The sequence below is a fragment of the Chromohalobacter moromii genome (genome assembly GCF_023091865.1).
Taxonomy (GTDB): Bacteria; Pseudomonadota; Gammaproteobacteria; order Pseudomonadales; family Halomonadaceae; genus Chromohalobacter; species Chromohalobacter moromii.
Map to the genome: position 1 here is coordinate 389,867 of NZ_JAHXDI010000002.1, position 115,343 is coordinate 505,209.

The 115,343-nt window shown below is 62.0% G+C and carries 99 protein-coding genes (2 of these 99 running past the window's edge); 37 read left to right on the forward strand and 62 right to left on the reverse strand.

What is annotated here, in order from left to right:
• The 3 genes from narH to KZO83_RS08385 form a co-directional block, all read right to left on the reverse strand.
• A protein-coding gene (gene narH, locus KZO83_RS08375; protein ID WP_097021966.1) for a nitrate reductase subunit beta crosses the window boundary here: on the reverse strand, nt 1-221 show its 5' end (the start). 1,402 nt of this gene lie to the left of the window's left edge; only the first 221 of its 1,623 coding nucleotides appear in the window; it begins with the start codon at nt 219-221; the stop codon falls past the left edge of the window.
• A 412-nt stretch (nt 222-633) separates the two neighbouring features.
• On the reverse strand, nt 634-2,031 hold the full coding sequence (locus KZO83_RS08380; protein ID WP_075368173.1) for a NarK family nitrate/nitrite MFS transporter: 1,398 nt from the start codon (nt 2,029-2,031) through the stop codon (nt 634-636).
• A 68-nt stretch (nt 2,032-2,099) separates the two neighbouring features.
• Entirely contained in the window at nt 2,100-3,452 is a 1,353-nt protein-coding gene (locus KZO83_RS08385; protein WP_097021965.1) for an MFS transporter, read from the reverse strand.
• Between the two features lie 323 nt (nt 3,453-3,775).
• Here KZO83_RS08385 and KZO83_RS08390 point away from each other — a divergent pair, with 323 nt between their 5' ends.
• Entirely contained in the window at nt 3,776-5,611 is a 1,836-nt protein-coding gene (locus KZO83_RS08390; RefSeq protein ID WP_247620453.1) for a histidine kinase, read from the forward strand.
• On the forward strand, nt 5,608-6,249 hold the full coding sequence (gene narL, locus KZO83_RS08395; RefSeq protein WP_247620454.1) for a two-component system response regulator NarL: 642 nt from the start codon (nt 5,608-5,610) through the stop codon (nt 6,247-6,249). The genes KZO83_RS08390 and narL overlap by 4 nt, the downstream gene beginning before the upstream one ends.
• A gap of 6 nt (nt 6,250-6,255) precedes the next feature.
• Here narL and KZO83_RS08400 read toward each other — a convergent pair whose 3' ends face one another.
• From KZO83_RS08400 to KZO83_RS08410, 3 genes are all read right to left on the reverse strand, one after another.
• Nucleotides 6,256-6,471, reverse strand: a complete 216-nt coding sequence (locus KZO83_RS08400; protein ID WP_247620455.1) for a hypervirulence associated TUDOR domain-containing protein — start codon at nt 6,469-6,471, stop codon at nt 6,256-6,258.
• 60 nt (nt 6,472-6,531) lie between these two features.
• Nucleotides 6,532-6,936: a ribonucleotide reductase subunit alpha gene (locus KZO83_RS08405; RefSeq protein ID WP_178999282.1), complete on the reverse strand. Its 405-nt coding sequence runs from the start codon at nt 6,934-6,936 to the stop codon at nt 6,532-6,534.
• A 210-nt stretch (nt 6,937-7,146) separates the two neighbouring features.
• Nucleotides 7,147-7,467, reverse strand: coding sequence for a carboxymuconolactone decarboxylase family protein (locus KZO83_RS08410; protein ID WP_075368167.1), 321 nt, complete (start codon nt 7,465-7,467; stop codon nt 7,147-7,149).
• Between the two features lie 358 nt (nt 7,468-7,825).
• Here KZO83_RS08410 and KZO83_RS08415 point away from each other — a divergent pair, with 358 nt between their 5' ends.
• Together KZO83_RS08415 and KZO83_RS16360 are read left to right on the forward strand one after the other, a co-directional pair.
• Nucleotides 7,826-9,445, forward strand: coding sequence for a Na+/H+ antiporter (locus KZO83_RS08415; RefSeq protein ID WP_178999319.1), 1,620 nt, complete (start codon nt 7,826-7,828; stop codon nt 9,443-9,445).
• Between the two features lie 105 nt (nt 9,446-9,550).
• Entirely contained in the window at nt 9,551-9,673 is a 123-nt protein-coding gene (locus KZO83_RS16360; RefSeq protein WP_261505577.1) for a hypothetical protein, read from the forward strand.
• A 189-nt stretch (nt 9,674-9,862) separates the two neighbouring features.
• Here KZO83_RS16360 and KZO83_RS08420 read toward each other — a convergent pair whose 3' ends face one another.
• The gene (locus tag KZO83_RS08420; RefSeq protein WP_247620456.1) at nt 9,863-13,630 is read right to left on the reverse strand and encodes a nitrate reductase subunit alpha; all 3,768 of its coding nucleotides are present in this window, start codon (nt 13,628-13,630) and stop codon (nt 9,863-9,865) included.
• A gap of 305 nt (nt 13,631-13,935) precedes the next feature.
• Between KZO83_RS08420 and fnr the strand changes: the two genes are divergently transcribed.
• Complete coding sequence (gene fnr, locus KZO83_RS08425; RefSeq protein WP_075368164.1) at nt 13,936-14,682, forward strand: fumarate/nitrate reduction transcriptional regulator Fnr; 747 nt, start codon at nt 13,936-13,938, stop codon at nt 14,680-14,682.
• Nucleotides 14,683-14,750: 68 nt separating this feature from the next.
• Nucleotides 14,751-16,115, forward strand: a complete 1,365-nt coding sequence (locus KZO83_RS08430) for an oxygen-independent coproporphyrinogen III oxidase (protein WP_178999286.1) — start codon at nt 14,751-14,753, stop codon at nt 16,113-16,115.
• 83 nt (nt 16,116-16,198) lie between these two features.
• Here KZO83_RS08430 and nirK read toward each other — a convergent pair whose 3' ends face one another.
• The 10 genes from nirK to KZO83_RS08475 all read right to left on the reverse strand — a co-directional run bounded on the left by nirK (nt 16,199) and on the right by KZO83_RS08475 (nt 26,700).
• Nucleotides 16,199-17,629, reverse strand: a complete 1,431-nt coding sequence (gene nirK / locus KZO83_RS08435) for a copper-containing nitrite reductase (protein WP_178999320.1) — start codon at nt 17,627-17,629, stop codon at nt 16,199-16,201.
• 112 nt (nt 17,630-17,741) lie between these two features.
• Complete coding sequence (locus tag KZO83_RS08440) at nt 17,742-18,131, reverse strand: SirB2 family protein (protein ID WP_178999287.1); 390 nt, start codon at nt 18,129-18,131, stop codon at nt 17,742-17,744.
• A gap of 1 nt (nt 18,132) precedes the next feature.
• Nucleotides 18,133-19,044: a radical SAM protein gene (locus tag KZO83_RS16425; RefSeq protein ID WP_336296576.1), complete on the reverse strand. Its 912-nt coding sequence runs from the start codon at nt 19,042-19,044 to the stop codon at nt 18,133-18,135.
• Nucleotides 18,968-19,891, reverse strand: coding sequence for a U32 family peptidase (locus tag KZO83_RS08450; RefSeq protein WP_178999289.1), 924 nt, complete (start codon nt 19,889-19,891; stop codon nt 18,968-18,970). The genes KZO83_RS16425 and KZO83_RS08450 overlap by 77 nt, the downstream gene beginning before the upstream one ends.
• Before the next feature lie 9 nt (nt 19,892-19,900).
• Nucleotides 19,901-20,896 (reverse strand): ubiquinone anaerobic biosynthesis protein UbiU, encoded by a 996-nt coding sequence (gene ubiU / locus KZO83_RS08455; RefSeq protein ID WP_247620458.1) that lies wholly within the window; start codon nt 20,894-20,896, stop codon nt 19,901-19,903.
• A 100-nt stretch (nt 20,897-20,996) separates the two neighbouring features.
• A complete protein-coding gene (locus tag KZO83_RS08460; protein ID WP_178999291.1) occupies nt 20,997-21,722 on the reverse strand; it encodes an anaerobic ribonucleoside-triphosphate reductase activating protein in 726 nt (241 codons plus the stop codon).
• Nucleotides 21,723-21,769: 47 nt separating this feature from the next.
• A complete protein-coding gene (gene nrdD / locus KZO83_RS16365) occupies nt 21,770-21,931 on the reverse strand; it encodes an anaerobic ribonucleoside-triphosphate reductase (protein WP_075368156.1) in 162 nt (53 codons plus the stop codon).
• A gap of 31 nt (nt 21,932-21,962) precedes the next feature.
• Nucleotides 21,963-23,693: a ribonucleoside triphosphate reductase gene (locus KZO83_RS08465; protein WP_178999292.1), complete on the reverse strand. Its 1,731-nt coding sequence runs from the start codon at nt 23,691-23,693 to the stop codon at nt 21,963-21,965.
• 246 nt (nt 23,694-23,939) lie between these two features.
• Nucleotides 23,940-26,231 (reverse strand): nitric-oxide reductase large subunit, encoded by a 2,292-nt coding sequence (locus KZO83_RS08470; protein ID WP_178999293.1) that lies wholly within the window; start codon nt 26,229-26,231, stop codon nt 23,940-23,942.
• On the reverse strand, nt 26,224-26,700 hold the full coding sequence (locus KZO83_RS08475) for a hemerythrin domain-containing protein (protein ID WP_245846339.1): 477 nt from the start codon (nt 26,698-26,700) through the stop codon (nt 26,224-26,226). Before KZO83_RS08475 ends, KZO83_RS08470 begins: the two co-directional genes overlap by 8 nt.
• Before the next feature lie 184 nt (nt 26,701-26,884).
• Between KZO83_RS08475 and norR the strand changes: the two genes are divergently transcribed.
• Nucleotides 26,885-28,420: a nitric oxide reductase transcriptional regulator NorR gene (norR, locus tag KZO83_RS08480; protein WP_247620459.1), complete on the forward strand. Its 1,536-nt coding sequence runs from the start codon at nt 26,885-26,887 to the stop codon at nt 28,418-28,420.
• Between the two features lie 45 nt (nt 28,421-28,465).
• On the opposite strand, the gene KZO83_RS08485 is transcribed toward norR, so the two are convergent.
• Complete coding sequence (locus tag KZO83_RS08485; RefSeq protein ID WP_247620460.1) at nt 28,466-29,194, reverse strand: CZB domain-containing protein; 729 nt, start codon at nt 29,192-29,194, stop codon at nt 28,466-28,468.
• Nucleotides 29,133-29,315 carry a hypothetical protein gene (locus KZO83_RS08490; protein ID WP_247620461.1) on the reverse strand — a complete coding sequence of 61 codons (183 nt, stop codon included), beginning with the start codon at nt 29,313-29,315 and terminating at the stop codon, nt 29,133-29,135. The genes KZO83_RS08485 and KZO83_RS08490 overlap by 62 nt, the downstream gene beginning before the upstream one ends.
• A 325-nt stretch (nt 29,316-29,640) precedes the next feature.
• Between KZO83_RS08490 and ubiT the strand changes: the two genes are divergently transcribed.
• The 3 genes from ubiT (at nt 29,641) to KZO83_RS08505 (ending at nt 31,880) form a co-directional block, all read left to right on the forward strand.
• Nucleotides 29,641-30,159, forward strand: coding sequence for a ubiquinone anaerobic biosynthesis accessory factor UbiT (ubiT, locus tag KZO83_RS08495; RefSeq protein ID WP_178999295.1), 519 nt, complete (start codon nt 29,641-29,643; stop codon nt 30,157-30,159).
• Between the two features lie 107 nt (nt 30,160-30,266).
• Nucleotides 30,267-30,692 (forward strand): hypothetical protein, encoded by a 426-nt coding sequence (locus tag KZO83_RS16505; protein WP_442867475.1) that lies wholly within the window; start codon nt 30,267-30,269, stop codon nt 30,690-30,692.
• Nucleotides 30,693-31,880: an NnrS family protein gene (locus tag KZO83_RS08505; RefSeq protein WP_247620462.1), complete on the forward strand. Its 1,188-nt coding sequence runs from the start codon at nt 30,693-30,695 to the stop codon at nt 31,878-31,880.
• Between the two features lie 44 nt (nt 31,881-31,924).
• Here KZO83_RS08505 and KZO83_RS08510 read toward each other — a convergent pair whose 3' ends face one another.
• Both KZO83_RS08510 and hemN read right to left on the reverse strand, forming a co-directional pair.
• A complete protein-coding gene (locus tag KZO83_RS08510) occupies nt 31,925-32,398 on the reverse strand; it encodes a hypothetical protein (RefSeq protein ID WP_075368147.1) in 474 nt (157 codons plus the stop codon).
• A 3-nt stretch (nt 32,399-32,401) separates the two neighbouring features.
• Complete coding sequence (hemN, locus tag KZO83_RS08515) at nt 32,402-33,790, reverse strand: oxygen-independent coproporphyrinogen III oxidase (RefSeq protein WP_075368146.1); 1,389 nt, start codon at nt 33,788-33,790, stop codon at nt 32,402-32,404.
• Between the two features lie 23 nt (nt 33,791-33,813).
• Here hemN and KZO83_RS16430 point away from each other — a divergent pair, with 23 nt between their 5' ends.
• Nucleotides 33,814-34,149, forward strand: a complete 336-nt coding sequence (locus tag KZO83_RS16430; protein ID WP_075368145.1) for an exopolysaccharide biosynthesis protein — start codon at nt 33,814-33,816, stop codon at nt 34,147-34,149.
• Nucleotides 34,150-34,159: 10 nt separating this feature from the next.
• On the opposite strand, the gene KZO83_RS08525 is transcribed toward KZO83_RS16430, so the two are convergent.
• The gene (locus tag KZO83_RS08525) at nt 34,160-35,089 is read right to left on the reverse strand and encodes a LysR substrate-binding domain-containing protein (RefSeq protein ID WP_178999298.1); all 930 of its coding nucleotides are present in this window, start codon (nt 35,087-35,089) and stop codon (nt 34,160-34,162) included.
• 104 nt (nt 35,090-35,193) lie between these two features.
• On the opposite strand from KZO83_RS08525, the gene KZO83_RS08530 reads away from it, so the two are divergent.
• Both KZO83_RS08530 and KZO83_RS08535 read left to right on the forward strand, forming a co-directional pair.
• Nucleotides 35,194-36,183, forward strand: a complete 990-nt coding sequence (locus tag KZO83_RS08530; protein WP_247620463.1) for a DMT family transporter — start codon at nt 35,194-35,196, stop codon at nt 36,181-36,183.
• Nucleotides 36,184-36,289: 106 nt separating this feature from the next.
• Complete coding sequence (locus KZO83_RS08535) at nt 36,290-36,997, forward strand: DUF4396 domain-containing protein (RefSeq protein ID WP_247620464.1); 708 nt, start codon at nt 36,290-36,292, stop codon at nt 36,995-36,997.
• 54 nt (nt 36,998-37,051) lie between these two features.
• On the opposite strand, the gene argC is transcribed toward KZO83_RS08535, so the two are convergent.
• On the reverse strand, nt 37,052-37,999 hold the full coding sequence (argC, locus tag KZO83_RS08540; protein WP_247620465.1) for an N-acetyl-gamma-glutamyl-phosphate reductase: 948 nt from the start codon (nt 37,997-37,999) through the stop codon (nt 37,052-37,054).
• A gap of 199 nt (nt 38,000-38,198) precedes the next feature.
• Between argC and KZO83_RS08545 the strand changes: the two genes are divergently transcribed.
• Nucleotides 38,199-38,879, forward strand: coding sequence for a haloacid dehalogenase type II (locus KZO83_RS08545; protein WP_247620466.1), 681 nt, complete (start codon nt 38,199-38,201; stop codon nt 38,877-38,879).
• A 16-nt stretch (nt 38,880-38,895) separates the two neighbouring features.
• Here KZO83_RS08545 and KZO83_RS08550 read toward each other — a convergent pair whose 3' ends face one another.
• The 8 genes from KZO83_RS08550 to KZO83_RS08585 all read right to left on the reverse strand — a co-directional run bounded on the left by KZO83_RS08550 (nt 38,896) and on the right by KZO83_RS08585 (nt 47,994).
• A complete protein-coding gene (locus tag KZO83_RS08550) occupies nt 38,896-41,037 on the reverse strand; it encodes an FAD-dependent oxidoreductase (protein WP_247620467.1) in 2,142 nt (713 codons plus the stop codon).
• 121 nt (nt 41,038-41,158) lie between these two features.
• Nucleotides 41,159-41,791: a TIGR04282 family arsenosugar biosynthesis glycosyltransferase gene (locus KZO83_RS08555; RefSeq protein WP_247620468.1), complete on the reverse strand. Its 633-nt coding sequence runs from the start codon at nt 41,789-41,791 to the stop codon at nt 41,159-41,161.
• Nucleotides 41,781-42,491, reverse strand: coding sequence for a TIGR04283 family arsenosugar biosynthesis glycosyltransferase (locus KZO83_RS08560; RefSeq protein WP_418904301.1), 711 nt, complete (start codon nt 42,489-42,491; stop codon nt 41,781-41,783). Before KZO83_RS08560 ends, KZO83_RS08555 begins: the two co-directional genes overlap by 11 nt.
• 10 nt (nt 42,492-42,501) lie before the next feature.
• Entirely contained in the window at nt 42,502-43,173 is a 672-nt protein-coding gene (locus tag KZO83_RS08565; protein WP_247620470.1) for a DUF3047 domain-containing protein, read from the reverse strand.
• On the reverse strand, nt 43,170-43,844 hold the full coding sequence (locus KZO83_RS08570; protein WP_247620471.1) for an ATP-binding cassette domain-containing protein: 675 nt from the start codon (nt 43,842-43,844) through the stop codon (nt 43,170-43,172). The genes KZO83_RS08565 and KZO83_RS08570 overlap by 4 nt, the downstream gene beginning before the upstream one ends.
• A gap of 16 nt (nt 43,845-43,860) precedes the next feature.
• Entirely contained in the window at nt 43,861-45,573 is a 1,713-nt protein-coding gene (locus tag KZO83_RS08575; RefSeq protein WP_247620472.1) for an ABC transporter permease, read from the reverse strand.
• Entirely contained in the window at nt 45,570-46,775 is a 1,206-nt protein-coding gene (locus tag KZO83_RS08580) for an ABC transporter substrate-binding protein (RefSeq protein WP_247620473.1), read from the reverse strand. Before KZO83_RS08580 ends, KZO83_RS08575 begins: the two co-directional genes overlap by 4 nt.
• A gap of 121 nt (nt 46,776-46,896) precedes the next feature.
• Nucleotides 46,897-47,994, reverse strand: a complete 1,098-nt coding sequence (locus KZO83_RS08585) for an aminoglycoside phosphotransferase family protein (RefSeq protein WP_247620474.1) — start codon at nt 47,992-47,994, stop codon at nt 46,897-46,899.
• A gap of 257 nt (nt 47,995-48,251) precedes the next feature.
• Between KZO83_RS08585 and KZO83_RS08590 the strand changes: the two genes are divergently transcribed.
• On the forward strand, nt 48,252-50,057 hold the full coding sequence (locus KZO83_RS08590) for a DUF748 domain-containing protein (RefSeq protein WP_247620475.1): 1,806 nt from the start codon (nt 48,252-48,254) through the stop codon (nt 50,055-50,057).
• A 60-nt stretch (nt 50,058-50,117) separates the two neighbouring features.
• Here KZO83_RS08590 and KZO83_RS08595 read toward each other — a convergent pair whose 3' ends face one another.
• Nucleotides 50,118-50,861, reverse strand: coding sequence for a GntR family transcriptional regulator (locus KZO83_RS08595; protein ID WP_178999843.1), 744 nt, complete (start codon nt 50,859-50,861; stop codon nt 50,118-50,120).
• A 277-nt stretch (nt 50,862-51,138) separates the two neighbouring features.
• Here KZO83_RS08595 and KZO83_RS08600 point away from each other — a divergent pair, with 277 nt between their 5' ends.
• From KZO83_RS08600 to KZO83_RS08615, 4 genes are all read left to right on the forward strand, one after another.
• Nucleotides 51,139-52,554, forward strand: a complete 1,416-nt coding sequence (locus KZO83_RS08600; RefSeq protein ID WP_247620476.1) for an NAD(P)H-dependent oxidoreductase — start codon at nt 51,139-51,141, stop codon at nt 52,552-52,554.
• 150 nt (nt 52,555-52,704) lie between these two features.
• Nucleotides 52,705-53,673: a Bug family tripartite tricarboxylate transporter substrate binding protein gene (locus KZO83_RS08605; RefSeq protein WP_178999845.1), complete on the forward strand. Its 969-nt coding sequence runs from the start codon at nt 52,705-52,707 to the stop codon at nt 53,671-53,673.
• Between the two features lie 48 nt (nt 53,674-53,721).
• The gene (locus KZO83_RS08610) at nt 53,722-54,303 is read left to right on the forward strand and encodes a tripartite tricarboxylate transporter TctB family protein (protein ID WP_247620477.1); all 582 of its coding nucleotides are present in this window, start codon (nt 53,722-53,724) and stop codon (nt 54,301-54,303) included.
• 49 nt (nt 54,304-54,352) lie between these two features.
• Nucleotides 54,353-55,855 (forward strand): tripartite tricarboxylate transporter permease, encoded by a 1,503-nt coding sequence (locus KZO83_RS08615; protein WP_178999847.1) that lies wholly within the window; start codon nt 54,353-54,355, stop codon nt 55,853-55,855.
• A 143-nt stretch (nt 55,856-55,998) separates the two neighbouring features.
• On the opposite strand, the gene KZO83_RS08620 is transcribed toward KZO83_RS08615, so the two are convergent.
• The 14 genes from KZO83_RS08620 to KZO83_RS08685 all read right to left on the reverse strand — a co-directional run bounded on the left by KZO83_RS08620 (nt 55,999) and on the right by KZO83_RS08685 (nt 71,403).
• Nucleotides 55,999-56,793: a M90 family metallopeptidase gene (locus tag KZO83_RS08620; RefSeq protein ID WP_247620478.1), complete on the reverse strand. Its 795-nt coding sequence runs from the start codon at nt 56,791-56,793 to the stop codon at nt 55,999-56,001.
• A gap of 40 nt (nt 56,794-56,833) precedes the next feature.
• Nucleotides 56,834-58,405, reverse strand: a complete 1,572-nt coding sequence (locus tag KZO83_RS08625) for a carbon-nitrogen hydrolase family protein (protein WP_178999849.1) — start codon at nt 58,403-58,405, stop codon at nt 56,834-56,836.
• A 159-nt stretch (nt 58,406-58,564) separates the two neighbouring features.
• Nucleotides 58,565-60,004: a Na+/H+ antiporter NhaC gene (gene nhaC, locus KZO83_RS08630; RefSeq protein ID WP_247620479.1), complete on the reverse strand. Its 1,440-nt coding sequence runs from the start codon at nt 60,002-60,004 to the stop codon at nt 58,565-58,567.
• Nucleotides 60,005-60,047: 43 nt separating this feature from the next.
• Nucleotides 60,048-61,370: an NAD(P)/FAD-dependent oxidoreductase gene (locus KZO83_RS08635; protein WP_247620480.1), complete on the reverse strand. Its 1,323-nt coding sequence runs from the start codon at nt 61,368-61,370 to the stop codon at nt 60,048-60,050.
• 314 nt (nt 61,371-61,684) lie between these two features.
• Nucleotides 61,685-62,356, reverse strand: coding sequence for a GntR family transcriptional regulator (locus tag KZO83_RS08640; RefSeq protein WP_178999851.1), 672 nt, complete (start codon nt 62,354-62,356; stop codon nt 61,685-61,687).
• Nucleotides 62,357-62,568: 212 nt separating this feature from the next.
• Entirely contained in the window at nt 62,569-63,516 is a 948-nt protein-coding gene (locus KZO83_RS08645) for a dihydrodipicolinate synthase family protein (RefSeq protein WP_247620481.1), read from the reverse strand.
• Between the two features lie 94 nt (nt 63,517-63,610).
• A complete protein-coding gene (locus tag KZO83_RS08650; RefSeq protein WP_247620482.1) occupies nt 63,611-64,546 on the reverse strand; it encodes a 4-hydroxyproline epimerase in 936 nt (311 codons plus the stop codon).
• 280 nt (nt 64,547-64,826) lie between these two features.
• Nucleotides 64,827-65,447: a flavin reductase family protein gene (locus tag KZO83_RS08655; protein WP_178999854.1), complete on the reverse strand. Its 621-nt coding sequence runs from the start codon at nt 65,445-65,447 to the stop codon at nt 64,827-64,829.
• A gap of 98 nt (nt 65,448-65,545) precedes the next feature.
• Nucleotides 65,546-66,403: an ABC transporter ATP-binding protein gene (locus KZO83_RS08660; protein WP_247620483.1), complete on the reverse strand. Its 858-nt coding sequence runs from the start codon at nt 66,401-66,403 to the stop codon at nt 65,546-65,548.
• Nucleotides 66,400-67,482 carry a FecCD family ABC transporter permease gene (locus KZO83_RS08665; protein ID WP_247620484.1) on the reverse strand — a complete coding sequence of 361 codons (1,083 nt, stop codon included), beginning with the start codon at nt 67,480-67,482 and terminating at the stop codon, nt 66,400-66,402. The genes KZO83_RS08660 and KZO83_RS08665 overlap by 4 nt, the downstream gene beginning before the upstream one ends.
• A gap of 49 nt (nt 67,483-67,531) precedes the next feature.
• Nucleotides 67,532-68,572, reverse strand: coding sequence for a FecCD family ABC transporter permease (locus KZO83_RS08670; protein WP_247620485.1), 1,041 nt, complete (start codon nt 68,570-68,572; stop codon nt 67,532-67,534).
• 44 nt (nt 68,573-68,616) lie between these two features.
• On the reverse strand, nt 68,617-69,534 hold the full coding sequence (locus KZO83_RS08675; RefSeq protein ID WP_247620486.1) for an ABC transporter substrate-binding protein: 918 nt from the start codon (nt 69,532-69,534) through the stop codon (nt 68,617-68,619).
• Between the two features lie 382 nt (nt 69,535-69,916).
• Nucleotides 69,917-70,600 (reverse strand): glutathione S-transferase family protein, encoded by a 684-nt coding sequence (locus tag KZO83_RS08680; RefSeq protein WP_247620487.1) that lies wholly within the window; start codon nt 70,598-70,600, stop codon nt 69,917-69,919.
• 92 nt (nt 70,601-70,692) lie between these two features.
• Nucleotides 70,693-71,403, reverse strand: coding sequence for a dienelactone hydrolase family protein (locus KZO83_RS08685; protein ID WP_247620488.1), 711 nt, complete (start codon nt 71,401-71,403; stop codon nt 70,693-70,695).
• A gap of 226 nt (nt 71,404-71,629) precedes the next feature.
• On the opposite strand from KZO83_RS08685, the gene KZO83_RS08690 reads away from it, so the two are divergent.
• Both KZO83_RS08690 and KZO83_RS08695 read left to right on the forward strand, forming a co-directional pair.
• Nucleotides 71,630-73,420 (forward strand): assimilatory sulfite reductase (NADPH) flavoprotein subunit, encoded by a 1,791-nt coding sequence (locus KZO83_RS08690; RefSeq protein ID WP_247620489.1) that lies wholly within the window; start codon nt 71,630-71,632, stop codon nt 73,418-73,420.
• 10 nt (nt 73,421-73,430) lie between these two features.
• Nucleotides 73,431-75,161, forward strand: a complete 1,731-nt coding sequence (locus tag KZO83_RS08695) for an NADPH-dependent assimilatory sulfite reductase hemoprotein subunit (protein WP_247620490.1) — start codon at nt 73,431-73,433, stop codon at nt 75,159-75,161.
• An 81-nt stretch (nt 75,162-75,242) separates the two neighbouring features.
• Here the strand turns inward: KZO83_RS08695 and KZO83_RS08700 are convergent, their stop codons facing one another.
• From KZO83_RS08700 to KZO83_RS08745, 10 genes are all read right to left on the reverse strand, one after another.
• Entirely contained in the window at nt 75,243-76,178 is a 936-nt protein-coding gene (locus KZO83_RS08700) for a diiron oxygenase (protein ID WP_247620491.1), read from the reverse strand.
• 25 nt (nt 76,179-76,203) lie between these two features.
• Entirely contained in the window at nt 76,204-76,824 is a 621-nt protein-coding gene (locus KZO83_RS08705) for an anthranilate synthase component II (RefSeq protein WP_178999864.1), read from the reverse strand.
• Nucleotides 76,808-78,697: an aminodeoxychorismate synthase component I gene (gene pabB / locus KZO83_RS08710; RefSeq protein WP_247620492.1), complete on the reverse strand. Its 1,890-nt coding sequence runs from the start codon at nt 78,695-78,697 to the stop codon at nt 76,808-76,810. The genes KZO83_RS08705 and pabB overlap by 17 nt, the downstream gene beginning before the upstream one ends.
• Nucleotides 78,698-78,939: 242 nt before the next feature.
• Complete coding sequence (locus KZO83_RS08715) at nt 78,940-79,209, reverse strand: DksA/TraR family C4-type zinc finger protein (protein ID WP_247620493.1); 270 nt, start codon at nt 79,207-79,209, stop codon at nt 78,940-78,942.
• Nucleotides 79,210-79,261: 52 nt separating this feature from the next.
• Nucleotides 79,262-81,613: an FdhF/YdeP family oxidoreductase gene (locus KZO83_RS08720; RefSeq protein WP_247620494.1), complete on the reverse strand. Its 2,352-nt coding sequence runs from the start codon at nt 81,611-81,613 to the stop codon at nt 79,262-79,264.
• Between the two features lie 193 nt (nt 81,614-81,806).
• Nucleotides 81,807-82,208: a heme-binding protein gene (locus KZO83_RS08725; protein ID WP_247620495.1), complete on the reverse strand. Its 402-nt coding sequence runs from the start codon at nt 82,206-82,208 to the stop codon at nt 81,807-81,809.
• A 32-nt stretch (nt 82,209-82,240) separates the two neighbouring features.
• On the reverse strand, nt 82,241-83,509 hold the full coding sequence (glcF, locus tag KZO83_RS08730; protein ID WP_247620496.1) for a glycolate oxidase subunit GlcF: 1,269 nt from the start codon (nt 83,507-83,509) through the stop codon (nt 82,241-82,243).
• A 2-nt stretch (nt 83,510-83,511) separates the two neighbouring features.
• Nucleotides 83,512-84,636, reverse strand: a complete 1,125-nt coding sequence (gene glcE / locus KZO83_RS08735; RefSeq protein WP_247620497.1) for a glycolate oxidase subunit GlcE — start codon at nt 84,634-84,636, stop codon at nt 83,512-83,514.
• A 24-nt stretch (nt 84,637-84,660) separates the two neighbouring features.
• Nucleotides 84,661-86,160, reverse strand: a complete 1,500-nt coding sequence (gene glcD, locus KZO83_RS08740) for a glycolate oxidase subunit GlcD (RefSeq protein ID WP_247620498.1) — start codon at nt 86,158-86,160, stop codon at nt 84,661-84,663.
• Nucleotides 86,161-86,397: 237 nt separating this feature from the next.
• A complete protein-coding gene (locus KZO83_RS08745) occupies nt 86,398-88,092 on the reverse strand; it encodes an L-lactate permease (RefSeq protein ID WP_247620499.1) in 1,695 nt (564 codons plus the stop codon).
• Between the two features lie 382 nt (nt 88,093-88,474).
• Between KZO83_RS08745 and KZO83_RS08750 the strand changes: the two genes are divergently transcribed.
• Nucleotides 88,475-89,185, forward strand: a complete 711-nt coding sequence (locus KZO83_RS08750) for a glutathione S-transferase N-terminal domain-containing protein (RefSeq protein WP_075368094.1) — start codon at nt 88,475-88,477, stop codon at nt 89,183-89,185.
• 54 nt (nt 89,186-89,239) lie between these two features.
• Nucleotides 89,240-89,998 carry an SDR family NAD(P)-dependent oxidoreductase gene (locus KZO83_RS08755; RefSeq protein WP_097021914.1) on the forward strand — a complete coding sequence of 253 codons (759 nt, stop codon included), beginning with the start codon at nt 89,240-89,242 and terminating at the stop codon, nt 89,996-89,998.
• 1 nt (nt 89,999) lies between these two features.
• Here KZO83_RS08755 and KZO83_RS08760 read toward each other — a convergent pair whose 3' ends face one another.
• From KZO83_RS08760 to KZO83_RS08780, 5 genes are all read right to left on the reverse strand, one after another.
• Nucleotides 90,000-90,419: a GNAT family acetyltransferase gene (locus KZO83_RS08760; RefSeq protein ID WP_247620500.1), complete on the reverse strand. Its 420-nt coding sequence runs from the start codon at nt 90,417-90,419 to the stop codon at nt 90,000-90,002.
• A 25-nt stretch (nt 90,420-90,444) separates the two neighbouring features.
• Entirely contained in the window at nt 90,445-92,496 is a 2,052-nt protein-coding gene (locus KZO83_RS08765) for an FUSC family protein (RefSeq protein ID WP_247620501.1), read from the reverse strand.
• Nucleotides 92,497-92,503: 7 nt separating this feature from the next.
• Nucleotides 92,504-93,373 carry an efflux RND transporter periplasmic adaptor subunit gene (locus tag KZO83_RS08770; protein ID WP_247620502.1) on the reverse strand — a complete coding sequence of 290 codons (870 nt, stop codon included), beginning with the start codon at nt 93,371-93,373 and terminating at the stop codon, nt 92,504-92,506.
• Nucleotides 93,374-93,592 (reverse strand): DUF1656 domain-containing protein, encoded by a 219-nt coding sequence (locus KZO83_RS08775; RefSeq protein ID WP_247620503.1) that lies wholly within the window; start codon nt 93,590-93,592, stop codon nt 93,374-93,376.
• 185 nt (nt 93,593-93,777) lie between these two features.
• Nucleotides 93,778-94,767: a LysR family transcriptional regulator gene (locus tag KZO83_RS08780; protein ID WP_247620504.1), complete on the reverse strand. Its 990-nt coding sequence runs from the start codon at nt 94,765-94,767 to the stop codon at nt 93,778-93,780.
• A 200-nt stretch (nt 94,768-94,967) separates the two neighbouring features.
• Here KZO83_RS08780 and KZO83_RS08785 point away from each other — a divergent pair, with 200 nt between their 5' ends.
• The 4 genes from KZO83_RS08785 to modC all read left to right on the forward strand — a co-directional run bounded on the left by KZO83_RS08785 (nt 94,968) and on the right by modC (nt 99,692).
• Entirely contained in the window at nt 94,968-96,947 is a 1,980-nt protein-coding gene (locus KZO83_RS08785; protein ID WP_247620505.1) for a ligand-gated channel protein, read from the forward strand.
• Between the two features lie 162 nt (nt 96,948-97,109).
• Nucleotides 97,110-97,910: a molybdate ABC transporter substrate-binding protein gene (gene modA, locus KZO83_RS08790; protein ID WP_247620506.1), complete on the forward strand. Its 801-nt coding sequence runs from the start codon at nt 97,110-97,112 to the stop codon at nt 97,908-97,910.
• Entirely contained in the window at nt 97,910-98,605 is a 696-nt protein-coding gene (modB, locus tag KZO83_RS08795) for a molybdate ABC transporter permease subunit (RefSeq protein ID WP_247620507.1), read from the forward strand. Before modA ends, modB begins: the two co-directional genes overlap by 1 nt.
• A complete protein-coding gene (gene modC, locus KZO83_RS08800) occupies nt 98,598-99,692 on the forward strand; it encodes a molybdenum ABC transporter ATP-binding protein (RefSeq protein WP_247620508.1) in 1,095 nt (364 codons plus the stop codon). The genes modB and modC overlap by 8 nt, the downstream gene beginning before the upstream one ends.
• 6 nt (nt 99,693-99,698) lie before the next feature.
• On the opposite strand, the gene KZO83_RS08805 is transcribed toward modC, so the two are convergent.
• Complete coding sequence (locus tag KZO83_RS08805; RefSeq protein WP_247620509.1) at nt 99,699-100,562, reverse strand: DMT family transporter; 864 nt, start codon at nt 100,560-100,562, stop codon at nt 99,699-99,701.
• A gap of 71 nt (nt 100,563-100,633) precedes the next feature.
• On the opposite strand from KZO83_RS08805, the gene KZO83_RS08810 reads away from it, so the two are divergent.
• The 10 genes from KZO83_RS08810 to ilvD form a co-directional block, all read left to right on the forward strand.
• Complete coding sequence (locus KZO83_RS08810) at nt 100,634-101,119, forward strand: DUF192 domain-containing protein (RefSeq protein ID WP_247620510.1); 486 nt, start codon at nt 100,634-100,636, stop codon at nt 101,117-101,119.
• 62 nt (nt 101,120-101,181) lie between these two features.
• Entirely contained in the window at nt 101,182-101,988 is an 807-nt protein-coding gene (locus KZO83_RS08815; RefSeq protein WP_247620511.1) for a sulfite exporter TauE/SafE family protein, read from the forward strand.
• 250 nt (nt 101,989-102,238) lie between these two features.
• Nucleotides 102,239-103,216 (forward strand): TAXI family TRAP transporter solute-binding subunit, encoded by a 978-nt coding sequence (locus tag KZO83_RS08820; protein ID WP_247620512.1) that lies wholly within the window; start codon nt 102,239-102,241, stop codon nt 103,214-103,216.
• Between the two features lie 161 nt (nt 103,217-103,377).
• A complete protein-coding gene (locus KZO83_RS08825; RefSeq protein WP_247620513.1) occupies nt 103,378-105,975 on the forward strand; it encodes a TRAP transporter permease in 2,598 nt (865 codons plus the stop codon).
• Nucleotides 105,976-106,164: 189 nt separating this feature from the next.
• Complete coding sequence (locus tag KZO83_RS08830; RefSeq protein WP_247620514.1) at nt 106,165-106,956, forward strand: MOSC domain-containing protein; 792 nt, start codon at nt 106,165-106,167, stop codon at nt 106,954-106,956.
• Between the two features lie 251 nt (nt 106,957-107,207).
• Complete coding sequence (locus tag KZO83_RS08835; protein WP_247620515.1) at nt 107,208-107,618, forward strand: putative pterin-binding protein; 411 nt, start codon at nt 107,208-107,210, stop codon at nt 107,616-107,618.
• A 2-nt stretch (nt 107,619-107,620) separates the two neighbouring features.
• Nucleotides 107,621-109,828 (forward strand): ATP-binding protein, encoded by a 2,208-nt coding sequence (locus tag KZO83_RS08840; RefSeq protein ID WP_247620516.1) that lies wholly within the window; start codon nt 107,621-107,623, stop codon nt 109,826-109,828.
• 40 nt (nt 109,829-109,868) lie between these two features.
• Complete coding sequence (locus tag KZO83_RS08845; protein ID WP_178999886.1) at nt 109,869-111,110, forward strand: DUF945 family protein; 1,242 nt, start codon at nt 109,869-109,871, stop codon at nt 111,108-111,110.
• Nucleotides 111,111-111,201: 91 nt separating this feature from the next.
• The gene (gene lon, locus KZO83_RS08850) at nt 111,202-113,658 is read left to right on the forward strand and encodes an endopeptidase La (RefSeq protein ID WP_178999887.1); all 2,457 of its coding nucleotides are present in this window, start codon (nt 111,202-111,204) and stop codon (nt 113,656-113,658) included.
• Between the two features lie 313 nt (nt 113,659-113,971).
• Nucleotides 113,972-115,343 carry the 5' portion of a dihydroxy-acid dehydratase gene (gene ilvD, locus KZO83_RS08855; RefSeq protein WP_246895522.1) on the forward strand. 341 nt of this gene lie beyond the right edge of the window, so the window shows 1,372 of its 1,713 coding nt (coding positions 1-1,372); its start codon is at nt 113,972-113,974; its stop codon lies off the right edge, out of view.

The following is a 115,343-nucleotide window of genomic DNA, read 5'->3' on the forward strand; positions in this document are numbered from 1 at the left end:
ATGGAGCCGTTCCTGTTGCGCAACCAACCGCCTTTCCACTTCTGCTGGTTCTCCCATTCCTTGGGGTAGCCGACGCCGGGCTTGGTCTCGACGTTGTTGAACCAGGCGTACTCGACCCCCTCGCGGCTGGTCCAGACGTTCTTGCAGGTCACCGAGCAGGTGTGGCAGCCGATACACTTGTCGAGGTTGAGGACCATGCCCACCTGTGAGCGAATTTTCATATCACGGTCTCCGCGGTAGTTATGTCTTCAACCAGTCGGCAGCGTTGCATCAGGGCCAGGCAGTTTCGCCGGCTCAGCCCGCTGCACGATGTCTCCCTGGACCCGTTGAAGCGTCTTTTCGAAAGCCACTTTGGGCTTTTCGGTGAGGCGGGTTTTTGACTCGAATCAAGTCGTCGAGCCCGCCGTTCGGTGCCGGGGTGCTGGGTACTCCCTTGGAGGTAGAATCGCCGTTCACAGCAAGTTACTGTTTCCTCGATGTTTTATGCCGGTATCTATACCTTGGGGGGTAGGCGATAAACGAGGGGAGCTCTTTGGGGGTAGGGAGAACTGCGGAAAGAGCGGGCGGGCAGCAGCAATGAAGAGAGCCGGCGGATGCCGGCTCTCTTAATCCACGCGTTTGATCAGACTGGGATCAGCACGGTGTCTCGGCATTCCTGCGGGTGTAATAGAACCAAGTCAGGCTCATGCAGATCACATAGAAGACGATGAAGCCGTAGAGTGCCGCTTCCGCTCCGCCGGTCAATGCGATGGAACTGCCGAAGGTCTTGGGGATGAAGAAGGCACCGTAGGCGGCGATCGCCGAGGTGAAGCCGATGGTTGCCGCTGATTCCTTGTCGCCCTGTTGGCGTTGCGCCGCACTATCAAGATTCGGCATAAGGCGCGCCACCTCCTGACGGAAGATCTCGGGAATCATCTGGAAGGTGCTGGCATTGCCCACCCCGGTAAAGAAGAACAGCAGCAGGAACATGGCGAAGAAGCCCCAGAAAGCGCCCGGCTGGTCCTTGATGCCGAGGAAGAACAGCACCCCGGCGACACAGGCGATCATACCGGCGAACACCCACAGTGTGACCCGGGCGCCGCCGAAGCGATCCGAGACCCAGCCGGTGCCGGCACGCGACAGCGCCCCCACCAGTGGCCCCAGGAAGGCGAATTTGAGTACGTCGACCTCGGGGAACTGATTGGCTGCCAGCAACGGAAAACCAGCCGAATAACCGATGAAGCTGCCGAAGGTACCGGTATAGAGCATGCACATCAGCCAGTTGTGCTTGCGTTTGAAGATGACTGACTGATCCTTGAACGAGGAGCGCGCGCTGGCGATATCGTTCATGCCGAACCAGGCTGCCGCGGTACCGAGCAGGATGAACGGCAGCCAGATGAAGCCGGCGTTCTGCAACCACAGGCGCTGGGTGTCCCCCAGCGTCTGCGGCTCACCGCCCAGCGCACCGAAGACCCCGGCGGTGATCACCAGCGGCACCACGAACTGCATGACGCTGACCCCCAGGTTGCCCAGCCCGGCATTGAGCGCCAGGGCGTTGCCCTTCTCGCGCTTGGGATAGAAAAACGAGATGTTGGCCATGCTGGAAGCGAAGTTGCCGCCGCCGAACCCGCATAGTAGTGCCACAATCAACATGACCAGATAGGGGGTGTCCGGGTTCTGCACCGCAAAGCCGATCCACAGCGCCGGCAGCGCCAGCGAGGCGGTCGACAGCGCGGTAAAGCGTCGGCCGCCGACGATTGGCACCATGAAACTGTAGAAGATGCGCAGTGTGGCGCCGGACAAACCCGGTAGCGCGGCCAGCCAGAACAACTGGTTGGAGGTGTAGTCGAAACCCACCTGGGGCAGTTTGGCGACCACCACCGACCAGACCATCCATACGCAGAAGGCCAGCAGCAGACAGAAAATGGAGATCCACAGGTTGCGGGTGGCAATGGACTTGCCGACGCTCCCCCAGAACTCGGTGTCCTCGGGTCGCCAGTCGGTGAGTACCCGCGACTGCTCACCTTTGTGTAGCGTGTTGTCCATGGACATGCTCGTTATCTCCTGATAGTTGCTCTTGGCGACCGGGGCCCAGCGCTCCGGTTGCACCGTTTTCGTGGTTAGGTTCGGGCATCCGTCTCCCCGGTCTTCCGACGGTTTCCGCCCGGCGATTCCTGGACTTCCGGCAGGTATCGATAGCGCTCCTCCGAGAGCTCGGGGATGCGCCGGCGCTCCATGCGCCGGATCGCCATGTGCATCCAGACCAGGGAAACGGCGACGAGCACGAACATCACCATGTAGGAGGTGGTCCACACGCCCGTGAGGTCGAGTACGATTCCGAAGGTAATGGGCAGGAAAAAGCCACCCAGGCCGCCGATCATACCCACCAGACCACCGACGGAGCCGACGTGATTCGGGTAGTAGACGGGGATGTGCTTGTAGACGGCCGCCTTGCCCAGGGACATGAAGAAACCGAGCAACACCGTGAGCACTACCACGCCCCACAGAGGCATCGCCAAACTGAACTCGATCAGGCCTTCCTTGCCCTGAATAGCGTATCGAGTCTCCGGGTAGGCGAGCAGGAACAGGCATACCAGCGAGACAATGAAGGTCAGATACATTACCGCGCGGGCACCGAAACGATCGGAGAGGTAGCCGCCAAAGGCCCGGAACACGCTTGCCGGCAGCGAATACAGCGCCGTGAGAGTGCCGGCGACCGCGATGCTCACGTCGTAAGCGCCGACGTAGTAGCGCGGCAGGTAGGAGGCGAGGGCGACGAAGCCGCCAAACACGAAGAAGTAGTAGAGCGCGAAGCGCCATACCTGGGGGTGACGCAAAGGCTCGAGTTGGGTGAGTGCGGAGGTGCCATGTGCGCCGGCACGGCGACGGGCCATCGTCATCGGGTCTTCCTTGGTGAATACCCAGAAAACCACCGCCATGATCGCCAGGACCACGGCGTAGATCACCGCCGTGTGCTCCCAGCCGAGGGCGATCAGCAGAAACGGGGCACCGAAATTGGTGATCGCCGCGCCCACGTTACCGGCGCCGAAGATCCCCAGTGCGGTGCCTTGGTGCTCTTCCTCGAACCAGTAGGAGGTGTAGGCAATCCCTACGATGAACGACCCGCCGGCCAGACCCACACCGAGCGCGGCGATCAGGAACATCCAGTAGGTCTCCACATAGGAGAGCAGGAATACGCACACCGAGGTCACGAGCATGAGGATGCTGAACACCCGGCGGCCGCCGAGTTGTTCGGTCCAGATACCGAGGAAGATCCGGCTGATGGAGCCGGTCAGCACAGGGGTTGCGACCAGGATGCCGAACTCCGTCTCGCTGAGGCCGAGATCCTGCTTGATCCTCACGCCGATAATCGAAAAAATCGTCCACACCGCAAAGCACACGGTGAACGCTACAGTGCTCAGCGACAGTGCCCGATACTGATCGGGCCTCGTTACGCCTTCCAGATTCTTCATGATAGCCTTCCTGACACGAAAGAAATGATCGAGTGGGATTCAGGACGAGAACGGATAATATGCTTGACTTGTTGGCTTGCCATCGCGAGCCCTCCCGCTGGAACCTGAGGCCACCATAGGCACGGTGCACTCGACCGTTGTTGACGCGAATCAAGGGAGCTCATGGGGCGGGCGGGGTAGGCTAGCGTGGCTACCCCCTAAGAGGTAGCCAGATATTTTTATTCATCGTTTTGTTTTATAAGCATTTTTAACAAGCATGGGGTCACGCTGAGGTCCGCTGAAGCGGTAGCGAGGCATAGGTGGTAGTCCCGTCTGGAGCGCGCATGCCTCAGTCCATTACACGTTCATTGATCTTCCGGGCCGGCCTGGCCATGGTGGGGATCGTCGTTCTCGCCCTGACTAGCATGCTGGGCTCGATCATGATCGCCGAGACCGCCGGCGGCGATGCCGCTGCCATCAACCAGGCCGGCACCCTGCGCATGCAGGCCTACCGGCTACTGAGTACGCGCCTGCAGGAGTCGGTGGATAGTGATGTGCTTCACCAACGGCTGGAGCACTTCGATGCCGACCTGACCAGCCCGGTCATCACCGCGTTGATTCCCGAGGATCCGCAACATCCCCTGACGAAGCGCTATGCCAGCGTGACCGAGATGTGGCAGGACATGCTGCGTCCGGCCCTGCTGGATACCGAGGCACGTCCTCCCCAGGCGCTGGCTGACCAGATCGTCCAGTTCGTCAGCGAGATAGACAATCTGGTCGGCCAGTTGCAGCGGGAAGCCGAATCGCGCATCCAGATGCTGCGCCTGTTGCAAGGTATCGTCCTGTTCCTGACCCTGGTGCTGGTCCTCGTGGCCATGTACAAGCTGGTCAACGACGTGGTGCCGCCACTGCGCGAGCTGTTCCACGTGGTCAATCGGGTGCGTCACGGCGACTTCGCGGGACGATTGGCTTATGAAAACAACGATGAACTGGGTCTGATCTCGCGCACTATCAATCAGATGAACGAAAGTTTGTCGCGAATGTATGCGGAACTCGAGCAGCGGGTGGAGGCCAAGACAGCCGAACTCAAGCGCAGCAACGAGTCGTTGCGACTGCTCTACGAGGCCGCCCGACAGCTCAACAGCTCGACCCCGGGCAGTGAGGATTTCCGCGACGTGCTCGAGCGTCTGGAGCAGGTCACGGGCCTCGGTCCGATTACCCTGTGCTTGTCGCAGGGCGAGGCCGAGCGCGCCTATCAGCGTATTTCCACGCAGCTGGGCGATCGCCCCGATTTCTGCCAGGCCCCGGACTGCGGCCCCTGCCTGAGTGGCGAGCGTGTTCCCCCGCGGGTGCGACCGGTGGTGGTCAGCGAGTCCGACCGCCGCTATGGCGTGTTGTTGATGCAGCACCCGGCGGGAACTCCTCCACTGCGCTGGCAGATGGACCTGGTCGAGACCGTGGCGGGGCTGATCGCCACCGCTCTCTCGCTGGCGCAAAACAACGACGAGCAGCGCCGGCTGGCCCTGATGGACGAACGTGCGGTGATCGCCCGGGAGCTGCACGACTCGCTGGCCCAGTCGCTCTCTTACCTGAAGATCCAGGTGGCGCGTCTGCAGTCGCTGATCCGACAGCAGGCTTCACCGGCCGATCAGGATGCGGTCATCGATGAGCTGCGCGAAGGTCTCAGCTCGGCCTACCGCCAGCTGCGCGAGCTGCTCAACACTTTCCGCCTGAAAATGGTCGAGCCAGGGCTCGAGGCTGCGCTCAACGAGACGGTGCGCGAATTCGCCCAGCGCGGTGAAGTGAAAATTCTGTTCGATTACGAGCTGCGGCATTGCCCGCTGACCCCCAACGAGGAGATTCATGTGCTGCAGATTGTGCGCGAGGCGCTATCTAACGTGGTTCACCACGCCAGGGCAGAGAACTGCGATATCCACTTGCAGACCACCGAATCGGGGCAGGTCAGGGTGTCTATCCGTGACGATGGGGTGGGCTTGCCCGAACAGCACGCGCGGCTCAACCACTATGGCACCACGATCATGGACGAGCGTGCGGTCGGCCTGGGCGGCACGCTCGAGATGCACAATCGCGCCGAAGGGGGCACGCAGGTAGTGCTGTGTTTCACCCCGCAGGTCACCGCCGGGAGCGAATCGGTTACTCTGCTGGGAGGCGTCCAATGAGCGAAACACGCATCCTGATCGTCGACGATCATCCGCTGTTCCGGCGCGGTGTGCGCCAACTGGTCGAGATGGACCCGGGCATGACCATCGCCGGCGAGGCATCCAACGGTGTTGAGTCTGTCGAGGCGGCAGGCCAACTCGATCTCGACCTGATCCTGATGGATCTGAATATGGCCAATATGGACGGGCTCGAAGCCCTGCGCCAGATGCGCAGCAACGGCGTCGATACGCGGATCGTGATGCTCACCGTTTCTGATGCCGACGACGACGTGGTTGCCGCGCTGCGTGCCGGCGCTGATGGCTACCTGCTCAAGGATATGGAGCCCGAGGACTTGCTTGCACGTATCAAGGAGGCCGCCGAGGGCAAGCTGGTGATCAGTCCGCAGCTCGCCGCGATCCTGGCGGGTATCGTCAGTGGCGGCCGTGCGGCGCCCGCCGATGCGTTGTCGTCGCTGACATCGCGTGAGCTCGACATCCTGCGGGCGCTGGCCCGCGGCATGAGCAACAAGATGATCGCGCGACGGCTGGATATCACCGAGGGCACGGTGAAGGTTCACGTCAAGAATCTGCTCAAGAAACTCGGCCTGCGCTCGCGGGTGGAGGCGGCGGTATGGGCGGTCAACCAGGGCGTTTCATAAGCCCAGCTACTCGTCGATCTTGCTCAGTGCCGAGTCCTTGTGCATGGCGATGTGATCGGTCTTGTCGCTCTGGATCCCGTATTGCGGTTCGTCCTCGCTGGCGCGGCGCCGGTGCCCCTTGTATTCGGTATCGCGGGTGTGAACGCGAATGACGCGCCCGCTGACATGGCCCGCCTCCGAGTTCCAGCGGACGCGATCGCCTACCTTGAAACGTTTAGCCATGTTGGCCCTCCATTGCGAGGATTAGTGGAGTTGCTGCATCCAGCATAGACCTCTGTCGGATTACTGAATATCGACGGCATCGCCACGGCGGTCGAACGCCAGGAAGTTATCGATGCTGCCCATCTGCAAGGCTTCGACCATGCGCTGAAGGGGGCGTTCGGCCTCTTCGCTGGTCGGCGGGTTCGTGCCGTCACCGGCCAGGGCGGCGACAAAGACGATGTCCCAGGCCACGCCAGTGAGTCGGGATTCCACGACCAGCGATTCCATGTCGCTCAGTTCATCCAGCGTCTTGTCGACGCACAGGGCCGGTGTCAGCACGCCGCCTTCACCCTGTTCGAAGCGTTCGCGCTGCTGGGCGTCAGGGTTGTCGGGCAGTTCGGCCCTGGCGAAGACGAATAGCAGGCGCTGGGGAGCGGGCTGGCTGTGCACCTCGGTTAGAAGCTCTGTGTAGCTGGCAATCGCCATATGGCTTTCCTCAAGAGAATGTTGGCTGGCAGCGCTCGAGCCGATCCACCGGGAAGGTGCTCGAAGCAGTATTCTGGTGGGTACTGTGCGGCTTTCATGGAGATGAGGGATTGACTCGAGTCAACTGGTGGCCCGACGGGCGGCAAGCGCAACCTCTTGGCACGCCCCGGCCGCGTTCATTGCGGCCAGGGGCGCGTATGAATCGACTGGCTACGCCGGGTCGGTGATGTCCTCGATCCAGGTCAGCGCCGCCACGGCCTGGGGGAAGCCCAGGGTAGGAATCGAGAGCAGGGCGACCTGCTTGAGCGCCTCGGGAGGCACCGACTCTTCCAATCCCCGGCGCGCATGAGAGTGCACGGCGCCTTCGGATCCCGCGCCAATGGCCAGGGCCAGCTTGACGAGCCGGGTCGTCGTCGCGTCAAGCGGGCCGGCCTCGGCACAGGCCTTGCCGAGTTCAGCGTAGGCCTTCCAGATCTGCGGGTGACGTTTGGCCACGGCACCTGCTTCCGAGGGTAATTGCTGTTCATCCATGGTGTAGGCTCCCGGTCGTTTCCTGAATATTGGCTAGCGCATGGCTCGCTCCTACAGCATAGCGTTTACCATTCGACACGCGACACAGCTCCACACTGACCGGTCCGGCTCATGGCCTTGATGACTTCAATCAATATCGGGTGAATATCCAACGATACTGCGTAACAAAACACTGTTTTAGGAGTAAGATATGCAGCAATTCTCCTGCGCGCCACTTATGCGCGACAGGGGGCACCAGGGCAACGACGGCGAACGTGGCTCTCTTGGAGGATTGCCAACGGATTGTAGAGACGCCGCATGGCAGCCGAGAGCTACTGGTGACAACTTTCTTAGTGACCTATCCGGCCCCGCCAACACCATGGACATACTCAATCTCGTTTTTCTGCTCACCCTGGCCGTCGGCGTCAGCCGAATACTGGCCAACATCATCCCCTTGCCCCTGCCTATCCTGCAGATCCTGATGGGCTGCCTGCTGGCTTCACCGCTTTTCGGGATGGAAGTCGAGCTGGACCCCGAGATCTTCATGATGCTGTTCATTCCGCCGTTGCTGTTCTACGATGGCTGGAAGATTCCCAAGAAGGAGTTCACCGATCACGGCGGGCAGATCGCCGCCATGTCGCTGCTGCTGGTGCTGGTCACTGTGGTGGCGGTCGGTTACTTCATCCACTGGCTGTTGCCTTCGATTCCGCTGGCGGCCAGTTTCGCGCTGGCCGCGATCCTGTCGCCCACCGATGCGCTGTCGGTGATCGCCATCGCCCAGGGGCGCCTGCCGCGCCATATGTCGCACCAGCTGGAAGGCGAGGCGATGATGAACGACGCCACGGGGCTGGTCTCGTTCAAGATAGCCATCGCGGCCGCCATGACCGGCGGCTTCTCGTTGCTCTCCGTGTCCGGCGAGTTCCTGATGGTGGCGTTGGGTGGCCTGCTGATCGGTGGCGCGCTGAGCTGGACGGTTGGCAAGATCAAACAGTGGATGACCGCGCGCAACCTCTATGATCCGGCCACCTACGTGGTCACCATCCTGTTGCTGCCGTTCGCGGCGTTCTACCTTGCCGAGCATGCCGGCATGTCGGGCATTCTCTCGGCGGTGGCCGCCGGCATGGTGCAGAGTCGTGTCGACATGCTGCCGGTGAAGACCAGCACCCGCATCCTAAATCGCAGCATCTGGGAAATGCTCGACTTCACCTTCAACGGCGTGGTGTTCCTGCTGCTCGGGCTGCAGTTCCCCGGCATCGTCGAGCGCGTGTGGGCGGATTCCGCCACGCAGAGCTACGCGATGGGTACGCTGGTGCTCTACGCCGTCGTGCTCATGGCGCTGCTGCTGGCGATCCGCTTTGCCTTCATCTATGCCTACCACTGGATCGAGACCCGCCTGCTCAAGCCGCGAGCCAAGGGCGGAGAGAACCAGCCGCTGCTGTTGATCACCACTCTTAGCTCGGTGGCCGGCGTGCGTGGGGCAATTACCCTCGCCGGCGTGCTTTCGGTGCCGTTGTTCATCAATGGCGCGTCTTTTCCCGGGCGCGACCTGATGATCTTTCTGGCGGCCGCGGTGATTATCCTGTCGTTGCTGATCGGCGCGCTGGGCATTCCCTACTTTTTGAAATTCCTGTCGCTGAACGACCTCAAGGAGCACGAACGCGAGTTGCTGAAGGCACGGCAGATCGCCTCCCAGGCCGCTGTCGACTGGCTGGAAGAGTGGTCAAAGGCACAATCGAGCGACGAGCCCGAACCGAAAGGATCGGTGACGGCCCGGATCATCGATTCCTATCGTCAGGAAATGCAGGCGATGGCGATGGAACGTGACGATCGGGCCGACCAGGCGCATCAGCTTCACCAACTGGAAACGGATTTGCGCATCCGAGCCATTCAAGCCCAGCGCAAGGAACTCTATCGGTTGCGCAAGCGGCGGCATATCGATGAACAGATGCTGCAGACCCTGATTCGCGAACTGGATTACGAAGAGGCTGCGCTTCAGTAGGCATGGGAAAGCCAGTCGCCATGGCGACTGGCTTTTTCGTCAGGATCAGCGGCCGTGTGTCGATGGCCGGCGAGGGGAGAGTGGCTCAAGCCGCATGAAGCGGGCGTGCCCGAAGTGCTCGTAGTGACGCCGCTCGGCGGGCACGCCGAGTTCTTGCAGCGCCTCGTCGATCGCGGTCATGAAGCCCTGTGGACCGACGAAATAGCATTCGGGCGAATCGTCGGGTAGGTAGCGTCCAGCAACTCGCGGTTGACGCGGCCGATGTGGTCGGCCCGGTCGTCCCGTTCCCCCCGTTCCCCCCGTTCGTAGAGTGTCACCGATGTCGATGTGCCGGGGTAACTGGTCGGGTGGTAAACCGTGCCGAACGAAATTGCCCCACTGATGTGGGGCAATTCGTTGGCAGGTGAGTCGCTGGCTTCAGCCTTCCACTTTGGCCTGCACGCTGTCGTTGCCTTCGTCGTCCAGCCAGTCGATGTGGTGCATCTTGCGCACGATGACGAACTCGTCACGGTTGGAGCCCACGGTCCCGTAGTAGTTGAAGCTGTAGGACAACTGGGCGTAGCCGCCGATCATGTGGGTTGGTTTGGGGCAGACGCGGGTCACCGAGTTGTGGATACCGCCACGGGTGCCGGTCACTTCCGATCCGGGCACGTTCACGATGCGCTCCTGGGCGTGGTACATCATCGCCATGCCGTTCTTGACCCGTTGGCTGACCACCGCCCGGGCGGCTATCGCGCCGTTGGCGTTGTACAGCTCGATCCAGTCGTTGTCCTCCACGCCGATGGCACGTGCATCGTCCTCGGACAGCCAGACGATGGGGCCACCGCGCGACAGCGTCAGCATCAACAGGTTATCGCTGTAGGTGGAGTGAATGCCCCACTTTTGGTGCGGGGTGATCCAGTTCAGCGCGATCTCCGGGTTGCCGTTGCTCTTGTGCTCCGTGATGCCGGTCATCGCCTTGGTGTTGATCGGCGGGCGGTAGACCAGCAGGCTCTCGCCGAAGGCACGCATCCAGGGGTGGTCCTGATAGAACTGCTGGCGGCCGGTCACGGTACGCCACGGAATCAACTCGTGGACGTTAGTGTAGCCCGCGTTGTACGACACGTGCTCGTCCTCGAGGCCCGACCAGGTGGGACTGGAGATAATCTTGCGCGGCTGAGCGACGATGTCGCGGAAGCGGATCTTCTCCTCGTGCTTGGGCAGCGCCAGGTGGGCGTGCTCGCGGCCGGTGATCTTGGACAGCTCATTCCAGGCCTTGACCGCCACGTTGCCGTTGGTCTCGGGGGCCAGCGTCAGAATCATCTCGGCGGCATCGATGGCCGTCTCGATGTTCGGACGGCCTGCGGCCGGACCCTCGGTCTTGCGCTGGTTGAGCTTGCCGAGCAACTCGACCTCGGGCTGGGTCTGCCAACTGATGCCCTTGCCGCCGTTGCCCAGGGTGTCGAGCAGCGGACCCACCGAGGTGAAGCGCTCATAGGTCGCCGGATAGTCACGCTGCACCGCGATCAGGTGCGGCAGGGTCTTGCCGGGAATCGGCTCGCACTCGCCTTTCTTCCAGTCCTTGACTTCGGCCTGGGCCAGCTCGGCCGGGGAGTCGTGCTGCATGGGCAGGGTGACGATATCGGTCTCTTGGCCCAGGTGGCCCTCGCAGGCCTTGGAGAAGGCCTTGGCGATGCCCTTGTAGATGTCCCAGTCGCTGCGCGCTTCCCAGGCAGGGTCGGTGGCGGCGGTCAGCGGGTGGATGAACGGGTGCATGTCCGAGGTGTTGAGGTCATCTTTCTCGTACCAGGTCGCCGTCGGCAATACCACGTCAGAGTACAGGCAGGTGGTGGACATGCGGAAGTCCAGGGTCACCAGCAGGTCGACCTTGCCCTCCGGGGCATCATCGTGCCAAGTGACTTCCTCGGGCAGCGTACCGTCCGTGTCGCCCAGATCCTTGCCCTGCAGGCCATGCTTGGTGCCCAGCAGGTACTTGAGCATGTACTCGTGGCCCTTGCCGGAGGAGCCGAGGAGGTTGGAGCGCCACACGAACATGTTGCGCGGGAAGTTCTGTGGGCTGTCCGGGTCCTCGGCGGCGAAGCGCAGGTTGCCGCTCTTGAGCTGGGCAACCACATAATCGGCCGGCTCGAGGCCGGCGACGCGGGCGGCCTCGGCGAGCTGCAGTGGGTTGGTGTCGAGCTGCGGCGCGGAGGGCAGCCAGCCCATGCGCTCGGCGCGCACGTTGAAATCGACCAGGCTTCCCGTGAAGTCCTCGCGACGCGCCATGGGCGAGAGCAGCTCGCTTATTTCGAGCTTCTCGTAGCGCCACTGGCTGGAGTGATTGTAGAAGAACGAGGTGCCGTTCATGTGGCGCGGCGGACGCTGCCAGTCGAGGCCGAAGGCCAGCGGAGTCCAGCCGGTCTGCGGGCGCAGCTTCTCTTGGCCCACGTAGTGCGCCCAGCCGCCGCCGCTCTGGCCGATACAGCCGCACAGGATCAGCATGTTGATCAGGCCGCGGTAGTTCATGTCCATGTGGTACCAGTGGTTCATACCGGCACCAACGATGATCATGCTGCGCCCCCGGGTCTTGTCGGCGGTATCGGCGAATTCGCGCGCAAGGCGGATGGCCTGGGCGGCGGGCACGCCGGTTATCCGCTCCTGCCAGGCGGGGGTGTACGGACGCACCTGGTCGTAGGCGGTGGCGCCGTCGTCCTCGCCCTCGGTGCCCAGGCCGCGGTCGATACCGTAGTTGGCGACCATCAGATCGAACACGGTCACCGCCAGCACCTCGCGACCGTCGGCCAGGGTCAGGCGCTTGGCCGGCAGGTTGTGATAGAGCACGTCGTTGCCAGCGACATGATCGAAATGTTCGTGGGCAATGCCGCCGAAGTAGGGGAAACCGACCCTGGCGACGCTGTCGTGGCTCTCGTCCAGCGACAGCTGCAGGGAGACCTCATTGCCCTCGGCGTCGAGCGGCTCGAGGTTCCAGCGACCCTTGCCGCCTTCCTTTTCACCCCAGCGGAAGCCGATGGAGCCGCGCGGTACCACCAGGCGATTGCCGGTCTCGTCCCAGGCCACGGTCTTCCAATCCGGGTTGTTGTCCTGGCCCAGGTTGGCGTCGAAGTCGCTGGCGCGCAGCTGCTTGCCGGGCGCAAAGCTGCCATCCTCACGGGCCTCCAGCTCGACCAGGAACGGCATGTCGGTATAGCGACGCACGTAGTCGGTGAAATAGGCGCTGGGCTTGGCGAGGTGGAATTCCTTGAGGATCACGTGGCCCATGGCCATCGCCAGTGCCGCGTCGGTGCCCTGCTTGGGGCTCAGCCACTCGTCGCACAGCTTGGCGACCTCGGCGTAGTCCGGGGTAATGGCCACGGTCTTGGTGCCCTTGTAGCGCACCTCGGTGAAGAAGTGGGCGTCGGGTGTGCGCGTCTGCGGGACGTTGGAGCCCCAGGCGATGATGTAGCTGGAGTTGTACCAGTCGGCGGACTCGGGCACGTCGGTCTGCTCGCCCCAGGTCTGCGGCGAGGCCGGCGGCAAATCGCAGTACCAGTCGTAGAACGACAGGCACACCCCGCCGATCAGCGACAGGTAACGTGCGCCGGCGGCATAGGAGACCATCGACATCGCCGGGATCGGTGAGAAGCCGATGATGCGGTCGGGGCCGTACTGCTTGGCGGTGTAGACGTTGGACGCCGCGATCAGGGTTTCCAGCTCGTCCCAGTCGGCGCGCACGAAGCCGCCCATACCGCGAACCTTCTTGTACTGCGCGGTCTTCTCGGGGTTCTCGACGATGGAGGCCCAGGCCAGCACCGGATCGACGTGCTGGGACAGCGCCTCGCGCCACAGCTTGATCAGGCGCTTGCGCACCAGCGGGTACTTGAGACGGTTGGCGCTGTAGATATACCAGGAGTAGCTGGCCCCGCGCGGACAGCCGCGCGGTTCGTGGTTGGGCAGGTCGGGACGGGTGCGCGGATAGTCGGTCTGCTGGGTTTCCCAGGTGACCAGGCCATTCTTGACGTAGATCTTCCAGCTGCACGAGCCGGTACAGTTCACCCCGTGGGTGGAGCGCACGATCTTGTCGTGCTGCCAGCGGGCGCGATAACCGTCTTCCCAGTCGCGGGTTTCGTCACGGGTCTCGCCATGGCCATTGGCAAATGCCTCTCGGGGCTTGCCCAGATACTGCAGTCGGTCGAGGAAATGGCTCATTATATCTTGCCTCTATGGAGTCCGGTCAGGAGTCAGGGAGTCGTCTCGGTCATATCGCCGGGGCCAATGAGGTATGGCTGCGCCAGCAGGCTTGCCATGGCGAACCTCCCATGCATGAACTGAACCCACCATAAGGAGCCTACGTCGGGTCGATTTTGATTTCAGTCAAGTTGGGTAGCGAACTCCTTCGCTTACCTCGCAATATCACCCGGACTACCTCTAAAGGGTTATCGGGGGCTAAGCGGGGGTTGGGTAACATCGTGCTCATGATGTTGCGTAACCCCCGCAGGAAGGAGAAATACGCCATGACCCGCATTGCCACGCTGAGCGAATCGCGCGATAGCTGCCACAACTGTCGTCTGCGCACGCTGTGCCTGCCCGACAATCTGCCGAAGGAAGACATCGGGAAGCTGGAAGGGATCGTGCAGCGTCGCAAGCCGGTATCCCGGGGGGGCTATCTATTCCAGGCCGGGCAGCGTTTCAACTCGATCTATGCGGTGCGCACCGGGGCCGTGAAGACGTCGACCCTGATGGCCAATGGCGACGAACATATCTCGGGATTTCACCTGCCGGGCGAAGTCATTGGCCTCGATGCCATCGTCTCGCGGGATCACCCGTCGAGCGCGATCGCCCTGGAAACGGCCAGTATTTGCGAGATTCCTTACGCCGAACTGGAAACCCTGAGCGAACGCACGCCGGCCCTGCAGCATCGGCTGATGCGCATCATGAGCCGCGAACTGCTCGCCGAGCAGAGCACCAATCATCTACTGTCGCGTCGTTCCGCTGAACAGCGCCTGGCCGTCGTGCTGCTCAAGTTCTCGGAGCGCTTCGCCGATCGTGGCCTCTCGGCGCTGCGCTTTCGCTTGCCGATGTCGCGCCTCGACCTGGGCAACTACCTGGGCCTGGTGCCCGAGACCATGAGCCGCACCTTCCGCCGCCTGGAGGAGCAGGGCCTGGTCAGCATCGCCGGAAAGGAGATCGAGATCGTCGATAGCGGCGCGATGAAGGCACTGGCATTCGGCGCAGAAGGTTCACAGACGGCGCGGACCTGAGCGGGAGCGCGATGCATCTCATGGCGGCGTGACTTCAGTCAACCTGGCCGTCCGCAGCGGGCGCTAGAGTGAGTCTGGATATACTCGCTCTGGTAATCGAAATGACCCGCTTCCTCAATCCTGTCCTTCTCGGTAAGCATGATCGTCCGGCTCCGGATTATGGGATCTTTCCCAGCCTGGTCCGCTTTCCTGCAAAGCTCACAGCAGACGATTACCGGCTGGCGGCGCATGGCAGTAACGAAGACCCCATCCCCAAACCATTGACGGCTCATGTGCATGTGCCCGCCAGGTTGGGCCACGAGGTCAATGGGGCGGCTCGCTATCTATCTTATCTCAAGCATGAAATAGCGCTTCAGGGGAGCCTGTTTGATGTCGACCGCTGCATCGAGCAACTTGTTCTGACCGGGAATGGCGCGGGGTGCCTTGGCGATGACCAGTTGGCCGGCCTGATGACCGAGTTGCGTCGCCATTTCGGGCTAAAGCGCAGCCGCGACAGGGACTTTTCGCTGCGCACCGGGCCGAACCGTCTGTCGCCGCAACGCTTGGCCGATTTGATTGCCCTTGGCTTCAACCGGTTCAATATCGATATACGGGATGCCGGGGCCGCGGCGATAGAGCGCCTGGTCGAGATCCAGGCCGCGTCTCGCCACGCTTATCTTCACCCGCCCACTCTCGAGTTGGCGCTGCGGCTGCCTGGACGGACGCCCGCTGGTTTCTCGGCGCTGCTCGAACGCTTGGTATGCCTACGTCCCGAGCGTATTACCCTGTCTCGCGATGTAGGTCACTGCACAGCTGACTGGCCAAGGGGCTCTGGCGGTTCAGTGCCGGGCGATCTGGGCGGCACGCCCGAGCGTAGCGAGACCTTGGCCCTCCTTGTACAAGGTATAGAACGCCTGGTGGCGGAGGGCTACGTACATACAGGCATGGGGCGGCTTGTCCTTTCCAGCGATACGTTGGTAGCAGCGCAACGCCGTGGGTGGTCGCAGCGCTGCCTCGAGGGTTATCACCTCCACGGCGATTCCGACTGTATCGGGTTCGGTGTTGGTGCGATCAGCCATGTCGCCGATGGGTACTACCAGAATGGACGAAAATTACCGGACTATTATGCCCGCCTAGACGCCGGCGAGTTGGCCATCTGCCGGGGCTATGAGCTGAACGCCGATGACAGGGTGAGGCGCGATGTCATCCAACGCCTCATGGGAAGCGGCGACGTCCCTTATACGGCTATCGAGAAACGCCATCGCATCGTGTTTCGCAACTATTTCGCCCCCGAGCTGCTGGTCCTGCAGGAGATGGCCGGCGATGGTCTGGTCGACATCCGACGTGATCGTATTGCACTGACGCCGCCGGGACGGTTACTGCCGAACCGTCTCGCCATGGTCTTCGACGGCGCCTTCAGCGAATCGAAACCGCGGTACTTGCAGATGGTTTGAAGATGGTGTGATCGGCGCTGCCACGTTGACATCGTGCGGAGGGCGCCGTTGTCTTGGAGGGGACAGCGGCTGACGATGAGTTATCAATGCTCGGGGGCGCGCGGGGCCTGAAAAATGTCGCTGTTGCTATCGCCATGTACCGTCAGGAAGCCTACGAGGCCTTTCTCGACACGGGCCAGGGCATGGTCCACCAACGTATATGTACCTGGATAATCGACCTTGAACTCGACCATGGCGGTGCTGCCTGGGGGGACTGAGATGGTCTGCACATCGGTCAGCGGAGGACTGGTCAACGATCCTAGGTTGTAAACCTTGTCGAAGGTCTCACCGATGATATGGAAACTGGACGTTTTGTTGGGGCCGCCGACGCCGAAGAAGATACGCACGGTTTCGCCGACTCTGGCTTCCATCTTGTGGATGCCGGTCAATGCGCCAACCGCGCCGTTGAACGTGAAATAGTCGGGTCTTTCGGCGAGTAGTTTGTCGAGCGAAAATGCTTGAAGACCTGAGCTACCGTGCGGCTCCCGGGTATAGATTTCGCCCTGCATCACATAGAACTCTCTGTCTACCGGCGTCAGACCTCCTTCGGGCTCGACCAGGATCATGCCGTACATGCCGTTGGCGATATGCTGAGCTACCATCGGCGTCGCGCAGTGATAGACATAAAGCCCCGGCTTCAGGGGCTTGAAGGTAAAACGCCTGGATTGCCCCGGAGCGACTTGTGTAACCTTGCCGCCGCCACCGGGGCCGGTAGCGGCATGCAGGTCTATCGAGTGGATATGATGGCTGCTTGCGTCATTGGTCAGATTGACGGTGACTGTGTCGCCCACCCGAACACGCAGAAAGGGGCCGGGTACCTTGCGATTGAAGGTCCAGTATGTGTAGCTTGAGTCATCCGCAAGGTGGCCGGCGGCCTCGCTGGCTTCCAGGTTCAGTGTGACATGCTGGGGGGCGCGCGTGCCGACAGGCCGGCCCACTGCAGTAGGGGACTGTGAAATGGTGGCCGTATCGCCGCCAGGCCCTTCCTGTTTGGCCCCTTTCTGTTCTGTCTCTTTCCGTTCTCTTTCTTCCTGTTTGGGATCAACGATGAACCGGCCGGTCATGCCCATAGACTTGTGACCGGGCAGGGAGCATTGATACTCGAATGTCCCGCTGTGGTCGGCTTTGAAGACGATCGTGGTTGTCGCCCCTTGGGTACCGATACGCTCCGAATCGACATTGAATTCGGACACCACGATATCGTGAATTGCGCCATCCCCGTTGATCAGCTCGATCTGGACGATAGCGCCCTCGGGAGCGTTGAGATCGGGATTGACCTGCCCCTTGATAGCACCGCTTTCGCCGACGAAGGCCCAGTGGCCGTCGACGATAGCCGTGCGCAATGTGTAGCTTACGTCCGGTGCCGCATCGCTGGAAACGTCGCGACTTTCTTGCGCCGCGAGGCTCGTATCGAACACCAGTCCGATCAGGAAGAAAAGTATGCAAGCGATCGACTGGCGAGGGGCTGCATTCATCAAGGTCTTATCCTTGCTGAGACGAACTTGAAATATGCCCGAAAAATAACACTCCAAGGGGGCTCCATGATTGATTCGACTCAAGGAAGCTCGACTTCGGGTTCGCCGATTTTCAGACAGAGCGTAGCCAGGAAAGCGGATGGTGATTGATAGCTACCCCGACGATATACATGAAGATGGCGATCGCGACGAGTGCCGCCGCGGCGCGGATAGTCGGCGTCCTGCCGCGCTTGATGGCCAGGGTGCCAATGATGATGTAGGCCACCAGGCCGACCAGCTTGGCCGCCAGCCACGGGTGCTGGGTAGGCCAGGCTTTCGACATGACCATCAGTGTGATACCCGCCGCCAGCAGTACCGTATCGATTAGATGCGGCAACACCTTCACCCAGCGCTGCCGACGTCGCGGCGACTCCCTTACCGACCACCAGGCGCGCAGGCTGAATAGCGCCAGACTGAGAGCGGCGGCGGTGATGTGGACCTGCTTGATCAGGGAATAGTCCATACTAATTCTCAGTACGAAGGAGTGGCGGTGGCGGACGCTCAATCGCGACGGACTCGAAATACGACGCGAGTCGCGAGACCAGTAGATCCAAGGCATGGTCCGAGGGGGCGCCAGCCGGAGGCCGTGCCTGGTTCGGATTGAGGCACTTTTGAAGAACATAATGGCGTACACCGCAATCGGCCAGTGACATGGCCAGCCTCTCCAGGTCGCGCAGCGAAAAGGTACGCCAGTGTAGGGACGTGCGGCACTCCAGCTCGATCCTGCTATCCAGCAACAGTGCCAGACTCTGCATATTGCGGTGCCATATACCTTGCTTTTCGCGGGTGTGGCCGGCCTTCATGCTCCAGCCTCTGATGTCGAGTCTTACCCAATCCAGCCAGGGAAGCGCCTTGGACAGGCGCTTCGGGTAGAGGCCTGTCGTGTGTAACCCGGTGTCGAAATCGCGAGACTTGATGTCGTGTAGCGCCGTAGGTAGTTCGTGGTGAAGCGTCGGTTCGCCACCACCGATCACCACCCCATCCAACAGGCCATGACGACGATCGAGCAAAGCGCATACGTCTCGCCATTCATATGGCTTGTTGCGCTGGTGTGGCGTCATTCGCACGTTGTGGCAATACCCACACCTTGGCGAGCCGTCCCGCAGGAATATCGCACAGGCTCGACGCTTGGGAAATTCCTGTGTCGTCAGTGGTACTAGGCCAACGATCGGCAAGGAGGCGGAAGAGACATTGATAGACATGGGGTTTTCCATATGTGTCATGGCTCTTGTGGTCGGAGACGGGGGCGACTTCGAGGGAGAAGGATGAACCCTGGGGGGACTCGGAGTCCTCGATATATCAGCTGAGAGCCGCCTTCTGGTGGCTGTTGTCCATGCCGGGACGGCCGTGCCAGAAGCCGTCGCAGATATCGGCATCGACCAGAGCCAATGGGTCGGGCGTGGGTTGCTCGCCCCGTCGCGCGGCGTCGAAAGCGGCGACTACCTTGGCCATGCCTTCGGCGCGGGGGCTCAGGCGTGCCACGCCGACGCCCATATCGGCCATGTCGCCTACCTCGTGGCGCAGATCCTGGCAGGCTCCGGAAAGGGTTTGGATGCCGTTCAGCGTGAAGACCTCCTTCGACTCCTGAGAGCGCAGCGGTAGCCCTTCGGGATGCTTCTGGCACACGAACTGGCAGCGGTCCTTGGGCTTCCGGTAGCGCCGGGCGGTGAAGCAGCGCGACGACCAGGCCAACGGCAGGTGGCCGTAGGCGAACACTTCGCAGGGCTGGTCGAGTCCCTCGGCACGGCAGTCGGCGAGCAGGCGGGCCAGGTCGTCGCGCGACATCTCCACCGGGGCGTGCCAGCGCTGCATGCCGGCGCGGGCCATGACGCCGATCGTTGCCGGGTTGTAGAGGTTGAGCGCAGCCCCGGCGATGAAGGGCGCACGGGCGGCGGATAGGTGATGCAGGGCGCTCTGGTCGTTGGCCTCGATGATGAGCTCGCCGTTGTCGCACAGCTTGCGCAGGTCGCGCAGATCGGCCTCGGATTCGATCAGCGTCTGGCTCGACAGCACTACCTGCTTGCCGCTCTGGGTCAGTTCGCGGCCTAGCCCTAACCAGTCGTCGAGCTTCATGTCGCGACGACGCGAGCAGACCGACTCGCCCAGGTATACGATCTCTATCGGCCAGTCGGCGGCCTCGCGATAGAAGTTGGCGTAGCGCTCGCGGGTCCAGTAGAAGAGCACTGGGCCCAGCGACAATTGCAGCGTCTCGGGGATGGACATGACTCTCTCCTATTTCCAACTGCGTTCGTAGGCGCCCAGGGTGGTGGTCGCGCCCTCGGAGACTTCGCCGAGACCGGCTACCCAGGCGGGATCGGGATGGAAGCGCTCGGGGGTGCGTTCGAGGCGGTCGAGCGCCTGACGCCAGATATCGGCGACCTTCGAAACGTAGGCGGGGCTGCGTTGGCGCCCCTCGATCTTCACCGCACTGATGCCCAGCTCGGCAAGCTCCGGCAACAGTTCCAGAGTGTTGAGGCTGGTGGGCTCTTCGATGGCATGGTAGGTCTCGCCGCCCACCTCGAAGCGCCCCTTGCACAGGGTGGGGTAACCGGCCCGCTCACCCTCGCCGTAGCGGTCGATCAGCACGCCGTTCAAGCGCGACTCGAGCCCCTCGGTGGTTTCCTCCCAGCGCACATGGGCCGCCGGCGAGCAGACCCCGCGGGTGTTGGGCGATTCCCCGGTGAGGTAGGAGGAGAGATAGCAGCGCCCCTCGGCCATGATGCACAGGCTGCCGAAGGCGAATACCTCGAGCTCCACCGGGCTCTGCCTGGCCAGGTCGCGCACTTGGGTGATGGAGAGTACCCGTGGCAGCACGGCGCGTGTGATGCCGAACTGGTCGTGATAGAAGCGTAGCGCCTCATGGCTGGTGGCCGAGCCCTGTACCGAGAGGTGGCGGGCCATGTCGGGATGGCGCCGGGCAGCGTAGTCGAGTAGCCCCATGTCGGCCAGGATCAGCGCGTCGACGCCGAGTTCGGTGGCCTGATCCACGGCGCGGGTCCACTGCACCCAGCCGTCGGGCTGCGGATAAGTGTTGATGGCGCAGAACATCCGCGTACTACGGGCATGAGCGTAGTCGATACCCTCGCGAGCGCGCTTGTCGGTGAAGTTGAGGCCGGCGAACTGTCGGGCGTTGGTGGCGTTCTGGAAGCCGAAATAGACGGCATCGGCGCCTTCGTCCACGGCCCGTTTCAGGGCGGGCAAGTTGCCAGCCGGGCAGACGAGTTCCATGTCGCTCTCCTCATGGTTTCAAAGCCCGACCATTCTAGTCGCGTATTCGACGTCGACTGTTGATTCTGGTCATGGCGAAGTGTGGTTCGTGAATGATGGCTCAGTCGCGCAGTTCGAGCCTTTCGAAGGTGGGGCGTAGCGTCGTGAGTAGCGATTCCAGGGCCTCGCCGTCAGGGCGTCGTGGCGGTGGGGTGGCATAGCTGGGGTTCAGGCACTGTCCCGTGCGCGCCAACTGGATGGCATAGCGAGCGACGCCGCGTTCGGCGAGATCGAGCGCCAGCCGCTGCAGGCTCGCCAGGTCGAAATCGCGCCAATGCACCGTGGTGCGGCACTCGAAGGGAATGCCGCTCTCCAGCAGCAATGCCAGGCTGCGCTCATGGACGGCAGCCATGCCGGGGCGACCGACGATGCGGTCGAAATCGGCGTCGGCTCCCTTGACGTCCAGTCCCACCCAGTCGAGCCAGGGCAACAGTGCCTGCAAGCGCCGTGGATAGACCCCGGCGGTATGCAGCCCCACCTTGAAGCCCAGGGCGCGGGCCCGCTCGGCGGCTGCGGGAAGGCCGGCATGCAGCGTGGGCTCGCCACCGCTGAACACGACGGCTTCCAGCAGGCCCTGGCGGCGTTCGAGAAACGCCTCGATCTTGGCCCACTCCTCGGGGGTGGCCTTGCGCGGTTCGAGCATCTGCGGGTTATGGCAGTAGCCACAACGCAGCGGGCAGCCCTGCAGAAAGATCACACAGGACAGGTGGTCGGGGTAGTCCAGGGTGGTCATGGGCGTGAGGCCGGCCACGGGCAGCCGTGGCCGGTGAGTATCGGTGTCGGTCATGGCCTATCCCGGCCGGGCGCCTGTGGGCGCCCGGCATCGTGGTGGGTTCAGAAGGAGGCGGCGCGCTCGCTGAAGTGGCGACGCTCGCGGTGTTCGGACTGCTTGCCGCGGTTGAACTGGCTGACCGGGCGATGGTATCCCATCACGCGAGTCCAGACCTCGCAGCGTTGGCGCTGTTCGGTGGGCAGGTTCTCGATGGTAGGGTTCATGTGATGCTCCTTTTACGCTGAGGGAATGACCTCAGGCTTTCTCGGCAGCCGAGGCCTGTCTGGCCAGAAGCGCGTCGTCGCACTTCGGGCAGAACTCGTGTTCACCGGCCAGATAGCCGTGTACCGGACAGATCGAGAAGGTCGGTGTCACGGTGAGGTAAGGCAGCCGGAAACGTGACAGGGCGGTGTGCACCAGTTGCTTGCAGGCCCGTGCCGAGGAAAGTTTCTCGCGCATGTAGAGATGCAGCACGGTGCCGCCGGTATAGCGGGTTTGCAGCGGATCCTGGTGGAGCAGCGCCTCGAAGGGGTCGTCGGTGAACCCCACCGGCAGCTGGCTGGAGTTGGTGTAGTAGGGGGCCTCTGGCGTACCGGCCTGGAGAATGCCGGAAAAGCGTTTCCGGTCTTCCCTGGCGAAACGATGGGTAGTGCCCTCGGCCGGGGTCGCCTCCAGGTTGTAGAGGTGGCCGGTGCTTTCCTGGAACTCGCGCATCCGCTCGCGGACGTGATCCAGCAGTTCCAGGGCCAGTTGCTGACCTTCCGGGGCGGCGATATCGAAGCGGTCGGCGCTGAAGTTGCGCACCATCTCGTTGAGGCCGTTCACACCCAGCGTCGAGAAGTGGTTGCGCAGCGTGCCCAGGTAGCGCTGGCTGTAGGGGTATAGGCCGTCGTCCATCCACCGCTGGATGCACTCGCGCTTGATCTCCAGGCTGTCGCGGCCCAGTTCCAGCAGTCGGTCCAGCTCTTTGAGGAGCCCCGCCTTGTCATCGGCGAAGCGGTGCCCCAGGCGCGCGCAGTTGATCGTCACCACGCCCAGCGAGCCGGTCTGCTCGGCGCTGCCGAACAGGCCGTTACCGCGTTTGAGCAGTTCGCTGAGGTCGAGCTGCAGCCGGCAGCACATGGAGCGCACCATGTGCGGCTCCAGGTCAGAGTTGAGGAAGTTCTGGAAGTAGGGAAGACCGTACTTGGCGGTCAGCGCGAAGAGCCGCTCGGCGTTGCCGCTCTCCCAGTCGAAATCCGCGGTGATGTTGTAGGTGGGGATCGGGAAGGTGAAGACCCGGCCGCGGCAGTCGCCCTCCTCCATCACTTCCAGGTAGGCGCGGTTGAGAAGATCCATCTCGGCCTGCAGCTCGCCATAGGTGAAGGGCTGCTCTTCGCCGCCGATGACCGGAACCTGATCGCGTAGGTCCTGCGGGCAGATCCAGTCGAAGGTGAGGTTGGTGAAGGGTGTCTGGCTGCCCCAGCGCGACGGCACGTTGAGGTTGTAGATGAACTCCTGCACCGCTTGTTTCACTGCTGGATAGTCGAGCCGGTCCTTGCGTACGAAGGGCGCCAGGTAGGTATCGTAGGAGCTGAACGCCTGGGCGCCGGCCCATTCGTTCTGCAGGGTGCCAAGGAAGTTGACCATTTGGCCCAGGGCGCTGGATAGATGCTTGGGCGGTGCGCTTTCGGCCCGTCCCGGCACGCCGTTGAAACCCTCCGCAAGCAGGTTGCGCAGTGACCAGCCGGCACAGTAGCCGCTGAGCATATCCAGATCGTGGATGTGCAGGTCGCCCTGGCGGTGCGCTGCACCCACCACAGCAGGATAGATCTCGTTGAGCCAGTAGTTGGCGATCAGCTTGCCCGAGGCGTTGAGAATCAGCCCGCCCAGGGAGTAGCCCTGGTTGGCGTTGGCATTGATGCGCCAATCGGCGCGTTGCAGGTATTCGTTGACGGTCGAGGCGACGTCGATGGTGTGATGGCGCTGCACGGAGGGACTTGTCACCGGTTGCTCCCATATATGGTATTGATATTTTTAAAATGCACTACATGATGTGTTTTCAAGCGTAGGCGCCCCAGAGTTGAAAAGACATGATGCAGATCAGGAAAAGGACAATCGGTGGTGATACCCGCCTGAACGGGGCTGCCGGGGCCAGGTCGACCGGGGGGAGCCTGACACCACCGCGCAGCACGAAGAAAGGATGACCGCAAGGGCCATCCTTTGAGTCGATGCGGTAGGGGTTAGGGAGTATCAGGTCGCAACGCTGCCCTTGGCCTCGCTGTCGGCGCTCTCGGTCGACTGACGCCGTGCGCGCCCGCACAAGGCGGAGACGACCTGCCAGGCCACGGCCAGGGCGCCGACGATGAACACCACATCTCCGACGGTGCGGATCCAGCGCAGTGTCTCCAGCAGTGGCTGTTGCATGAAGGCTTCGCTGCGGGCGTACCACAAGCCCTCGCTGGCGCTGGCAATGAACTGGATCACACCCACCGGCAGCAGGCTGGTGAACAGCATCAGTGCCAGGCCGGCGTTGAGGCAGCAGAAGCCGACCTTCATCAAGCGGTCGTTGAATACTAGGCCCGGCCTGATGTAGCGCAGCACCAGCAGGGTGAAGCCCAGTGCCAGAAAGCCGTAGACGCCGAACAGGGCGGCGTGGGCGTGGGTCGGCGTGGTGTTGAGTCCCTGTATATAGTACAGCGCGATCGGCGGGTTGATCATGAAGCCGAATACCCCGGCGCCGAGCATGTTCCAGAACGCCACGCCGACGAAGAACAGCAGCGGCCACTTGACGTTCTCCATCCAGGGGGCACGCTGCCTGAGGCGCCAGTGCTCCCAGGCTTCGTAGCCGAGCACCACCAGCGGCACGACTTCCAGGGCGCTGAAGGTGGCGCCGACCGCCATGACCGGCGTAGTGGTGCCGGCGAAGTACAGATGGTGGAAGGTACCTGGAATGCCGCCGAGCATGAACAGCGAGGCCGAGGCCAGGCTGGCGGTGGTGGCGATGCGGCGGGAGACCAGCCCCATGGTGCAGAAGATGAAGGCCAGCGCGGTGGTCGCGAACACCTCGAAGAAGCCTTCCACCCACAGGTGGACGATCCACCAGCGCCAGTACTCCATCACCGACAGATGCGTACGCTCGCCATAGAAGAAGCCGGCGCCGTAGAACAGGCCGATGCAGGCCACCGAGGCGGTCAGCAGGGCCAGCAGGTGCCTGTCGCCGGGCCGACGCAGGGCGGGCACGATGCCGCGCAGCATCAACACCAGCCAGAAGGCGATGCCGGTGAACTTGCCGATCTGCCACAGGCGGCCCAGGTCGACGTACTCATAGCCCTGATGGCCCAGCCAGAAGTTGAGGTCCGCGGGCATGACCTGGGCGATCGCCAGGTAGTTGCCGATGAAGGAGCCGGCGACCACGACGATCAATGCCCAGAACAGGATGTCCACGCCCAGCTTCTGGTACTTCGGATCCTTGCCGCCATTGATGATCGGGGCGAGGAACAGGCCGGCGGCGAGGAAGCCGGTGGCGATCCAGAACAGCGCACTCTGGATATGCCAGGTACGCAGCAGCGTATAGGGGAACCAGCGGGACAGCTCGATGCCGTAGAAGCTCTGGCCTTCGATGGTGTAATGTGCGGTGGCGCCGCCCACGAACACCTGGAAGACGAACAGGCCGACCACCAGCAGCAGGTATTTGCCCAGCGCCCGCTGCGATGGTGTCAGCGCGATGCCGGTCAGCGGATCCTTGATGGGGGGCTCGGGTTCGGCCGCGTTCTCCTTGTGCAGGAACGCCCAGGTCCAGATCAACAGGCCGATACCGGCGATCAGCAGCACCACGCTGGCCAGCGACCAGAAGATGTTTTCCGCCGTGGGAACGTTGTCGATCAGCGGCTCGTGCGGCCAGTTGTTGGTATAGGTCGCCACGCTTCCCGGGCGCTCGGTGGCGGCCGCCCAGGCCGTCCAGAAGAAGAAGTGGGTCAACTGCTCGCGGCGCGCGGCACTGGGCAGCGTATCCTCCTTCATGGCGTAGCTTTCGCGAGTGCTCTGTAGCGCGGGATCGTCGCTGAACAGGCGGCTATAGTAGTCGGCGGTCTGGGCCATGGCCCGGGCGCGTCGCTCGGAGACGGTCACCGTGTCGCTGGTGGCATCCAGGGTATTGGTGCGATACGCCTGTTTGAGTTCGAACTCGAGCTGGTTTTGCTCGCTCGGACTCAGAGAGGCGTAGGACGCGCTATAGGTCTCCTCGGCAGCCAGTTCCAGCCAGGCCATCAGCTCGCGATGCAGCCAGTCGGCCGTCCAGTCGGGGGCCTGATAGGCGCCATGTCCCCAGATCGAGCCGAGCTGCATGCCGCCGACGGACTGCCAGGCGGTCTGGCCGTCGAGGATGTCGTCTTCGGTCATCAAGAGTTCGCCATTCGTCGCCACCACTTGGTCGGGGATCGGGGGCGCCTGGCGGTAGACCTCCTTGCCGAAAAAGCCCAGCAAGGCGAAGGTGACGCCCAGGACGATCAGCAGCAGGCCCCAGAGCTTGCGGTAATTAGCCATGCCGAGCCTCCTGCACCAAGGCCTGTTCGAACAGGACGTCGTTTTCCAGCTGCATGTGTTGGACCAGGTCCTCGCGGAATTCGCGCAAACCGTCGTATAGCGCACGCCAAGTCGTGCAGGCGTCCGCGGGCGCCTGGAGATCGCGCGTCAGCACCATCACCTGATCCAGCGCTTCATGGTGTTCGTCATGCTCGAAACGCATGACGGCAATGGGGCCACGGGCGGTGCCGCCACGCTTGATCCTCGGGAACAGCACGCTCTCTTCCTTTTGCATATGGCTTTCCAGTGCCTGATGCAGCTCTTCGAGGTGATCGGCCAGGCCGCGGGGGCACTGGACATGCGTGTCATGGACCTGTTCGACGCGCCGCGCCAGGCGGATGAGTTCGGGCAGCTGCTGGCGATGGATGGCGTGATAACGGGCCAGGATATGATCGATCAGTTCGCTGGGAGATCGCTCCGAAAGCGTCATGGCGTGCTCCTGTAACGGTAAATGACGCTCCTTCATTGCAGGTTGCATGCCAATCTTTAACCGGTTGATTTGACTCGAGGAACGTTGATTGAGGTCAATTCGACCCAGCGATGTCGGGGTAATAATGACCAGGCCATGGTGGCGAATACCCGTGGTGTCATTATGAGCGCTCAGGAGCCTACCCATGCTGGAAGAAACCGTGCTTGCCGATCTCACCGCTGAATTGCCCAGTGCGGTACGCCTGCAACGCCTGGTGAAGACGCTGCGCGAATACTTCCGCTGCGGGGCGGTAGGCCTTTTACGTCTCGACAGCGAGGCGTTATGCCCGGTGGCGGTCGAGGGGCTGACGCGCGAGGTGTTGGGGCGGCGCTTCATCGTGGCTCAGCATCCACGCCTGACGGCGATCCTCGCCCAGCGAGAGACGGTGGCCTTTCCACCTGATTCGACCCTGCCCGATCCTTACGATGGCCTGGTTGACAATCACATCGGTGCCCCCTTGCCGGTGCACGATTGCATGGGCATCAGCCTGTATGTCGAGGGCAACCTGTGGGGGGCATTGACCCTGGACGCGCTCACCCCCGGAACCTTCGACGAACGTGCCCACAGTGACCTGCAGCGTTTCACCTTGCTGGTCGAGGCTGCCGTGCGCTTGACGCGTCTGGAGCAGGACGTGCGTCGCCTGCGCCTGTCGCGAAGCGATGCCGCCAAGGACATCAGTGAACGTCAGGAGGGCGAGATCATTGGGCAAGGTCCCACCATTCGTCAGTTACTGGATGAGCTTGAAGTGGTGGCGGATTCCGAACTGCCCGTGCTGCTCACGGGCGAGACCGGGGTCGGCAAGGAGCTATTCTCACGCTATCTGCACCAGCATTCTCGACGTCGGCAGCGCCCGCTGATTCAGGTCAACTGTGCGGCGTTGCCGGAGTCGTTGGCCGAGAGCGAGCTGTTCGGTCATGTGAAGGGTGCCTTCTCGGGGGCGGGCAGCGCCCGCGCGGGGCGCTTCGAAGCAGCGGACGGCGGCACGCTGCTTCTCGATGAGGTCGGCGAATTGCCACTCGCTATCCAGGCCAAGCTGCTGCGGACCCTGCAAAATGGCGAGATCCAGCGCTTGGGCGAAGACGAACCGCGCCATGTCGATGTGCGCGTCATCGCCGCCACCAACCGCAATCTGCACGACAGCGTGCGCGCCGGTCATTTTCGCGCCGACCTCTATCACAGGCTCTCGGTTTATCCGGTGCCGATTCCACCGTTGCGTGAGCGGGGCAACGACGTACTGATATTGGCCGGCCATTTTCTCGAACTCAATCGAGCCCGCCTGGGGGTACACAGCCTGCGATTATCGCCCGACGCCGAGGATGCGCTGTGCGGCTACGACTGGCCGGGCAATGTCCGCGAACTCGAACACGTCATCAGCCGGGCGGTGATCAAGGCACTCAGCCAGGGCGCGCGCCGCGAGGATATCGTCACGCTGGAGCCCGAGCTGCTCGACCTGCCGCTGGCCGTTTCCACCTTCTCGACTATGACGGCTTCGGAGGCGGCGGTGACATCGCGCCGGGATACCCCGGCGGAATCGCTGTACGACAGCGTGACGCGCAGCCAGCGTCACGCCATTCGTCACGCCCTAGAGCGTACGGGCGGCAATTGGTCGGCGGCGGCGCGGCTGCTCAAGGTCGATGCCAGCAATCTACATAAGTTGGCGCGCCGCTTGGGGATAAAGTAATCGGGCGTTAGCTATTTTGGTGCCTGCCTCTCCCCATTACACGTTTCACAGAAGCGAGGCTCGGGCGGGCGGTAGGGCGGACGCCTCGGTCGCCTCGGGCAAGTTTTCGGCCTCGGGTAACATCGTCTGCTGCGTATCCGGGCGATATTTGCGCATGATATAGCGCAGTCGTTTCATGACATCCAGGTTGGCGGACTCCATCCGCGACAGGGCTGCCATCGCGTCGTCCATGCGTCCTTCCTGATGATGCGTCACGGCGTCGATGGCTTGTTGGTGGACTTCGCGATGCGGGACTTCCAGCGCTTGAAAGTCCTTGTCGCTGTAGAACTGCTGGCTACCCTTTCCCTCGTAGTACCAGCGGCCCAGGGCGCACTGGGTTTCATCGGGCAGGTCGTCGGCCGTCTTGTCCGAAATCCCTATGAAAATGCGATAGACCTCCAGCTTGATTTCCAACTCCTCCAGGTTGGCGAGCTCGACCTCGCTGAGCATGGCAGAGAAGGAGAGCGTCGGGCTGCTTTCACTGGTCAGGTCCAACAGTTGCTCGGTACGCTGCATCACGTGGCTGGCTTCGGCGCTCAGACGTTCGGCCTTGCGGGCATTGTCGACCATCACGCCGTCGACCTGGTCGACCTGGTCGACCTGGTCGGCCTGGTCGGCCTGGTCGGCCTGGCTCAGGATGCTGCCGTTGAACCCGCTAATCTCGTCGGTGGCATCATTGGTGCGCGAGGCGAGCTGGCGTACCTCGGGCCACCACGGCGAAACCGCGCCCCGCATCGCCGGCCCGTGCCGCCTCGATGCGAGCTTGAAGTCGGTCGCGCTCGGCACGCAGCGTTTCGGTATGTGCGCTTTCGGTGTGTTGACGAGATCTGCCATGGCGAAAGGCGAGAAGGGTCATGGTGGCGTGCTCCTGTGGTAACGCGTGTACCTCTCTATGGCAGGAAGCGTGCCAACTTTAACTGTTTGATCTTTCGATAATTAATACGGAGTAGGTCGATTTTACCCGGTGTAATGAGGTGATGATGACCGTCTCCATGGTCGTGAGAACCTGAACGATATCGATGGTTTGCCCATGATGGACCAGTGATGGACGGAGAAGAGGCGGGACAAGAGACAACGGCTTTCGCCATCGGGAAGACGTGCGACAACCTTGATATCAGTCAGGCTTGCGGTGTTGCTTCAGTGGCATGATGGGTGGCTACCGATCGTTGAGGAGGGTCACCATGCCATTGTCGTTACCGCCACCGTTGCTTCTGTTGCGGGCTCTCGATCATGGAGCTCCGCTGGCACTCAAGCGTCGCTTGGTCGAGCCGTTGCTCAACCGAACTTTCGCCGAGCCGCTGGTCGAAGGCGAGTTCGATGCCCTCGACGGACGCCGCATCACGCTGAGGGTCGAGGAGTTGGATGCGGTACTGACCCTGGGGTTGGAAGCAGGGCGGCTGGTGCTTTGCCGCGAGGCCGGCGAGGCGACCATTCGTGGTGGTTGGCGTGAGTTCCTGTGCCTGGCGAACCGCCACGAAGATCCCGATGCCTTGTTCTTCCAGCGCCGCCTGCTGATCGAAGGCGACACCGAGTTGGGTCTGACGGTCAAGAATCTGCTCGACGGTCGCGAGGAAGGGCTTGCTCAGGGCCGCCTGGGCAAGTGGCTGGAACGCCTGGAGCGGCTGGTGCGTCACGATCGCGGTGCCCAGTCATCCCGGACGTCTCCGGAGACGCCAGGGGGAGAGGATAGGCTTTCCTGATTGAAGTCAAGACGTCTGCGTTCTCGTTCTGGCCTGATGGCCTTACCCCCGCCTAGATCATGGCACTGGGCCCGGTAACCTCGGGGCCGGTGCCCGAAGGAGACAGAATGAGCGAGTATTCTCCCCACCAGGACTGGGATCCCCGCGCCGAAGCCGTACCCAATGCCATGGACCCGCCGGAGCATGCCCGCTTCCGGCGCCTGATCGAACCCTACTTCGCGCCGGGCCCCATGCGCGATTTCGAGCCTCTTTACAGTGATATTGCCGACAAGCTGGTCGACGCGCTACCGGCGGAGGGGGAGATCCTGCGTATGGATGCGCCCTTGATGTCCAATCGGCGTATTGCCACCTGCCCGGTAACGCTCGGCGGGCGACGTATCGAGGCGGGAGAGCGTCTGCAGAGTCCCGAGGATCCTTTCAGTGTCTTTCGTTGTCGCCAGGTCGGTAACTGCAAGTGGGTCTGTCCTGAAGGATTGAACCCGATGAAGACCATCGGCCGTATTCGGGCAATGCTATTGAAAGAGGGTGTTTAAGTGAGCTTCCGCCATAACGACGGGCCCGTGCTGCTCGCCTATGCGTTCCGGCCCTTCTTCCTGCTCACCGCGCTCTACGCGGCAAGCTTGGTAGCGGCATGGACTGCCTTCCTGTTCGGCGGGCTGCCCCTGCCGCTGGGTGTGAATCCGGTCCAGTGGCATGCGCATGAGCTGCTCTTCGGCATGATGCCGGCAGCCATCGCAGGGTTTTTGCTCACCGCCATGTGCAACTGGACGGGAGCGCCACCTCTGAAGGGTGGCGGTCTGCTGGCGTTGATTTTGTTGTGGACAGCTGGGCGGGTAGCAATGTGGCTGTCGGGCTGGCTGCCGCTGTGGCTGATCGCGGCGATCGATCTGGCCTTCTTGCCGGCAATGGCGGCATATGTCGCACAAGTGCTGCTGCGCCACGGCAATTACCGCAACCTGGTGCTGGTTGCGCTGCTCTCTCTACTCACCGGAGCCAACCTCGCAATGCACCTGGGGTTCAGTGGGCTTTGGCTTATCGGGGGGCGGCTGGGTGAAGTCCTGGCGCTGGATTTGATTGCCACGATCATGGTCGTAATCGGCGGTCGGATCACACCGGCGTTCACTGCCAACTGGCTACGCATGCAGGGCAAGGATCCCACCCAGGTGAGACGCTCGGAGGCGCTGGATCGTGCGGCCTTCTGGAGTATGGTCGCTATGGTGCCGGTCGACCTGGCGATGCCTTTTCCTGTGCTGGCTAGTCTCATGGCATTGTTCGCCGCACTCGTCAATGGTTGGCGACTCCATGCCTGGCGGGGTTGGAAGGCCTCGGGGGAGCCCCTCATATGGATTCTTCACTTTGCCATGGCCTGGATTGTCGTTGCCCTGCTTCTCAAGGCGATGACGCCTTGGTTGGCGCTATCTCCCAGTGTCTGGATGCACGCGATGGGGGCCGGAGCAGGCGGTACCTTGATACTGGGCGTGATGACCCGTGTAGCGGTGGGGCATACGGGGCGGCCAATGCGTCTGCCGCGTTTGGCGATATGGATCTATATCGCTGTCATCACTGCGGGGGCGGTGCGAGTGATTGCGGCCTTCGTGCCGCAACTGGCCTATCCTGCGCTCACCGTCTCGGCAGTGGCCTGGGTGGTTGCTTTTCTACTTTTCGTGCTTATCTACTGGCCGATTCTGAGCCGACCACGCGCTGACGGGCGCCCCGGCTGAATGCAAGCTCGGAATATGGTGAAACCCATTGCCGTCTGGGATGTTCATATCCAGAACCAGCCGTGGCTACCTGCCACCGCCCCCGCGATCGTAATCAGGCTGATGACGAGCAGGAACCAGTGCAGCCCCTGGACGAGCCGAAACGTGGATCCGGGGGCGCGTTCGGCGCGTGCATGGAGCCAGCGGTGCAGGAATAGCGGCTCGAACACGAACAGCATCAGCGTGAAGATCAGCCACACCACGATCATGGCGTGAATCCACCAGTACTCGATCATCGTCAGGCGCTGCCAGCCGACGACATCCAGCATGTAGAAACCACTGAGTCCCGCCAGCAGCGTGGTGATGCGTGCCTGCCAGGCAAAGCGTGCTTCCACTTTCTCGAAGAATGCCACGCGCTCCGTATCGCTTTTGAAGCGCTTCACTGCCGGTAGCAGGACGGTGGTCACCATCGCTACGCCGCCGATCCATAGCACGACGGCCAGCACATGCACGACCCGGGCCAGAAAGTAGTATTCCATGTGTCACACGGTTCTCGAAAACAGGCCGCGCTGGCCCTCGCCCAAGTAGGCGTCGAAGGCCATGGCTACGCTGCGCATCATCAGTTTCCCCCGGGGCAATAGCCTCACTGCACCTCCCTCGATCGCCACCAGGCCATCGGCGATATGCCTGGACAGCTGATCCAGCGAGTCGGCGAAATAGTGGGCGAATTCGATATTGTACCGGTACTCGAAATGGGCCATGTCGATGTGACCATGGCACATCAGGGCCATGATTACATCACGGCGCAGACGGTCGTCGTCATTGAGTTGGTAGCCGCGCTCGACCGGCAGGCGGCCGGCATCGAGGCAGGCATAGTACCGAGAAAGCGTCTTGGTATTCTGACTGTAGCTGTCGGCTACCTTGCCGATGGCGGAGACACCCAGGCCGATCAAATCGCAGTCGGCATGTGTGGAGTAGCCTTGGAAGTTGCGTTGCAACGTGCCGTTCCGGCGGGCTAGGGCCAGTTCGTCATCGGGCAGCGCGAAGTGATCCATCCCGATGTAGACGTACCCCGCAGCGGTCAGGCGCTGGATGGTCAGCTCGAGCAGTTCCAGCTTGCGCTCCGGCGGCGGCATGTGCTCCGGGCGAATCAGGCGCTGAGCCTTGAACATGCTGGGCAGGTGGGCATAGCTGTAGGCAGCGATGCGATCTGGCCGAATATCGATAATCTTGGCCAGGGTGGTATCGAAGCTCTCTACGGTTTGCAGCGGCAGGCCATAGATCAGGTCGACGCTGATCGAATCGAAGTCGGCCTCGCGGGCTGCCTCGACCAGAGCGCGAACCTGGCCTTCGCTCTGGATGCGATTGACGGCGGCCTGCACGTCAGGATCGAAATCCTGAACGCCGAAGCTCAAACGGTTGAAGCCTAGTTGGCGCAGGCCGTGAACTCGCTCGGGCGTGACCGTGCGTGGGTCGACTTCCACGGAAAATTCGTAGGCGCTGCGGGTATCGACGCGAAACGCCTGGCGCAAGGCATCCATCAGCTCGGTAAGCTGTTCGTCGGTGAAGTAGGTCGGTGTGCCGCCGCCCAGGTGGAGTTGGGTCAACCGACGGTCGGCGTCGAACAGTTCGGCATGCAGGGCGATCTCGCGCTTCAGATAACCAAGGTACTCGGCTGCTTTCTCGGTCTTCTGGGTAATGATCTTGTTGCAGGCGCAGTAGTAGCACAGGCTCATGCAGAACGGAATATGGACATAGACCGACAGGGGCTTGGGTAACGGGTCGCCGTTGCTCATCTCGGTGGCTTGCCGGTAGTCGTCCAGCGCGAAGGACTCGTGGAACTGCGGTGCAGTCGGATAGGAAGTGTAACGTGGCCCGGGGAAGTCGTACTTGTTGACCAGGGCACGGTCGAAGACCTGTGTTTGACTCATGGTCATGTCACCAGAAGGGAGTGATGAGTGCACTATACGAGGTCTTGCTGTCACGGAAGTTGCTTTCGATCATTTTCGAGGCGATCGAACGAATCGTCAGCGCTCAAAGGCAACCGCAAAGTGTCGGCTTGAGCGGGAAGGTCTGCCAGCGCACCGGCACCTGCCTCGTGGCGCTTTTCTGCTTTCTCATCGCCCTGGCCATGCCGCTGATGGAAGTGGTGCCTTTCTCGGCCAATGGCGCGGGGCTGGCCTTGATGATGTTCGGCTTGTCGCTGATGGCCAATGATGGACTCTGGGCGCTGCTGGCGCTGATCCTCACCGGGGGGACGGTCGGCGGCGTGGCATACGCCCTGCTGTGATATGGCACTTTCAAAAGGCTGCTTCACCGCCATGATCGGCGTGAAATTCGTGTTGCAGCCAGTCCAGCAGTGCCAGCGTTTCCACTCTCGATTGAGCGCCTTGTCGTGTATACACCGAGAGCGCGTCGCTGAGCGGCAGCGACGCATCGACTGGTCGCACGAGCTGGCCGTTTTGCACCAGGCGCTCGGCCGTGCGCCGCCAGCCAAGGGCAATACCATGCCCGGCAAGCGCCGACTGAAGAACCAGCGGATAGCTATCGAAAATCATGCCATTTCCCTGGCTGGGCACGAAATTCCCCATGGCGCGTAGCCAACTATCCCACTCGAACCAGTCCGGTGCGTCGGCCCTGTGGTGCAGCAAACGGTGTTCGGCGAGGTTCGCCAGCGTGATGGGGCGCTGCTGTGCGGCGAGATAGTCGGGACTGCAAATCGGAAAGATCTCGTCGGATGCGGTGAAGGACAGCGTGTGACTGCCGCTGGGGCGCCCGCTCGTCTGCAGTGCGACATCGAAATAGTCGTGATGCTCGACCACGGGGCGCGTCGAGGTCACCAGGCGTACCTCGATTTCCGGATGCCGCCGGTTGAATGCGGCGAGGCGCGGCATGACCCAGTAGAAGGCTTCGCAGAGCTGGCAGAAGAGCACCACCACACCGTCATGCACTTCCTCTCGCAAGGTGTTGGCATGCGTTGAGACGCTCTCCAGAGCGGTACTCACCGTGCGCCCGAACTCGCGGCCGGCGGCGGTGAGGAAGACGCCTCGGTTGCGACGCTCGAATAGCGACACGCCGAGGTTTTCCTCCAGGGCGCGAATTTGGCGGCTGACGGCGGCCTGGGTGAGATGCAACTCCTCGGCGGCACGCGAGAAGCTTTCCAGCCGAGCGGCAGCCTCGAAGGGCATCAGGCTGGCGAGTGGGGGCAAGGCCTTGCCTAGTCGGTTCATATAAGATCCATAATCACAGCTCATGGAAAGTGACGTATAACTCGTTTGTCGTGCATGCCTGGGGCGCGCACCCTTGAGCGGCTTCTTGCTCAGGGAGAACGTTCATGAAGCCGATAATTGGTACGCAAGCCTCAGAATGGCAAGGCATCGGTTGTATTATCGCCTCGGTCTTCTGTCTCTCGATGGCCGACGCTTTAGTTAAGTATATCAGCGATGACGTGGGAGTTTGGCAGTTATACGTGCTGCGTGCGCTGTTGGCGTTGCCGCTTTTGGGGGTGTTGCTTGGAAGACGTGGCGTGGTGCGCCTGGGGCGAGCTCTGCGCCGCCGCTGGGTGCTGGTCAGAACCGGCTTGTTGATGGCGATGTGGGTGACCTTCTATGCGGCGCTGCCGACGTTGACGCTATCCATGGCAGCGGTGGCGCTGTACACCTCGCCGCTGTTCATTGCCTTGTTCGCTGCCTGGCTGGCCGGCGAGCGGCTTTCAACAGCAGGCTGGTGGGGAATCGTCTTGGGCTTTGCCGGCGTGGTGCTGATATTGCGCCCGGGGACGATGCATTTCACGCCCACGGTGGCACTGCCGCTGCTGGCGGCGGTGTGTTATGCACTGGCGTCCGTGGTCACACGGATTCACTGCCGCAGTGAACGGGCATTGGTGCTTTCCGGGGCGTTGAACCTGGGATTCTTGAGCATGGGCGTCGCGGGATGTGTCGGCATGACGTTGTTCGCTGGAGATCCCGCACACGCGATGTCCTTTCTGACCTTGCCCTGGCAGTCCTTGGTGCCCGCGACCTGGGGCATGCTGGGTGGCCTGGCGGTGCTGTTCGTACTGGCCAGCAGTACGGTAGCCAAGGCGTATCAACTGGCTCCGGCCGCCTTGATCGGCGTTTTCGATTACGCGTACCTCATTTTCGCGACCGGTTGGGGGTGGTGGCTGTTCAGCGAGAAGCCGGACGTGGCCACGGCGGTGGGCATGTTGTGCGTGGGCGTGGCGGGAGTATGCGTCTGGCGCGCCACGCCCGACCGCATGTCGTCCAGTGTCGTGTCGGCCGACGCCGCGCCTCGATCCGGTCATTCGTCGTGGTCGCCGGAATGATGCTGCCGATGTTTAACCTGGGGGCCGGATGCAGGTTGAGTCAGGCGCGATCATTTCCTATACCTAGGGGCACGTTGCTATTTCAACACGGACAAGGAGTTGTCGCATGTTGACCTTCGTTTCCTGGCTCTTCATTGCCCTCGGCGTGATCACGGCACTGGCGATTGCGCGGGACGTGATGCGGCGTCCGCAGCCGATGGCGATCATGAACGTGACCTGGCCGATCACCGGGCTTTATATGCCAGTGCTGGGCTGGTGGGCGTATGCACGCATGGGCCGTGCCACGCCTTCGGCAAATGAGCAGGCGAGCCATGGACATGGTGAAGGTCACGAGCACGACCATGCTCATACTCACCATCATCATGGCGATAAGCCCAAGTGGCAGGGCGTTTTCGTCTCGGCCACGCACTGCGGGGGCGGTTGCACCGCAGGCGATGTCGTCACTGCGCCGCTGGCGACCCTGACGGGGTTTGCCTTGCTAGGGTCGGCGACGCTGGGGCACTTCGTGCTGGCCTTCGTCGGCGCGTACCTGTTCGGTGTGCTGTTTCAATATTTACCGATCCGCGCCATGAGCGACAGTGGTCCACGCCAGGCGCTGATCGATGCCATCAAGGCGGATACGCTTTCGCTGATCGCGTTCCAGGCGGGCATGTACGTCTGGATGCTGATCGCCATTCACGGCTGGATGGGCGAAATGAACGCTTTCTCGGTCACCTTCTGGTTCATGATGCAGATCGCCATGCTGATCGGATTCGCAACGTCCTATCCAGCTAACTGGATATTGATCGACCGAGGCATCAAGCACGCGATGTAAGGCGGCGTGATCACCGCATGATTCGTCGTGCGGTGATCACGGGAGTCGCCGTACTCAGGCCGAGAGGCCGCTGGCCTCATCCACGCCGAGGTGCAGGTTCATGCTCTGCACGGCGGCGCCTGCCGCCCCTTTGCCGAGATTGTCCAACCGGGCGACGAGGGAGACGTGTTCATGGTTGCCGAACACGAACAGGTCGACGCGGTTGGTGTCGTTGCAGCCCTGTACTTCGAAGAAGCCACCATCCAGGTTGGCGGGGTCCTCGAGGGGCATGACGCGAACGAAAGTCTCACCTGCGTAGTGCTCGGCGTAGGCTTGGCGCAGCGCCGCGGCCGTGGCCCCGGGGCTAAGCTGGTCGATGTGCAGGGGAATCGTCACCGAGAGACCCTTGAGGAAGGGGCCGACGATCGGCTGGAAAACCGGTGTCCGCTCGAGCCCGCCGTGCACACGCATTTCCGGCAAGTGCTTGTGGGTCAGCCCCATGGCGTAGTGACGCGGTGCGGCCAGACGGTCGTCGCGGCCGGCTTCGTACTCGGCGATCAACTTCTTGCCGCCGCCGCTGTAGCCGGTGATCGAATGTGCCGTCAACGGCGTTTGCGCGGGCAGCAGGCCGGCCTCGACCAGCGGCCGGGCGAGCATGATGAAGGCACTGGCATGGCAGCCTGGATTGGCGATGCGCTTGCTGGCGCGAATGGCGTCACGCTGGCCCGGCGTCAGTTCGGGGAGGCCATAGGTCCACTCGGCATCGGTGCGAAAGGCCGTGCTGGCGTCGATCAGGCAGGTATCGGGGTTCTCGAGCAGCGCCGCGGCCTCGCGAGAAGCCGCATCGGGCAGGCATAGAAAGGCCACATCGGCGGCGTTGAGCAGACGGGCGCGTTCGGTGGCATCCTTGCGCTTGTCGCTGTCGATGCGCAGTAGTTCGATATCCTTGCGTGCCTCGAGATAATCCAGCAGCCGCAGCCCAGTGGTGCCTTCCTGACCGTCTACGTATACCTTGAATGCCATGGGAAATTCGTTGCCTCGTTGACCGGGTCCGTACATGCCGGCAGCACTGCCAGCGAATCGTCCTCCATTGTGCGTCGATGCGGCCGCGCTGTCATGTTTCCGAGCGTCAATCCGCTTGTCGTGACTCGCAAAAACGACCAACCTGAGAGGGGTTGGGATTTCGCGTCACCCACTGAGACAAGCGTGATAAGGACGACATATGAACAAGCGTGTATTGGCTTTCGATGTCTATGGCACCTTGATTGACACTCACGGCGTGGTGGAGGCCTTGAACGCTGAATTGGGCGATACCGAAAAGGCGCAGGCCTTTTCGCAGCGTTGGCGGGACAAGCAGCTCGAATTTGCCTTTCGTCGCTCGCTGATGGGCGCTTATGCGAGCTTCGCCGATTGCACGCGGGATGCGCTGGAATTCACCGACCGCGCCATGGGTAACCAGCTCTCGGAGGTCGCCAAGGACCGATTGATGGCGCTTTATGGGCGCTTACCGGCATTTTCCGATGTCGCCGAAGGACTGGCACGCTTGAGTGATGCCGGCATGCGCTGTGTGGCGTTTTCCAACGGCACCCGGGAGGCCGTGACGGGGTTATTGGCCCAGGCAGGTATCCGCGAGCGGTTCGACGCCATCGTCAGCGTCGACGACATCAAACGCTTCAAGCCCGATCCTGCCGTGTACGCTTATTTGCGCCAATGCACCGAGTCGAAGGCCACCGATACCTGGCTGATTTCCAGCAATCCCTTCGACATCATCGGGGCCAAGTACGCTGGCTTGCACGCGGCCTGGATACGCCGCAGTGCGGAAGCGCCCTTCGATCCCTGGGGCGATGAGCCCGACATGACGGTGAGCGATCTCGACGAACTCGCTGAGCGCTTGGTGAAGTAAGCGCGACGAGACACGTTCAGCCACCACGCCGCCACCGGAAATAACGCGCCAGCCAGCCGAGCAGGCGCTCGGGCTTGTGGGCGTTCTTCCATACGCCGGCGGTGCCTTTGACGGCTTCCGAGAGGGTCGGATAGGGGTGAATCGTGCCGAGCAACTTGTTGAGCCCGATGTTGTGCTTCATGGCCAGCGTCACCTCCGCCAGCCATTCACCGGCGTTTTCGCCGACCAGAGTGGCACCGAGGATGCGATCCTTGCCGGGGACGGTGAGGATCTTGACGAAACCAGTGGTGGCGCGCTCGGCGATGGCCCGGTCGCTCTCGGCCATCGCGTAGCGAGTGACCTCGTAGGCGATGCCCTGGGCCCTGGCCTCGCGCTCGTTGAGCCCCACGCGCGCCACTTCGGGTTGCAGGTACGTCACCGCGGGCATGATGCGGTAGTCGACCTTGAAACGCTTGAACTCGCCGAACAGGGCGTTGACGGCGGCATGCCAGGCCTGGTGCGCGGCGGCGTGGGTCAACTGATAAGGGCCGGCGACATCGCCGCAGGCCCAGATGTTGGGCAGCTTGGTCTGTAGCTGCTCGTTGACCTCCAAGGTCCCGTTGTCGCGAGTGGCGATCCCCAGCGCTTCCAGCCCGAGCCCTTCGACGTTGGCCTGACGACCGACGCTGACCAGCAGGCGGTCGAAGGGAATGCGCGTCTGACGACCGTCGGCCGCCTCGACGAGGAGCTGGTGCTCGTCGTTCTCGACCGTCACCGACAGCGCCCGGGTACGAGTCATGATCTCGAGGCCTTCCTCGGCGAGCAGGCCGGCGACGAGCTCGCCGACTTCGTCATCCTCGCGCCCCAGCAGCTGCTCGGCGCCCTCGACCAGCGTTACCTGGCTACCCAGGCGGGCGAAGCTCTGGCCGAGCTCGCAGCCGATGGCGCCGCCGCCCAGCACCACCAGGCGGCGCGGCTGCTCGGTCAGCGTCCACAGGTTCTCTGAAGTCAGCACGTCGATCTGCTCGATGCCCGGAATCGGCGGCACCTTGGGCGTGGCGCCGGTGGCGATGACGATATGCCGAGCCGTCAGCGGCTGGCCGTCGACATCCACCGTCCACGGTGACAGCAGCCGCGCCGTGCCGCGTTTCACCTCGACGCCCAGCCCGGTATAGCGTTCCTCGCTGTCATGGGGTGCCACCTCCTCGATGACACGTCGCACGTGGCCCATGACCTCGCCGAAGTCGATACGCGGCGCCCCCGCATGGACACCCAGTCGCTCGGCATCGCGCACGTTCTGGGCGGCCCGCGCGGCGCGAATCAGCGCCTTGGAAGGCACGCACCCGGTATTGAGACAGTCGCCCCCCATGGCGTCACGTTCGACGAGCGCGACCTTCGCTCGCACCGCACTGGCGATGTAGCTGGTCACGAGCCCCGCCGAGCCGCCGCCGATCACCAGAATGTCGACATCGAAGCGCCGGGGCTTGGCATACCCCCGGTAGCGCTTGCGGCGTTGCAGCCCGTCGACGATCCAGCGCGCGATCAGCGGGAAGACGCCCAGCAGGGCGAAGGAAAGCAGCAGCGACGGCGACACGACGCCACCCAGCGATTGCAGTTCGCCGAGTTGCTGGCCGGCGTTCACGTAGACCAGCGTGCCCGGAATCATGCCGATCTGGCTGGCGACATAGAACACCGAGGTGCGCAGCCGGGTCAGGCCCATGGCCAGATTGACCACGAAGAACGGGAAGATCGGCACCAGCCGCAGGCTGAACAGATACAACGCACCGTCGCGCTCGATGCCGCGGTTGATCGTCTCGATCTGCCGCGCGAAGCGACGCTCGATCAGTTCCCGAAACAGGGTTCGGGAGACCAGAAACGCCAGGGTGGCGCCAATCGTGCTGGCAAAGGAGATGATCAAGAAACCCCAGCCCAGGCCGAATAGGGCGCCCCCCAGCAGCGTCAGGAAGGCGGCGCCGGGCAGCGAAAGCGCGGCGACCAGCACATAGACGAGGAAGAAACCGCCGGCGACGAGCCAGGGCGCATCGGCGAACCATCGATCGAACCGCCCTTGCAGCGACTTGATGGACTCGAGCGTCAGGTAATCGTCGAAGCCACCCGCAAAGAAGGCAATGATCGCCACCAGGACCACGCCGAGAATCACCACGCGATAATGTTTCACTTCCTCTCCCCTTCTGCGTGCTTTCATTCGGCCATCATGGCTTGGCGGCATCCTGCTCCAAGCCGATCCGCGTCCATCATGGCAACAAAACGCGTCGTCCACCACACGCCAGGGCGAGCATTCATGTCGCGTTGTCCAGCATGCGCCAGCGCTCGAGATCGCGCGGGGTGTCAAGATCCCACACCGTATCGGGGCAGGCCACGCGAAGGCCCAGTTCTCGTGCCCTTGCGAGCGTCTGCGCCGCTACCTCGCTGCCGCCCCAGGCCACGTCCGTGAACAGTCGGGCGGGGAGCCGATGGCCCCCGATCAATGCATAACCGCCGTCCTCGGCGGGCAGCATCACCAGATCGTGAGCGTTCAGCGCCCGCACGCAGCGCGCCAATAGCGTCGACGTCAACACCGGGCAGTCGCTGCCGATCAGTAACGCCGGGCCGCGCTGGGCGGACAAGGCGGCGTGCATTCGCTGCCCGAGATCCCCCGACGGCTGGGCGTGCAGTGCGATGCCATGTCGCGCCGCCAGCGCTTCGAGCAGCGGATGGCGCGGTGCCAGCCCCGCCCACAGCTGTACCCGTGCGGCGGGAAAGGTCTGGCAGGCCACCTCGAGCGTGCGTTCGAGCAGTGCGACATGCACGTCGCGCGCCTGCTCGGCATCGAGTGCCGGCATCAGCCGGGTCTTGATCTTGCCGGGGATCGGCGCCTTGGCGAACACCAGCAGCGTCGCCTCGGCGCCGGCGATCATCGCGTCAGCGGACATCGGTGTACTCCCCCGCCAGGGTCCAGGGCGATACACCGCACCAGTAGCGCAGGCGCAGCCACCACATCGTGACGATGGTGCGTAACGGGCCGTGCTGCTGCCAGCGCCGCGCGGACGTGGTCACCCGCGGGGCGAGGCAAGCCGGCGCGCACAGACGACGTAGGCGCCGGCTGATTTCGATGTCTTCCATCAGCGGCTGGTCGGGGAAACCGCCAACGCGCTCGAACGCGTCGCGGGTCATGAAGATCGCCTGGTCACCCGTGGCGATGCCAGTGAGGCGCGAGCGCCGGTTCATGCTCCAGCCGACCAGCCCCGCCAGCGCGAATCCGCGCTCGATCTCGACGTCGAAGCGCCCCCAACATGCCGGGCCCTTCAGCGCTGCGTCGATCAACCGATCGGCGCGATCTGGCAGGCGCGTGTCGGCATGCACGAAGACCAGGCCGTCACCGCTACTCTCCCGACCGCCGAAATTCATCTGCCGGGCCCGGCCGCGTTCACCGATCAGCACCCGATCCGCCAGGGGGCGCGCCAGCGCGGCGGTGTCGTCGTCGCTGCCGCCGTCGACGACCATGATCTCGACGCCGCGGTCTCTCAACGGCGACAAGGCGGTCAGGCAGGCCTGGATCGTCGCGGCTTCGTTCACCACCGGCACGATCACGCTCAGCCGCGGTGTGTCGGCAAGCGGTCCTGAATCATGCACGCTCATTGGCTTATCCCTCGGGACAGCGAGGCGGTGTCGGCGACGCGGAAAAGCCGACGCCGTAATACCAGGCGGTGGCGTCGCCGCCCGCATTGTCGCCATCGCTCATCAACGCCACGCCGTCGATCTCGCTCACGTCCTCGCCGAACAACGCCTGGTAATCGGCACTCACGTCGCGCACTTCCGCCCGCCATTCGCCGACCGGCGACTGCTCACCCTGAAGGGCCAGCAGCATCGCCCGGTCGGTGAAGGCATTCGGCCAGCGCGCGTCCGTGGCCTGATTGGAGGACCAGACGTAGTTCACCGATTGCACCTGCCACGGCAGCAGGCCCGTCTTGCGTGCCACGTAGAGTCGGGCGGGATAGTCGTCGCCGGCCTGGGTGCGCTCGTCGAGCCCCGTGTAGCGGGCATCCACCTTCCAGCACCAGTGCAGATAAGGGGTCTCATCCAGATCGATCTCGCGCTCCAAGTACTTGGCGGACGCCTGGCCCCGCGCATTCGCTTGGAGCACCTCGACGCCGTTGTCGCGGACGACCGCGTAACGCGTCTGTCCCTCGAAGGAACGCGTCTCCCACGCCGCCATGTCCCGGGCGGAAAACGCGATCTCGGCGGCCCAGGCGCTTGTCGAGAGCGCCAGGCCGCCCAGCAGCAGTGTCCGCGCTATCCATTGGTGCATCATCATGTGCGTTTCTCCTGATCGATGGACTCCATGGCGGTGCCTCGTTCGGTCAACCTCAGGATGCGCCCTCCCGCCGCCTGGGCGTCGGCTTCGTCGTGGGTCACCATCAACGTGGGCAAGCGGTAGTGACGCACGCGTTCGAAGACCCAGTGGCGGATCTCGTCGCGCCGGGCGGCATCCAGCTTGGAGAACGGCTCGTCGAGCAGGATCGCGCGCGGCTGCGACAACAGCACCCGCAACAGGGCCACTCGCGCCTTCTGTCCGCCGGAGAGCGTCGACGGATCGCGCCCCGCGAATGCCTCCAGTCCCACCGACGACAGGGCGTCATGGATTCGCTCGCGGCGTTGCCGGCGCGTCCCTTCACGCACCATGCCGAAGGCCAGATTGCCGGCCACATCGAGATGCGGAAACAGCAGCGGATCCTGAAAGAGTAGCCCCACATGGCGCTGCTCGGCGGGTAGCGTATCGATTCGCGTCTCCTCGAGCAGCACGCGCCCTTGCGCCTGGAAAGCCGGGCTCAAAAACCCCGCGATGAACGCCAGCAAGGTGGACTTGCCGACGCCGGAGGGCCCCATGACGGTCAGTACCTCGCCGGGAGCGACCGCCGTGTCCAGGCTCAGCAGACGTTGCTGCCCCTGATGAATGACGATGTCGTCGAGAATCAGTGACGCCATGGCATGAATCCTTTCGTCAGTCGGCACCTGGCAGCAGACCGCGCCGCCGTCGAAACACATAACGCGGCACCAGCATCGCCAGCATGAAGCCCAGCGCCGGCAGCAACAGTTGCAGCAGGGCGTAAATGGCCGTCAGCCGGCGGTCTCCCCCGCTCGCCAGGCTGACCGCCTCGGTGGTCACCGTGACCACGCGCCCGGCGCCCAGCAGCAAGGTCGGCAGATACTGGCCGATGCTCACCGCGAAGCCCACCGCCGCCGCGGTCAGTACCGGTGTCAGCAACAGCGGCAGACGCACGCGCCAGAAGACCCGCCAGGGGCCGGCACCGAGGCTGCTCGCCTGCTGGCTCCAGCGCGGATCCAGGCGTCGATAGCTTTCCGCCAGCGACAGGAAGACGTAGGGCAGTACGAACACCGCGTGACCGATGATGACCGCACCCAGGCCGGGCCGGACACCCATTTGCGCCTGCATCATGACCAGCCCGAACAGAAACGCCACCGAGGGCACCAGCAACGGCAGGTACAGGATCAGTTGCGCCCAGGGGCGCATCGGCCGGCGGCGCTGGGTCTCCGCCTCCAGCGCGCCCAGCACCAGCACCACGGAGACCAGGGTCGCGGCGAGCGCGACCCCGAGCGACTGCCATACCGGCGCGACCAGATCATCGGCCGCGTTCAGCCAGTTGTGCGCGGTCGGCGGCCAGGGCAGGAACGCCGGGAACGGCCAGTATCCAGCCACCGACCACAGCGCCAGTCCCGCCAGCGCGGCCATCATCAGGCCCAGCACGGTGCGCATGGCCAGCCAGGCCATACCGGCCAGCCAGCGATCGCCGCACTGGCGCCGCCCGTCCCGACACCAGCCCCGGCTGGCGCGCGCCACCAATCGCTCCAGCGCCCACCAGATCGACAAGGCAACCAGCGTCAGCAGCAGCTGCAGCATCGCCCCCGCCGAGGCCATGAAGCGCATCGACAGCGCGGGATCGTTGAGCCAGCCGACCACCGACACCGCAAGCGTGGAAGGCGTCGTGGGGCCCAGGATCATGGCTACGTCCACCGTCGAGGTGGCAAAGGCGATCACCGCGTAGAGGGGCAACCGCAGCAAGGGATAGAGCCCGGGCATGACACCCTTGAGAAAGGCCGTCAGCGGACGATAGCCCAGACTGCGTGCCACGCGCAGGCGCTCGCCGGCCTGGCACTGCACCAGGGCCGCCAAGCTCATCAGCAGCAGGAAGGGCACCTCCTTGACGACCAGCCCCAGGATCAACGACAGCCCCCAGGCATCGCCGGGAAACGCATAATCCGGCGGGTAGGCCCAACCGCTCAGCCAGGGCGAGATTCCCCGCGCCGCCCATCCCGACGGCGCCAGCAGGAACGCCAGGCCGATCGCCGCCGCTGCGTGGGGCACCGCCAGTAGCGGCGACAGCCAGCGCTGGATGCGCCGATACAGCGCCGTATGCAGGAAACTGCCCAGGAACAGTACCACCAGACCCAGTGACAACGCCGCGCTGACCAACCCGGTCACCAGGCTGAGCCGTGCCATGTCGACGATTCCCGGCACCGCGAAGAGCTGCCGCCAGGGCGCCAGGGTCAGGCGTTCACCGCCGAGTGCCGGCAACCAGCCGAACGCCGGTGCCAGCGCCCCCAGCACACCGGCGACCACCGGTACGCTGAGCAAGGCGATGGTCAGCCAGGGCAGGACACCGACAACCAGCCGATAGGCAACGGCCGATGTCATTGCGCGCCGTAACGCTGCCGCCAGGCCTTCTCGAGCGGCTCGATCCAGGAGGGATGGGGTTCGCGCAGCGTCTCGCCCAAGGAGGGTGGCGGCAGGCTCTCGGCGGCCCGGCCATCGCGCGCGAACGCCTCACGCTGCTCGGGGTTCAGGCGCGACATGTCCAGCACCGTGGCATCGCCCCACAGAGAGAGGTCCTGCTTGCGGGCCTGGGCCTCGGGCGAGAGCAGGAAGTTGGCGACCGTCAAGGCGCCGGCCTTGTGCTGGGCATTGAAGGGAATGGCGACGAAATGCACGTTGCCCAGCGTGCCATCGTCGAGGATGTAACTGCGCGTGGTCGGTGGCAGTTGATAATCGAGGACCGCGGCGGCCGGGGCGGAGGGGGTAAAGGTGAACGCCAGGCTCAACGCCCCGTCGCCCATCAACTGACGCATCTGTGGCCCGCCCGCGGGGAAGCGCTCGCCCTCGCGCCACAGAGAGGGATGCAAACGGTCCAGGTAGTCCCACAGCGGTGCGGTGACGGACTCGAAATCGGCCTCGTTGACCGGTGCATAAAGCGCCTCACGGTGCTCGGTCAAGGCCAGCAGTGCCTGCTTGAGGAAGGTCGTGCCCAGAAAGGCCGGCGGCTGGGGATAGGTGAATCGCCCCGGATGCGCCCGGGCCCAGTCGAGCAGCGCGGATATGCTGCGCGGCGGCTCATCGACACGCGCGCTGTCGTAATAGAAGGTGATCTGCGCACGCCCCCAGGGCGCTTCGTAGCCCTCGACCGGCAGGGTGAAGTCCTCGCGCACCTCGGGGTTCTGCTCGGGCGCGGTCAGCGGAAAATGGGGCAGCTGCTCGGCCCAGGGGCCATAGAGCAGGTCGTTGTCCTTCATGGCGGCGAAATTCTCGCCGTTGAGCCAGATCAGATCGACCGCGCCCTGGTCGTCGTTACCCGCTGCTTTCTCGGCCACTACGCGGGTCACCGCCTCGCCGGTATCGCCCACCTTGACATGCTCAAGGTCGATCCCGTAGCGCTCGTCGACCTGATCGGCCACCCAGTCGATATAGGTATTGGTGCGCGGATCGCCGCCCCAGGCATTCCAGTAGACGGTCTGCCCCCGGGCGGCCTCGGTCACCGAGTCCCAATCGGACAACTCGTATGCCTGACCCATCGTCGGCAATAGCGACAACGCCGCTAACAGCAAGCCTCGCGAAAACGTCATGTCTCTCTCCCTCGATTGATCACCGCCTTGGTCGTGGCACGGCGATATTCCTTACATCGCGTATCGGCGCCGGTGCCCGTAGCTCGCAGTCGAAAGCGCGCCCCTCACTAGCCGACAAGCATCAGCGTGCCCGGCTCAGCTCTCGGGAAAGCCGATGGTTGTCGTCACTGACTCGCTCGATGACCGGCGAGGACAAATAGTGTCGAGCCCGGTCTTCTACATGTGCAATCAGCCGGTCCTCGCTCAAGGCAGCGGACCAGTCCTCGCCTTGTGCCAGCGAATCCCGCTCTTGGTGGTGAAGTGTCAGCCACTTGGCACACCAAGTCGTCGACCACAGCCACATGGCTCGCCTCGTGGCCACCAAGGCCTCGACATCCATCACCTCATTGGTGGTGTGCCGGGTTGCCCACCAGTGGCGATAAAAGTCCACTACGGTGGCGGTATCCAAGACGGCGTAGCTCGCCGGATCCCAGGTCGTGGAGGTATACAGCGAGGCATGGGCAAGATCCAGCCCGGGGTGGCCATAACGGCACTTCTCCAGATCGACCAGTACCGCCTTTCCCTCCGGGGTGATCAGGAAGTTGCCCGGATGCGCATCGAAACTGATCAGGCAGCGTTGGACATCGATACGCTCGGCCAATTCACGATCATCGTTGAAGAGTGTCAGCTCGCTGTCGAGCCGCCGCCTTGTCGCCTCATCAATCGGCGCGTCATCGAGATAGTTAGCCTGGGCCAGAACCTCATCGCGCATGGCGGTCCAGGGCGAATGCGGACTTTCCAGCGGTGGGCGCGTAGCGACCGGCGGCACGGCGATGTCATGCAGATGCGCCAGTGCCTCGCCGATTGCCGGTAAGTCGTCAGGCAGCCGCGCCTGCCTACCCTCGATGGCACTCACGAGCAGGCCTCCACGGGGGAAGTCGGCACTGATTGGCAGGATGGCGTGGAGGTCCGGTGTATGGCCGCTCTGTGCGGCGCGTCGAAAACAGGCCGCCTGATACTCTAGATTTGTCTGCGGGTCGAGCTGCATCTGGCTCTGCTTGGGCAGTCTTGCTATCCAGTCGGGGCCGGTTTCACGTGAGATCCACACATGATCATGGGCAAGACCGGTATCCGGCAACGCGGCGAGATGAACGACTGTGTTGTCGATGGCGATCAACGCCTTGTGCAATTGAGATAGACGTTCGACAGAGAATAGCGATGAGGGCGTAAAATCGACCACGAAAGAAACACTCCTAGGAGGGGGTTAGCTACTGGCATTATTCGACATGGGGCCAACATGGCTGACATACCCTGTTAGTCGCAGAAAGGGCCAATTCCTTTCTAGTTCCGCGATGCTCCTGCCGCGACGCGCTCTAAAGTAACTGTAACGACAAGCCGGCGTTGCGGCTAGCCTAGCCGGCGACTGGCGGGGCCACGCTGACGATGTCACGCTGATGAGTATTCATCCATCATGATCTGACAAAACGGAAAATTGACATGCCGCACTCCCATCGCAGCATGGCGCAACCGATGCGCAAGCGTCGCCTCGGCATGGGATTGAGTGTGCTGGCGGCGCTAGTGCTGCTATGTCTGGTCGCCTGGCTGTGGGCGTTACCGGCGTATATCGACCAGCGCCTCAGCCAGGCGCTGAGCGATCGCAGCGGTCGCCAGGTGGCCATCGACGACGTCACCCTCACCCCATGGCGCCACCAGGTCACCCTCGACGGGCTACGTATTGCGGGCCAGGCCGACACACCGGTTTTCTCGAGCCAACGCATCGTGGCGACCTTCGACTGGCACTCGCTGTTCGAATCTGGCTGGCGCTTCGAGCGAATCGAGCTAACGTCGCCGCGGCTGCAATTGATCTGGCGCTCCGGAGGCGAGTGGAACCTGGCGCAACTATTTGGCGGTGACGGTGGGGGCGGTGAATCGGCGCCACTGCGTATCGCCCAACTCAACGTTAGCGATGGCCGGCTGGACTGGATCAATCGGCGACCCGATGAGCCGCTGACGCTGAGCCTGAAAAGCCTCGATCTCGAAGCGCGCCATTATGACAATAGCGATGATCGGCCCTTCTCTCTGCAGGGGCAGGCAGACTGGAATGGCGGCACGCTGAAGGGGGCGGGCGAGATGGGTTTCTCGCCGTGGACGGTGGATGTCGATCTCGAGGCGGACCAAGTGCCACTGACCACGCTGTCGGGTTATCTGGCCCATGTCGTTCGCGCCGAGCCGGCGGCGGGGTCGCTTGGCGCACAGATTCGACTGCGTGCGGGTCGCGCCAGTGATGCCGGTACACAAGTCAACGGTCAGGGCGTGATCGAAGGACTCGCGATGCGTGATCCCAAGAAGGATCAGACCATCGCCCGCGCTGAACGATTCGCCGTGGAAGGGCTGACGTTCGCCAGCGCGCGGCCTGAACTCACCGCTGAGCGGGTGTCGCTGGCGGCGCCTTGGCTCGATGTGACGATCGATAAACGACTCGACACCAATCTCACCGCTTGGCGCCCGCCGGCATCTAGCCGTGGTTCTGAGGAGGGTGGTTCCAGAGCCGATGGCATGCGCTATGCGATCGATACCCTGTCCATAGAGCGTGGTGCGATGGCCTTCGTTGATCGTCACCTGCCACGCCCATTCGAGCTCGACTTTTCGGCGCTGAATGGCGAGTGGCGACAGCTCAACTCCGGCCAGTCGGGCGAAGCCCAGTTGTCGCTCGACGGGCAGGTGGCCGATGGTTCGCCGCTGCGCATCGAAGGCACCTTCGATCCGCTCGGTGACGCGCTGAACGGCAATCTGAACTTGCACTTCGAGCGCCTTGATCTTGAAACCTTGGCGCCCTACTTGCGCGAGTTCGGTGGCTATGCCGTCGAGCGTGGCCAGGCGACGCTGGATCTCGACTACCGAATCGATCAGGGTCGCCTGAAGGCACAGAATCATCTCGTGTTGCATCGACTCAAGCTAGGGGAGGAGGTCGATGCCTCGGCCACCGACTTGCCACTCAAGACACTGGTCGGTGTCCTGAAAAGTGACGACGGCACCATTAAGCTCGATATCCCCATGCGCTTGCCACTCGACGATCCCGGATCGGTGGACTTTGGCAGTGTTGCCGGTCAGGCGATCCGCGAGGCGCTCGAGAATCTGGTGTCGTCGCCGCTGGAAACGGTCTCCGAGATGGTCGGCGACGGTGCCGAGTCGGCCACCGACAGTGAGGGGCGTGGAAATGGCGCGGGCGATGGCAATGGTCAAAGTGACGAGGCCCCTGGAGAGGGCCCAGCGCTCTACGAGCGCGCTCGCACTCGCCAGTGAGCACTCAGTGAGGCGGGCAGCGCTGCAATAAGGTCTGCCGATGTATCGCCATATAGATCATCATTGCTCGTCAGCGGAGGGGGACTCTTTTTTTTGCTTGGCCGGTTTTGCGTTCGTTTGGCCTGACGAACGCGTTTCAGGATTTTCGTTGGCGGCAAATTTGAACCATGTCTTGCCAAGATGATTGCGTAGCTCTTGTCCCATTCTTGGTGCGTCTCGTGCCTCTAAGGCTGCCATGATCGCTTCATGCTCAGCCATGGCGGTCGTCCATTTCTCGCTTTTTTGGTTGGATAGATAGCGCACGCGGTATAGTTGGCGACATAAGTAGCCATGCATCTCTCTCAGCGATCTGTTACCCGAGAGGGCGACAATGCGGTCGTGAATCTCTTGGTTGATGCGGAAATAATTCTGCCGGTCGCCGCGGATGAATGCCGCTTTCATCTCGTAGTGCAGCGCCTGTACCTCTGTAATGTCGCGGTCGGTTGCTTTTTCGCAGGCAAGCTCCGCTGCGGCCTGCTCAAGTACGCTTAGGACGTAAGCTTTCTCTTTGACATCCGCGGGGCTAACATCGGAAACCACTGCACCTCGGTTCGGTAGGATTTCTACCAGCCCTTCAGCGGCGAGTATCTTCAAGGCCTCTCGTAGAGGGGTCCGGGAAACCTGTAGCTCTTCGGCCAGAGTGCGCTCGGGCAGCCGTTGTCCCGGTTGAAAGTGATCCATCACGATATGCTCGCGAAGATAGCTGGCCACCTTGGTGACTAGCCCCTGTTGCGTTGTATGGGCGATATCGTCGAGTGAAGTCATGGAAAGCTGCCTGCCAATTTGTCCTAAATATGGCATACCATCCTTTTTGAAATCAACTTTACCCGCCGCCCTGTAAATTTTTTTATGCCTTTCTATCAGGTAGTTAGTAGATTAAAGTGCTCAGAAACTACTAAAGTCTAACCGCTGCTCCTTTGACGGCAAAAATGGTATACCACTAGCCTTTCGCTAACTATTCGGCATGATGATATGTCGGGTAATATAGACCACGTTAGTGGGGCATGGACGTTTTCCCGCTTTAGGAATTGGCGATTCTCGAATGAACTATCTGAACTATTTCGAAAGTGACCGTGTTGTCGAGGCTTGCGTTGCAGGTGCTGGCGATTTCGGAACCGGTGTATTGCGTCAAGCCCTTAATATGAAAGCATTTTCCGCCAGAATTGCGGTGGATGTTGATGCCCGGAATGCACGCTTGGCCTTGGAACGTGCTGGAGTCGATATAGCGGCCATCGTCGAGTGTCATGGGATAGAACAGGCCCGCGCGGCCTGGGATGCTGGATGCTATATCGCCAGCGGCGATCTGAGCACCGTCGTCGATTTGCCGTTCGATATCCTTGTTGAAGCAACTGGTATACCAGAGGCTGGTGCCCTGCACGCCGAGGCTGCTATCGAGGCCGGCAAGCATGTTGGTATTGCCACCAAGGAAACAGAGTCGGTGGTTGGTCCCTATTTGACCCATAAGGCGTTAGAAAAGGGCTTGATCTTTACCCCTCTGGATGGCGATCAGCCCAGCCTTTTGATCGGTATGGTGACTTGGGCCAAGACGCTAGGATTCGAAATTATCGCCGCTGGTAAGAGCAGCGAATACGATTTCGTCTGGGACGAAGCGAACCAAGAAATCCAGTGCAATGATGCACGTTATCCGCTGCCGACCATGGCTGATTTGTGGACGCTGCAGGATAGTCGGGAGGCCGAGATGGCGGGCGCGCGAATTGAAGCCGCCAGCGATATGCAATTGATCTCGGTACCGGACCTCTGTGAGATGACCAATGTCGCCAATGCAACCGGCCTGCTTCCCGATCGCCCAGAATTCCACGCCCCGTTATTGAGAATACCCGAGGTGCCGACGGTTCTGGATACCCGTGACCAAGGCGGAATTCTCCAGAATGGCGGCCGGCTGGAGGTATTCAACTGCCTGCGCAAGCCAGATGAGGTCAGCTTCGCTGGTGGAGTGTTCGTCGTCCTGCGCTGCGAAGACGCGGCATCTTGGGAACTGTTGCGTGGTAAAGGGCATGTGGTTAGCCGTAGTGGGGCAAGTGCGATGGTATACCTTCCACGTCACCTATTGGGTCTTGAGGCGCCGATCTCGCTACTCGATGCCGTACTTCATAATCTGCCCTCGGGCGGTGGAGAGGCGACCCAGCCGAGAATTGATCTGGTCGCAAGGGCCATTCGTGACCTGCCAACTGGACATCGTTTCGAGATGGTCGGTCACCATCGTGTTATCGATGGACTGCGTCCGGAGGCGCATCCGGCACGGTCTATCGATGGGGGGGGCGCGGCTCCGTTCTATTTGTTGCCGGGAGCGCGTTTGCTGCGCGATATCGCCGCAGGTGAGCCGATTCCTTTCGATGCGCTGGATAATGTACCCAATTCCGCACTGCTGAGACTGAGACGCGAACAGGATCGTACTTTCTTTACAAGAACCCAAGACGTCTCAACGGCGAGGAGGTGAACACCTGCAGCAACGCTAACGAAAACTGCGTGACTGACAAAGCCGCGCATCGCTAGACATCAACTCACGGTTCCGATGAACCGGGCGGAACGCATGCGCCGCTCCGTCTATCAACGACAATATTTCCTTATTTGAGAGGGAGCCAGTCAAATGCTCGATAAATACAAGTTCGCGGCGATTGGTATTCTGGGGGTGAGCGTGGCCGCCGTCAGCGGCACCACCCTAGCCAGTTCTGAGGCCTCGGACTATCCATCCGGCAACATCAAGGCGCTGGTTGCTGCCGGCGCAGGTGGGGGCACTGACAATTTCACCAGACAGGTCCAGCCGATGTTGGAGAAGCGCCTGGATACCACGGTGACTGTCATCGATCTGCCCACGGCATCCGGTGCCATCGCCCATCAGCGCACTGCCAACAGCGCACCTGACGGTCAGACCCTAGACTTCTCGTCGTCGACACTCATCACCTCGCTGGCCGCCGGCCAGAATCCTACTGGGCTCGATCAACTGACGCCCGTGGCCCGCATGCAGTCGGATGTCATGACGCTTATTGTAAATCCAGACAAGTACAAGAACTTCCAAGAATTTTATGACTATGCCAAGAATAATCCCGGCGAGGTCGTGATCGGTGGGACCGCCGCTGCAAGTCCCGACAAGATGGCGTTTCTCGGTTTTAAAGATGCCAGTGGCCTGGATATGAATTTCATTCCCTACGACGAGGAAGGCAGCGTTTCGTCCAATGTGCTGAGTGGCAATATCGATGGCATGTTTGGCGAGATAAGTTCAATTCTGGGCTATATGGAATCCGGTAAAATGAAGCCCATTTTGGTCTTTGCCGATAAGCGTCTTGAGGACTTCCCAGGCATACCGACAACCGTTGAAAAGGGGTGGGATTTGACGGACGGCAACGAGCGAGGAGTGTTCGTCAACGCCGACACGCCGAAGGAAACGGTGGCCGCTATCGAAAGTGCGCTTAAGGACATCTACGAATCCGACAAGTACCAAGATTACGCCAGCAAGGTCCATCTGGATTATCGCGAGGGCTGGATGGGTAGTGATGCCTATAGAAAGGAACTCAAGACCGATCTAAAGCAGTATAAGCGGCTACTCAATAACGAGTGACTCGGATAATTCTATAGATTGGGGCAGCATTTTTCAGAAGACAATGAAGTGAGTGACGTCAGAAACATGCTGCCCCTTTTTTCCTTCGGCGCCGGGGAGCCCGGCGTCGCCCCAACATCTTCGGTGTCAGTCATGACTAGAAAGCTGTATGCCTTCATTGCTTGTGTCTTTGTCGGGGGAATCTTCTTCTTGACGCTGACCTGGCAATTGCCGAGTTCCGAGGAGGTCTCCACGCTAATCGGACCGCGCACCTGGCCAATGTTGGTGCTGGTGGCGATGCTCGTGCTAGCGACGATGCTGGCAGTTACGACCCATATCGAATCGCGCAAATCGAAGGGTAGCAGCCTCGCGACTAAAGAGGACGACGGCCCCGAAGAAGCTGCCGCCGACGAGACCGCAAGCGGCGGCTTCTTCGCTCGGAACCGCCACTGGATTCTTCTCGTGCTGGTGGTGCTGTACACAGTATCGATGAGCCTTGTGGGTTTCTTGTGGGCGACAATCGTCTTCTCTCTACTTTGCAGCCTGATCCTGGGCGCGACACGCAAGATGACGATTGGCATGACCACTTTGGTGGGGGGAATTCTGGTGCTTGTCGTCTTCGACACTCTGCTGAACATTCCCTTGCCGTGATCGCGACGGTCGATATGCACGCCACAGGTGTAATTGAGGAAGACAGACAATGCTAGACGGTCTTATGAACGGCTTTTCGGTTGTCCTGCAGCCGATGAATTTCCTGATTCTGCTATCCGCTGTGTTCATCGGGTTCATTGGTGGTGCCTTACCGGGCATTAGCGGCGTTATTCTGGTCGTTATCCTGCTACCGGTAACATATGGCATGGATTCCACAACGGCCTTCATGCTATTGACGGCGATCTATGCCTCTACAGTTTTTTCGGGACTGATTACCGCCATCCTCTACCGGGCACCCGGAACACCGGAAGCCGTCATGACCTCCTTCGACGGTTATCCCATGACCCAACGGGGTGAGGCCGGGAAGGCTCTGGGTATCGGGATCTTGAGCTCAGCGGTTGGTGGGCTCGTAGGCACCATTGCGCTCATCGTCTTCACTCCGATGTTGGCGTCGATAGCACTGAAGTTCTCGTCACCGGAATTCTTCGCTCTGGCAGTGCTCGGGCTGACCGTAGTGGCGTCGTTGGGCGGTAGCTTGCTGCTAGGCCTGATCGGCGCCATGATCGGGCTGTTCGTGGCCTCGGTAGGTATCGATCCGATGACTGGCACCTTGCGCTATACTTTCGGCAACCTCAACTTGGCTGGCGGAATTCAACTGATCCCAATCATTGTGGGAATGTTCGCCATTTCCGAAGTGTTGAAGCGTGCTCAGGGCAACGCTCCGCACACGCCGATCAAGAAAGTTAAGATCCGAATATTCGACATGCCTGTCATTCGGCGGATTCGGTTGACCTTGGCCCGGTCGTCAATTCTCGGGGTTGCCATCGGAATCCTACCGGGCATCGGCGCAAGCACTGCAGCCATGGTGAGCTATAGCGAGGCGATGCGTTGGTCCCGGAACCCTAAGGAATTCGGTAAGGGCGTACCGGAAGGAATCGCGGCCCCTGAATCGGCTAACAACGCCGCCGCAATGGGCGCTCTCGTGCCGCTGTTCGCCCTGGGTATCCCCGGCAGCGGTACGACGGCCGTCATCCTGGGGGCTTTCATCATGCATGGTCTGCAGCCCGGTCCATCCTTCATGACCAACAACGGCGATCTAATCTATGCCGTATTCGTTGGTCTCCTTATCGTCAACTTGCTTATCCTGGCATTCTCCAAGCCGTTCGTCGCCGTGCTATCACGGATGTTGAATATTCCCTATTCGGCCTTGGGACCGATCATCATCATCTGCTGTGTGGTGGGTACGTACTCGGTACAGAACTCGATGTTCGATGTTTGGCTCATGCTGGGCTTCGGGGTGCTGGGTTTCTTGCTTGAGAAAATCAATTTCCCATTGGTTGCCATTATTCTTGGTGTTGTGCTGGGGCCGATTGCTGAGAGTGAATTCCGTCGGTCACTGGGCATGTCGCAGGGCGATCCCTCGATCTTTTTCTCACGGCCGATTAGCGCCACCTTGCTGTACATAGCTATCACCGTGGTGATGCTGGCGATCATCGTGCCACTGATCAAGTATCTGAGAAAGCGCAGTGCGCGATTGAGTGACGCTCATTAGTGACATCTCGGTGGGGTCGCTGACAGGGCCCGTTACACTAGGTCTTATCGTTCCATAAGGTAGGTACCGCGGTCACCCGCTCTCCGATAGCTTTGGTGATGTTGGACATGACATTGAGAACGCTCGGCAGACTTGCTGACCGCTTATTGTGATGACATGGAGTCGGATGCTGTATGTAGGTGCATTAACGGCTCCTGCCTGAAGTAGCGGGCGAGCAGTGCGTACAGCTCAGGATAGGCGGCGTTCAGGACATCCGGGGCGGTGAAGAAGTACTCGCAGCAAACCGCGAAGCATTCGCCGGGGTGCGTGGCGGCGTAGTCGTCGATGGGTGGCGCGTCGCCGCGAGCCAGGTGTGCTTGAAGATCGTCCCACACGCCGGTGAAGACGCGGTGCCAGTCACGAGCATCGATATCGTGCGGCAAGGGCGGGAAGCCGTCGGCGTCCAGCGAGTTGCCCATGTCCAGTTTGTGGGCGAACTCGTGAATGACGACGTTGAAGCCGCCCCAGCCACCACTTTCCTGAATATCCGATAGGGCGAGGACGATGGGGCCTTGGTGCCAGGTCTCGCCGACGCGCTCGTCCTCGTATTCGTGGACTACGCCGGCTTCGTCCATCTCCTCGACCTTGCGGCGGAAGGCCTCTGGCAGTACGCGCACCTCATGGACGTTAGCAAAGGCCTCGCGGGCGTCGCCCTCCGACCAGTAGAGCGTCATCAGGCACGCCTGAGCGACCAGGGCCAGGCGCGCGGGAAGGTCAAACAGTTCGTCGTCGAATAACGAAAGCCGCTTGCGGCGCAGGAATGCCCAGGCGCGCTCGCCGAGGCGGCGTGCGTCCGCCTCCGGCAGTGCCTTCAACAGCGGCACCCGGGCCCGGCCTTCTGCCCAGGCCTCGGCGGGGAAGGGATGGCGCTCGCCGCGCCAGGCGTTCCACCATTTCATCGTCGAACTCCTCTCCGCCGTTTCCCGCGTGCCCGGCGACTCAGGTGTCTTCCTGGCGTGAGCCGGACTTCCACGACCAATCGCGCCAGCGCAGGTCGAACAGATCCTGGCGGCGGTCCTTCAGGTTGGTGACCGAGCCTTCGTTGCGCACCACCGTGAGACGGGTCAGGTCGAGATCCGAGAACATGATCATCTCGGTATTGGGGGTGGTTTCGGCCAGCACCGCATCGTGGGGGAAGGCGAAGTCCGAAGGCGAGAACACCGAGGACTGTGCGTACTGGATCTCCATGTTCTCGATCGATGGCACGTTGCCGACACTGCCGCACAGCACCACGTAGCATTCGTTTTCGATGGCGCGTGCCTGAGAGCAGTGGCGCACACGCAGGTAGCCGTTCTTGGTATCGGTCCAGAACGGCACGAAGAGGATGTCCATGTCCTGATCCGCGAGCAGGCGCGAGAGCTCCGGGAACTCGACGTCGTAGCAAATCAGGATGCCGATCCGCCCGGCATCGGTATCGAAGACCTTTAGATCATCGCCACCCTCGATGATCCAGTCGCGGCGCTCCTGGGGGGTGATATGCAGCTTGGCCTGCGCTTCGATGTCGCCGTCGCGGTGGAAGAGATAGGAGATGTTGTAGAGATGCCCGTCGTCGTGCTCCTCGATCATCGAACCGGCGATGATGTTGATGTTGTAGGACACTGCCATGCGTGACAGCTCGGTCTTGAAGTGCTCGGTGAAGCTTGCCAGAAAACGGATGGCCGCGATTTGATCCTGCTGAGCGGCGCGATCCTGCAGGCCCATTAGCGGGGCGTTGAAGAGCTCCGGGAAGATCGCGAAGTCGCTTTGGTAATCCGATAACGCATCGACGAAGTATTCGGCCTGTTGCAGCACCGCCTCCACCGAGGAGAACTCGCGCATCTGCCATTGCACCGCGCCCACTCGCACCTGCGTCTTGCGGGTATCGAGTACCGATTCGGCCGGCTCGAAGAGGATGTTGTTCCACTCCAGCAGGGTCGCGTAGCCCTGGGATTTTTCATCCTCCGGTAGGTACTTGCGCAGCAGCCGCTTGACCTGGAAGTCGTTGGCCAACTGGAAGGAGAGGATGGGGTCGTGAATTTCCTTGCGCGAGACCTGATCCAGATACTCGGCCGGCGACATGTCGCTGGCGTGCTGGTGGTAGTTGGGAATTCGGCCGCCGGCAAGGATGGCGCGCATATTCAGTGATTTACACAGATCCTTGCGAGCTTCGTAGAGGCGTCTGCCGAGCCGGTAGCCACGATAGGCCGGATCGATCAGCACATCCAGGCCATACATGGCGTCGCCCTCGGGGGCGTTGAGGATGATCTCCCGCTGATCCATCAAATCGTCGTAGCGGTGCGGATTGGAAAATTCCTCGTAGTCGACGCGAGCGGTCAGCGCCACGCCGACCAGGGTCTGGTCATCCTCGATGACGATCTGACCGTCGGGGAATTCGCTGATCAGTCGCTCGATGGTGCGCTTGGGCCAGGCGCCGCCGATGTCGTGATAGACCCGGTCCATCAGCGTCTTGAGCTGCGGATAGTCCTCGGGCGTCAAGTTGCGAAGATTGAGGTGAAGATCGTCGAGGGACATGTGGGCGTCCTGCGTTGCGGATACGAAAGTGAGCGCTAGTGTATCACGCAGGGTGCGTGGCCCATGAGCCAACGATCGGGCAGTGGAAAGCCCCTCGCGACTGACAAGCCCTGCACGGGGCAGGGCTTGTCGGGTGATGAGAGAACTATCGGTGCCGTGCTATGAGGCTTGGAAGTTCTGTCGTGCGTTGGCGTTGTCTTGTACCTCGGACTTGGGCTGGGTCCGCCAGATGGCGATGTTGGCGTAGCCATAGAAGATCGAGATCACGATCACCAGCATGTGGTACCAAAGGAAGGGCAGGTAGGACATGGTCGAGACACCGAGGGTCGTTGCCATGAATACACCGCCGTCGGTCCAGGGCACCATTGGAGTCGTGATGGTGCCGCCCGCTTCGGCATTACGCGAGAGCACCCGCCGATCAACGCCTTGGTCGTCGTAATTCTTCCCGGTGATGGTACTGGCGGTGATCAGCGACACGTAGGCTGCGCCACCGAAGAAGTTACCGAAGAACCCGCCTAGCATGGTCGACACCGTCAAGCGGCCCGGGTTGTTGGCCCAGCGCAAAAAGCCATTGCTGATCGTCTTGAGGATACCCACTTGGCTCATCAGGCCACCGAGGCCCAAGGCGAATAGGATCAACGCCACGACACTGAGCATGGACTCGATGCCGCCACGGTTGAGCAGCGTGTTTAGAAACTCCACGTCGGATTGCATGTCGTTGCCCACATAGGCGATGCGGATGGCATCGATGGGGCCGACACCCTGTGCCCACCAGGCGCAGATACTGCCCAGGACGGCGCCGAAGGTGATGACCGGAATGGCCGGATAGCGGCGGGTCAGCAGCCCGATCACGATCACTGCCGGCAGCAGTAACCACGGGCTGATGGTGAAGTTGGTTTCTAGTGCTTGCATAGCGACAGTGGCGCGTGAAGTGTCCACATCACCGCTCACATAGAAGAAGCCGACGACCAGGAACAGAATCGATGCGACCGGAATGGCGAGGGCGCTGACCGTCATCATGGAGCGGATGTGGTCGATCAGGTTGACCTTGCACAGCGATGCGGTCATCACCGTGGTATCGGACAGCGGCGACATCTTGTCGCCGACGTAAGCGCCTGAGATGACCGCGCCGGCTACCAGTGGGAGCGGAATGCCGAAGCTGTGACCGATGCCCATCATGGCGACGCCGGCGGTGCCCGCAGTCCCGAAGGAGGTGCCGGTAGATAGCGAGGTCAGGGCACAGATCACGAACGCGGCGAACAGGAAGATCTGTGGGTTCATCACCGTCAGCCCGTAGTAGATGATGCTGGGCACGATGCCCCCGGCGATCCAGGTGCCGATCAGTGCGCCGACGGTGGTGAGAACCAGCACTGCCTCCATGCCATTGTGGATGCCGTCGATGAGGCCTTCCTGCATGGCGGCGTAGGACATCTTGAGCCTCAGGCCGAGTGCCATGACCAGGAACCAGGAAGCGAACAGCGCAAGCTGAATGGGCAGACCGAGCACGTTGATGCTGAGGAACATGATAGCGATAAAGCCCACCATGATGGTCAGCACTTCGGCCATGCTGGGTAGCCTGGGGGCGTTGGATGCGGACATGATATCTCCTTTGGTCTTGTTGTCTGAATTGAGGGGATTGCGTTTAGAAGCGATCGAGCCGATAGGGGGTCAACTCGGGAAGTGCTTGGTCGGTCGCAGGGGGAGCGCGTCGGGATGCGTCGGCCTTCGTCGCTCCTTGCATGGCCAGCCCGGCTATAAGTTCGGCCGTCACCGCCGCCTGGGTAAGTCCCAGATGGTGATGTCCGAACGCCAGCAGCACCCTGCCGTCTTTCGCGCTATCGATGACGGGTAGCGAATCGGGCAGCGAGGGGCGAAAGCCCATCCAGGGTGTTGCCTCGGAGGCATCGAGAGACGTCTTGAAAAGACCCTGGCTCAAGCGATGCAGCTGCCAGGCCCTTTCCATGTTGGGCGGTCGCTCGAGGCCCGCGAATTCGACGGTGCCCGCTAGGCGCAGACCTTCTGACATCGGCGTCATGATGAAACGACGCTCCAGCGACGTGACCGCCATGGGTAGACGCGACTGCTCGCCGGGAAGCATCAGGTGGTAACCGCGCTCGGTATCCAGCGGTACTCGCTTCCCGGTGAGGTGGGCGGTGAGCGGCGCCGAGTGCGCGCCGCAGGCCACCAATACCTGGCGGCCGTGGAGCCGCCCAGGGCCGGCCGTCTCGAGCGTGACGCCATGAGCGTGGACGTGGCCGGAGACGACGTCGTCTTGGCAGAATTTGACGCCCTCGGCCTTGGCGGTGGCCACCAGGCGCTGGACGACCGCGAGCGGGTCGACGACGTGACCGGTCGAAGGGAAGAACAGGCCACCGCGAATCGACTCGGACAGTTGCGGCGCCACATCGCGGATGGCGTTTCCCGACCAGGATTCGACCGGCACGCCCTGTGTTGCCATGCAGGATTGCAATGCCTCCAGGTCGGCGCGGGAGCCTTCCTGCTCGTAGACCATGAAGGAGCCATCTTGCTTGAGCAGGTGGGTACCATCGACCGACTCAAGCAGGCGACACCAGGCACTGAGGCTTACCTCGTTGAGCGCGCGGAGCCCGCTCACGCTGTTCTGGTAGGGCGCTTGGCGTAGATTCAGCAACAGTCGAGTGAACCAAGGCAGTGCCTTGGGAAGGTAGCGCCAGTCCAGGCGCAGTGGCCCCGTAGGGTCCATCAGCATGCGAGGCAGACGTTTGAGAATAGATGCGTCGGCGAGCGGAAAGACTTGCTCGGTGGCCATGTGTCCCGCATTGCCGAAGGACGCCCCCATGCCGGGTGCCTGCTTGTCCACCACCAGCACTTTCAAGCCCTTCCGGCTCAGGGCGAGAGCACTTGCGATACCAACCACACCGGCACCGATAACGGTGACGTCGGCATGGTTAGCGTCGTCTTGGGAGGCTTGGTCATATGAGCCCATAGGGGTTCCTCAACTGACAGATCATTTTGTATTTGTCGATTGTATAAAATATAAGATATGTCGTTGCCAGCTTCAAGACGGCATTTGACCAAAGTCGAGACGTGTCTCGTGGATGACGCTATTGGTGGTGGATGGCAGCGAGAGATGGGACTCCCTCAACGCCTAGGATGGGCACTCCGGGCGCGCAAAAAGGGAGGTATCGACACGCCGGCGCTGGCTCGAATGATGGCCGAAGGTCCGACGCGGGGTGGTTGGATAGTGTTGAAGAGAAACGCTTGCGCTTGATGGGCAAGAGCCGGTTTATGAGGCGCCGATCATGATGTTTCGGGCTGTTTAGCGCGCTCTTCCAGCAGCGCGACGATGCCTTCGCAGGCTTCTTGAATATGCGTCTTCAACAACTCACAGGCCTGATCGGCATCGCCCTGACGGGCTAGTTCGAGAAGGCCGTGATGTTCCTGCTCGGCTTTCTCGATTTCCTGGGTGTAGACCAACTGCATGCGAATATAGCGATCCGACTTGGTGTTCAATTGGCTGATCAGGGAGAGGGTTTCAGGTAGGTTGGCCGGGGCGTAAAGCGCCTGATGGAAGGCGAAGTTGTACTCGCTCCAGTTATCGATGTCGCCGCCGGAATTCAGCGCCTGGTCGTACTTGAGGAGGATGTCTTCGGCCTTTTTCAGGTCTGTGTCGGTAAGGCCATTGATGGCGTGGCGCAGCACGTAGGTCTCGAGCAAAACGCGAAGGTCGAACAGTTCGCGGATCTTGGCCACGGAAAGCTCGGTGGTGAAAGCCCCCCGGTGAGCGTGAAATTCGACCAGACCCTCGGACTCCAGTGTCAGCAAGGCCTCACGGACGGGGATGCGACTGACATCGTAGTCATTGGCCAAGGCATCCTGACGCAACTGGGTACCGCCTTTGAATTCCCCACCCAGGATACGCCCGCGTAGATCGTCCGCGACGAATTGCGCTCGTGTCTTGTAAGTCGCCATGGCCAGTCCCTGCCGAAGGTTGGAATTCGCATACTGTATACAAACTGCAATGAATGTCCAAGATGAAGGCATGGGACACCGTGTTCAGACAGCGACATGCGAGAGTGCTCGGCTTGATGAATCAGGAAAGGCAGCCGGGAGGCTGGTCATCGTAGACCTCCCGGCATGGCAGTGAAGTGACACCTACAATGCCAAGATGTGAGGTGTCTCGTTTAGGCGTCGTCGAGGGCGGCGGACCATTGCGCGTACCAAGTACGGAACAGGTCGTACTGGGCTTCAATGTAATGACGCTGGGCGTCGCTAAGCACGTCGCTTTCGTTGAAATGCAGCGCGTACTCGTTTTCGCCGTTGAGGACCATCAAGTGCTTGTAATAAAGCACCAAATCGGCGCCTTCGTCGAAAGAGGACAACACGCCGAGCGCTTCTTCGAGCTCCTTGGCCCGGCGGCGTGCGACGACGTCTCCCTTGGCCGCTTTCTTGCTGAGTGCGACGAGGTGCAACACTTCGCGGGGCAGAGCGTTACCGATACCGGTGATGGCACCGGTCGCACCGCAGTTGACGAAGCCGTGGTAGACGGTGGTGTCAACGCCGACCATCAGGGTGACGTCATCATCCTGTGAGGTGATGTGTTCCGCCGCGTAACGCAGGTCATCGGCGCCGCCGAACTCCTTGAAGCCGATCAAGTTCGAGTGTTGGGCGCGAAGCGCGAAGAATAGGTCGGCACGGGTGGCGAAGCCGTAGTGCGGACTGTTGTAGATCACCGCCGGCAAATTGGGCGCGGCGTCGAGAATGGCCGAGAAGTGAGCCTTCTGCGCGGTGGCGGACGTACCGCGAGACAGCACGCGGGGAATGGCCATCAGTCCATGCGCGCCGACCTTGGCCGCATGCGCTGCATGAGAGACGGCTTCCTTGGAGTTGACCGCACCGGTGCCGACGATGGTCGGGATGCCCGCTTCGACCAGCCGTGCGACGCCTTCCTGACGCTGCGCTTCGCTTAGAAGAGGCCAGTCGCCCATGGAACCGCAGTACACCACGCCGCTCATCCCCAGTTCGATCAGTTCACGGCCCTTGGCAACCAAGGCGTCGAAATCCGGCTGGCGGTCGGCGGTGCAAGGTGTCATCAGTGCGGGAATGCAACCGGTAAAGATGGCATCGTTCATCGTTGTACCTCGAAGGTTGGTCTATTGCATGCAGGTGGCTCAGCGCAGCGGCATCGCCGTAATGCCCGGCGCTGAATCGTCGAGAACAAAGAGATCACTGACGCGTGATCCCCCAGGCGAACGGGTCGTGTTCGTCGATTAGTAGAGTGGCGTCGGCGCTGAGATAGGCGCGCCCCTTGATCGAAGGACGAATGCGCTCGCCCTCCCATTCGTAGGTGGCCTCGAACTGGCCGCCGCAGATGCTCGCCTGGACCCAGCTCTGCCTCGGCGCCAACTTGCCGTCGGCGGCGAGGCAGGCGAGTTTGGCGCTGGTGCCGGTGCCGCAGGGCGAGCGGTCATAGGCCTTGCCGGGACACAGCACGAAATTTCGGCTGTCAGCCTCGCGGTCGTCGCAGAAGAGTTCGATGTGGTCGATGACACCGCCGTTTCCCCCGGTGATCGATTGGGCTTCCAGTGCCTGACGAATGGCCCAGGTGTAGTCGGTGAGCCCCTCGACGTTATCGAGTTCGATGGCCATGCCGTGATCGCTGACCAGGAAGAACCAGTTGCCGCCCCAGGCGATGTCGCCGTGTACGGTGCCGTATCCCGGCACCTCCACGGGGACCTGGCGGCGATGACGGTAGGAGGGGACATTGCGCACGGTCACGGCGCCGTCGTCGTGAAGCGTGGCGCTGATGGGGCCCGCTGGCGTATCGATCTTGTGGCAGCCCGGCGTCATGCGTCCCAGGTGATGTAGCGACGCCACTAGCCCGATGGTGCCGTGGCCGCACATGCCCAGATAACCGCTGTTGTTGAAGAAGATGACCCCGCAACTAGCATCACTGGACTCGGGGGCGCAGTACAACGCGCCGACCAGCACGTCATGCCCACGCGGTTCCAGCATGATGGCTCGTCGCCATGCGTCGTGATTGTCGCGGAAGTCATCGCATTTCTCGGCGATGGTGCGACCGGAAAGCGTCGGCATGCCTTCCATGACCAATCGTGTCGGCTCTCCCGCGGTGTGGGAGTCGATGACGTGCACCCGTTTCATAAGCACCTTCGTTCGATCTTGTTAGGTTTTATATTTTATACAATCTTCAAGAGGCTTTGTGAAGCTTTGTCCGGCGACAATTATCCAAGAGGGGTACGACATGGGTTCATGCCGGGGCATACGTTAACGCTTGCTTGAGCCGGCGCCGCGTCGGTGGATAAGACATCGCGTGCGCCGGCGAAAGTGGGAAGGAAGGGAAGCTAGAAGGAAAGTGACAGTGTTGTCTGCGCCAGGGCTGATGCCGTGAGCGAGCCCCAGGCTGTTACCTCAGTGCGTGTGGTTAGCCTGGCCGGTGCATCTTGAAGTTTTGCTCGGCGCTGATTTCGAAATAATCGGCCGGGCCGCCGCCGCGTAGAATGGGGTGCGCCTCGGCGGTCTGATAGACGCCGTCATATAGCAGTGACTGGTCGATGTGCACACCGACGACTTCGCCGAGCACCAGCCAGGTCTCGAGCGACTCACCGGCGGCGGAGTGGAGCTGAATCAGCTGACTCAGCCGACACTCGAATGCGACGCGCGCTTCGGCGACATGCGGTACCTCGATGACCTGGGAGGTGCGCGGCGTCAGACCGGCCAGTGCGAACTCATCGACCTCGGGCGCGACGGCCGCGCAGCTTGCATTCATCTGCTCGGCGAGCGGGCGAGTCGCCAAGTGCCAGCAGAACTCGCCGGTGGCGGCGATATTACGCACGCTGTCCTTGTAGCCGATGCTGGAGAACCCCACGATCGGCGGCGTGTAGTTGAAAGCGTTGAAGAAGCTATAAGGGGCCAGGTTCAGGTGGCCGTCGCGATCCTGAGAGGAGACCCAGCCGATCGGACGTGGCCCGACGATGGCGTTGAATGGGTCGTGTGGCAGGCCGTGGCCCTGGTGCGGCTCGTAGAAGTGAAATCCATCACGCATGGTGCTTCCCTATGTTGTTTCCTGGATCAATGCGTGGATGGTAGCCAGAGACGGGTGCCGGCGATAGGGGCGGCAATGTGATCGGCATGACCAGACGCTTAGGTCGCGCTGCCGTCGAGGACGTCGCGTGTGCGGCGTACATTGGTGAGCAGCGGGGCACCAGTGGCGGGGTCGGTCATCAGTGTGCAATCGACGCCATACAGCCGCTTGACCAGCTCAGGGGTGACCGTTTGGCTGGGCAGTCCCTCGGCGATGACGTGGCCTTGGTACATGGCAATCAGGTGGTCGGCGTAGCGACATGCGCTGACCAGGTCGTGGATGACCATGACGATGGTCTTGCCCGAGGCGGCGAGTGATTGGATGAGCTCATAGACTTCGACCTGATGGCCGAGGTCGAGCGCCGAGGTGGGTTCGTCGAGCAGCAGCGTTGCGGTCTGCTGGGCGATGGCCATGGCGATCCACGTGCGTTGGCGCTGGCCCCCGGAAAGCGCGTCTACCGGGCGCTCGGCAAGCGTCGTCAGCCCCGTTAGCTCGAGCGCTTCGTCGACGCAGGCCTTGTCGTCTGCGGACCACTGGCGTAGCCAGCTTTGATGCGGATGACGCCCGAAGCGTACCAGTTCGGCGACGGTCAACGCCTCGGGGGCATGCGGCTGCTGCGGCAATAGTGCCAGCCGCTTGGCCAGTTGGCGGGTCGGCTGGTGCCGGATGTCCGTGCCGTTGAGCAGCACCGTGCCGCCCCGGGGTTTGAGCAGCCGCGACAGCCCGGCCAGCAGTGTCGACTTGCCGCAGCCATTGGGGCCAACGATGGCCGTGACCTGGCCAGCGGGTAGTTGCAGGTCGAGATCCTCGATGACCGCGACCGAGCCGTACGCCAGCGACAAGCCCTGAGTCGTCATATCCGGTGCGATGTCGGGCTGAGTAGCGTCACGCTCGCAGGCTGGGGCGTCGTGTGTCATGGCGCGGTCCTGGCGTTGGGGTTCAAGAGTATCCACAGCAGTAGTGGGCTGCCGATCAAGGCAGTGACGATGCCCACCGGTACTTCGATGGGGGCGAGTATCACGCGCCCAAGCAGGTCGGCGGCGACCATGACCACCGCCCCGGCGAGGGTTGCGCCGACCACGGGTACCGTGTTCTTGGCGCTGAGCTGACGCGCGAACTCCGGGCCGATCAGTGCCACCATGCCCACCGGTCCCGCCACTGCCACGGCCAGCCCGGTGAGAATCACCGCGACGCTCAGGGCGACCATCCGGCAGCGTCCCGCCGCGATGCCCAAACTGATGGCGACGGCGTCGGAAAGTCGCAATACGGTGAGCGAGCGGGTCAGCCATATGCCAGCCAGCAAGGCAGGCAGCAGGGCCAGCGACAGGCTCAGCACCGCGTGATCGGGGCGGGCGTTGAGACTGCCCACCGTCCACGGGTAGGCCGCATTGGCGGCGTCGATGGAGACGCGCGTCAGCATGAGCTGGGTGAGGGCGCCAAAGACGGCCCCGACACCGATGCCGGCGACCAGGAAGCGATACCCGCGCACGCCGATGCGGCCCGTCAAGCCGAAGGTGAGCGCCGCGGCGACGGCGGCGCCGGTCAAGGCCATCGCCGGCGGGGCCAGGCTGATGCCGGCGCCCACCACGGAGGCCACGGCGAAAGCGGTGGCGCCGTTGTCGAGGCCGACGATCCCTGGCGTGGCCAGGCGGTTGCGCGCGACGGTCTGCATCAGGCAACCGGCCAGCGCAAAGGCGCCACCGGTGACGACGCCGGCAACGATGCGAGGCAAGCGCAATTCTTGAATCACGAAGGTGTCGAGTGGGCTGCCCGCTCCGAACAAGGCGCGAAGTGTCGCCGGCAGCGATAGCGACGCGGCGCTGCCGGTATTCAGCGAGACGCCTGCCAGCAGTATCAGGAGCCCTAACAGCAGCAGATTGGCGAGCAGGTTGCGCTTGTCGACGATCACGCGCAGCGGGGGGCGCTGGCCCAACGGCAACGCGAGATAGTACTTGTCCTGGCGTACCGCGTTCGGGGCGTCGACGGGGGACGTCATGGCGTGTCCCATGGAAGGTGTCGTGGATACGGAGTCGGGCATAAATGGCCTAGAGCGTCGGCAGCCGGCGGCCACGCACCACGCCGATCAGCACGGGCGCGCCAATCAGCGCCGTGAGCACGCCCAGCGGGAGTTCGGAAGGCGGCACCACGAGCCGCGAGACGATGTCTGCACTGACGACGACGATAGGACCCAGTGGCAAGCACAGCCATAGCGTGCGCCGAATATCGGGGCCGGCCAGTGCGCGTGCGGCGAAGGGCACCACCAGCCCCACGAAGGCGATGGGCCCGGCCGCGGCGGTGGCGCCACCCACCAGTAGGGCGACGACCACGATCACCAGCAGACGCACAACGCGGGGATGATGCCCGAGCCCGATGGCGACGTGCTCACCGAGCGCCAGTGCTGCCAGTGGGCGTGCGAGGAGGATGGTCAGCAATGCGGCCACTCCCAGGCTGGGGAATAGTGGCACCAGGTCGTCGAGTTGGCGGCCAGCGAGGCTGCCCACCACCCAGAAGCGAATTTCGTCTGCCGTGTGTTGATCGTAGAGCAGGATCAGCGACGACAGCGAATGCAACAAGCCCGACAGGATGGCCCCGGCCAGGATGAGGCGGACAGGGTCGTTGCCGATGCCTTGCAGGCGCGCGGCGGCAAGTACGCAGAGACACCCGCCCAGGGCGCCGAGTTGGGCGACCGAGACGCGTAGCGTGGCGGTATCGGCGCCCCACAGGATCGCCAACGTCACGGCGAAGGCAGCCCCTGCGCTGACGCCCAGCAGCCCGGGTTCCGCCAGCGGGTTGCGCGTCACGGCCTGGAGCAACGCCCCCGCAACGCCGAGTGCGACGCCCACCACCAGGCCGATCCACAGCCGGGGCGCGCGTAGCTCGGCGATCACGAAACGGGCCTCGCTATCGTATGAAGCGGCGGCACCTAAGTCCTGCAGTGCCTGCCAAGCGCGTGAAGGGCCGACATCACCGGCCCCGTACAGCAAGCTCAACAGTGCAATGGCGATGAGCAGTCCGCTCAAGCCAAGCCACAGGCCGATCAATGAGCGTGGCTTACCGAATGACAGGTAATGAGTCAGGACACGCATGAGGGCATCGTCATCATCAAGTGCTTAAGCATCCGTGGACGCAATCATTGGGCCGCATCCATGGCGGAGGCGAGGTCATCGAGTATTGCCTTTGCCGCCATCGGCCCGGTAGCACTGGTCCACAATTGGCCGTCGACGGTGACCACCTGATCGCGCTGGACGACATCGAGACGCTCGAAGGCCGGCGATTGCTTGGCTGCCTCGTAAGCCTCGTCACCTTCGGCGTTCAGCGTGGCCAGGAACAACCAGTCGTTATCGATCCGTGAGAGATTCTCGAGACTCAGCGGATCGCTGTGCGGGCGTCCCTCCTTGACGGTGCCGCCGTCGTCGACCGCAAAACCGCTTTTGGTGAGGAGTGTGTTGGAGAAGATTTGCGGTGCCATCACGAGCGCGCCTTGCGGCATCCAGCGAATCAAGCTGGCGCTCGGAGAGCCGTTCTGACGTTCGCTCAACGTCTCGGCCTTGGCATTGACCTCGGCGATAGCGTCATCGATGGTGTCGCGGCGCCCGAGTGCCTCGCCATAGATCCGTGCCTCATTTTCCCAGCTATCCATTTGATAGGGTTCGACATCCGGTACTACGGTCGGTGCGATGTGCGACAGCAGATCGTACTGAGTCTCGGGCAGTCGCGGCGAAGCCAGAATGACATCTGGCATGAGCGCCGCTACCGCTTCGATGTTGGTCTCACGCGGCGTGCCGACGATATCGATATCCCCGGCCTTCTCGGTGAGGTAACGCGCGACGCCGTCGCCGCCTCGGGTAGCGACCGCGCCCAGCGGCTTCACGCCCGCCGTCAGCGCGGTATCCAGCGCGTTGGTATAGAGCGTGACGACACGCGCGGGATCGTCGGCGACCTCCACCGTACCGTAGGCGGTCTCCAGGGACCTGGCGTCGGCTGGAAGCGTCGCGGAAAGCGCGGCGATACCGGCCGTCGCCATGCAAAGGTGTCGTAGCGATGTCATGAGAGGCTCCTGATGGTGATTGCCGTGCTGATCGATCCCGGAGACACGAACCCTGTGCTCGAGCACGTGGAATAGTAAACGAGAACAAATGTAAATGAGAAGCCATCTCATGAGTTGTCGGTCGCTTCTCGGGCCGTATCGCCAGGCCGAGCGACATGGCCTCCCTGGGCTTCGTGTTACATGAGATAACGTTTGGGGTGGTTTTTTATTTATTAACTTATTGTTTTTAAATAAATATTCTGGGGGTGGAAAGAGCGAAGTAGGCGTATCCGAAGTGATGGCGATGAGGTAAGTGTTCTAGATGATGAAACAAAGCGTTCGTCGATCACCGAATCTCTGAGAGAGGCCGCACCACTCGGTGAGCGGTGCGAGAACGTGGTGATTAGGCGCGGCGGTCTGCAAGGACGCGCCGACCGCGACGGCAATCCTGCTCATGAGGCTCGTCGATCCATGGCTCGGCGATGCCTTGCGATACCCATTCAGCGACGCTGGGATGCTCGAGCAAACGATGCGCATAGGCGAGTGCCGTCTCTGCGAGCGGCAGGTCATAGCCCTGGACGCGTACGGCCACCGGGGCGAAGAAAGCATCGACGGCCGTAAAGCGTTCACCGGCGAGCCACGGGCCGCCGAAGCGTTTCAGGCCTTCGCACCACAGGGCATCCAGTCGAGCGAGGTCCTTTTTCAAGCCCTCGCTCGGCGTGCCCAGTTCAATCCGCAACGAGCAGTTCATGGAGCATTCGTCACGCAAGGCTGGGAAGCCGGAATGCATTTCGGCGGTGGCGCAACGTGCCCAGGCCCGGGCATCGCGTGACCGAGGCCAGAGGTCCGGATGGGCTTCGGCAACATATTCGATGATCGCCAACGAGTCCCATACCACGTCGTCGCCCCCATGCAGGCACGGCACCTTGGCGGTGGGCGAAAACGACATGAAGTCGGTTTGCGGCCCGGCTCCTTTGAAAGGAGTGAGTTCTTCCTCGAAAGGAATATCGAGCGCTTTGAGGGCCACCCACGGGCGCATGGACCAGGACGAGTAGTTTTTATTGGCGATAAAGAGGCGATATGACATGCGTGACTCCATGGGAAACGCCGGGGCGTCCGTTCATTGTTGACGAGAAACCCCCAAGCGAGGGTTTCTCGGGCTCGTGGGCTTCGTCGAGGTCAGTCCTGGCCTTCGAGGAAGACCAGGGTGCGGCCGTGGGAGAGTGCCGCAGCGTGGCGATGGTAGGCACTGCGGGCCCAGCAGTTGAAGCCGTGATCGGCACCGTCGTAGACGTTGATCGTGACGTCGTCGCGATCGGCGAAGGTAGTGCGGACTTGGTCGATGGTCTCGGCGGGAATATGCCCGTCGTTACCGGCGAAATGGAACTGCACCGGCACGTTGAGGCGCGACGCTTTGTCCAGATGCTTGTGGATGCCGCCCGGATAGAAACTTGCCGCGCGGTCGACGCCCGACTCGATGGCGGCCAGATAGGCGAGTATGCCGCCCATGCAGTAGCCGATGGCAGTGACGTCGCCTTCGCATTCGGCACGCTGGCGCAAGGCCTGGGTGGTGCTGGCGAGATCCTTGACGGCCACCGTGAAGTCGATGTCCCCGACGAGCTTGAAGGCCTTGTCCATGTCGGCGCCTTCGTAGGCGAGCTCCACGCCCGGTTCCTGACGCCAGAAGACATCCGGGGCGAGGACCACGTAACCGTCCTGTGCGTACTGCTCGGCGACGCTGCGGATATGGGCATTGACGCCGAAGATCTCTTGAATCAAGACGATGCCGGGGCCCTTGCCAGCAGGTGGCAGAGCGAGGTACCCCCTGAAGGACTGGCCGTCGTGGGATGTGATATCGATCCATTGGGGGGTGACGGTGGCGTCGCTCATGGTGTCTCCTTGGATGGGTGAAGCGTTCACGATATGGATCTAGTCTAGAGAGCTGACACCATGAAGGCTAGGAGGTTTGCAGGCGAACGATGGTCCAGTCGAGTGACTGGGCCTTTTAATCCTGTAAGGAATATGAGGATCGCTTTTTAGAATTTTTCATTCTTTTTAGACTTGCTAGTCTAGAGGTCTTCGTTTTTCGAGCATTTACGCAACGATGAGAGGCCCAATGTCGCAAGGACGCTTGTCCGAATCGAACAGCCCCCTCAGCGCCGATCAGGCGCGGCGGCTCAATGACGCGCTGGCCGATCTCGACGCCCGGCAACGTGCTTGGCTGCAGGGATATCTGGCCGGCCTGGATGCGCATGATGCGCCGGCGGCCGCCGAGTCGCCGGCCTCGACGCCGGGTGAACCGCTGACCGTGCTGTTCGGCAGCCAAACCGGCAATGCCGAGGGTGTGGCCGAGCAAGCGGCCGAGCGCGCGCGCGCCTGGGGGCTCGACGTCGAGCTGAAGGATATGGCGTCCTTTGGCAAGCAAGACCTCAAGCAGGCCACCCGACTGATGGCGGTGGTCAGCACTCAGGGTGACGGTGACCCGCCGGATAGTGCCTTGGGTTTTTACGAGCTGCTAGCGGGGCGCAAGGCACCACGTTTGAGTGACGACCATCGCTTTGCTGTCTTTGGGCTGGGCGATGCCAGCTACGAATATTTCTGTGAGTCCGGCAAGGTGCTCGATTCGCGGCTCGAAGCTCTGGGCGCGCAGCGCCTGTGTGCGCGAGTCGACGCCGATGTCGACTACGAAGAGGCTGCCACCCAATGGATCGACGCGACGCTCGAGGCCTTCGTAGCGCTCTCGGGGAGTGCCGCACCGGGCCCGGCATCCGATGCGCCCGGCGGCGTGGCCGCGACTTACTCGCGTTCACATCCCTTTCAGGCGGAGGTGCTGGAGTCGCAGCCGCTCAACACTCAAGATTCCGACAAGCAGACGCTGCATGTCGAGTTGTCCCTGGAGGAGTCGGGTCTGGAATATAACCCCGGCGACGCCGTGGGTATCGTGCCGCAGAACGATCCTGTTTATGTCGATGAATTGCTGGCCGCCTTACGTTTGGATGGCGAGGCCCCCTTCGAGGAAGGGCGCCAGTTGCGCGATGCCCTGCTCAACGATTTCGAGGTCACCACGCTGACGCGTCCCTTCCTCAATCATTGGGCCGAGATCAGCGACGATGCCGAGCTGCGCCGCCTGCTCGACGAAGAGTCGCGGGATGAATTGCGCGAATGGCTGCAAGGGCGGCATATCATCGATGTGCTGGAGCATTTTCCGGTCGAAGGATTGGAGGCGGATACCTTCATTCGTGCGCTGCGCAAGTTGCCGCCGCGCCTGTACTCGATTGCCTCGAGTCAGGCCGCGGCCCCCGACGAGGTGCATCTCACGGTAGCCGTAGTGCGCTATGAAACCCATGGTCGCGCGCGCGGCGGCGTGGCCACGACCTACCTCGCCGATCGCGTGCAGCCCGGCGATTCAGTGCCGATTTACATCGATCACAACAAGCACTTCAAGCTACCCGATGATGACGCGGCACCCATCGTGATGATCGGTCCCGGCACCGGCGTGGCACCGTTCAGGGCCTTTCTCCAGGAGCGCGAAGCGCGTGGCGCGAGCGGTGACAACTGGCTGTTCTTCGGCGACCGGCGGCGGCGAAGCGACTTCCTGTATCAGGCCGAATGGCTGCAATGGCGCAAGACAGGGCTTCTGTCGCGATTGGACGTGGCGTTCTCTCGCGATCAACAAGACAAGGTTTATGTGCAGGATCGCCTGCGCGAACAGGCTGCCACCCTCTATGATTGGCTGCAGGCCGGGGCTTATGTCTTCGTGTGCGGCGACGCCGAGCGCATGGCGCCGGACGTCCACCAGGCCTTGCTCGATGTGATTCGCGAGCAGGGTGAATACGATGAGGAAGCCGCTGCCGAGTACCTGCGTGACCTGCAGCAGCAAAAGCGCTATCAGCGCGACGTCTACTGAGGAGACCGACATGGATATCATCGCCAAGATGCGTGACGTGTCGCTCGACGAGCTGCACCCCAACGAACGGCTCAAGGTCGAGAGCCACTATCTTTATGGCACCCTGGAGGAGAGCTTGGCCGACCGGGCCACCGGCGCGGTCAATGAAGCGGACACCCAGTTGACCAAGTTTCACGGTTTTTATCAGCAGGATGATCGTGATGTGCGCGACGACCGTCGCCATCGCAAGCTGGAGCCGCTGTATTCGTTCATGGTGCGCCTGCGCTTACCCGGCGGGCGAGTGTCGCCCGAGCAGTGGCTGACGCTGGATGACAACGCCAGGCGCTATGCCAATGGCACGCTGCGTATCACTACGCGCCAGACCTTTCAGTATCACGGGGTGTTCAAGGAGAATCTGCGCGGCCACTTGCAGGCGCTGGACAAGGCGATGATGGACACCATCGCCGCCTGTGGCGACGTCAATCGCAACGTGATCTGCAGTGCCAACCCGCACCGCTCGCCGGTGCACCGTCAGGTCTACGACCTCGCGCACGAGATCAGCACTCGTCTGTTGCCGAGCACTCGGGCCTATCACGAGATCTTCCTCGGTGAGGAGCGCGTAGCGGGGGGGCCTCAAGAAACCGATGACGAGGTCGAGCCGCTCTATACGCGGCACTATCTGCCGCGCAAGTTCAAGGTCGCGCTGGCGATTCCGCCCGAGAACGATGTCGATGTGTTCGCCCACGATGTCGGCTTCATCGCCGACGTGCAGGCGGGCGAGCTCAAGGGTTTCAATGTTTGCATCGGTGGCGGTATGGGCATGACGCACGGTGAGACCGCGACCTTCCCGCGGCTTTCCGACATCGTCGGCTACTGTACGCCGGATCGCGTGGCCGCCGTGTCGGAGGCGATCATGCTCGTGCAGCGTGATAACGGCAATCGCCACGATCGCAAGCAGGCGCGCCTCAAATATACCGTCGAGGCCCTGGGTGTTGAAGGATTCCGCGAGCGGGTCGAGGAGTACCTGGGCGAGTCGCTGGCGTCGGCGCTTGAATTGCCGCTCACCCACAACGGCGACCGGCTGGGTTGGTATCAGGGGGAAGACGGCCTTTGGCATTACGGCCTGTTCGTTCAGAACGGCCGCCTGGCGGATGTCGACGAGGGCGCTCAGCTACTGACGGGCATGCGCGAGATCGCCAAGGCGCACGATGGCGATATCGTGTTGACCACCAACCAGAACCTGATCATCACCCAGGTGCCCGAGGCGCGCCGCGAGGCCATCGATACGTTGCTGGCGGATTACGCGATGACGTTCGAGACGACGCCGCTGCGCCGTCATGCGATGGCCTGCGTGGCATTCCCCACTTGTGGTTTGGCGATGGCCGAAAGCGAACGTTATCTGCCGTCACTCATCGACCGGCTCGAGGCGATCATGCATGACGTGGGCCTGGGTGACGATGCCATCATCGTGCGTATGACGGGGTGCCCCAACGGTTGTGCGCGGCCCTATCTGGCGGAAATCGGCTTCGTGGGCAAGACGTTGGGACGCTACAACCTTTACTTGGGGGGCGGCTTCGCTGGCGAGCGCCTCAATAAGCTCTACCGCGAGAACATCGACGAGGCGACCATTCTCGAGGAGCTCACGCCGCTGATTCAGCGCTACGCCGCCGAGCGCGAGGCGGGCGAGGCCTTCGGCGACTTCGTGGTGCGCGCAGGGGTAATCGCGCCGACCCTGGCCGGGCGCGAATTCCACGTGCGCTGAGTCTGCGCCTAATCTTGCTTTAACTCTCCTTGGCGCCTGGATGGGGCGCCAAGGCGTTGCGTCCGGTCGCGCGATGTCGTGTTATTGGAAAACGAAGCTCGATCCCTCGTGAATGCCGATCTGCCGCAACAGTTTGGCCAGCGCGCTGTAATCGCGAAGCGAGCGTTTCGTGCGGCTCTTCGCGGCCATGTCTTGCAAGATGCCCTCGCGTTCGGGGATCGCCAGATAGTCGAGAATGGCCCTCCAGAAGCCCACGTCGAGTTCGACGAAGTCGTCGATGGCGCGCATCAAGTGAGCACGAAAGATGGCTTGCTGTCCGGCACCGAGACGCTCGTAAACGGCGCGGGCGATCTCGCCGAAAATGGCAGCATGCGAGGCTTCGTCCTGCCGGTGAAGCTCGGTATTCAGACGGTTGAGTGGCTGGATGCTGCGGTCCTGCGAGAGACGTTTCAAGAACACGTTGATGGTCATCTCGGCCACGGTGGCATAGGCCATGCGGATCAGGGCGAACTCGCGCTCGTTGTCCGCCTTGGAAAGCGCTGTCTCCATGCGCTGCTCGAGCAGAGGCGTGGGGATGTGCAAGTCATGTAGCTGGTGCTGCCGGCGCGCGCAGTCGCAGACCTCCAAGCACATCAGAATGTGGAACTGCTCGTCCACCTGGGTCTGGGCGATGGCCTTTTTGGTTACGCTATCGCCGACGCCGGGCAGGGCATCCCGCAGCAGCAACGAGCACATGGGATTGATGACCTTGTCTTCGACGAAGATCGTCTTCTCGTTGTAGTTGATCCAGGCGCCGGCGAGCACACGGCGCTTGTCCGTTTCGTCGATGGCCTGGAAACGCGGGTCGTCCCAGAAGGGCACCATCGACGGTGGGAAGTCCGGCGCCGTGGTGTCGTAATAGTCATTAAGGTCGAGCCGTGCCTTGCGCACCGCGACGCGCTGATTCCAGCTCTCGGTGAGGCGCGCGAGTATCTCGCTTTCATGTGCTGTCGTGGGACTGTCGGTACCGGTGTACATATGGATCGTTCCCTGAAATATCTACCTAGAAGCCGGCCGCTTTTCCTAGCGATGGGCGATGTTGATCGAGCCTGCGAAGAAAGTTCGCCAGCATGAGGTGGCCATGCTCGGTGAGGATGGACTCGGGATGAAACTGCACGCCTTCGATGTCCAGGTCGCGATGCCGGATGCCCATGACGTCCTCGATATTACCCTGTGCGTCACAGGTCCAAGCGCTGATCTCGAAATCGGCGGGCATGCGCTGGCGGGTGACGATCAGCGAGTGGTAGCGCGTCACGCGCACCGGTTGGCTGACGCCGGTGAAAACGCCACGTCCGTCGTGGTGAACGTGCGATACCTTGCCGTGCATGACCTCGCGAGCGTGCTCTATATACCCACCGAAGGCCTCGGCGATCGCTTCGTGACCCAGGCAGATGCCCAGAATCGGGACCTTGCCCGCGTAGGCCTTGATGACCTCGAGCGTAATGCCGGACTGCGATGGCGTGCAGGGTCCCGGCGAGATCAAGATGCCCTCGATCTCGTGGCTCGCCAATTGGTCAAGCGTCATCGCGTCGTTCTTGACGATCCAGGGCTGGATGCCCAGTTGGTTGAGGTAGGACACGATGTTGTAGGTGAACGAATCGTAGTTATCAATGAGACACAGCATAGGTAGCCTCCTGGCCCGCCCAGGCGGTAAGGGTTTGTATGGCCTGATCGCTGAGCGTGACCGGTATGACGCCACGCACAGCGTTGGTCAGCCATATGGCGTCGGCGTCGAGTAGATCCCGCGGCGTGATCGGGCGTTCGCAACAGCGCTCGCAACTCGCTTCGATGAGCGTTTCACGGGCGATGCCGGGCAGTACGCCTTCGTCGAGCGGCGGCGTCAGCAGCAAGCCGTCCTTCTCGATGAACAGGTTATGGCGACTGGCCTCGGTGACCCGGCCTTCGTGGTTGAGAAAGGCTACGTCGTAGTCGCCTTGAGCCTGGTGTCGTCGATATTCGCTATCGTAGATATCGCGTGCGGTGGTCTTGTACTGCAGCAAGAAGGCGTGCTGGTCGATGGGATGGGCGCTGATGCCCAGCCGCGCCGCAGATGGCGCTTCGTCATCGGGCTCCAGCGCCGTGGTGGTGATATCGAACTGGCCGTCGTGGGCCAGGGAAAGGCGCACCCGTGTGTCTTGATCGAGCCCGTCGATGGCCTCGGCAAGAGCCAGGCGGACGCTGGCGGCCGCATAGACGAAGTGTAGATCGCGTGCCGCGTGTGACAGCCGTTGCAGGTGTTTCTCAAGGTGCTCGATATGGGCGCCATCCGCTCGGTAACGCATGGTCTCTATGAGTTGAAGGTCCTGATTGAGCCCACTCAGGAATCGCGCCTTGAGCAGGCATTCCTCGTATTCGGCCCCAGGGTCGGACTCATGAAGCACGCCGCCGCCAATCCCCATCTCCGCATGGCCGTCGGCATGCGCGACGCAGGTACGGATGGGCACGTTGAAACAGAAATCGTTGTGCGGCGTCAGGTAGCCGATCGCGCCGGTATAGACGCCGCGCGGCTCGCGCTCCAGCTCTTCGATGACCTGCATCGTGCGTATCTTGGGGGCGCCGGTGATCGAGCCGCAGGGGAATAGCTCGCGGAATACGTGCTCGATCCTGGCGTTGGTGTCGATCTTGCCGGTCACGGTGGAAATCATCTGATGTAGCGTCTCGAAGGTCTGTATCTCGAACAGGTTCTTGACCGCCACGGAGCCCGGCGAGGCGACGCGGCTGACATCGTTACGCAGCAAATCGACGATCATTACGTTCTCGGAGCGTGTCTTCGTGTCGTGACGCATCGAATCGAGAATCTCGGCATCCGCTTCGGCCGATGTGCCGCGTGGGAAAGTGCCCTTCATGGGCTTGGATTCCAGCGCCGTGCCTTGTTTACGCAGGAAGAGTTCCGGCGATAACGACAGCACCGCATACTCCGGGAAGTTGAGCAGTCCACCGAACTCGACTTTCTGGCGACTACGGAGCTTGCGGTACAGGGCGACGGGCGCGCCTTGATATTCGAAGCGATATTTTAGTGTGTAGTTGACTTGATAAGTATCGCCTTCTCGAATATAGGATTTTATTTTTTCGATATTATCGAGATACTCTTCGCGTCGCGCGTTGAGCGCTAAGTGGCGAATGGCCGCGGGTGTCGTGTCGGGCGTGCGCTCTTCGAGAAGTCGGCTGGCTTGGTGCTGCGACAAACGGCGCACATCGCGAAACGCATAGAAGTGCACGAGTGGGGCATCGCTCTTAGTGCGTTTGCAGAACTTGAAATCAGGCTTGTCGGCAAGCGCGTAACCCGCTTCGTAGGCGAGATAGCCGCAGACGTAATAACCTTGCTCACGCAACTCATCGAGCTCGCGCAATGCGCCCTGCAATGCATCGTTGCGGTAACAGATCACTTCGTATTCTGGATTTTCGAACAACAACGAAGCGCGGTGATCGCTTGAGCAACGGGTATTCTCGAGCAATATGAAGACATTGTCTGTTTGTTGTTTGTTTAGGCTGCGCATCACCCATGCTCCCTAGTATTAATTATATGTTTATTTAAGAGTGCGCAGGAGTTTGTGTCAATGGTGATTATATTGGTATTATTATGTAATGCATTTAATGCAAAGAGGTTATTGTGCGTTTAAAATAAAGATTAAAAATAGAGTGATAAATCTGCACAGTACGTGGCAGGAAACTACCGCGTGCCGATGAAAACGCTCATCCCGCCGTCGGTCGCAATGCGATTCACCGACGGCGGAACGGCTCAGCGTAGCTGGCTATCCTTGCTGCCCCGGCGGTTGTAGCCGCTGGCATCAAGGCGTTCATGCCGGTCACGCTCGCTCTGGCAAGCAATGCACAGGCGTACCCCAGGTACGGCATCGCGCCGCGCTTGGGGGATAAGATCGCCGCATTCCTCGCAGTGGCTTAGGCTCTCGCCGCTGGGTAGCCGATGGCGCGAGCGTTGTATAGCGTCCTCGACGGTGCTATCGATCTGCTCCTGTACGGCACCGTCCTTCGACCATCCTCCTGCCATGTCATCTCCTCGGCATGTGGCATGCCGTGCCTGCGGTTGGGCTCATGGGCGCTCAACTCGTGGCGAGCATTCCCGTGGCGCTCTCGACTTCTTCGCTCGACATCAGCGATAAGGTGACCGGTATCGACTTGCCGGCGATGGTATTGCTTTGGCGGTCCCGGTTGGTGACTGGAATCAGGTCGTTCACTTCCGGGTAGTACGCGCCCAGGCAGTTCTCGGGTAAATCATAGGCGATGAGCTTGAAACCGGATACCTGGCGTTCGATGCCATCGTCGCTGACGGCGGTCAACGTGACGCGATGTCCCGCCTCGAAGCCGTGTTTCTCCATGTCCGCGGGATTCATCATCACCACGCTGCGGGTGCCATAAATGTCACGATAGCGATCATCGTATGAATATACGGTGGTGTTGTACTGGTCGTGGCCGCGGATCGAGAGCAGTTGGAAGTGCGTATCGTCGGGGTCAGAGTCGTCCTCGGTGAGCATGTCGCCGGGGAACAGGAAATTAGCCTTGCCCGAATCGGTGTGCCAGAGACGGTCACGCGCGGCGATATCGAGATGAAACACGCCTTCGGCGTCGAGCCGGCGGTTGTAGTCGCGAAACGTCTCGGGCTGTGTGGCTTCGATCTTGTCGCGAATGCGTGCGTAATCCTCGCATAACCACTCCCAATCGACCTTGGGGTTGGGGGGGAGCGTGGCCCGCGCTAGCCCGGCGACGATGGCGATCTCCGAACGTAAATGCGGTGAGGCCGGCTCCAGTGCGCCGGTCGAGGCCTGCACGTTGCACATGCCGTCCTCGATGGTGATGGTTTGTTCGACCCCGGCCTGGACATCTTTCTCGGTACGCGCCAAAGGCGGCAGCAAGTAAGCGGCCTTGCCGTGAAGCAGGTGGCTTCGATTGAGCTTGGTGGCGATCTGCACGGTCAACGGAATATGTTTGACGCGTGCGGCGACGCGCGCCTGATCCGAAATCGCACGGAAGAAGTTGCCGCCCATGCCGAGAAAGGCGTCGACCTCGTCGCGCAGGATGGCCTCGCAGCATAGCGCGACGTCGTGGCCGTGCTCGCGACGGCAGTCGATGCCGAAGACCTCGTCCAGCTTCGACAGGAACGCCTCGCCGGATTTGTGAAAGATCCCCACGGTGCGATCGCCCTGGACGTTGGAGTGGCCGCGTACCGGGCAGGCGCCGGCCCCCCGGCGACCGATATGACCGCCCATCAACAGCAGATTGAGAATCTGGTGGACGTTGTCGCCACCGCGTATGTGCTGGGTAATGCCCATGCCCCAGCAGCATATAACGCGCTCGGCACGCATCCATGCCGCGGCGGCGTCCTCCATGGCCGCGCGCTCGAGGCCACTATGCCGTTCGAGACGTTCCCAGGACAGCGCTCGGCAATGCGCAGCGAAGTCATCGAAACCGGCGGTATGCATACTGATGAAGTCGTGATCGATCACGCCCCGACGCCCGTCTTGGCGTGCTTGATCGTCGGCCTCCAGAATACGCTTGCACATGCCCTGAATCGCAGCGATATCCCCACCGATACGCAGTTGATGATATTGGCTGCTGATCGGTACACCGCGGTTGGTCAGCATATCGCGTGGCGTCTGCGGGTTGGCGAACTTGACCAGCGCTCGCTCGCGCAATGGGTTGAAGGTGATGACTTCCGCCCCTCGCTGGCGCGCCTCATGGAGCAGGCCCATCATGCGCGGGCTGTTGGTGCCGGCGTTCTGACCGAAGAGGAAGATTGCATCGGCATGCTCGAAGTCTTCCAGCGTGGTGGTGGCCTTGCCCACACCGATGCTCTGGGGGAGCGCCACGGTGGTCGTCTCGTGACACATGTTGGAACAATCGGGAAAATTGTGCGTGCCGAGCATGCGACCGAATAGCTGCCACAGAAACGCCGCTTCGTTGGAGGTGCGCCCCGACGTATAAAGCTCGACTTTCTGAGGATCGTAGGTTTTGAGGCGCTCGCCGATCTCGCGAAAGGCTGTGTCCCAGTCGATGGGATCGTATTTGTCGGTGGTGGCGTTGTAGCGCATGGGATGCGTCAACCGGCCTTGCTTCTCGAGCGCGTGATCCGACCAGTCAAGAAGTTCGCTCAGCGTGTGTTTGGCGAAGAACTCCGGGGTGGTGCGTGCCGCCGTAGCTTCCCACGCCACTGCCTTGGCGCCGTTCTCGCAGAATTCCGCCGGGCCGGGCTTTTCAGGATTGGGCCAGGCACAGCTTGGGCATTCGAATCCGCCCTTGGGTTGATTGATCTTCAGCATCAAGGAATTGCCCTTGAAGGGCACTTTCTCGCGCAGAAAGTGCGTCTCGGTGGCTTGGATCGATTGCCAGCCTCCACCCGGGGCATCGTGCGCACTTTGCTGGCCGTGTACTGCATCATCCGTGAGCGAACGTGCCATGCTGACTCCTCCTGCGGTCACCCACCTACGAAGAATACGATACGTCGCGAACTCATCGTATGGTGGCTAGTAAGTATGTGACTAGCGAGTATGGCAACGAAAAAACGATCTTGCAGGGCCGATAAGGGAGAAGTGGAGGAAAGGATAGGGAAGCGGAGACACGCCTGCGGCGTGTCTCACGTCGCGCGAAGGGTCACGCCAAGGCGGCGACGGCGACCTTGGCGACTTGCACGTCTTGATCGGGCTTGACGCCGGAAACGCCGACGCTGGCGATGACGTTACCCTCGACGACCACCGGCACGCCACCGGCGAGCAGCGCCTGCATCGGTGCGCTGACGAAGGCGGTGCGGCCATTGTTGATCATGTCCTCGAAGGCCTGGGTTTCCTTGCGGCCGATGGCGGCGTTGCGGGCCTTTTCGGTGGCAATCCCGGCGCTGAATGGGGCCGCGCCGTCCAGGCGGCGCAAGCCGAGCAGATGGCCGCCGGCATCGGCTACGGCGATGGTCACCGCCCAGCCATTGGCCTCGGCTTCCTGTTGCCCGGCGTCGAGCAGTCGGTTGACGTCACTGAGTTCGAGTACGGCTTGAGTTTTCATGCAGGTCTCCTGTGGGAAATGTGAGCTACGAGCTACGGGACACTCGCAGCTCGAGGCGCGTCGCTCGTGGCCGGGGTCAGAGCCTCATCGACGATTTCGATCCAGTGTCGGACCGGGGTGCGGCCTGCACCTGCCAAGTGAGTCTGACAGCCAATGTTGGCGGTGACGATCTGCTCGGGGTGACCGGCCTCGAGCGCGTCGAGCTTGTCGTCGCGCAATTGTGTTGCCAAGGCGGGCTGGGTGATCGAGTAGGTCCCCGCCGATCCACAGCATAGATGGGGATCGCGCACCGGGGACAGTGTGAACCCCAGGCGGCCGAGCACGCTTTCCACCGCGCCGCCCAGTTTCTGGGCGTGCTGCAGCGTGCAAGGGCAATGGAAGGCGAGTCGTGCGTCGCCGTGAATCGCCAATGCGTCCAGGTCTTCTTCCCGCAGGATTTCCACCAGGTCCTTGGCCAGGGCGCTGATGTGTTTGGCCTTGTCGGCGTAGCGCGGGTCGTCGGCGAGCATGTCGCCGTATTCTTTGACGAAAGCCCCGCAGCCACTGGCAGTCTGCACGATGGCTTCGACGCCTTGGTCGATGTATGGCCACCAGGCGTCGATGTTGGCCCGCATGCGCTCGCGGCCAGCCTCTTGGGCATTGAGATGATAGTCGATGGCGCCGCAGCAGCCTGCCGCGGGGGCTGAGTTCAGGGCAATGCCCAGCCGGTCGAGAACGCGGGTCGCGGCGTCATTGGTGTTCGGGGACAATCCCGGTTGCACGCAGCCCTCGAGCACGAGCATGCGACGGTTGTGCGTCGTGGGCGCGGTACGTCCCGCACGGTACTCGCGGGGCGGAATCTTGGCCTTCAGCGAGGTCGGCGCCAGCGGTCGGAAGGTCTGGCCCAGGGCGAGCAACGCTTGAAACCGCTGCGGTTCGACCAGTGCCTTGCGTAGACCATAACGCAAGGCACGCTCCTTGTAGGAACGCCCGACGCGACGCTCGACCTCGGCGCGCCCGATGTCGAGCAGTTTGTGGTACTCGACCCCCGAGGGGCAGGTGGTCTCGCAGTTGCGACAACTCAGGCAGCGGTCGAGGTGGGTTTGCGTTTCTTGCGTGACCTGGTCGTCATCGTCGCGGCTTTCGAGCAGCTCTTTCATCAGGTAGATGCGCCCGCGCGGGCCGTCGCGCTCGTCGCCCAGCAGTTGATAGGTCGGGCAGGTGGCGTTGCAGAAGCCGCAGTGCACGCACGATCGCAGGACGCGGTCGGCCTCGCGAATGTGCGGTTGGCGCAGCGCCTCGTCGGAAAAATTCGTCTGCATGGCTATAGCCCCTCATAGAGTCGCCCGGGATTGAAGATCCCCTTGGGGTCGAGCTTGGCCTTGAGCTGGCGATGATATTTGTCCAACACCACGGAAAGCGGTGTGAACGGCGCGTCGACGCCGTGCGCTCGGTCACGGTCGACAAGGGTGGCATGGCCGCCGGCCTGAGCGGCGTGCTGGCGAATCGTCGCGGCGGGAAGCTCGCTGCGCAGCCAGCGTTGGGCACCGGCCCAGTCGACGAGCGTATCGCCGTCGAGTGCCAGGGGCGGTGCGCGATGCGGTAGCGACAGCCGCCAGAGCGGGCGGTCGTCGTGTCGGCGCGAGAAGAACGCCAGTTCGAGTTCGCGCAGTTGCGTCCAGAACGCCGTATCGTCCGGCTCGCCACCCAGTTGCGCCTGGGTATTGGCCACCGAGCTGGCGCCCCCCTCGAGCCGCAGGTGCAAGGTCTCGCCGTCGTGGGCGGCGCCGGTGATGGGCATCGGCTTGCGTCCCCATTCGGCGAGGCGTGCCATGGCGTCGCCCAGCCCCATCTCGAGGCGCAACGTGGCGCTGGCGGCGGGGCGCGGCAACACCTTGAACGAGACTTCGTCGATGATGCCGAGCGTACCCTGGGCGCCGACCATGAGCCGCGAGAGGTCGTAACCGGCGACGTTTTTCATGACCTCGCCACCGAAATGCAGCCGCTTGCCGTCATGGGTGATCATGCGTGTGCCGAGCACGAAATCGCGCACGCTGCCGGCCCACGGACGGCGTGGGCCGGAAAGCCCGCAGGCCACCGTGCCGCCCACGGTCGCGTTCTCGCCGAAATGGGGTGGTTCGAAGGCCAGTTGCTGTCCCTCTTGGGCCAGTGCGGCTTGCAGATCGGCCAGGCGGGTGCCGGCGCGTACCGTGACCACCAGTTCGACGGGATCGTAGTTGACGATGCCGGTGTGCTCGGCCAGCGAGAGCGTTTCGCCGATGACCGGTCGACCATAGAACCCCTTGCTGCCACTCCCGACGACGCGCAGCGCCGTGCCGGTCGCCGCGGCTTGACGCACGCGTTCGAGCAGGGCCTCGCTGGCATCGTGATCGCGCGCCGGCAAGGTGCGTGCGTCCTGTGGCGGATGTTGATCCTGTGGATGCGTCATATAGTCTCCTTCGCACGCATGCCGTTAGAAACGCGGCAACTCGGGGTGCGGCAATTGCCCCTGGTGAACGTGCATGGCGCCGAATTCGGCGCAGCGCGCCAGCGTCGGAATGTTCTTGCCGGGATTGAGCAGCCCGAGCGGATCGAAGGCGGCCTTGACGGCATGAAAGACCGTGATCTCGTCGGGGGAGAACTGGGCGCACATCTGGTTGATCTTCTCGCGTCCCACGCCATGCTCGCCGGTAATGCTGCCGCCGACCTCGACGCAGAGTTCGAGGATCTTGCCGCCCACTTCCTCGGCCAGTGCCAGTTCTCCCGGCGCATTGGCATCGAACAGAATCAGTGGGTGCATGTTGCCGTCGCCGGCATGGAAGACATTGGCCACGCGCAGACCGTGGGTTGCCGATAGGTCGGCGATGCCCTTGAGCACGCGCGGCAGCTCGCGCCGGGGAATGGTGCCGTCCATGCAATAGTAGTCGGGCGACATGCGCCCCACCGCGGGGAAGGCGTTCTTGCGTCCGGCCCAGAAGGTGGCGCGCTCGGCGTCGTCGCGGGCGAGCCGAATGTCGGTCGCGCCGGCGGCCTCGAGCACTCGGCGAACCGTTTCGCAGTCATCGTGAACGTCGGCTTCTACGCCATCCAGCTCGCACAGCAGGATGGCCTCGGCCTCCACCGGGTAGCCGGCCTTGACGAAGTTCTCGGCGGCTTGAATGGCCAGCCGGTCCATCATTTCCAGGCCGCCGGGAATGATGCCGGCGGCGATGATGTCGCCCACTGCCTTGCCGGCCTTCTCGACGTCGTCGAAGCTGGCCATCAGTACCTTGGCGCTTTCCGGCTTGGGCAGCAGTTTGACGGTGATTTCAGTGATCACGCCGAGCATGCCTTCAGAGCCGGTGAACAGCGCCAGCAGGTCGAAGCCCGGCGTATCCAGGGCTTCGCTGCCGAGCGTGATGTGCTCCCCTTCGATGGTCAGGATGTTCACCGCGAGCACGTTGTGCACGGTCAGCCCGTACTTGAGGCAGTGCACGCCCCCGGCGTTCTCGGCGACGTTGCCGCCGATCGAGCAGGCGATCTGCGAGGAAGGGTCGGGTGCGTAATACAGCCCATGAGGCGCAGCCGCTTCGGAAATCGCCAGATTGCGCACACCGGGCTGTACGCGTGCGGTGCGGGCGTCGGGGTCGATGTCGAGGATGCGGCTGAAGCGGGACATCACCAGCAGCACTCCCTTTTCGAGGGGCAGGGCGCCACCGGAGAGGCCGGTGCCCGCGCCGCGCGTGACCACCGGAACGCCCTGGGCGTGGCAGATGCCGAGCAGGGCTTCCACCTGTTCCAGGGTATCGGGCAGTGCCACGAGCATGGGCAGCACGCGGTATGCCGAGAGGCCGTCGCATTCGAAGGGACGCAGGTCCTCCTCGCGATGCAGCAGCGTCATGTCGGGGAGATGCGCGGTCAGATGCGTGACAAGGGCATCCTTGTCGATCGCCGGCAGCGTGCCGTCCAGGCGTTCGTCAAAGAGGATGTTCATGCGGTCTCCTTGGGCGATGCCGCCACGCGTGGGCGAGGGCGTTCGGCGCATGGCCTCGCCACTTATGGAAAGTGTTTCCATATTCTCTTATGGCATGCGGCCGTGCCTATTAGCCGAAAGCCTAATGATTGGAGAATTGGTCTTACCAATAATGACTTCGCAGAAAAGCCCCGCCCGGCATGGCCGGGGCGGGGCGATAGTGTGTGCGATGATGTGAAAGCGCGTGGTGGTCAGGCGCTAGCCCATGAGCGGGTCGCTCACGCCGATCACGTAGAAGGCGATCAACCCGATGAGCCCCGTGAAGATCAGGTAGTACAGGGTGGGGAGGATCGTCTTGCGCAGCGTGGTGCCCTCGCGGCCCAGCAGCCCCACGGTGGCGGAGGCGGCGACCACGTTGTGAATGGCGATCATGTTGCCGGCGGCGGCGCCCACGGCCTGCAGGGCCACCATCATCGCGGTGGACACGCCCAGCGCTTCGGCGACGTTGAACTGGAAGTCCGAGAGCATCAGGTTGGACACCGTGTTGGAGCCGGCGATGAAGGCACCCAGCGCCCCGACGGCGGGCGAGAAGAACGGATAGACGTGTCCCACGCCGTCGGCCACCAGTTGCGCCATGGCCACGGGCATCGACACCAGGTCCGCCTGGTTGACGCCGGAGTTGATCAGAATGCGCACCATGGGCACGGTGAAGATCAGCACGAACCCGGCGCCCAGCAGCGTTTTGGTCGACTCGCTGAAGGCCGCCCCCAGCTCGCTGGCGCGCATGCGGTGGAGCAACACAGTGAGCAGCACCACGATGAGAATGATGCCGCCGGGAAGGTACAGCGGCTGAAGGCTGCCTGAAACGCCGCTCTCACCGAGGATGTCGTTCCAGCTCACGCTGAGCGACTGCAGTGTCGAAGTGACCGACGGCACAGTGCGCGAGATGACCAGCAGGACGGCCAGCAGCACGTAGGGCACCCAGCCCATGAAGACCGACATCGGTGCCTTGCCGGCGACCTGATCCATCTTGATCTCCAGGTTCCCCAGCCATTCGTCCGGCCAGGTCGTGCTGTCCGGAAAATCCCAGGTGTCCTTGGGCAGCAGGAAACCTTTCTTGGCGGCCGGCACAACGATGGCCAGCCCGACCAGGGCGCCGATCATCGACGGGAACTCGGGGCCCAGAACGACGCCCACCAGCGCGTACGGGACCACGAAGGCGACGCCGGTGAAGAGCGCGAACGGCGTGATCGACAGGCCTTCCTTCCAGGAGCGATTGGCGCCGAAGAAGCGCACCATCACGATGACCATGATCAAAGGCATCAGGATGCCCACGATGGCGTGGGTGATGGCGACTTCCGAGGCGATCAGGCGAAAGAAGCTTTCCCAGCTCGAGCCGTTGGCGGTCAGTTGCTCGGTGATCGCATTGCGATTGAGGCCGCCGGTGACGCCGACCACGATGGGCGTGCCGACGGCGCCGAAGGAGACCGGCGTGGACTGGATCATCATGCCCACGGTGACGGCTCCCAATGCCGGGAAGCCCAGCGCAACCATCAGCGGTGCGGCGACGGCGGCAGGCGTGCCGAAGCCGGACGCCCCTTCGATGAAGCAGCCGAACAGCCACGCCACGATCAGCGCCTGAACGCGACGGTCGGGGCTGATGCTGGAGAAGCCGTTGCGGATGGCGGTGATCCCGCCGGAGTGCTTCAGGGTGTTGAGCAGCATGATGGCGCCGAAGATGATCCACAAAAGGCCCACGGTGAGGATCAATCCCTGGAACGTGGAAGCCAGCACCCGTGTGAAGGTCATGTCCCAGGCCAGCAGAGCGATCAGTGCCGTGACCAGAAACACCACGGGCATGGCGATCTTGGCCTGAACCCGGAAGCCAATCAGCAAGACGCCGGCCAGCACCAATGGCAGGAAGGCGAGTAGCGAGAGCAGCGTTTGATTCATGAAAGTGCCCCTGATTGTGTTGTTGTGCAGCGCAAAACGGAGGCAGGCGGATGTCGCCCGTCATCGAGCGAAAGATAAACGTGAAACGCAGAAAGGCCAATTAATGGGTAATTGGTATTACCAATAGTGTTGGCAAGCTAACGGGTTTAAATTATCTTTCAAAATCAAATTTCTACGTGCTCTCTTGTGACCTTCGTCGGAGGCACATAGGGCTTTGACGAGGCGTTTCGTGCGGTATGAGTTCGACTAATAGACGATTCCCGCAAAGGACATCGCGGCAAGGATGCGTAGCGCATAGGCGCGATTGCGTGGCGTGTGGTAGCGTCGACTTCCTGGGCGTGGGCGCTTCCCCACGCGATGCATCTCGAGAAGGAGCGATGACATGGCGTTGCAGATGTACGAGTTGAGCGGCCGTGACGAACGGCTGCGGTTTTCTCCCTATTGCTGGCGCGTGCGCTATGCGCTGGCGCACAAGGGCCTGGAATGCGATTTCATTCCATGGCGATTTACCCAGAAAGAGGCGATCGCGTTTTCGGGGCAAGGCAAGGTGCCGGTACTCGTCGATGGCGAGACCACGGTCACCGATAGTTACGAGATCTTCCGTTATCTCGACCGTGAGTACCCGGACAAGCCGCTGCTGGGCGACGACACGGCCGAGTCACGGGCGCGCTTCTTCAAGTTCTACAGCGAGCGGGCCCTGGCGCCGGGGATCCTGCGCACCATCGTCATGGACTTGTTCAACGTCGTGCATCCCGACGATCAGGCCTATTTTCGTGAGACGCGTGAAAAGGCGCTGGGACGCAGCCTCGAGGAAATGCACGCGCCCAGCAAAGGGCTCTCGGCACTCGATGCGGCCCTCGAGCCGCTGCGTGGGCGTCTCGAAGAGGCCGACTTCCTCGACGGCGAGGCGCCCGGTGGTGCCGACTACATGGTTTTCGGCCATTTCATGTGGGCCCGCTGCGTGTCGGCGGCGGATCTCGTCTCCAATGCCGACCCGGTCTATGCCTGGATCGAGCGCATGCTGGATCAGCATGGTGGCGTAGGGCGCAATGCCACGCGCATCGTCGACATCGAGGGCGGCTATCCGGGTTGATGGCGCTGTGAGCGTGCCATGAGGGGTAGGGCGTATGAGGATAAGGAGCACAGCATGAGCGATATCGTATTGATTACTGGCGCGACCTCGGGCTTCGGGCGTGCTGCGGCACGGCGTTTCGCCGAGGCGGGCTGGTCGCTGATTCTCACCGGACGGCGCGCGGAGCGCCTCGCGGACCTCGAGAAGGAGCTAAGCGACAAAGTGCCGGTACATACCGCGGTGCTCGACGTGCGGGATGCCGAGGCGATCAAGGGCGTCGTTGCGGCGTTGCCGGAGGGTTTCCGCGCGGTCAAGGCGCTGATCAACAATGCCGGCTTGGCCCTGGCGCCGGAGCCGGCGCAGAAGGCGGATCTGGACGACTGGCATACGATGATCGATACCAACATCACCGGATTGGTCAACGTGACGCATGCGCTGCTGCCTACGTTGATCGAGACCGGGGCCGGCGCGAGTATCGTCAACCTAGGGTCGGTCGCGGGGCAGTGGCCGTATCCGGGAAGTCACGTCTACGGCGCGAGCAAGGCCTTCGTGCAGCAGTTTTCCTATAACCTGCGCTGCGATCTGCAAGGCACCGGCGTGAGGGTCACCGATATCGCGCCGGGCATGGCCGAAACCGAGTTCACGCTGGTGCGTACCGGTGGCGATCAAGCGGCCTCCGATAAGCTCTACGGCGACACCACACCACTCGAGGCCGAAGATATCGCCGAGTTGATCTGCTATACGGTGTCGCTGCCGGCGCACGTCAACGTCAATCGCCTCGAAGTCATGCCGACACGCCAGGCTTGGTCCGCCTTCGCTGTCGATCGCGACTGAGTCAATCGTCGGCGATCAAGCGCTTGCCAAGGGTCACGAAGTCACCTTCGTCGTATCCTTGGCGGCGGTAATAGTCGATCAACGTGGGATGCTCGTTGCGTACCATCAGCATCAGTTTTGGGCAGCCCCGGGCCTGCAGGGCGCGCTCCACGGCGGCGAGTAATTGGCGGCCAAGGCCGCGGCGCTGGCAGTCGGGGCTGACCGCTAGATAGTGCACCCAGCCACGATGCCCGTCATAGCCCGCCATGGCACTGGCGATCACCGTTCCCGCCTCTACTCCAACCAGAAACAGGCTGGGGTCTTCCGCAAGCTTGCGCGCGATGTCGCGGCGTGGGTCGTTCCATGGGCGCGTCAGCTCGCAGCGCTCCCAGAGCGCAATGACGCTGTCTTCATCGACAGGCTGGAAAGGTCGAATCTGCATATGCTCCTCTCGAAGGGTACCGGCCTCAGGCGGTCTTGGCCGTGGCAGTAGCCGGTGTCTGACGTTCGGCCATGACCTCGGCCTGTCGTTCCAGCACCAAGACGAGTCGCTCGATCAAGCCTTCGATGAGCTTGCGCGCGTCTTCTTCGATGCCGCCATGGCGTGCGATGGCGTCGTCCAGGGCTTGGCCGGCCTCGCTTATTCCCTGGGGCGAGCGGCCATGGGCACTGTCCTCGAAGCCGTCGGCCAGCGTGTCCAGAAGATGTCGCATGGCGTCGCGCGCTGGCGCTGGTGCGTCTTCCAGTCGGTGGCGCAGGCGCAAGCACGAGCGACCCAGGTCGAGGCCATTGAGGCCGATCATGAATAAGTGACGATGATCCTCGGGCAGCATGTCGTCGTGCCGTGCGAGTTGCAGCAGGCGGTCGGCCATGCGACCGCTGAAGCGGCTTTCGGCTTCATGCAAAGGCTGCTGATCGATATACCGCAGGTCGTGGCTGATGGCGCCGATCAAACGCCGCCGCCGGATCGGTGCTCCCAGACCGGGGAACAGGCGGAACCCCATCACCACGGCGCTGAGTCCAACGATGACGGCGATGGCACGATTGGCGAAGCTATCAAAAGAAAAGTCCATCCCATTGCCGGGCATGGTCAGCAGAATGTTGAAGATAGTGAAGGCCAGACAATAACCCATCAAGCGCGGGTTGGAGGCGCCAAGCAGCCCCAGGAAAAGCGGCGTGACGAAGAGCATGGCGAGCATGGGAAAGCCGTTGGCTTGCGAGAGCAACACATGGCCGAATAGGAAGGCGCTGGGTAATGCGGCCAGCATACCTTTGAAGAACATCATGCAGATCGTCACGGGATTATCGCGGGTGGCGAAAAACGCCGAGAACAGAGTACCTAGTAGCATCGCGACCTGGCCGTTGTTCCAGTGCGTCTGCAACCAGAAGAGGGCCAGGCACGAAAAGACCAGTCCCGCGCGGCCGGCATTGAGCAACGCTACCAGATGGTCGCGATGCCAGGACAGCGAGCCGCCGCGTAGCTGCTTGCGTCCGGGATGGGCGATGGCCTCGCGCGCGTCGAGCATGATCATGGCATGACCGAGTACCTCGCGCAGCGCCAGAAGCACACGGCGCTGCAAGGGGTCGAGTTGCGTGTCGGCATAGCCGTGAGCGCGCTTGCGCAGGTCCTGTAGTTGGCGGCGTGCGGCGGGCACGCCTTTCACGTGCTCGGCGTTGCGAAAGCCGTCGGCGATTTCGTTGGCCAACTGGTGCAGGGGCGCGCTGATGCGCTCGCGATGATCGTGCAGCAACTGATAAAGCGCGCCTAGCGTGGCGAAGAAACGCAACGTGCGCCGGGTGAGCACATGCGTCGCGCGGATGCGGCCGGCGCCATCGGGGCCTTCGTAGCGGGCCGCCTGGCTGTCGGTTTCGAGCATCGTCAGCGGTTCGAGACTGGCGGTTAACGAGTGCTGCATGGCGTCCAGGCCATCGCCGGCGTCGAGGTGCTGACTGGCATGTGTGAAGGCTTGGTTGATCACCTCGTCGGCCTGATTGGCCAAGTGATCCTTGACGCGCGTGGGCCACAGCAAGGCACTGACCAGGGTGGCGCACAGCGCCCCGAGGCCGAGTTCGGAGAGTCGCGCCACGGCGATGTCGAAGATGCCGCTGGGGGGCTGGTTGGCGGAAATCACCACGATCAGCATCGCGGTCACGGCGCCCATGATGCAGCCATAGGAGAAGTTGTTGCGCAACAGCGAGCTGCCGTAGGCGCAGAACATGATCCACAGCGTCAGCGCAATCAGAGCGGGCACACGCGCCTGGGCGAAGAAGGCCATGATGACAATGCCGACCAGCGCACCGATGAGCGTGCCGCCGATCTGGCAAATGCCCTTCTCGACGACCATGCCGCTCATTGGGCGGATCTGCAGAAAAGCTGCCGAGATCAACGCCCAATAAGGACGGTCGAGATCGCACCATAGTGCGATGTAAAGCGCCAGCAGCATCGCCAGGGTAGTCTTGGTGGCGAACTGCAGTGACGCCTTCGAGGGAGTGAGATAGGTTTCGATCCAGGGCGACATGGGCGGCTCAGTCGGCGTCCGTGTCGTCGACGATGTGGATGGTGGCGGTCATGCCGGCACTGAGCAGCGTCTCGTCGGGGACTTCATCGAGCTCGATGCGCACCGGAATCCGCTGCGCTAGCCTGACCCAATTGAAGGTGGGTTCGACTTGGGGCAAGAGCTGATCGTTGGGTGAGGTATTGCTATTGGCGATCCCGCGACCGACTCCCGTGACATGGCCACGCAATTCGGTATCGCCGTTCATCAGCGTAATCCTGGCGGTGTCGCCTTCATCGATACGCGGCATCTTGGTCTCTTCGAAATACCCGGTCACATAGTAGGAATCCGATTTGACCAGCGCCATCACCGCATTGCCGGCCGAGACGTAGTTGCCCTCGGTAAGACGCAGATTGAGGATATGCCCGTCGGCGGGCGCCTCGACCACGGTGCGCTTCAGGTCGAGCTGGGCGCTTTCCAGGTTGGCCTGGGCCTCGTCGAGATTGGCTTTTGCCACGCGGGTATCGATGCGCGCGACTTCGCGATCCTCGCTGCTGATGGCCTGATTGCTCAAGTTGTTGCGCCGGTTCTCCTCGTGTCGTTTGAGCTCCAACTGCGCCTGGTTCAACGCGACCACGGCCTGGGCCTTGTTGACGGCAGTTTGGTAACGCGCCTGATCGATCTGGAACAGGGTGTCGCCTTGCTCGACCTTTTGCGTGTCGCTCACCGGCAGCTGGCGCACCCAGCCCGAGACATCCGGGGCGATCGTGATGACGTCGGCGCGAACGCGGCCATCGCGGGTCCACGGCGTATACAGGTAGTAATGCCAGAGCCAGACGCCGGCAGCGACGGCCAGTGCCACGACAACGAGAGTGATCAGCATGCGTAGCGGTGTGCGCATTTAAACGATTCCAGCAGTGGACGAGAAGGCAAAGGCGACGGCGGCGGTAATGATGACGAACAAGGCGACATCGAACCACGCTTCGAACCACGGGATATGTTGCCCGATGAGTCGATGCAATACGGTACGCACGATGAGTGCGCCGATGAACCCTAACAAGGCATAGATAAGCAGTGGACTGAGATAAATGCCACCGACAGCGATTTCCTTGAGACCCATTCCCTCTCCCGTTCGCCAAGGCAAGCGCATATGTTAGCACGCTATCAAAATGCGCGACACCTGGACATCGGCATTTCGCATGAACCGGCTGCCACATGCGCCCACATGCACCGACTTTCACTTGAGCCAGCTTTTTATATGAATCGGTTCTTTATAAAAGAGTACAGCATGCCATTTTGAGGCTGTCAGTCTAGCGTGAAAACGCGCTCGGGCGGGATAGGTGAATGCAGGCGCCAGCTCTCCGGCACGGCCTGGCGGATCTGTTCGAGAAGCGTGACGCTCTTGCGAGGCAAACGCCCGAAGGGATAGAGCAAGGTGATGGGAAGCGATGAGGGGGCCCATTCTGCGAGGCAAGGCGCCAAGCTGCCGGGATGATGCTGGAGGCGTTTCTCGGCCATCCAGTGAGGAAGAAGGCCCAGACCACGTCCCCGTGCGATGGCATCGATATGCAGGACGTATTGATCCACGTGCAGACGTGAGGGCGGCAGCGTGATCCGGGTCTCTCCTTCACGAGTGTGATGCAGCGTCACGCCTTCTTCACTGGTACCGAGCAGGTCGACCCAGGCGTGTTCTGTCAGTTCGCGGGGGTGGCGAGGCATGCCATGGCGCCGAAAATAGTCGGGATGCGCGTAGACGCCACGATGCATGTAGCCAAGCGTCTCCTGACGCAGGCCACAGTCGGCGACGTTGCCCAGCCACAGGCACAGAGTTTCGTCTTCGGGGCCTGTGGGCGGCGTCAGGCGGGTATGCAGGTTCAGGCGCACGCCCGGGTGACGTGCCACGAAATCTTCCATCTGCTGGCTGAACCAGCCCCGCGTAAAGGCGTTATGCACCTCGACGGTCAACGCGCCGCTGACATCCGCGCGCAAGTCGTCGAGCGCCTGCTGGCCTTGCTCGGCGAGGTGAATTATCTGCTGACTGTAGGCGAGAAATAGCGTGCCGGCCTCGGTGGGAAGCAGTCGGTTGGCTTGGCGCCGAAGTAGCGGCTGTCCCAGCCGTTCTTCCAACTGGCTGATGCGCCGACTGAGTGTCGACTTCGCTAGTCCCAGTTCGCGGGCGCTGGCGGTCAGGCTACCGGACGCCATGACCGAGGCGAATGCGGTCAGTTCATCGAGATCGTGCATGCCATAGACCATCATCAGCGTGGTGCGTGGGGTGGGCGACCATTCTGGCATATTGCACGACGTTTTTGAAAATCATTAACGCTTGTAATGGTGTCTCGTTGCGTTGCGGATTATGAAACGCGCCGTCCCGTGGTCTGTTGTTGTTCCTTGTGAAAGAATCTAAATGATAAAAATTCGCATTAAATATCAAAATATCATGCAAAAGCTCCGGCCGGCTCCGGAGTGGGATTCATCAGGGAGCACAACGCACCATGTCCTATCTTTCACGTCTATCGACGTTGGCGCTAGCCGTTGCCGCCTGTAATACATCCATGGCGCATGCTGCCGAGGACGATGTCCAGCTGAACGATGTCGTCGTGACCGCTGCCGGCTATGCGCAGCAGGTCACACAAGCGCCAGCGTCGATCAGTGTTGTCTCACGCGAGCAACTCGAGAAAAAGGCCTACCGCGATATCACCGATGCTCTGCGGGATGTACCGGGTGTCATCGTGACCGGCGGGGGGGCCGGCGACAACGGTGCCGATATCAGCATGCGTGGCATGCCCGCGCAATACACGCTGGTACTCGTGGATGGCCGCCGCCAGTCCTCGCGCGAGTCTCGTCCCAATGGGAGTGCTGGGTTCGAGCAGGACTGGTTGCCGCCACTACAGGCCATCGAGCGTATCGAGGTCATCCGCGGGCCCATGTCGACCTTGTACGGTTCGGACGCGATCGGCGGGGTCATTAACGTCATCACGCGCAAGGTGGCCGATGATTGGCACGGCAACGTGCGCGCCGAGGCCACGCTGCAGGAAGACAGCGACTCGGGAAATGCCAATCAGGAGCAGCTATATGTGTCGGGTCCCTTGGCCGACGATCTGCTGGGTCTGCGGGTGTATGGCCAGTACCAGAAGCGTGAAGAAGACGATATCGAGCAGGGGTACGAGGACAAGGACCTACAGAGCCTGACTGCCAAGTTTGCGTTGACGCCGAGCGAGAATCACGACTTCGGCGTTGAGGTTGGCAAGGAGACGCAGGATCGTGCGTCCCATGTTGGCAAGTCGGCTCCGACGGAGGGATGTCGAGGCGGTTGCACCGATAGCTATTCGGAGCATGATCGCGAACATTACGCATTGACCCATACCGGGCGCTGGGGATTTGCCACCTCCGACAGTTACGTACAACGCGAGTCCACCGACAACAAGTCGCGTGATATCGAGATCACCAACACCGTGGCGAACACCCAATGGGTACTGCCGTTGTCGCGTCATATCGTGACGCTGGGCGCTAACTATGAGAAAGAAGAGCTAGATGATCAGAATACCAACCAGATCTCCGACCGGACCCAGGTCAGTAACGATCAGTGGGCGCTGTTCGCCGAGGATGAATGGCTATTGACGCAAGATTTCTCGCTGACCGGCGGGGTGCGTCTGGATGACAACGAAAATTACGGCAGTCATGTCAGCCCGCGCCTGTATGGTGTATGGCAGACGGCACCGCGTTGGACCTTGAAAGGTGGCGTCTCTACTGGGTATCGCGCCCCCGGGCTACGTGAGGTAACGGCTGATTGGGGGGCCATTAGCCGTGGCGGAACCACCTATGGCAATCCAGACCTGGAGCCTGAGACATCGCTCAACAAAGAGCTTGCCTTGCTGTATAGCGCCCCGCGCGGGCTGAAGGCCAGCGTGACGCTGTTCCACAACGACTTCGAGGACAAGATCACGCGGGTACGCTGTGGTTCGGCCACGGCATGCCCGCCGGTGACGCAGTACGATACCGACGATGACGGCACTCTGCGGACCAATACCCGCATCAATGTCGACGAAGCCGTGACGCAAGGCGTGGAGCTCGCACTCTCGTCGCCGCTGACCGAGACGTTGACCTTGTCGACGAGCTATACCTATACCGACTCCGAGCAAAAAAGCGGCGAATACGAAGGCAATCCGTTGACCCAACTGCCCAAGCATCAATTTAGCGGTACGCTGGACTGGACGCCGGTGGCGCGACTCAATGCCTGGACGCGTCTTACCTATCGCGGCAAGGAGAGCCAACCCGTCGAAGGGCCGTCCTCCAGTAGCATTCGTGCCCCTTCCTACACTTTCGTGGATAGTGGCGGTTCGTGGCAGGTGACCGAGCAGGCCAAGCTCATGCTTGGTGTCTATAACATGTTCGACGAAGACATCGGCTATGACGAATACGGTTATGTGAACGATGGGCGTCGTTATTGGATAGGGGCAAGCCTCGACTTTTAAGCATCGAGCGAACGCTCGTATCGCGCAGGGAGGCCTTTAGGCCTCCCTCTTTCATGCGAAACGGTCTCGGTTGGAGTGTCTGTGTTGTTGCCATCGTGCGTGCTATTTTCAGTAAGCTAATTCATTTGTCATTCTTATCGAGGCCGCTAAGCCCGGAGTTTTATGTCACTTCGTTCGTTGATTCGTCTTTGTATCGTTCATGCTCTAGCGCTGTCGTTGGGTATGGGAAGTCTTTCGGCATTGGCAGGTGAACGCGTCAAGGTCTTTGCGGCGGCCTCGCTGACCGATGCCGTCGATGCGCTGGCTGAGGCTTACGAGCGCGATCACGATGTCGAGATCGTACCCGTTTACGCCGCTTCATCGACATTGGCTCGACAGATTGCCAACGGCGCGCCGGCGGAGATCTATTTATCCGCTAACGAGCAGTGGATGGACTGGCTAGGATCGCAAGAAGGAGTTCCGCTGACACAGCGCCACGATGTGTTGAACAATCGCTTGGCACTGATCGCGCCTCGGGACAGCGATCTCGAGGACTTTACACCGGATGAGACTGCCTCTATCGCCGAACGGTTGGGAGAGGGGCGCCTGGCACTCGGCAACCCGGAGCATGTCCCCGCGGGTATCTATGCCAAACAGGCGCTGACATCGCTCGGTCAATGGACGTCGCTTGCGCCACGGCTAGCGCGTGCCGACAACGTGCGTAGTGCCTTGGCATTGGTCGAGCGTGGTGAAGCGCCGTTGGGTATTGTCTATGCCAGTGACGCTCAGGCTAGCGACAAGGTCGAAACGCTGGGCCTGTTTCCGGACGCGTCCCATGAGCCGATTATCTATCCGATGGCATTGATCGGCGACGCACCGAGTGATGCGGCCAAGTCTCTGGCGGATTGGCTCGATGGCCGTCAGGCGGCCGCGATCTTTCAACGCTTTGGCTTTACGACCGTGGCGGCGGAAGACGCGTCATAATGTTGACCCCGCTGGAATGGGAGGCGCTGGCCTTGAGCCTGCGTGTTTCAGGTGTCGCCGTGGCCGTGATTCTGTTGCCGGGGCTGGGCATGGCCTACGTGTTGGCGCGTTTCGACTTCCCGGGCAAGACGCTTCTCGATGGCATCGTGCATTTGCCGTTAGTGCTGCCGCCGGTGGTGGTGGGCTACTTACTGCTGGTGTCGCTGGGACGCCAAGGTACGTTGGGCCACTGGCTGCACGAAACGCTTGGCGTGAGCCTGCCCTTTACCTGGCAAGGGGCGGCGCTTGCCGGTGCGGTGATGGCGTTTCCCTTGCTGGTACGTGCCGTGCGCCTATCGTTGGAGTCGGTCGATCGCAAGCTTGAGGAAGCGGCCCGCACGTTAGGCGCGAGCCGCTGGAAGACCTTTCTTACGGTGACTCTGCCGCTGATATTGCCGGGCCTTCTGACCGGTAGCGTGCTGGCATTCGCACGCTCGCTGTCCGAGTTTGGCGCGACGATTACCTTTGCCTCCAACATTCCCGGTGAGACGCGCACCTTGCCGCTGGCGCTTTACAGCCTGGTGCAGACGCCCGGAAAAGAGGCCGCCGCCGCGCGGCTGTGCGTGATTTCGGTGATCGTGGCGTTGATCGCGCTGGTGGCGTCGGAATGGTTGGCGCGGCGTGCACGCCGACGCCTGGAGGGACGCCATGCTTGAGGCGCAGGTCTTTCAGCGGTTGGGTGATTTCACGCTCGATACCTCACTGGCGGTGCCGGCGGAAGGCGTCACGGCGTTGTTCGGGCGCTCGGGTAGCGGCAAGAGCAGTCTGATTCGCTTGATCGCCGGCTTGGAGGCGCCGGAGACAGGCACCATCCGGTTGGGCGATACATGGCTGATGGATACTCAGCGCCACCTCTGGGTACCGCCCCACCGACGCCAGTTGGGCATCGTGTTTCAGGAAGCACGGCTGTTTCCGCATTATTCTGTGCGTGGCAATTTGCGCTACGGTATGCCGCGCGCGGCGCGCGCGGATTTCGATGGTCTTGTCGAACTGTTGGGGATCGGCCATTTGCTATCGCGTACGCCGGGGCTGCTTTCGGGAGGCGAGGCACGGCGCGTGGCTATCGGCCGGGCGCTATTGTCGCGACCGCGCATGCTGCTGATGGATGAGCCGCTTACCGGGTTGGATGGGGCGCGAAAGCAGGAGCTCCTGCACTATATCCGGCGCTTGGCGCGCGACACTGGCGTGCCGATTCTCTTCGTCAGTCATGACACGCGCGAAATCGGGGCCCTGGCCGATCGCGTGGCATTGATAGAAGAGGGCCGTGTCATGGCCAGCGGGCCGGTGGATGAGATGTTTGCGCGCTTCGATCTGGGCCCGCGTACGGGGCGTTTCGAGGCGTCTTCGTTGCTCGAGGCGCGTATCGTCGCGCATGATGAAGCGCTTTGCTTGACGCGTCTGGTACTGCCGGGTATGACCGAGGGCGAGACGTTGAGCGTCGCGCGTCTCGAGGGGGCGGTGGGGGATACGGTGCGTTTGCGCCTGCGGGCGCGCGATGTCGGGATCGCGCCTTCATGGACGCCGCCTTTGCCGGATTTTGCCTGCATACCGGCGACGCTACGCGAGATCGGTGACGAAGCCCATGGCCCCTTCGTCGAGGTAATGCTGGACGTCGGCGGACAGGCGCTGCGGGCGCGTCTCACCCGCGAAGCCGTTGACCAAATGGGACTGCGCGCGGGGCAAGCGCTGCAGGCGCGACTGCGTAGCGTGACGATCTCCCGCCATGATGTGATCGTGATGTGAGCGTACTCAAGGCGCGGCGCGGGCACGCCACCTTCCCGGCAGATTGATCACCGCCAGCCCGGCGATGACCAGCGCCCCACCGAGCAGCTTGTGACTATCAAGGCCATCGCCGAGCAGCCAGACGCCGAGAAAAACGGCGATGACCGGCATCAGCAACGTCAGCGGAACGACCCGGTTGATCGGGTGGCGACGCAGCAGTGAATACCACAAGCCATAGGCGATGATTGACGACATCACCGCCGTGTAGAATACCGCGCCCCAGCCGATCCAGCCGGCATGGCGAAGCGCTTGCATGTGCTGAGTTTCGAAAAGCCAACTGCCTAATGCGACCTGGGGAATGGCGAATAGCGCGATCCACCCGGCCAGCGTCAGCGGCGAGGTGGCCGGCGCACGCTTGATGATCAACGTCGATACCGCCCAGGCCAGGGCGCTGGTCAAGAGCGTCAACGTGGCCGTGGCATTGGGCAGCGCCGGCCCGCCAGCGAGTACCACGGCGCCGGAGAAGGCCAGCAGTAAGCCGAGCAGGCGGCGAAGGTCGAGGCGTTCCTTGAGGAACACAGCGGCGAGCAAGGTGGCAAAGGGCGTCCCCATTTGCACCAGCAAGGCGCCGGTGCCGGCCTCGGCCTGTCCCAGGCCTAGAAACAGCAGCGGGAAATGCAGGCCGCCGAAGGTGACCGACAACACCAGCAGCCATGGCAGTTGCCGTCGTGTCACGCGTGTGAAGGGGACGACCAAGGCGGCGACCAGCATGAAGCGCAGTGTCATCAGCATCAGGGGTGGCATGTCGTCCACGCCGACCTTGATGACGATGATGTTGAAGGCCCAGATGACGATGACTAAAAGGCCGATCAGAAGATCGCGAAGAGGCACGGTATGTCCTTGTGGCTGCGTAGGGTGAGGTATCTATTCGCGTTTGGCGATAGAACGCAAGAGGATAGCGCATGAAACGGACATTGTACGTGTCGAGCTGGATAGTGTTGGGCCTTTGGGCGCTAACACTCGTGTCGGCATTCGGAGAGGAACGCTCGACGCTCGAGCGCGCCACGTTGGAGATTGCCGGCGAGACCCTATCGGTTGAGGTGGCCAGGCAGGCCGACGAGCGTGCCCGAGGGTTGATGGGGCGCGACGCGCTCGCGCCGGACGCCGGCATGCTATTCGTCTATGCACGTCAGCAGCCACCGGCGTCGAGCTTCTGGATGTACCGCACCCTGATTCCTCTGGACATCGCTTTTCTTGGCGAGGCAGGAGAGATACGCGCCATCCGACACATGCAGCCGTGCAAGGCCACTTCCAGTGCCGAGTGCCCCAGTTATGCGGCCGAGGTTCCATTTCGCGCGGCGCTGGAAGTCAATGCCGGTTACTTTCGTCGACACGGCATCGAGGTGGGCGATCGTCTCCCGGTCGCGCCTTTACTATCGCCGCGCTAGGCTAGCGGGCCGACTGTCGACGCTGAAGTGGTACCGAATGTTCGATGACAAGGAGTGAGCACGTGGATCCGATATGGTGGTTGGCTTATCTGGCCTTGGGCGGTGTAGTGGGTATTTTCGCCGGCCTGCTGGGGGTCGGTGGTGGCGGTATCATGGTGCCGATACTGACATCGTTGTTCGCCCTGCAGGGGTTTCCGCATGACACCTTGGTCCACGTGGCACTCGGGACGTCGCTGGCCGCCATCGTACCCACATCGCTGGCGAGCCTGCGCGCGCATCATCGTCGCGGCGGGGTGGTATGGCCGGTAGTGCGCTCCATCACGCCGGGCATTCTAGTGGGGACGTTTCTGGGCACCTTCCTGGCGTCCCACGTGCCGACGTCGGGGTTGGCCATCTTCTTTGCCTGTTTCATGGCCTTCGTCTCGTTACAGATGCTGATTAATCTCAAGCCCCAGCCGTCGCGCACCTTGCCGGGTGCCTGGGGCGTCTCGGGCGTGGGACTGAGCATCGGCGGTATCTCCGCTTTGGTCGCCATCGGTGGCGGTTCGTTGACGGTGCCTTTCCTCACTTGGTGCAACGTCTCCATGCGACGTGCGATCGGCACATCCGCAGCAGTGGGGTTGCCGATCGCGCTGGCAGGGGCGGTCGGTTATCTGATCAACGGCTTGGGAGAACCTGGATTGCCCGTGGGAGCGCTGGGGTTCGTCTACTGGCCGGCGGTGATCCTGATGTCGAGCGTGAGCTTCTTCACCGCACCCCTGGGCGCTCGGCTCGCCCATCATCTGCCCGTGTCCGCGCTCAAGCGGATCTTCGCGTTTGTCCTGATGGCGTTGTCGGTCAAGATGTTGCTCACCGTCTTATCGGGATAGATGTGGGCATTGAGTTAGACGTTGGTCGAAGGCAGGCTCAATATGGCAAACGTCTGTTCCGGTTGGCGCAACGGGCGGTTATCATGCCCGCCGGCTATCGGCTTTGGCACATATTGCCTACGCTGAGTGCAAGGGAATTGAAGGCGCTGGAGTGTACTGCGTTCGCGGTGCTTTTCGGTCGCTCCCGGTTGTCGGTCGTGGCCTCGGCCTTGCGATCGGCTCGTCAAAATAATGTTAAAGAGGTGCATGCATGAAACGTTACGCCTTTACCGCTGCGTTATTCTCCGGGGCCCTGCTGGGTGCCGCCGCGCTATCGACGCCGGCGATGGCTCAAGATCAGGAGCGCTTCGTCACCATCGGGACAGGTGGACAGACAGGGGTTTACTACGTGGTGGGACAGTCGATCTGTCGTCTGGTCAACCGCAACTCGGAAGACACCAACATTCGCTGTAACGCACCGTCTACCGGTGGCAGCGTGGCCAACATCAACGGCATCAAGTCCGATGAACTGAGCATGGGCGTCGCGCAGTCCGACGTGCAATATCGTGCCTACAACGGTGAGGGTGATTTCAAGCAGCCGATGGAAGACCTGCGTGCGGTATTTTCCGTGCACGGTGAGCCGCTGACCGTTCTGGCGCGCAAGGATGCTGACATCCATGGCATCGAAGATCTCAAGGGTAAGCGCGTCAACATCGGCAACCCGGGGTCCGGTCAGCGCGCCACCATGGAAGTGCTGATGGATGCCGAAGGCTGGGACAAAGATGTGTTCTCGCTGGCCTCCGAGTTGGGCGCTTCCGAAATGGCCTCGGCGCTGGCGGATAACAACATCGATGCTATGGCGTATGTGGTCGGCCACCCCAATGGCGCGATTCAGGAAGCAACCACGACCGTGGATGCCAACCTCGTCCCGCTGAACGATGACGCGGTGGATGGCTTGGTCGAGGAATATCCCTACTACGCCAAATCGGTCATTCCCGGTGGCATGTACAAGGGCAACGATGAAGATGTCGAGACGTTCGGCGTCAAGGCGACTTTCGTGACTTCCTCCAAGGTGGATGACGATGTCGTCTACGAAGTGGTCAAGGCGGTGTTCGACAACTTCGATCGTTTCAAGCGTCTGCACCCGGCCTTCGCCAACCTGGAACCGGAAGAAATGATTTCCGACGGTCTCTCCGCGCCGCTGCACGAGGGCGCCAAACGCTATTATAAAGAGCGTGGTTGGCTGTAAGCGTTAGCTTGATGTCGTGCTAGACGATGCGCGGCCGCTTCGGCGCCGCGCATCGCTGGTTCTGGCCACGCGGTGGCGAATGAAACAAGCGACTGTGATGTGTTTTTTGGTCGGCCAGGGCGCGCGAAGCACGCTCTGATCGACACCACCGGGACAACAGTATGCAAGACGATAAGTCGACGGCATCCACGCGAGAAGCCGAGCTTGAAGAACTGGCTGCCAACGAGACTGGGGCTCGCAAGCCCGCGGGGCCGGTTGGCAAACTGCTGCTTTGCGTGGCGGCGGTCTGGTCGTTGTTCCAGCTCTGGATCGCGTCGCCCTTACCCTTCGTATTCGGCTTTGGGGTGTTCAGTGCCACGGAGGCACGTTCCATCCATCTGGCCTTTGCCATCTTTCTGGCTTTCATGTCTTATCCGGCCTTCAAGCGTTCACCCCGCGAAAGGGTGCCGTTGTTAGATTGGGGGCTGGCACTGGTAGGCGCTTTCGCGGCGTCCTACATGTATTTCTTTTACGAGCAACTTGCGCAACGCCCTGGTGCGCCGATCCTGCAGGACGTCATCATCGGTGTGATCGGTTTGTTGCTACTGTTGGAAGCCACGCGGCGTGCGCTTGGACCGCCGTTGATGATCGTGGCGATAGTGTTCATCGTCTATTCACTGGCAGGCCCCTACATGCCGGGGATGTTAGCGCATCGCGGGGTGAGCCTGTATGGCCTGGTCAATCACCAGTGGCTAACATCGCAAGGCGTGTTCGGCATCGCCTTGGGCGTGTCGACGAGCTTCGTGTTCCTGTTCGTATTGTTCGGTGCCTTGCTGGATAAGGCCGGGGCCGGCAATTATTTCATCAAGATGGCGTTTTCGATGCTGGGCCACTATCGCGGCGGTCCGGCCAAGGCGGCTGTCGTCGCCTCGGGCATGACCGGCCTTATTTCGGGCTCCTCGATTGCCAATACCGTGACGACCGGTACTTTTACCATTCCCATGATGAAGCGCGTCGGCTTTAGCCCCACCAAAGCCGGTGCGGTCGAGGTCTCGTCGTCGGTCAATGGTCAGATCATGCCGCCGGTGATGGGGGCCGCGGCCTTCTTGATGGTCGAGTATGTGGGTATTTCGTATGTTGAAGTCATCAAGCATGCCTTCCTGCCGGCATTGATCTCCTATATAGCGCTGATCTACATCGTTCACCTCGAGGCGCTCAAGGCCAATATGCGCGGGCTCGAGAGCAGCAATCCCGTACGTCCATGGCTTCAGAAATTCGTCGGTTTCCTGACCGGGCTGGTGGGGATCATGGCCTTGGCGCTGATCGTGTATTACGGGTTGGGATGGCTCAAGCCGGTGTTGGGTGAGGCCATGCCGTGGGTGGCCGCCGCCGGGCTGGCGGTGATCTATGTGGCGCTGCTCAAGCTAGGGTCGCGTTACCCCGAGCTTGAGAAGGACGATGCCAATAGCGATATTTCAGTGCTTCCGCAAACGCGGCCTACGGTGATGGTAGGGCTTTATTTTCTACTGCCTGTCGTGGTGCTGGTGTGGTGCCTGATGGTGGAGCGCTTGTCGCCAGGGCTCTCGGCGTTCTGGGCGACCGTGCTCATGATCGTCATCATCCTGACCCAGCGTCCGCTGGAGGCATTTTTCCGTGGACGCGGCGGGCTAGGCAATGAAGTCAAGCGTGGCGTCGTCGATCTCTGGGAGGGTCTGATCGACGGTGCACGCAACATGATCGGCATCGGCATCGCCACGGCGGCGGCGGGGATTATCGTCGGCGCCGTCTCTCAGACCGGCGTGGGGCTGGTACTGGCAGGCTTGGTCGAGACGCTGTCGATGGGCAATCTGTTGCTGATGCTCATGCTGACGGCGGTGTTGAGCCTTATTCTGGGCATGGGGCTGCCAACCACGGCTAACTATATCGTGGTCTCCGCGCTGCTGGCGCCGGTCATCGTCCAACTGGGTGAGCAGAATGGCTTGATCGTACCGCTGATCGCGGTGCATCTGTTCGTCTTCTATTTCGGCATCATGGCGGATGTGACGCCCCCGGTGGGACTGGCCTCGTTCGCCGCTGCGGCGATTTCCGGGGGCGATCCCATTCGCACCGGTTTCCAGGCGTTTTATTACAGCTTGCGTACGGCGGCGTTACCCTTCCTGTTCATTTTCAATACCGATCTGCTATTGATCGATGTGAACTGGTGGCACGGCATACTGATCTTCGTGGTGGCAACGGGGGCAATGCTGATCTTCGCTGCCGCCACGCAGGGCTATATGGTGGTGAGAAACCGCTGGTACGAGAGCCTGCTGCTGTTGCTGGTGGCTTTCACGCTGTTCCGGCCCGGGTTCTGGATGGACATGATTCATGATCCGTATCGGGACATCCCACCAGCGCAGTTCGAGCAAGCGTTAGGCGCTATCGATGACGATAGCAATCTGCGCGTTCGTGTCGACGGTCTCGATGCCTATGGTTCACCGACCAGTTTCGTGATGTTGGTACCGGCCCCGGAAGGGGACAGCGGTAGCGAGCGTATGCAGAACCTGGGCCTGACCTTGATGCAGGAGGAGGGCAAGACACTGGTCGACATGACCGATTTCAATAGCCAGGCGGAGAAACTGGGCTTCGATTTCGATCAAGAGATCGTGTCGATTCGAGCCCCCGTCGAGCGCTGGCCGAAGGAGTGGATGTGGATACCGGGGCTGGCGGTATTCGCACTCGTCGTCTGGCTGCAACGCCGCAGGCGGCCGACACTGAGCCGGCACGCCGACGCTGCGACGTAAACGGACACATCGCGTCGGTACGTGGTGTAACAAAATGCGCCCGCCTCGAGAGAGGCGGGCGTTTTTGATGGTGGCTTTCGCGGCTCCGGGGAATGGCAATGGCGTGTCGCTATCGAGGCGGCAGGTGGTATTTTTTGCGACAATGCTCAGAAATACTCTTTCAATCCCCTAGCCCCCAATGAGGTTGCCATGGCGTCGCTGTCCACGATTCACCTTTATCCCATCAAATCTACTGCGGGACGTATGCAAGAATCGGCATGGGTCGGTTTGGAAGGGATAGTGGGTGATCGACGTTTCATGGTTGCCAAGCCCGATGGCACCTTCCTGACCGCCCGCACGCATCCACAGTTGCAGTGCGTGACCGCGACGTTCGACGGTCAAACGCTGGGCCTGTCGCATCCGCAACTGCCCGCGTTGGAACTGGCGGTGGGGGCCTTCGATCTAGCAACGTTCGCCACTACGGTATGGGCCGACGACTTCGATGCCTGGACCACGCATGCACGCCTTGATGCCTGGTTCAGTGAGGTGGCGGGCGAACCCGCGCGGTTGTTGTGGCTGGGTGAGCAATCCGCACGTTATCGGCGCTCCATCGAACAGCGCGTCAGCTTTGCCGATGGTTACCCGCTGTTATTGATCTCCGAGGCCTCGTTGGCCGATCTCAACACGCGCACGGCTGAGCAGCATCTCATGGCGCAGTTTCGCCCCAACCTGGTGATCGCCGGTACCTCGGCGTATGCCGAGGACGAGTGGCGACGCATCCGTCTGGGCGAGGTCGTTTTCCGTGTCGCCAAGCCATGCGCTCGCTGCGCGATGGTTAGCGTCGATCCCGCCACGGGTACGTTCAAGGAGGGGCGCGAACCCTTGCGCACGCTAGCCGGTTACCGGCGCGGCGAGGGCGGCAAGGTGTATTTCGGGCAGAACCTGATTGCCGAAAACGAAGGCCGCATCACGTGTCATGATCGTCTCGAGGTGCTGGAGTGAAAATAGACCGGCCACGATATTCGGCAACCGAGTCTGGCATGCAAGCACCATGTTGCGGTGGTAGGGTCATTGATAGCGGTATGACGTTTTTGCTCGCACTCGGATGGGAACGGCTAATCATGAGTATCTTGATGACGCTGAGGCAATGCCTGAGGCGTCGAGGCATGACGGCCGGACTTGGCTTCTTTGTGTTCATGTCCTGTGTGTCGGTGGTACATGCTCACCCATTGCCGGCTCCCGAAGGAAAGGTCATGTTGACCGTGGAGGGGGATATCTCGCGTACCAACGGTAATGGTGTGGCACGCTTCGACCGCGACATGCTGCAGGCATTGCCACAAGGCACTACCGTCACGCATACCCCCTGGACCGCAGGTGCATCGCATTTCAAAGGCCCTTTGCTGGGCGCAATTTATGACGCGGTCGGCGCTCGCGGCGATTCGCTGCACGTCGTCGCGTTGAATGATTTCGCTGCCGACGTACCGCTGACCGAGGCAAAAGAGTACGGCGTCATTCTAGCCATGCAGCGCGATGGCGAGCCGATGCCGGTGCGTGAGTACGGCCCGTTGTTCGTGCTCTATCCTTTCGATGATTACCCCGAACTGCAGACTGAGGAAGTGCGTTTCCGCTCGGTCTGGCAGGTCGCGCGTATTGTCGTGGAATGATGATGGTCTGGCGCTCCCGTATCCATCTCGTGTCGCGTTTGCCGATGCGGCTCAAGCTTGGGGCCTGCGCGGCGATCCTGTTTTTCGTTGCGGCCCTGGTGGTGGTCAGCTTGATCATCTGGCGACAGGAAGTCCTGGCCAAGAGCGTTGCCGGCGACGCCGCCTGGGCGGCCTACAAGCTGGATCGGGAAACCATTCAGATGCGCAATGCCGTCTTGCAGGCCGAACAGAATCCGGGCGAGTTCGATGACGTGCGCATGCGCTTCGAATTGCTGTATAGCCGCATCAATCTGCTACGCGAAGGCGAAATCGCCGCGCTTTTTCAGTCGTTGCCCGAAGCGCGCGCGCTGTTGCCGGAGATCCTGTCGCGCAGCGATGCACTGGATGCCGCCTTGACGCGAATGTCCCCCGAGTCACCCGAGCTTTCCTCATTAGATGAACGCTTGCAGACGCTGAGCGGCCTCAGCGAGCGCCTCGTCGTGTCGGTCAACGCCTATCTCGCCGAATCCAAGACGCGTGAGCGTGAAGTGCAGTTGGCACTGTATGCCGCCTTGCTAGCGCTGATCTTGCTGATGTGCGGTGCCACCGTATTGGTGATCCGTTTCCTGTTCCAGGAGGCGGGAGAGAATATCGCGGCGCGCCGGGCATTGGAGCATCTGAGCCAGGAGCTTCAGGACACCGCGCGTCATGCCGAGTCCGCCAACCAGGCCAAATCGGATTTCCTAGCCACCGTCAGCCATGAGATACGCACGCCGCTCAACGGTGTACTGGGTATGACGGAACTACTGCGCGAGCGCACGCTGGATGAAACCTCGCATCAATATGTCGAAACCATCCACGACAGCGGTTCACAGTTGTTGGTGTTGATCAGCGATCTACTGGACTTTTCCAAGATCGAGGCTGGGCATCTGGACATCGAGCGTGAGATGTTTTCTCTCCCCGAGCTTGTCGGGTCCTTGATGCGATTGCTCGAGCCGCGCGCCACATGTGTCGAGTTCGCGAGTGTCGTCTCGCCGGCGTTACCCGAGTATCTGGTCGGCGATGTGGGGCGCTTGCGCCAGGTGTTGCTCAACCTTCTCTCCAACGCGCTCAAGTTTACGCGGCAAGGTAGCGTGACGCTGATCGTCAAACCGATGCGTGGCGATTGGATACATTTCGAGGTAAGCGACACCGGTTGCGGCATCGAGGATGTCGACCGCGAACGTTTGTTTCAGCCTTTTTACCAGGGAGCAGCCACGCAGAATGGGACCGGCCTGGGGCTGGCCATCAGCAAGCGTCTGGTGGAAGCCATGCAGGGGCGTATCGGCGTCTCGAGTCCGGCCAACCAGGGCAGCCGCTTCTGGTTCGAGCTGCCATTGCCCCACGACGCCGGTAAGGATGGAAAGCACATTCCATCAGGAGAAACATGGAACGCGACAGCGGCACGTACGGCGCCCCTGCTGGTGATTGAGGACAATCCCGTCAATCGCCAGGTGGCCGTGGCCATGCTCGAACGTCTTGGACATACGGTGCATATCGCCGACAGCGGTGAAGCGGCCTTGGAACTGACCGAGCACACGCCATTCGCCTTGATTTTCCTGGATATTCGTATGCCCAAGCTCGATGGGCCGGAGACGGCACGACGGATCATTGCCCAGAACGGTCCCAACCAGGCCACCCCTCTGGTCGCGATGACCGCGAGCGTCACCACCCAAGAACACCAACGCGCTTTGGCCTCCGGCATGGCGGAGGTGTTGACGAAGCCCATACGCCAGCACGTCCTGGTCGATATCCTCGTGCGCTTCGGCGTACGTGATCTGGAAGAGACGATCACGCCTGACGAAGTGCGCTCGTCTGCCGTGACGGCGTCGGCGGATACGCTACCGGCACTCCTCGATCGCCAGGAATTCGCGATGCTTGGTGACACGTTGGGTGCGGCGCAGCGTAGCGCACTGGTGGCGGCCTGGCAGTATCAGTCGCGGGTGCTGGAGGAGGCGCTCGAGGCGGCCGTCGCCGACGCAGATATGACGCGCACGGCTGAACTGGCACATCGCCTCAAGGGCGAGTCATCGTCGCTGGCCTTGACGCGCCTGGTACACGGCAGTGATTGCCTGGAGCGCACGGCGCGCCAGGCGGATTCGGACGAAGCCGGTCGGCAGTGGAGAATGCTGCGCCCCACCATCACCTCGTCGCGTCAAGCGTTGCGCATGGCCAATGACATGCCCGCCTGAAGAGGCGTGCACGCGCCTCGCTTCATCTGGAGACATCATAATGCACAAAAAACGCTGGATCGGCGGGGGCTGCCTGCTTTTGTTGTTCGGCATTGGTTGGTGCGCGGCGCAGGCGTGGTCGAGTCATGCCGGTGAACAGGCGCTGGAACGCCTGACCGCACGGCTGGACGCTCGTGAGGGATGGCAGGCCTCTCGGCATGATGTCGAACAAGGGTGGTGGCATTCCTCCGGCGTTCTGCGTCTGGAAACCGTTGTGGTGGAAGGCAGTTCGCTGCGTGTGGCGCTCCCTTATCACGTTCGCCATGGCGTTCTGAGCAGCCATCTCGATGGTGAAGCGGTTGTGACTCGCGCAGGGGAGACGCTGTTGGCAGCGGATGTCGCCCCGACATGGCAGGCGACCTATCGAACGTTATCGGGCGATATGAAAGGGCGGCTGACATGGTCTGCGTTCACCTCACGTGGTGTGCTGCCCCAGGCAGCGTCGCTGGAAGTCGGCGCCGGCGAGCTGATGTTGAATGGGCATGCCGGGGATGTGCGTTATCACTTACGCTCGGCGCCGTGGCGCGTATCGTTGGGCGAGGCGTCGCTCGAACTCGGGAAGTTCGACGTCGAGGGTCGTCACCGGGGCGACGCGCAAAACTTCCATCACAGCATGGACCTGTCCCTGGCGTCGCTGGCCTGGCACGAGGGTGCGCCGTTCTCGCTGAACGCACTGGACTTCGAGGCCGATCTGCGCCTCGACGATGATACCTTCGGCTATCATGGTGAAGGCAACGTGGCGAATATCGCCGTGGCGGGACAGTCGGTGGCCTCGGGACGCATGTCGCTGGGATTGGAGCGCGTCGATGCCGATGCCCTGCGTGCTCTAATCGCACGCATTCATGAAAAGGGTTTGGGCGCTGGCAGTGGCCGTGACGTGGCCTCGGTCGACGCGACGTCGCGGTGGGCGCGGTTGACCCCTTTGATAGTGAATGTGCTGCGCGATTCACCGCGACTCACGCTGGAGACCCTGCAAGTGACCAGCGAGGCCTTCGGCATCGACAGCCGCGCCTTCGGAGAGTTGACGCTCGACGGTGACGAATCGGCCTCTCTGATGGCCACTCCGGTGACATCTCCCGCCTTCTGGCGCCATCTCCAGCAACGTCTCGATGGTCATATCACGCTTGTCGATGCGCCGGCGCTTTTGGCCCTGCATCTGGGGCTTCCACCGGAAACGCCGCGCTTGGTTTTTCGCGTCGACGCCGGCCAATGGCGCGTCAATGAGCGTGCGCTGCGTTGGTAAGCATCATCCCACGTAGGCTTGAAGTTCGCCGGTGACGCCCGCATTCCTCTTGGCAAACGGGCAATTTGCCCGACGACTTTCAAGGTGAATGATGAGCGAACGCGATCAGGATCAATCCCGGGATTTTTACGCCGAACTCGAAGAGGCCCGGCAAGACGCCGAAGAGGAAAATTCCTCGACGCGAGACGGGCAGGAATCGACCTCCCAAGGACGCGCGGTGGTGCCGACGCAGGACTACCTGCCCGAGCGCCTCTACCTACTGCCGATTCACAACCGACCGTTCTTTCCTGCACAGGTGCAGCCACTGGTCATCCACCGCGAACGCTGGGAAGACACCATGGAGCGGGTCGGCAATACGCCGCACCAAAGCGTCGGGGTGGCTTTCGTCGGCGATTCCGGTGTCGATGAGCTAGGGCCCGGTGACTTCCCGGAGATCGGTACGGCGGTAAAGGTCCACCGCTCACAGACCGAAGAACAGCAGATCCAGTTCATCGCCCAAGGGGTGCGGCGTTTTCGCATCGTTCGCTGGTTGTCGAAGACCCCGCCGTACTTGGTCGAGGTCACCTATCCCAAGGAATCCATCGAGGCCAGTGACGAGGAAGCTCGCGCCTATGCCATGGCGATGATCAATGGCATCAAGGAATTACTGCCGATCAATCCGCTGTACGGTGAAGAGCTCAAGCATTATCTCAATCGCTTCAGCCCTCATGAGCCTGGGCCGCTGACCGACTTCGCCGCGGCCATCACCTCGGCCAAAGGGCCCGAGTTGCAGGAAGTACTCGAGACGCTGCCGGTGATGGCACGCATGCAGAAGGTGCTGCCGCTGCTGCGCAAGGAAATCGAGGTGGCGCAGCTGCAAAGCGAGATCAGCGAGCAGGTCAACGCGCAGATGCAGGACCGCCAGCGCGAGTTCTTCCTGCGAGAACAACTCAAGGTCATCCAGCGCGAACTGGGCATCTCCAAGGACGATCGCGATAACGATGTCGATACGTTCCGCGAACGTCTCGAGAACCTGGAAGTGCCCGAGCGCGTCATGGAGCGCATCGAGGACGAGCTGGGCAAGCTCTCGGTGCTCGAGACCGGCTCGCCGGAATACGGCACCACGCGCAACTACCTGGATTGGTTGACGTCGCTGCCGTGGGGGATCACCTCCGAGGACCAGCTCGATCTGCCCCGAGCGCGCAAGATTCTCGATCGCGACCATGATGGCCTGACGGACGTCAAAGAGCGCATCGTCGAGTTCCTCGCCGAAGGTACCTTCAAGGGTGATGTCGGTGGCTCGATCCTACTGTTGGTCGGCCCTCCAGGCGTGGGCAAGACCTCGGTGGGGCGCTCCATCGCCGAAGCCTTGGGACGCGAGTTCTATCGCTTCTCGGTAGGCGGCATGCGCGACGAGGCTGAGATCAAAGGCCATCGGCGGACCTATATCGGCGCGATGCCAGGCAAGCTGGTGCAGGCGCTCAAGGAAGTCGAGGTCGAAAATCCGGTGATCATGCTCGATGAGGTCGACAAGATGGGGCAGTCGTTCCAGGGCGATCCCGCCTCGGCGCTGCTCGAAGTGCTCGATCCTGAGCAAAACGTCGATTTCCTCGATCATTATCTCGACGTGCGTATGGATCTTTCCAAGGTACTGTTCGTCTGCACCGCCAACACGCTGGATTCGTTGCCGCCGGCGCTGCTCGACCGTATGGAGCAAATCCGCCTGTCGGGCTACATCGCCGAGGAAAAGATGGCCATCGCCAAGCACCATCTGTGGCCCAAGCTGCTCGAGCGCGATCGCATTCCCAAGAAGCGCATCAACCTCACCGATGCCGCACTCAGACGCGTGATCGAAGGCTATGCGCGCGAGGCTGGGGTGCGTCAGTTGGAAAAGCAGCTGCACCGCATCGTGCGCAAGGCGGCGGTGACGATGCTCGAAAACGAGCAGGATACGGTCAAGATCTCGGTCAACAACCTCGAGGACTTCCTGGGTGCGCCGACGTTCCGTAAGGAAAAAGTGCTCAAGGGCGTCGGCGTGGTCACCGGGCTGGCATGGACCTCGATGGGCGGGGCGACGTTGCCGGTCGAAGCGGCACGCGTGCACGCGAAATCGCGCGGTCTCAAGCTCACCGGCCAGTTGGGCGACGTGATGCAGGAGTCGGCGAACATCGCCTATAGCTATACGATGGCGCATCTCAAGGAGTTCGGCGCCGACTCGACCTTCTTCGACGAGGCGCATGTGCATATGCACGTGCCCGAGGGTGCCACGCCCAAGGATGGCCCCTCGGCTGGCGTGACGATGACCACGGCTCTGCTGTCGCTGGCCAAGCAGCAGCCCCTGGCCCGCCCCCTGGCGATGACCGGCGAGTTGACGCTGAGCGGCCAGGTGCTGCCGGTGGGGGGTATTCGCGAGAAGGTGATTGCCGCGCGGCGCAGCGATATCTTCGAGCTGATTCTGCCCGAGCCCAACCGTCGCGATTATGAGGAGCTGCCCGATTATCTCAAGCAGGGGATGACCGTGCACTTCGCCAATCGCTACCGGGACGTGGCTAAGGTGGTCTTCGGCTAGTCGTATAGGCGCTGCCTGAAGGAGCGTGTTCACGTGCTCACTATTGGGCGCGATCGGATGTCCGATCGCGCCCAACGTCGTTACAATGGACGTACCCCTTTCTGCGCGGGGCATGGCGAGTCGCTTTATCCAGGTCGTTTCACTAGAAGAGCCGCTTCACGAGAGCCGCCTTACCCAAGAAACACGAGGCCCGCGCAACGTCATGTGACCGTGACATTGGACGCACGTCGCTCGTCTTATCGCTGCATCATCCCAGCCGGCATGCGTCGCCCATAATTCGCCCTCGGGCCTACCAGACGAAAAGGAGCACTTGATGAGCCAGCAGGACTTTCCGGAGAACGCCGATCCGCGTCGCCGCCATTCCGCCAATGTGGTCGACGGCCCGGGCAAGGCGGCCAGTCGCGCCATGCTACGTGCGGTAGGCTTTACCGATGAGGATTTCAAGAAGCCGCAGGTGGGTATCGCGTCGACCTGGAGTCGCGTCACACCGTGCAACAGCCATATCAACGTGCTGGCGGATGCAGCTAGTGACGGCGCCGACGCCGCCGGGGGCAAGGGCGTGGTGTTCAATACCATCACCATCTCCGACGGTATCGCCAACGGCACCGAGGGCATGAAGTACTCGATGGCCTCGCGCGAGATCATCGCCGACTCCATCGAAGCCGTTTCCGGCTGCGAGGGCTTCGACGGCGTGGTCGCCATCGGTGGCTGCGACAAGAACATGCCGGGCTGCATGATCGGTCTGGCGCGTCTCGATCGCCCCAGCATCTTCGTCTATGGCGGCACCATCCAGCCCGGCGCCGGGCATACCGATATCGTCTCGGTGTTCGAGGCGATGGGTGCCTATTCTCAGGGCAACATGTCACTGATCGACGTCAAGCAGATCGAGGAGACGGCGATTCCGGGGCCGGGCTCCTGCGGTGGCATGTACACCGCCAACACCATGGCGTCGGCTATCGAGGCCATGGGCATGAGCCTGCCCAACTCCTCGGCGCAGGAAGCGGTCTCGCAGACCAAGAACGACGATTGCCGCGCCGCTGGCGAAGCCGTGCTCAAGCTGCTCGAACTGGATCTCAAGCCTTCCGACATCATGACCCGCAAGGCGTTCGAGAACGCCATTACCGTGGTCATCGCGCTGGGCGGTTCGACCAACGCCGTGCTGCACTTGCTGGCGATTGCCAACACCATTGGCGTCGAGCTCTCGCTCGACGACTTCACCGAGATCGGCAAACGCGTGCCAGTGTTGGCGGACGTGCGTCCGAGCGGCCACTACATGATGAGTGAGCTGGTAGCCATCGGTGGTATCCAGCCGATGATGAAGATCCTGCTCGACGCGGGCTTGCTCCACGGCGACTGCCTGACCGTGACTGGTAACACGCTGGCCGAGAATCTGGCCGATGTGGCGCCGTACCCGATGGATCAGGACATCATCAAGCCGCTCGACAAGCCGGTCAAAACCTCCAGCCACTTGCGCGTTCTCTATGGCAATCTGGCACCGGAAGGCGCGGTCGCCAAGATTACCGGCAAGGAAGGCACGCGCTTCACGGGGCGTGCGCGAGTCTTCAACTCCGAAGAGGAAGCACAGGCGCGGATCAATGATCTGACCGTGGTTGCCGGGGATGTGGTGGTCATCCGCTACGAAGGTCCCAAGGGTGGCCCCGGCATGCGCGAGATGCTGACGCCAA

What these genes read in the sequence shown, in the direction of transcription:
- KZO83_RS08380 (WP_075368173.1), bottom strand. Translation starts at nt 2,031, where the DNA reads ATGTCCATGGACAACACGCTACACAAAGGTGAGCAGTCGCGGGTACTC.
- KZO83_RS08385 (WP_097021965.1), bottom strand. Translation starts at nt 3,452, where the DNA reads ATGAAGAATCTGGAAGGCGTAACGAGGCCCGATCAGTATCGGGCACTG.
- KZO83_RS08390 (WP_247620453.1), top strand. Translation starts at nt 3,776, where the DNA reads ATGCCTCAGTCCATTACACGTTCATTGATCTTCCGGGCCGGCCTGGCC.
- narL (WP_247620454.1), top strand. Translation starts at nt 5,608, where the DNA reads ATGAGCGAAACACGCATCCTGATCGTCGACGATCATCCGCTGTTCCGG.
- KZO83_RS08400 (WP_247620455.1), bottom strand. Translation starts at nt 6,471, where the DNA reads ATGGCTAAACGTTTCAAGGTAGGCGATCGCGTCCGCTGGAACTCGGAG.
- KZO83_RS08405 (WP_178999282.1), bottom strand. Translation starts at nt 6,936, where the DNA reads ATGGCGATTGCCAGCTACACAGAGCTTCTAACCGAGGTGCACAGCCAG.
- KZO83_RS08410 (WP_075368167.1), bottom strand. Translation starts at nt 7,467, where the DNA reads ATGGATGAACAGCAATTACCCTCGGAAGCAGGTGCCGTGGCCAAACGT.
- KZO83_RS08415 (WP_178999319.1), top strand. Translation starts at nt 7,826, where the DNA reads ATGGACATACTCAATCTCGTTTTTCTGCTCACCCTGGCCGTCGGCGTC.
- KZO83_RS08420 (WP_247620456.1), bottom strand. Translation starts at nt 13,630, where the DNA reads ATGAGCCATTTCCTCGACCGACTGCAGTATCTGGGCAAGCCCCGAGAG.
- fnr (WP_075368164.1), top strand. Translation starts at nt 13,936, where the DNA reads ATGACCCGCATTGCCACGCTGAGCGAATCGCGCGATAGCTGCCACAAC.
- nirK (WP_178999320.1), bottom strand. Translation starts at nt 17,629, where the DNA reads ATGAATGCAGCCCCTCGCCAGTCGATCGCTTGCATACTTTTCTTCCTG.
- KZO83_RS08440 (WP_178999287.1), bottom strand. Translation starts at nt 18,131, where the DNA reads ATGGACTATTCCCTGATCAAGCAGGTCCACATCACCGCCGCCGCTCTC.
- KZO83_RS16425 (WP_336296576.1), bottom strand. Translation starts at nt 19,044, where the DNA reads ATGCCGATATCTGCGACGGCTTCTGGCACGGCCGTCCCGGCATGGACA.
- KZO83_RS08450 (WP_178999289.1), bottom strand. Translation starts at nt 19,891, where the DNA reads ATGTCCATCCCCGAGACGCTGCAATTGTCGCTGGGCCCAGTGCTCTTC.
- ubiU (WP_247620458.1), bottom strand. Translation starts at nt 20,896, where the DNA reads ATGGAACTCGTCTGCCCGGCTGGCAACTTGCCCGCCCTGAAACGGGCC.
- KZO83_RS08460 (WP_178999291.1), bottom strand. Translation starts at nt 21,722, where the DNA reads ATGACCGACACCGATACTCACCGGCCACGGCTGCCCGTGGCCGGCCTC.
- nrdD (WP_075368156.1), bottom strand. Translation starts at nt 21,931, where the DNA reads ATGAACCCTACCATCGAGAACCTGCCCACCGAACAGCGCCAACGCTGC.
- KZO83_RS08470 (WP_178999293.1), bottom strand. Translation starts at nt 26,231, where the DNA reads ATGGCTAATTACCGCAAGCTCTGGGGCCTGCTGCTGATCGTCCTGGGC.
- KZO83_RS08475 (WP_245846339.1), bottom strand. Translation starts at nt 26,700, where the DNA reads ATGACGCTTTCGGAGCGATCTCCCAGCGAACTGATCGATCATATCCTG.
- norR (WP_247620459.1), top strand. Translation starts at nt 26,885, where the DNA reads ATGCTGGAAGAAACCGTGCTTGCCGATCTCACCGCTGAATTGCCCAGT.
- KZO83_RS08485 (WP_247620460.1), bottom strand. Translation starts at nt 29,194, where the DNA reads ATGCGGGGCGCGGTTTCGCCGTGGTGGCCCGAGGTACGCCAGCTCGCC.
- KZO83_RS08490 (WP_247620461.1), bottom strand. Translation starts at nt 29,315, where the DNA reads ATGACCCTTCTCGCCTTTCGCCATGGCAGATCTCGTCAACACACCGAA.
- ubiT (WP_178999295.1), top strand. Translation starts at nt 29,641, where the DNA reads ATGCCATTGTCGTTACCGCCACCGTTGCTTCTGTTGCGGGCTCTCGAT.
- KZO83_RS16505 (WP_442867475.1), top strand. Translation starts at nt 30,267, where the DNA reads ATGAGCGAGTATTCTCCCCACCAGGACTGGGATCCCCGCGCCGAAGCC.
- KZO83_RS08510 (WP_075368147.1), bottom strand. Translation starts at nt 32,398, where the DNA reads ATGGAATACTACTTTCTGGCCCGGGTCGTGCATGTGCTGGCCGTCGTG.
- hemN (WP_075368146.1), bottom strand. Translation starts at nt 33,790, where the DNA reads ATGAGTCAAACACAGGTCTTCGACCGTGCCCTGGTCAACAAGTACGAC.
- KZO83_RS16430 (WP_075368145.1), top strand. Translation starts at nt 33,814, where the DNA reads ATGAGTGCACTATACGAGGTCTTGCTGTCACGGAAGTTGCTTTCGATC.
- KZO83_RS08525 (WP_178999298.1), bottom strand. Translation starts at nt 35,089, where the DNA reads ATGAACCGACTAGGCAAGGCCTTGCCCCCACTCGCCAGCCTGATGCCC.
- KZO83_RS08530 (WP_247620463.1), top strand. Translation starts at nt 35,194, where the DNA reads ATGAAGCCGATAATTGGTACGCAAGCCTCAGAATGGCAAGGCATCGGT.
- KZO83_RS08535 (WP_247620464.1), top strand. Translation starts at nt 36,290, where the DNA reads ATGTTGACCTTCGTTTCCTGGCTCTTCATTGCCCTCGGCGTGATCACG.
- argC (WP_247620465.1), bottom strand. Translation starts at nt 37,999, where the DNA reads ATGGCATTCAAGGTATACGTAGACGGTCAGGAAGGCACCACTGGGCTG.
- KZO83_RS08545 (WP_247620466.1), top strand. Translation starts at nt 38,199, where the DNA reads ATGAACAAGCGTGTATTGGCTTTCGATGTCTATGGCACCTTGATTGAC.
- KZO83_RS08555 (WP_247620468.1), bottom strand. Translation starts at nt 41,791, where the DNA reads ATGTCCGCTGACGCGATGATCGCCGGCGCCGAGGCGACGCTGCTGGTG.
- KZO83_RS08565 (WP_247620470.1), bottom strand. Translation starts at nt 43,173, where the DNA reads ATGATGATGCACCAATGGATAGCGCGGACACTGCTGCTGGGCGGCCTG.
- KZO83_RS08570 (WP_247620471.1), bottom strand. Translation starts at nt 43,844, where the DNA reads ATGGCGTCACTGATTCTCGACGACATCGTCATTCATCAGGGGCAGCAA.
- KZO83_RS08575 (WP_247620472.1), bottom strand. Translation starts at nt 45,573, where the DNA reads ATGACATCGGCCGTTGCCTATCGGCTGGTTGTCGGTGTCCTGCCCTGG.
- KZO83_RS08580 (WP_247620473.1), bottom strand. Translation starts at nt 46,775, where the DNA reads ATGACGTTTTCGCGAGGCTTGCTGTTAGCGGCGTTGTCGCTATTGCCG.
- KZO83_RS08590 (WP_247620475.1), top strand. Translation starts at nt 48,252, where the DNA reads ATGCCGCACTCCCATCGCAGCATGGCGCAACCGATGCGCAAGCGTCGC.
- KZO83_RS08595 (WP_178999843.1), bottom strand. Translation starts at nt 50,861, where the DNA reads ATGACTTCACTCGACGATATCGCCCATACAACGCAACAGGGGCTAGTC.
- KZO83_RS08600 (WP_247620476.1), top strand. Translation starts at nt 51,139, where the DNA reads ATGAACTATCTGAACTATTTCGAAAGTGACCGTGTTGTCGAGGCTTGC.
- KZO83_RS08605 (WP_178999845.1), top strand. Translation starts at nt 52,705, where the DNA reads ATGCTCGATAAATACAAGTTCGCGGCGATTGGTATTCTGGGGGTGAGC.
- KZO83_RS08615 (WP_178999847.1), top strand. Translation starts at nt 54,353, where the DNA reads ATGCTAGACGGTCTTATGAACGGCTTTTCGGTTGTCCTGCAGCCGATG.
- KZO83_RS08620 (WP_247620478.1), bottom strand. Translation starts at nt 56,793, where the DNA reads ATGAAATGGTGGAACGCCTGGCGCGGCGAGCGCCATCCCTTCCCCGCC.
- KZO83_RS08625 (WP_178999849.1), bottom strand. Translation starts at nt 58,405, where the DNA reads ATGTCCCTCGACGATCTTCACCTCAATCTTCGCAACTTGACGCCCGAG.
- nhaC (WP_247620479.1), bottom strand. Translation starts at nt 60,004, where the DNA reads ATGTCCGCATCCAACGCCCCCAGGCTACCCAGCATGGCCGAAGTGCTG.
- KZO83_RS08635 (WP_247620480.1), bottom strand. Translation starts at nt 61,370, where the DNA reads ATGGGCTCATATGACCAAGCCTCCCAAGACGACGCTAACCATGCCGAC.
- KZO83_RS08640 (WP_178999851.1), bottom strand. Translation starts at nt 62,356, where the DNA reads ATGGCGACTTACAAGACACGAGCGCAATTCGTCGCGGACGATCTACGC.
- KZO83_RS08645 (WP_247620481.1), bottom strand. Translation starts at nt 63,516, where the DNA reads ATGAACGATGCCATCTTTACCGGTTGCATTCCCGCACTGATGACACCT.
- KZO83_RS08650 (WP_247620482.1), bottom strand. Translation starts at nt 64,546, where the DNA reads ATGAAACGGGTGCACGTCATCGACTCCCACACCGCGGGAGAGCCGACA.
- KZO83_RS08655 (WP_178999854.1), bottom strand. Translation starts at nt 65,447, where the DNA reads ATGCGTGATGGATTTCACTTCTACGAGCCGCACCAGGGCCACGGCCTG.
- KZO83_RS08660 (WP_247620483.1), bottom strand. Translation starts at nt 66,403, where the DNA reads ATGACACACGACGCCCCAGCCTGCGAGCGTGACGCTACTCAGCCCGAC.
- KZO83_RS08665 (WP_247620484.1), bottom strand. Translation starts at nt 67,482, where the DNA reads ATGACGTCCCCCGTCGACGCCCCGAACGCGGTACGCCAGGACAAGTAC.
- KZO83_RS08670 (WP_247620485.1), bottom strand. Translation starts at nt 68,572, where the DNA reads ATGCGTGTCCTGACTCATTACCTGTCATTCGGTAAGCCACGCTCATTG.
- KZO83_RS08675 (WP_247620486.1), bottom strand. Translation starts at nt 69,534, where the DNA reads ATGACATCGCTACGACACCTTTGCATGGCGACGGCCGGTATCGCCGCG.
- KZO83_RS08680 (WP_247620487.1), bottom strand. Translation starts at nt 70,600, where the DNA reads ATGTCATATCGCCTCTTTATCGCCAATAAAAACTACTCGTCCTGGTCC.
- KZO83_RS08685 (WP_247620488.1), bottom strand. Translation starts at nt 71,403, where the DNA reads ATGAGCGACGCCACCGTCACCCCCCAATGGATCGATATCACATCCCAC.
- KZO83_RS08690 (WP_247620489.1), top strand. Translation starts at nt 71,630, where the DNA reads ATGTCGCAAGGACGCTTGTCCGAATCGAACAGCCCCCTCAGCGCCGAT.
- KZO83_RS08695 (WP_247620490.1), top strand. Translation starts at nt 73,431, where the DNA reads ATGGATATCATCGCCAAGATGCGTGACGTGTCGCTCGACGAGCTGCAC.
- KZO83_RS08700 (WP_247620491.1), bottom strand. Translation starts at nt 76,178, where the DNA reads ATGTACACCGGTACCGACAGTCCCACGACAGCACATGAAAGCGAGATA.
- KZO83_RS08705 (WP_178999864.1), bottom strand. Translation starts at nt 76,824, where the DNA reads ATGCTGTGTCTCATTGATAACTACGATTCGTTCACCTACAACATCGTG.
- pabB (WP_247620492.1), bottom strand. Translation starts at nt 78,697, where the DNA reads ATGCGCAGCCTAAACAAACAACAAACAGACAATGTCTTCATATTGCTC.
- KZO83_RS08715 (WP_247620493.1), bottom strand. Translation starts at nt 79,209, where the DNA reads ATGGCAGGAGGATGGTCGAAGGACGGTGCCGTACAGGAGCAGATCGAT.
- KZO83_RS08720 (WP_247620494.1), bottom strand. Translation starts at nt 81,613, where the DNA reads ATGGCACGTTCGCTCACGGATGATGCAGTACACGGCCAGCAAAGTGCG.
- KZO83_RS08725 (WP_247620495.1), bottom strand. Translation starts at nt 82,208, where the DNA reads ATGAAAACTCAAGCCGTACTCGAACTCAGTGACGTCAACCGACTGCTC.
- glcF (WP_247620496.1), bottom strand. Translation starts at nt 83,509, where the DNA reads ATGCAGACGAATTTTTCCGACGAGGCGCTGCGCCAACCGCACATTCGC.
- glcE (WP_247620497.1), bottom strand. Translation starts at nt 84,636, where the DNA reads ATGACGCATCCACAGGATCAACATCCGCCACAGGACGCACGCACCTTG.
- glcD (WP_247620498.1), bottom strand. Translation starts at nt 86,160, where the DNA reads ATGAACATCCTCTTTGACGAACGCCTGGACGGCACGCTGCCGGCGATC.
- KZO83_RS08745 (WP_247620499.1), bottom strand. Translation starts at nt 88,092, where the DNA reads ATGAATCAAACGCTGCTCTCGCTACTCGCCTTCCTGCCATTGGTGCTG.
- KZO83_RS08750 (WP_075368094.1), top strand. Translation starts at nt 88,475, where the DNA reads ATGGCGTTGCAGATGTACGAGTTGAGCGGCCGTGACGAACGGCTGCGG.
- KZO83_RS08755 (WP_097021914.1), top strand. Translation starts at nt 89,240, where the DNA reads ATGAGCGATATCGTATTGATTACTGGCGCGACCTCGGGCTTCGGGCGT.
- KZO83_RS08760 (WP_247620500.1), bottom strand. Translation starts at nt 90,419, where the DNA reads ATGCAGATTCGACCTTTCCAGCCTGTCGATGAAGACAGCGTCATTGCG.
- KZO83_RS08765 (WP_247620501.1), bottom strand. Translation starts at nt 92,496, where the DNA reads ATGTCGCCCTGGATCGAAACCTATCTCACTCCCTCGAAGGCGTCACTG.
- KZO83_RS08770 (WP_247620502.1), bottom strand. Translation starts at nt 93,373, where the DNA reads ATGCGCACACCGCTACGCATGCTGATCACTCTCGTTGTCGTGGCACTG.
- KZO83_RS08775 (WP_247620503.1), bottom strand. Translation starts at nt 93,592, where the DNA reads ATGGGTCTCAAGGAAATCGCTGTCGGTGGCATTTATCTCAGTCCACTG.
- KZO83_RS08780 (WP_247620504.1), bottom strand. Translation starts at nt 94,767, where the DNA reads ATGCCAGAATGGTCGCCCACCCCACGCACCACGCTGATGATGGTCTAT.
- KZO83_RS08785 (WP_247620505.1), top strand. Translation starts at nt 94,968, where the DNA reads ATGTCCTATCTTTCACGTCTATCGACGTTGGCGCTAGCCGTTGCCGCC.
- modA (WP_247620506.1), top strand. Translation starts at nt 97,110, where the DNA reads ATGTCACTTCGTTCGTTGATTCGTCTTTGTATCGTTCATGCTCTAGCG.
- modB (WP_247620507.1), top strand. Translation starts at nt 97,910, where the DNA reads ATGTTGACCCCGCTGGAATGGGAGGCGCTGGCCTTGAGCCTGCGTGTT.
- modC (WP_247620508.1), top strand. Translation starts at nt 98,598, where the DNA reads ATGCTTGAGGCGCAGGTCTTTCAGCGGTTGGGTGATTTCACGCTCGAT.
- KZO83_RS08810 (WP_247620510.1), top strand. Translation starts at nt 100,634, where the DNA reads ATGAAACGGACATTGTACGTGTCGAGCTGGATAGTGTTGGGCCTTTGG.
- KZO83_RS08820 (WP_247620512.1), top strand. Translation starts at nt 102,239, where the DNA reads ATGAAACGTTACGCCTTTACCGCTGCGTTATTCTCCGGGGCCCTGCTG.
- KZO83_RS08825 (WP_247620513.1), top strand. Translation starts at nt 103,378, where the DNA reads ATGCAAGACGATAAGTCGACGGCATCCACGCGAGAAGCCGAGCTTGAA.
- KZO83_RS08830 (WP_247620514.1), top strand. Translation starts at nt 106,165, where the DNA reads ATGGCGTCGCTGTCCACGATTCACCTTTATCCCATCAAATCTACTGCG.
- KZO83_RS08835 (WP_247620515.1), top strand. Translation starts at nt 107,208, where the DNA reads ATGTTGACCGTGGAGGGGGATATCTCGCGTACCAACGGTAATGGTGTG.
- KZO83_RS08840 (WP_247620516.1), top strand. Translation starts at nt 107,621, where the DNA reads ATGGTCTGGCGCTCCCGTATCCATCTCGTGTCGCGTTTGCCGATGCGG.
- KZO83_RS08845 (WP_178999886.1), top strand. Translation starts at nt 109,869, where the DNA reads ATGCACAAAAAACGCTGGATCGGCGGGGGCTGCCTGCTTTTGTTGTTC.
- lon (WP_178999887.1), top strand. Translation starts at nt 111,202, where the DNA reads ATGAGCGAACGCGATCAGGATCAATCCCGGGATTTTTACGCCGAACTC.